This window comes from Pseudomonas sp. G5(2012) (assembly GCF_000408945.1).
In the GTDB taxonomy this organism is placed as follows: Bacteria; Pseudomonadota; Gammaproteobacteria; order Pseudomonadales; family Pseudomonadaceae; genus Aquipseudomonas; species Aquipseudomonas umsongensis.
The window spans coordinates 285,512-367,439 of record NZ_APIO01000001.1 but is presented as its reverse complement, the minus strand read 5'-3'; the positions used below and the strand labels follow the sequence as shown (position 1 = coordinate 367,439).

89 protein-coding genes and 4 pseudogenes (1 of these 93 only partly in view) are annotated in these 81,928 nt (G+C 55.3%); 49 read left to right on the top strand and 44 right to left on the bottom strand.

Annotation, left to right across the window (positions count from 1 at the left end):
* Window positions 1-111 precede the first annotated feature (111 nt).
* Complete coding sequence (locus PG5_RS34090; RefSeq protein WP_155943698.1) at window positions 112-885, top strand: hypothetical protein; 774 nt, start codon at window positions 112-114, stop codon at window positions 883-885.
* Between the two features lie 58 nt (window positions 886-943).
* Here PG5_RS34090 and PG5_RS01690 read toward each other — a convergent pair whose 3' ends face one another.
* Window positions 944-1,696 (bottom strand): hypothetical protein, encoded by a 753-nt coding sequence (locus tag PG5_RS01690; RefSeq protein WP_020795351.1) that lies wholly within the window; start codon window positions 1,694-1,696, stop codon window positions 944-946.
* A 59-nt stretch (window positions 1,697-1,755) separates the two neighbouring features.
* Window positions 1,756-2,730 (bottom strand): DNA replication terminus site-binding protein, encoded by a 975-nt coding sequence (locus PG5_RS01685; protein WP_042955207.1) that lies wholly within the window; start codon window positions 2,728-2,730, stop codon window positions 1,756-1,758.
* A gap of 862 nt (window positions 2,731-3,592) precedes the next feature.
* Here PG5_RS01685 and PG5_RS01680 point away from each other — a divergent pair.
* On the top strand, window positions 3,593-4,519 hold the full coding sequence (locus PG5_RS01680) for a hypothetical protein (protein WP_020795349.1): 927 nt from the start codon (window positions 3,593-3,595) through the stop codon (window positions 4,517-4,519).
* Window positions 4,512-4,997: a hypothetical protein gene (locus PG5_RS01675; RefSeq protein ID WP_081648125.1), complete on the top strand. Its 486-nt coding sequence runs from the start codon at window positions 4,512-4,514 to the stop codon at window positions 4,995-4,997. Before PG5_RS01680 ends, PG5_RS01675 begins: the two co-directional genes overlap by 8 nt.
* A 347-nt stretch (window positions 4,998-5,344) precedes the next feature.
* Here the strand turns inward: PG5_RS01675 and PG5_RS01670 are convergent, their stop codons facing one another.
* The 9 genes from PG5_RS01670 to PG5_RS01625 form a co-directional block, all read right to left on the bottom strand.
* Complete coding sequence (locus PG5_RS01670) at window positions 5,345-5,530, bottom strand: hypothetical protein (protein WP_042955164.1); 186 nt, start codon at window positions 5,528-5,530, stop codon at window positions 5,345-5,347.
* 394 nt (window positions 5,531-5,924) lie between these two features.
* On the bottom strand, window positions 5,925-7,043 hold the full coding sequence (gene trfA / locus PG5_RS01665; RefSeq protein WP_020795348.1) for a plasmid replication initiator TrfA: 1,119 nt from the start codon (window positions 7,041-7,043) through the stop codon (window positions 5,925-5,927).
* 10 nt (window positions 7,044-7,053) lie between these two features.
* On the bottom strand, window positions 7,054-8,025 hold the full coding sequence (locus PG5_RS01660; protein WP_020795347.1) for a ParB/RepB/Spo0J family partition protein: 972 nt from the start codon (window positions 8,023-8,025) through the stop codon (window positions 7,054-7,056).
* Window positions 8,025-8,831: a ParA family protein gene (locus tag PG5_RS01655; protein ID WP_042955163.1), complete on the bottom strand. Its 807-nt coding sequence runs from the start codon at window positions 8,829-8,831 to the stop codon at window positions 8,025-8,027. Before PG5_RS01655 ends, PG5_RS01660 begins: the two co-directional genes overlap by 1 nt.
* Before the next feature lie 2,510 nt (window positions 8,832-11,341).
* Entirely contained in the window at window positions 11,342-12,778 is a 1,437-nt protein-coding gene (locus PG5_RS01645) for a 3'-5' exonuclease (RefSeq protein WP_020795346.1), read from the bottom strand.
* A 1-nt stretch (window position 12,779) separates the two neighbouring features.
* Window positions 12,780-13,553 carry a FlhC family transcriptional regulator gene (locus PG5_RS01640; protein WP_042955161.1) on the bottom strand — a complete coding sequence of 258 codons (774 nt, stop codon included), beginning with the start codon at window positions 13,551-13,553 and terminating at the stop codon, window positions 12,780-12,782.
* A 1-nt stretch (window position 13,554) separates the two neighbouring features.
* Window positions 13,555-13,989: a hypothetical protein gene (locus PG5_RS01635; RefSeq protein ID WP_042955160.1), complete on the bottom strand. Its 435-nt coding sequence runs from the start codon at window positions 13,987-13,989 to the stop codon at window positions 13,555-13,557.
* A complete protein-coding gene (locus tag PG5_RS01630) occupies window positions 13,982-14,491 on the bottom strand; it encodes a hypothetical protein (protein ID WP_042955159.1) in 510 nt (169 codons plus the stop codon). The genes PG5_RS01635 and PG5_RS01630 overlap by 8 nt, the downstream gene beginning before the upstream one ends.
* 2 nt (window positions 14,492-14,493) lie before the next feature.
* Window positions 14,494-15,051 carry a transglycosylase SLT domain-containing protein gene (locus PG5_RS01625; protein ID WP_020795343.1) on the bottom strand — a complete coding sequence of 186 codons (558 nt, stop codon included), beginning with the start codon at window positions 15,049-15,051 and terminating at the stop codon, window positions 14,494-14,496.
* A gap of 447 nt (window positions 15,052-15,498) precedes the next feature.
* Here PG5_RS01625 and PG5_RS01620 point away from each other — a divergent pair, with 447 nt between their 5' ends.
* Window positions 15,499-16,194, top strand: coding sequence for a helix-turn-helix domain-containing protein (locus tag PG5_RS01620; RefSeq protein WP_042955158.1), 696 nt, complete (start codon window positions 15,499-15,501; stop codon window positions 16,192-16,194).
* Between the two features lie 32 nt (window positions 16,195-16,226).
* Here the strand turns inward: PG5_RS01620 and PG5_RS01615 are convergent, their stop codons facing one another.
* Window positions 16,227-16,730 (bottom strand): hypothetical protein, encoded by a 504-nt coding sequence (locus tag PG5_RS01615; RefSeq protein WP_042955157.1) that lies wholly within the window; start codon window positions 16,728-16,730, stop codon window positions 16,227-16,229.
* A gap of 10 nt (window positions 16,731-16,740) precedes the next feature.
* Window positions 16,741-17,751, bottom strand: coding sequence for a ParM/StbA family protein (locus tag PG5_RS01610; RefSeq protein ID WP_020795342.1), 1,011 nt, complete (start codon window positions 17,749-17,751; stop codon window positions 16,741-16,743).
* Here PG5_RS01610 and PG5_RS01605 point away from each other — a divergent pair.
* The 3 genes from PG5_RS01605 (at window position 17,729) to PG5_RS01595 (ending at window position 19,186) form a co-directional block, all read left to right on the top strand.
* Window positions 17,729-18,046 carry a hypothetical protein gene (locus tag PG5_RS01605; protein ID WP_155943697.1) on the top strand — a complete coding sequence of 106 codons (318 nt, stop codon included), beginning with the start codon at window positions 17,729-17,731 and terminating at the stop codon, window positions 18,044-18,046. The two genes, PG5_RS01610 and PG5_RS01605, sit on opposite strands and share 23 nt — an antisense overlap.
* Window positions 18,047-18,336: 290 nt before the next feature.
* Window positions 18,337-18,804 (top strand): conjugative transfer protein MobI(A/C), encoded by a 468-nt coding sequence (gene mobI / locus PG5_RS01600; RefSeq protein ID WP_020795341.1) that lies wholly within the window; start codon window positions 18,337-18,339, stop codon window positions 18,802-18,804.
* A 58-nt stretch (window positions 18,805-18,862) separates the two neighbouring features.
* Window positions 18,863-19,186 carry a hypothetical protein gene (locus PG5_RS01595; protein WP_020795340.1) on the top strand — a complete coding sequence of 108 codons (324 nt, stop codon included), beginning with the start codon at window positions 18,863-18,865 and terminating at the stop codon, window positions 19,184-19,186.
* 80 nt (window positions 19,187-19,266) lie between these two features.
* Here PG5_RS01595 and PG5_RS01590 read toward each other — a convergent pair whose 3' ends face one another.
* Both PG5_RS01590 and PG5_RS01585 read right to left on the bottom strand, forming a co-directional pair.
* A complete protein-coding gene (locus PG5_RS01590; protein ID WP_020795339.1) occupies window positions 19,267-20,538 on the bottom strand; it encodes a Y-family DNA polymerase in 1,272 nt (423 codons plus the stop codon).
* The gene (locus PG5_RS01585) at window positions 20,535-21,011 is read right to left on the bottom strand and encodes a LexA family transcriptional regulator (protein ID WP_020795338.1); all 477 of its coding nucleotides are present in this window, start codon (window positions 21,009-21,011) and stop codon (window positions 20,535-20,537) included. The genes PG5_RS01590 and PG5_RS01585 overlap by 4 nt, the downstream gene beginning before the upstream one ends.
* 274 nt (window positions 21,012-21,285) lie before the next feature.
* Here PG5_RS01585 and PG5_RS01580 point away from each other — a divergent pair, with 274 nt between their 5' ends.
* Window positions 21,286-24,570: an ATP-binding protein gene (locus tag PG5_RS01580; RefSeq protein ID WP_020795337.1), complete on the top strand. Its 3,285-nt coding sequence runs from the start codon at window positions 21,286-21,288 to the stop codon at window positions 24,568-24,570.
* Window positions 24,571-24,653: 83 nt separating this feature from the next.
* Here PG5_RS01580 and PG5_RS01575 read toward each other — a convergent pair whose 3' ends face one another.
* The 3 genes from PG5_RS01575 to PG5_RS01565 form a co-directional block, all read right to left on the bottom strand.
* Window positions 24,654-25,775 (bottom strand): trypsin-like peptidase domain-containing protein, encoded by a 1,122-nt coding sequence (locus PG5_RS01575; protein ID WP_020795336.1) that lies wholly within the window; start codon window positions 25,773-25,775, stop codon window positions 24,654-24,656.
* 197 nt (window positions 25,776-25,972) lie between these two features.
* Complete coding sequence (locus PG5_RS01570) at window positions 25,973-26,347, bottom strand: hypothetical protein (protein ID WP_020795335.1); 375 nt, start codon at window positions 26,345-26,347, stop codon at window positions 25,973-25,975.
* A 407-nt stretch (window positions 26,348-26,754) separates the two neighbouring features.
* Window positions 26,755-26,976: a hypothetical protein gene (locus PG5_RS01565; protein WP_020795334.1), complete on the bottom strand. Its 222-nt coding sequence runs from the start codon at window positions 26,974-26,976 to the stop codon at window positions 26,755-26,757.
* Between the two features lie 211 nt (window positions 26,977-27,187).
* Between PG5_RS01565 and PG5_RS01560 the strand changes: the two genes are divergently transcribed.
* Window positions 27,188-27,784, top strand: a complete 597-nt coding sequence (locus tag PG5_RS01560) for an SOS response-associated peptidase (protein WP_371106591.1) — start codon at window positions 27,188-27,190, stop codon at window positions 27,782-27,784.
* Window positions 27,785-27,958: 174 nt separating this feature from the next.
* Window positions 27,959-28,387: a PLP-dependent transferase gene (locus PG5_RS01555; RefSeq protein ID WP_042955155.1), complete on the top strand. Its 429-nt coding sequence runs from the start codon at window positions 27,959-27,961 to the stop codon at window positions 28,385-28,387.
* Between the two features lie 62 nt (window positions 28,388-28,449).
* Here the strand turns inward: PG5_RS01555 and PG5_RS01550 are convergent, their stop codons facing one another.
* A complete protein-coding gene (locus tag PG5_RS01550) occupies window positions 28,450-28,908 on the bottom strand; it encodes an Lrp/AsnC family transcriptional regulator (RefSeq protein WP_020795332.1) in 459 nt (152 codons plus the stop codon).
* Window positions 28,909-29,037: 129 nt separating this feature from the next.
* Here PG5_RS01550 and PG5_RS01545 point away from each other — a divergent pair, with 129 nt between their 5' ends.
* From PG5_RS01545 to PG5_RS35200, 14 genes and pseudogenes are all read left to right on the top strand, one after another.
* Window positions 29,038-29,421 (top strand): Rid family detoxifying hydrolase, encoded by a 384-nt coding sequence (locus PG5_RS01545; protein ID WP_020795331.1) that lies wholly within the window; start codon window positions 29,038-29,040, stop codon window positions 29,419-29,421.
* 14 nt (window positions 29,422-29,435) lie between these two features.
* Window positions 29,436-30,479: a PLP-dependent cysteine synthase family protein gene (locus PG5_RS01540; protein WP_020795330.1), complete on the top strand. Its 1,044-nt coding sequence runs from the start codon at window positions 29,436-29,438 to the stop codon at window positions 30,477-30,479.
* 22 nt (window positions 30,480-30,501) lie between these two features.
* On the top strand, window positions 30,502-31,680 hold the full coding sequence (locus PG5_RS01535) for a PLP-dependent aspartate aminotransferase family protein (protein WP_020795329.1): 1,179 nt from the start codon (window positions 30,502-30,504) through the stop codon (window positions 31,678-31,680).
* A 99-nt stretch (window positions 31,681-31,779) separates the two neighbouring features.
* Complete coding sequence (locus PG5_RS01530) at window positions 31,780-32,625, top strand: ABC transporter substrate-binding protein (protein ID WP_020795328.1); 846 nt, start codon at window positions 31,780-31,782, stop codon at window positions 32,623-32,625.
* Between the two features lie 42 nt (window positions 32,626-32,667).
* Window positions 32,668-33,363, top strand: coding sequence for an amino acid ABC transporter permease (locus PG5_RS01525; protein WP_020795327.1), 696 nt, complete (start codon window positions 32,668-32,670; stop codon window positions 33,361-33,363).
* Complete coding sequence (locus PG5_RS01520; RefSeq protein ID WP_371106595.1) at window positions 33,360-34,055, top strand: amino acid ABC transporter permease; 696 nt, start codon at window positions 33,360-33,362, stop codon at window positions 34,053-34,055. The genes PG5_RS01525 and PG5_RS01520 overlap by 4 nt, the downstream gene beginning before the upstream one ends.
* 4 nt (window positions 34,056-34,059) lie before the next feature.
* Window positions 34,060-34,818, top strand: a complete 759-nt coding sequence (locus tag PG5_RS01515) for an amino acid ABC transporter ATP-binding protein (RefSeq protein WP_020795325.1) — start codon at window positions 34,060-34,062, stop codon at window positions 34,816-34,818.
* Window positions 34,819-36,408, top strand: coding sequence for a Na+/H+ antiporter NhaC family protein (locus tag PG5_RS01510; protein ID WP_256227808.1), 1,590 nt, complete (start codon window positions 34,819-34,821; stop codon window positions 36,406-36,408).
* Between the two features lie 14 nt (window positions 36,409-36,422).
* Window positions 36,423-37,286 (top strand): MBL fold metallo-hydrolase, encoded by an 864-nt coding sequence (locus PG5_RS01505; RefSeq protein WP_020795323.1) that lies wholly within the window; start codon window positions 36,423-36,425, stop codon window positions 37,284-37,286.
* A 58-nt stretch (window positions 37,287-37,344) separates the two neighbouring features.
* Window positions 37,345-37,668, top strand: a pseudogene (locus PG5_RS35210) (TIGR01244 family sulfur transferase); the annotation flags it as partial.
* A gap of 45 nt (window positions 37,669-37,713) precedes the next feature.
* The gene (locus PG5_RS01500) at window positions 37,714-38,931 is read left to right on the top strand and encodes an FAD/NAD(P)-binding oxidoreductase (protein ID WP_042955202.1); all 1,218 of its coding nucleotides are present in this window, start codon (window positions 37,714-37,716) and stop codon (window positions 38,929-38,931) included.
* A gap of 9 nt (window positions 38,932-38,940) precedes the next feature.
* Window positions 38,941-39,747 carry a sulfite exporter TauE/SafE family protein gene (locus PG5_RS01495; RefSeq protein WP_020795321.1) on the top strand — a complete coding sequence of 269 codons (807 nt, stop codon included), beginning with the start codon at window positions 38,941-38,943 and terminating at the stop codon, window positions 39,745-39,747.
* A gap of 114 nt (window positions 39,748-39,861) precedes the next feature.
* A pseudogene (locus PG5_RS35205) lies at window positions 39,862-40,896 on the top strand (cache domain-containing protein); the annotation flags it as partial.
* 54 nt (window positions 40,897-40,950) lie between these two features.
* A complete protein-coding gene (locus PG5_RS35200) occupies window positions 40,951-41,751 on the top strand; it encodes a methyl-accepting chemotaxis protein (RefSeq protein ID WP_371106594.1) in 801 nt (266 codons plus the stop codon).
* 974 nt (window positions 41,752-42,725) lie between these two features.
* On the opposite strand, the gene PG5_RS01485 is transcribed toward PG5_RS35200, so the two are convergent.
* The 9 genes from PG5_RS01485 to PG5_RS01445 all read right to left on the bottom strand — a co-directional run bounded on the left by PG5_RS01485 (window position 42,726) and on the right by PG5_RS01445 (window position 48,869).
* A complete protein-coding gene (locus PG5_RS01485; RefSeq protein ID WP_042955154.1) occupies window positions 42,726-43,154 on the bottom strand; it encodes a hypothetical protein in 429 nt (142 codons plus the stop codon).
* Complete coding sequence (locus PG5_RS01480; protein ID WP_042955153.1) at window positions 43,151-43,555, bottom strand: hypothetical protein; 405 nt, start codon at window positions 43,553-43,555, stop codon at window positions 43,151-43,153. The genes PG5_RS01485 and PG5_RS01480 overlap by 4 nt, the downstream gene beginning before the upstream one ends.
* 280 nt (window positions 43,556-43,835) lie before the next feature.
* Window positions 43,836-44,417, bottom strand: coding sequence for a hypothetical protein (locus PG5_RS01475; RefSeq protein WP_020795319.1), 582 nt, complete (start codon window positions 44,415-44,417; stop codon window positions 43,836-43,838).
* A 271-nt stretch (window positions 44,418-44,688) separates the two neighbouring features.
* Window positions 44,689-46,107, bottom strand: a complete 1,419-nt coding sequence (locus PG5_RS32880) for a hypothetical protein (protein WP_020795317.1) — start codon at window positions 46,105-46,107, stop codon at window positions 44,689-44,691.
* 133 nt (window positions 46,108-46,240) lie between these two features.
* Complete coding sequence (locus tag PG5_RS01465; protein WP_042955152.1) at window positions 46,241-46,855, bottom strand: hypothetical protein; 615 nt, start codon at window positions 46,853-46,855, stop codon at window positions 46,241-46,243.
* A 47-nt stretch (window positions 46,856-46,902) separates the two neighbouring features.
* A complete protein-coding gene (locus tag PG5_RS01460) occupies window positions 46,903-47,133 on the bottom strand; it encodes a hypothetical protein (protein WP_042955151.1) in 231 nt (76 codons plus the stop codon).
* Between the two features lie 46 nt (window positions 47,134-47,179).
* On the bottom strand, window positions 47,180-47,413 hold the full coding sequence (locus PG5_RS01455) for a hypothetical protein (protein ID WP_042955150.1): 234 nt from the start codon (window positions 47,411-47,413) through the stop codon (window positions 47,180-47,182).
* A gap of 112 nt (window positions 47,414-47,525) precedes the next feature.
* Window positions 47,526-47,774: a hypothetical protein gene (locus tag PG5_RS01450; RefSeq protein WP_177326129.1), complete on the bottom strand. Its 249-nt coding sequence runs from the start codon at window positions 47,772-47,774 to the stop codon at window positions 47,526-47,528.
* 96 nt (window positions 47,775-47,870) lie between these two features.
* Window positions 47,871-48,869: a hypothetical protein gene (locus PG5_RS01445; RefSeq protein ID WP_020795313.1), complete on the bottom strand. Its 999-nt coding sequence runs from the start codon at window positions 48,867-48,869 to the stop codon at window positions 47,871-47,873.
* A gap of 552 nt (window positions 48,870-49,421) precedes the next feature.
* Here PG5_RS01445 and PG5_RS01440 point away from each other — a divergent pair.
* The 4 genes from PG5_RS01440 (at window position 49,422) to dsr1 (ending at window position 55,700) form a co-directional block, all read left to right on the top strand.
* On the top strand, window positions 49,422-51,128 hold the full coding sequence (locus PG5_RS01440; RefSeq protein WP_020795312.1) for a class I SAM-dependent methyltransferase: 1,707 nt from the start codon (window positions 49,422-49,424) through the stop codon (window positions 51,126-51,128).
* A 137-nt stretch (window positions 51,129-51,265) separates the two neighbouring features.
* The gene (locus PG5_RS01435; RefSeq protein WP_020795311.1) at window positions 51,266-51,568 is read left to right on the top strand and encodes a hypothetical protein; all 303 of its coding nucleotides are present in this window, start codon (window positions 51,266-51,268) and stop codon (window positions 51,566-51,568) included.
* Window positions 51,569-51,734: 166 nt separating this feature from the next.
* Window positions 51,735-51,923 carry a hypothetical protein gene (locus PG5_RS01430; protein WP_042955149.1) on the top strand — a complete coding sequence of 63 codons (189 nt, stop codon included), beginning with the start codon at window positions 51,735-51,737 and terminating at the stop codon, window positions 51,921-51,923.
* On the top strand, window positions 51,924-55,700 hold the full coding sequence (gene dsr1 / locus PG5_RS01425) for an anti-phage defense-associated sirtuin Dsr1 (RefSeq protein WP_020795309.1): 3,777 nt from the start codon (window positions 51,924-51,926) through the stop codon (window positions 55,698-55,700).
* A gap of 24 nt (window positions 55,701-55,724) precedes the next feature.
* Here the strand turns inward: dsr1 and PG5_RS01420 are convergent, their stop codons facing one another.
* Window positions 55,725-55,997 carry a hypothetical protein gene (locus tag PG5_RS01420; protein WP_020795308.1) on the bottom strand — a complete coding sequence of 91 codons (273 nt, stop codon included), beginning with the start codon at window positions 55,995-55,997 and terminating at the stop codon, window positions 55,725-55,727.
* 230 nt (window positions 55,998-56,227) lie between these two features.
* Here PG5_RS01420 and PG5_RS01415 point away from each other — a divergent pair, with 230 nt between their 5' ends.
* Window positions 56,228-56,590 carry a hypothetical protein gene (locus PG5_RS01415; RefSeq protein WP_020795307.1) on the top strand — a complete coding sequence of 121 codons (363 nt, stop codon included), beginning with the start codon at window positions 56,228-56,230 and terminating at the stop codon, window positions 56,588-56,590.
* A 618-nt stretch (window positions 56,591-57,208) separates the two neighbouring features.
* On the opposite strand, the gene PG5_RS01410 is transcribed toward PG5_RS01415, so the two are convergent.
* From PG5_RS01410 to PG5_RS01390, 6 genes are all read right to left on the bottom strand, one after another.
* The gene (locus tag PG5_RS01410) at window positions 57,209-57,904 is read right to left on the bottom strand and encodes a hypothetical protein (protein ID WP_020795306.1); all 696 of its coding nucleotides are present in this window, start codon (window positions 57,902-57,904) and stop codon (window positions 57,209-57,211) included.
* A gap of 76 nt (window positions 57,905-57,980) precedes the next feature.
* A complete protein-coding gene (locus PG5_RS01405; protein ID WP_042955148.1) occupies window positions 57,981-58,514 on the bottom strand; it encodes a hypothetical protein in 534 nt (177 codons plus the stop codon).
* A 79-nt stretch (window positions 58,515-58,593) separates the two neighbouring features.
* Window positions 58,594-58,929 (bottom strand): hypothetical protein, encoded by a 336-nt coding sequence (locus PG5_RS01400; RefSeq protein ID WP_042955147.1) that lies wholly within the window; start codon window positions 58,927-58,929, stop codon window positions 58,594-58,596.
* 161 nt (window positions 58,930-59,090) lie between these two features.
* Window positions 59,091-60,455, bottom strand: coding sequence for a hypothetical protein (locus PG5_RS34085; RefSeq protein ID WP_155943696.1), 1,365 nt, complete (start codon window positions 60,453-60,455; stop codon window positions 59,091-59,093).
* 698 nt (window positions 60,456-61,153) lie between these two features.
* A complete protein-coding gene (locus tag PG5_RS01395) occupies window positions 61,154-61,483 on the bottom strand; it encodes a hypothetical protein (RefSeq protein ID WP_020795301.1) in 330 nt (109 codons plus the stop codon).
* A gap of 172 nt (window positions 61,484-61,655) precedes the next feature.
* The gene (locus tag PG5_RS01390) at window positions 61,656-62,093 is read right to left on the bottom strand and encodes a hypothetical protein (RefSeq protein WP_042955145.1); all 438 of its coding nucleotides are present in this window, start codon (window positions 62,091-62,093) and stop codon (window positions 61,656-61,658) included.
* Between the two features lie 256 nt (window positions 62,094-62,349).
* On the opposite strand from PG5_RS01390, the gene PG5_RS01385 reads away from it, so the two are divergent.
* The 4 genes from PG5_RS01385 (at window position 62,350) to PG5_RS01370 (ending at window position 65,919) form a co-directional block, all read left to right on the top strand.
* Entirely contained in the window at window positions 62,350-62,802 is a 453-nt protein-coding gene (locus tag PG5_RS01385; protein WP_020795300.1) for a hypothetical protein, read from the top strand.
* Window positions 62,803-62,881: 79 nt separating this feature from the next.
* Entirely contained in the window at window positions 62,882-63,322 is a 441-nt protein-coding gene (locus PG5_RS01380) for a hypothetical protein (protein ID WP_042955143.1), read from the top strand.
* Between the two features lie 2 nt (window positions 63,323-63,324).
* Window positions 63,325-65,037, top strand: coding sequence for a tandem-95 repeat protein (locus tag PG5_RS33095; RefSeq protein ID WP_020795299.1), 1,713 nt, complete (start codon window positions 63,325-63,327; stop codon window positions 65,035-65,037).
* A gap of 339 nt (window positions 65,038-65,376) precedes the next feature.
* On the top strand, window positions 65,377-65,919 hold the full coding sequence (locus PG5_RS01370; protein WP_020795297.1) for a hypothetical protein: 543 nt from the start codon (window positions 65,377-65,379) through the stop codon (window positions 65,917-65,919).
* A 583-nt stretch (window positions 65,920-66,502) separates the two neighbouring features.
* On the opposite strand, the gene PG5_RS01365 is transcribed toward PG5_RS01370, so the two are convergent.
* Entirely contained in the window at window positions 66,503-68,329 is a 1,827-nt protein-coding gene (locus PG5_RS01365) for a phosphoadenosine phosphosulfate reductase family protein (RefSeq protein WP_155943695.1), read from the bottom strand.
* A 59-nt stretch (window positions 68,330-68,388) separates the two neighbouring features.
* On the bottom strand, window positions 68,389-69,486 hold the full coding sequence (locus PG5_RS01360; protein ID WP_042955141.1) for a hypothetical protein: 1,098 nt from the start codon (window positions 69,484-69,486) through the stop codon (window positions 68,389-68,391).
* Window positions 69,487-69,798: 312 nt separating this feature from the next.
* Between PG5_RS01360 and PG5_RS01355 the strand changes: the two genes are divergently transcribed.
* The 3 genes from PG5_RS01355 (at window position 69,799) to PG5_RS01345 (ending at window position 71,606) form a co-directional block, all read left to right on the top strand.
* Entirely contained in the window at window positions 69,799-70,083 is a 285-nt protein-coding gene (locus tag PG5_RS01355; protein WP_042955140.1) for a hypothetical protein, read from the top strand.
* An 88-nt stretch (window positions 70,084-70,171) separates the two neighbouring features.
* Window positions 70,172-70,396 (top strand): hypothetical protein, encoded by a 225-nt coding sequence (locus PG5_RS01350; protein WP_020795294.1) that lies wholly within the window; start codon window positions 70,172-70,174, stop codon window positions 70,394-70,396.
* Window positions 70,397-70,646: 250 nt separating this feature from the next.
* Window positions 70,647-71,606, top strand: coding sequence for a restriction endonuclease (locus tag PG5_RS01345; protein WP_020795293.1), 960 nt, complete (start codon window positions 70,647-70,649; stop codon window positions 71,604-71,606).
* 274 nt (window positions 71,607-71,880) lie between these two features.
* Here PG5_RS01345 and PG5_RS34720 read toward each other — a convergent pair.
* Window positions 71,881-72,088 (bottom strand): annotated as a pseudogene (locus PG5_RS34720) (hypothetical protein).
* 467 nt (window positions 72,089-72,555) lie between these two features.
* On the opposite strand from PG5_RS34720, the gene PG5_RS35135 reads away from it, so the two are divergent.
* Complete coding sequence (locus PG5_RS35135) at window positions 72,556-72,762, top strand: co-regulatory protein PtrA N-terminal domain-containing protein (RefSeq protein WP_042955139.1); 207 nt, start codon at window positions 72,556-72,558, stop codon at window positions 72,760-72,762.
* A 202-nt stretch (window positions 72,763-72,964) separates the two neighbouring features.
* Here the strand turns inward: PG5_RS35135 and merR are convergent, their stop codons facing one another.
* Entirely contained in the window at window positions 72,965-73,384 is a 420-nt protein-coding gene (gene merR, locus PG5_RS01335) for an Hg(II)-responsive transcriptional regulator (RefSeq protein WP_020795291.1), read from the bottom strand.
* Window positions 73,385-73,455: 71 nt separating this feature from the next.
* Between merR and merT the strand changes: the two genes are divergently transcribed.
* The 10 genes and pseudogenes from merT to PG5_RS01285 form a co-directional block, all read left to right on the top strand.
* A complete protein-coding gene (gene merT, locus PG5_RS01330) occupies window positions 73,456-73,806 on the top strand; it encodes a mercuric ion transporter MerT (protein WP_020795290.1) in 351 nt (116 codons plus the stop codon).
* Window positions 73,807-73,819: 13 nt separating this feature from the next.
* The gene (gene merP / locus PG5_RS01325) at window positions 73,820-74,098 is read left to right on the top strand and encodes a mercury resistance system periplasmic binding protein MerP (protein WP_020795289.1); all 279 of its coding nucleotides are present in this window, start codon (window positions 73,820-73,822) and stop codon (window positions 74,096-74,098) included.
* Between the two features lie 12 nt (window positions 74,099-74,110).
* Window positions 74,111-74,542, top strand: a complete 432-nt coding sequence (gene merC, locus PG5_RS01320) for an organomercurial transporter MerC (RefSeq protein WP_020795288.1) — start codon at window positions 74,111-74,113, stop codon at window positions 74,540-74,542.
* A gap of 36 nt (window positions 74,543-74,578) precedes the next feature.
* The gene (merA, locus tag PG5_RS01315) at window positions 74,579-76,261 is read left to right on the top strand and encodes a mercury(II) reductase (RefSeq protein WP_020795287.1); all 1,683 of its coding nucleotides are present in this window, start codon (window positions 74,579-74,581) and stop codon (window positions 76,259-76,261) included.
* A 20-nt stretch (window positions 76,262-76,281) separates the two neighbouring features.
* Window positions 76,282-76,488 carry a hypothetical protein gene (locus tag PG5_RS35195; protein WP_042955138.1) on the top strand — a complete coding sequence of 69 codons (207 nt, stop codon included), beginning with the start codon at window positions 76,282-76,284 and terminating at the stop codon, window positions 76,486-76,488.
* Window positions 76,488-76,850 carry a mercuric resistance transcriptional repressor MerD gene (gene merD, locus PG5_RS01305; RefSeq protein WP_020795286.1) on the top strand — a complete coding sequence of 121 codons (363 nt, stop codon included), beginning with the start codon at window positions 76,488-76,490 and terminating at the stop codon, window positions 76,848-76,850. The genes PG5_RS35195 and merD overlap by 1 nt, the downstream gene beginning before the upstream one ends.
* A complete protein-coding gene (gene merE / locus PG5_RS01300; protein ID WP_052024660.1) occupies window positions 76,843-77,079 on the top strand; it encodes a broad-spectrum mercury transporter MerE in 237 nt (78 codons plus the stop codon). Before merD ends, merE begins: the two co-directional genes overlap by 8 nt.
* A 148-nt stretch (window positions 77,080-77,227) precedes the next feature.
* Window positions 77,228-77,440, top strand: a complete 213-nt coding sequence (locus tag PG5_RS01295; protein WP_042955198.1) for a DUF3330 domain-containing protein — start codon at window positions 77,228-77,230, stop codon at window positions 77,438-77,440.
* 285 nt (window positions 77,441-77,725) lie between these two features.
* Window positions 77,726-78,367, top strand: coding sequence for an organomercurial lyase MerB (merB, locus tag PG5_RS01290; RefSeq protein ID WP_020795284.1), 642 nt, complete (start codon window positions 77,726-77,728; stop codon window positions 78,365-78,367).
* An 82-nt stretch (window positions 78,368-78,449) separates the two neighbouring features.
* Window positions 78,450-78,945, top strand: a pseudogene (locus tag PG5_RS01285) (helix-turn-helix domain-containing protein); the annotation flags it as partial.
* A 253-nt stretch (window positions 78,946-79,198) separates the two neighbouring features.
* Here PG5_RS01285 and PG5_RS34080 read toward each other — a convergent pair.
* The 3 genes from PG5_RS34080 to PG5_RS01275 form a co-directional block, all read right to left on the bottom strand.
* On the bottom strand, window positions 79,199-79,372 hold the full coding sequence (locus PG5_RS34080) for a hypothetical protein (protein ID WP_155943694.1): 174 nt from the start codon (window positions 79,370-79,372) through the stop codon (window positions 79,199-79,201).
* Between the two features lie 82 nt (window positions 79,373-79,454).
* A complete protein-coding gene (locus PG5_RS01280; protein ID WP_042955197.1) occupies window positions 79,455-79,688 on the bottom strand; it encodes a hypothetical protein in 234 nt (77 codons plus the stop codon).
* A gap of 50 nt (window positions 79,689-79,738) precedes the next feature.
* Complete coding sequence (locus PG5_RS01275) at window positions 79,739-80,281, bottom strand: hypothetical protein (protein WP_020795280.1); 543 nt, start codon at window positions 80,279-80,281, stop codon at window positions 79,739-79,741.
* Window positions 80,282-80,522: 241 nt separating this feature from the next.
* On the opposite strand from PG5_RS01275, the gene PG5_RS01270 reads away from it, so the two are divergent.
* Entirely contained in the window at window positions 80,523-80,942 is a 420-nt protein-coding gene (locus tag PG5_RS01270; protein WP_042955137.1) for a hypothetical protein, read from the top strand.
* A 15-nt stretch (window positions 80,943-80,957) separates the two neighbouring features.
* Here PG5_RS01270 and PG5_RS01265 read toward each other — a convergent pair whose 3' ends face one another.
* Together PG5_RS01265 and PG5_RS01260 are read right to left on the bottom strand one after the other, a co-directional pair.
* Complete coding sequence (locus PG5_RS01265; RefSeq protein ID WP_020795278.1) at window positions 80,958-81,206, bottom strand: hypothetical protein; 249 nt, start codon at window positions 81,204-81,206, stop codon at window positions 80,958-80,960.
* A gap of 138 nt (window positions 81,207-81,344) precedes the next feature.
* Window positions 81,345-81,578, bottom strand: coding sequence for a hypothetical protein (locus PG5_RS01260; RefSeq protein WP_042955136.1), 234 nt, complete (start codon window positions 81,576-81,578; stop codon window positions 81,345-81,347).
* Between the two features lie 255 nt (window positions 81,579-81,833).
* Between PG5_RS01260 and PG5_RS01255 the strand changes: the two genes are divergently transcribed.
* On the top strand, window positions 81,834-81,928 hold the start of the coding sequence (locus tag PG5_RS01255; protein ID WP_020795276.1) for a hypothetical protein. 1,051 nt of this gene lie beyond the right edge of the window; 95 of the gene's 1,146 nt are visible here — the first part of the coding sequence; it begins with the start codon at window positions 81,834-81,836; the stop codon falls past the right edge of the window.

Sequence of the window (81,928 nt, the reverse complement as noted above, 5' to 3'; positions counted from 1 at the left end):
CTGCCAAGGCAGCCAGCCAAAGACGCTGGGATTCACCAGGCGGATGCAGCGCACTCACCAAAACCTGGCCTCGCGCCCCAAGGGCATGTAATCGCGTCTAAAGAGGACACCGTGAGCGATCTGCATAAATATGCAGCCAATGAAACAGGGGTTAACCGAGCTCAGGACGCACCCTCTCATAACCCCGGCCTCACGCAGATTCCAGCGCATGCGAAAAACCCTAGGGATGACGGAGGGAAAAACCTGGTAAAGCAGTCCGCCAATGTAGCTGGAAATCAGCAGGCTCAAGTGGCGTTTTCTCAACTCCCCGGGCATATGCAGGATCAAGGATACGTAACAAATCACCAGGATGAAGGCGTGAGCAACTTGGCATGGCATCCAGTCAATGAAGCGGGGATTCACCAAGCTGAGATGGCGCCTTCTTCAAACCCAGCAGACTTGCTTGGCCAAGGAGAGTCATCTGGCTTTAGAGATCATGGAGTAAGTCACGCGGCTGAGTATCCTGCACGTGATGCCGGTGCCTATCAGGCTGAGGGGCCAACCTATTATCCAGTCCAAGGACAGGACTTTGGCCATGGGCACGCTTCAACCCCAAACAGTGATGGATTGAGCAATGCGGCCGAGCTTCCTGCCAATGAGGCAGGAGAGCAGCAGGTGGAGGCCCCAACGCACTTCCCACTCCCTCGGCAGGAGCCTCGCCCGATGAGTTTCTCAAATTCGGTTGGAGATGGAGTGACCAACATGGCGGAGTATCCTGGCAACGGATTTGGTACGAATCAAACCGATGTACTCAGCCTCAACCATCGCGATTCTTCGGGGCTCGAGGGTAGTACCAACCCATCTCAAGCCAAGGCGCAAGGGCCTGATAAGGGGCATCTCCGATAAGACTAACGAAAGCGAAGTATCCCTAAAAAAAACCGGCCTTGATGGCCGGTTTTTTGTGTCAGGACAACCTGTCAATTGGTTCGCTCATATCGTTGCCTGTTGTCACCTTGTAGTAGTTGAATTCCTCGGTGCGCAAGCCTTCAGCGGGGTGGTATTCGTCGGGATACAACTCCGTTCCGTTGCGGCTGTCTTTGCCGTCAAAAAGACTAAAAAACGACCCAGCCATGAAGCCTATGGCACAAACAAGAAGGCCCAGGAACCCGATATTCGGTGCGAACAGGGTGTTGAGCACACAAAAGCCTACAAGCGTACCAAGCGTGTAGACAGGCACCTTTGTGCCAGCGTTGTTGCTGTGAGTCAGGTGCAAAGCGCCCGAAGCAACAATCACTGCCAAGGCCAGATAAGCAAACATTTCGTAACCGAGGGTCAATGTTTTGGTGCTACCTACAAGCACGCCGGCGAAGGCCAGCGCGATTGTCACCAAGTGCTTAAGTGTCCAAAATCCGCCGGCGTTACGAATGCCCTCCTCTACAGTCCACAGTTTTTGGATGGGAGCTGGCAGTTGGGGACGCTGCGCCAGTTCAGCAATAAGGTCAACAACGTTCACGGCGTAGGCTGCATCGGCCTGTGAAGGATTGTTCTTGCCTGCTACCTGGCGCAATGCAGTGATAGCGCGTCCAAAGTCTGATGGAGCCTTGCGCAATGCATCGGCGTTGAAGCTGAACAGATCGATCGTTTCTGGCGGCAGGCCCATATAGCGCTCTACCAGTGCTTCTGCACGTTTAACCTCTGATTCAATGATCATCTTCATTGCGAATTCTCCTTTCGACTGACCACATCCTACCGCACCCGCTCAATATGCAACCTCTCTCATGGGCTTGTGTAGGTCTGGCCAGCAAGACGGTACGTGGAAGCTATCTCCTCCTCATTTTGCCGATCATCCTGCTTATCCTGGACAGGCTTGTTCTTCGCGGTAGGCAAATACATGTCACGCCCCTGCAGCACCTGCTGACGCGATTTCTCGTCCAGTCGTCTGGCACGTCTTGCGTTCCGATCGAAGGACTTCAAGGGCTTTATCGTCGGCGCCCGCTCGCTGGCCAGCACAAATACCGGAAGGTTGGCTTTGATCATCGCATCCCAACGACTGCTATCGGAAAACCACAACATGCAGCGTGGGTGGGGGGCGACCATCTTATGTTTGACCAGGATGTCTGTGTCCGAGAGATGCACAATTGAATTGAGATCGAAATACTCCGGCGTTTGCTCCACGGGAATGTCTTCGGCGCCGGCGCGAATTTCTGCCTTGGCCTCAAGCTGTGCGCGAATCTTGCTGACGGCCACTCGTTCGTTGCCCGGTGAGTGCCCAGCCCACGTGAACGTGATTTGGCGTGGAGCTCCGTCGAACGCGTGGATTGACCGCTTCAGCTGCTTGGTATTGAAGCTCGCTCCAAGGGCCCGTCGCATAATCCTCGGCCTCATCTCCGGCGTGAGGCACTGTTCGACTCGTGCAAGCTCGATGGCGTCGACCAGATTCTGTTTGCAAGCGTTGATCGCGAGTACCTGCTCGAGGACGGAGGTGGCCACCGTGAAATAACCCGGCAGACGCATGACTGTACCCGGGGCTTGTCCTATGTCACGTTCGAAAGTCCCGATCGCGTCGATGGCCAACTTGATGGCCTCTGCGCCAGTCACCTTCTCCACGAGCAAGATGTCAGGTGTTTTTTGCTCATTGAGCAACGGCAGGATGTACACCACACCGTCAACCACCTGATCTGGCCACGTCCTGTTAAATGCGGCGATTGCCGCGGTCAGCGTTTGGTAGGCGGACTGGATTCGTTCGTACATAGGACCCCCTATATTGGAAGAGTAATTATACCACCCCTGCGCGCCTTCCTCTATTTGCAAGCCCTCCCCCTTCATCCCCGCACATCCATCTATCAACCGCCCATAAACTGGATTCGCTCCTCTGGCTCCACCTATATGTGTACCCTCGTTATACCACCCCTGCACGGCTAGGTTCATGTAGTAGCCCTCCCCTTCAACCGCGCACACCATCCACACTTAACTGCCCATTTAACCCTCACCTTCATCTCCCTTCCCTTTTCCTTCCTCTTACCTTCCATCGCGCTACGCGCGGGTTGATCAGGATGTGGGGCTCGCCTTGGCCCTACTTTTAGGGTTTCAAGGCTCAGCGGGGCTCCTGGGAGGTGCACAGCGGGCTTTACCGTTAGGTGGAGGGTCAGGAGGAACGCCAACTGGCCGACCTGTTATGTGCAGGGGTGGTATAAAGTCGTTTGATTGTCGCCTGATTGTTGACCCATTGTTTTGTGACCTGTCGTTTGGCTACCCCCTCGCCGGCCGAGCCGCGGACTTTCCTCCTAGTGCTCCTGCTTAATTGCCGCCGGCCACTGCCAACCCCGCAACGAGGCGGATCATCTGGTAGTTTTCCCAGTCCCCTTCCCTCTCACTCCCGCAAAATCGCGCCCCGCGGCTGACGCGACGACGAGATTCGTCCGAAATCTCCGCGCCCCGTTCGGTGTTAGCGCTGACTGGTCCGAGTGAACGGTGGCCAGCGTTGATGCTCAGGCGAGAGCACAACTGTGACGGGAGTGGCGTGCGTGCGACATAAGCGGTTCTTAATGTTTGTTTGTTTGTTTGTTTGTTACTAGTTACAATCATCTGAACATTCTTAGCAAGGAGTCTGGCTGTGCGTGAATCCCCGATCACAACTCAAGACATCGTTGACGCTGGCAATGCCATTCTCGCGGCTGGTCGTGCGGTTAACGGGTATTCACTGCGAAACGCAATTGGTAGTGGCCGGGCCGACAGGCTGATCAGGATCTGGGCAGAACACGTACAGCTGAACGGGACTACAGCTACCGGCGTTATGAATATTCCTGCCCGTGCACAAGCCTTAATTTCCACTTATGTGAAACGCCAAGAAGCCTCGGTCAATCTTCTGCTGCAGGAATTGGCCGTCGTCCTGAGCGAAACGGCTCGGTCTGAGGCTCTTGAGGAAATCGAGTCGCTAAAAGCCTCGGTTGAACAACAGCGCAACGCGTTGCTTGATGCGGATTTGTTGATTGATCGTCTCGAGCAGGCGAATCAGGATCTGGAAAATCAGCTCGTTCTAGAACAGGAAAATGCTGCCCAGGTGCGGGCGTCACTGGAGCTATTGGAGGACCAAGCTCGGAAAGATTCTTCTGCGCTTGCTGACTTGAACAGTCGGGTGCATGAGGTCCAAGAGGACGCCTCCTCACTTCGCGAGTTGCTTGAAGATGAGAAAACGAAGTTGAGTCGCGCTGAGAATGAAGTTCTGAGGTTGGAGGAGCGTATAGCTGGGCTAGTGGAAAAATCTAAGCAACAAGACAGCGCGTTGCTCGATGCGCGTCGGGATGCCCAGGCGTCGAGGGAGCGCGAAGCCACGGTAAACGGTCAGATGCTGCAGCTTCAACGTGATCGCGATGTAGATGTCGAATTGATCACCAAATTAAGGCTTGAGGTCGGTACGGCAGCGGCCCGGGTCAGTCAAAGTGAGGCCGAAGCTAATGCTTACAAGGGGCAGTTGGCTCAACTCAACGACCGAGTCGGTGGTCTGCTATCAGCAATAGGTCCTGGTGCTGCCCATGAATGAGTCTCCCTATCAAGGCTTTAACGTCTACGCGACTTCCTGCGCACTCAAATTTGAGATGGGCACAAATGCTGGAGGTGACACCGTTCTGAGTATCGACGGGGCTAACAAAGCCGGTGCCGAATTCGATTGGGGCAACAAGCTGATTTTTCAGGTCACTCCCAGAGAGACTACGTTGTTCCTCTGTGCGGTTATGGGCCTGGTACCTACGTTCGAGGCTTCGAACCATGGTAAAAGCAGATCCAAGTCCTTGACCTTGCAGAACCAGGTCGACAAAGGCGTTCTGCTTTTGAAAATGCAGGCACCGCGCCGATCGGTACTCGTCCCTATCACGCCAGATAAAGTATTCGAACTTGGCTGTTTGACAATGCGAGTGCTCTCTTCGCAGGTTGGTCTTGACCCTGGTACCTGTCTCTCCATGCTTCGCGCTACTGCTGCTCGCTTCTATCACCACAAAGCAAAGATTCTTGATCCTGGTTAAGAGCGGTTAGAAACCTGTTAGAAGCGGTTAAGGGACTGAGAAATGTCTCTGAAGGCCTTGTTTTATATGGCTTTTCACTGAAATCCAAATACCTCACCATGAGGTTTTTTTACCTGACTATGAGGTAAACATACCTCACCATGAGGTAAACGTACCTCACCATGAGGTAACCCTCCTTTTTACCCTTTATTCCGCTTTAAATACGCGTCTTAAGCCATTGAAATATAAAGAATTTCACATTTTACAAGACTATCTGACTTTGGGGTAATACCTCCTGACTAAGGGGTATCTTTTTTCTCCTGTTATCTTTTAATACGTAAGCCTTTGAAATATAACGATATTTCTATTTATAGTGGCTCTATGCCGGCCCCTATACTCGGGGCCGTTACTGGACCTGATTTAGGGGTAAAAAAGTTCACCATGCTAAGCCTTTCTTTCTGTCCAAAGTGGTCAATCTGCGCCGATTGAAGGGTTTCCAAAGCGCCAACACCGCCTATTTCAACGGCTTGCAGAGTTTTTTTAGTTTTTTTCATTTACACGTTCTAGGCGAGTTTTTGGGCCGTTATTGCTTTTTTTACTCCTTGGTGAGTTTCCGTTTTGCGCCCATTTTCTTCTTCTACCTCTTAATCAGGTGTTCCTGGTTCCTTCCTTACCCCTTAGTCAGCTCCATCTGACACTTCTGGATTTTAGTTTTCGGCGGGTTGTTTAGTTTAGATCTGGCCTGCGCATGTGGAGTGATCCTGGTCCCAGCGATTCAAGGGGGCTCGTTGCCTACGATGGGCCATGCCTGGCATGCCAGTGGTCAGCCTCTTGGGGTTGGTTAGCATCGAGCTTGTGATGGGTTCAAACGCTCCCCTTCCCTTCCCTCCCCTCACCATCAGTCCCTAGCGGACGTGTGATGCTCGATCTGCAGGCACAAAAAACCCCCTAAGCGGGGGTTGTTTTTGCATTTGTCTTATTTCTCACGACAGTCACCTTGCCTGCCCTGTCACAACTTGCCTCTTTGAAGAAGCCTACGGTAACAAGCTCGTTCAAGGCTTCTTTGATCATCTGTCTTGCTTTGCCTGGTGTTGATACTCGTGAGCCGGCGTGCTTTATCAGGGTCTCGACGTTCAGTGCATAGGGTTCACTGTGCGAGGCGTAGAAACCATGCAGCCATTTGGCGAGGTTTCCTGGTAAGGCCATTCGCTGCTCCCATTCAATTCTGGTGCTGTAAAAGCCGCCCCCAAACAAGGTCGCAATTTCAGGCTCTAGCTCTACGATCCATTCGTCATCGCCGCGTTTGCCGGCGACGTCAAAGTCATCGCTGTATTCAAATTTTCTAACTAGCGAGAGAACGACACCGCGGCCGAGCCGTTCCGAGTGAAACTGAACCCCAGTGGTTTTCAAGCGGGTCAGGATCGTCATTAGCCGGACTGTGTGCTTTACACCGTACGGCCACTTGAGGTCCTTTTTCATCTGCGCAGGGCTGAAGCGAATCGGTGACCCGAGCTCCTGGAGTCGTGCAAGATGTAGCACTTGAAGCCAAACATCTAAGTCGTCTTGGCGTAGCTCCTCCCCCGTATAGATCACCCGGGAGTTGCCGTAGCTGGATATTTCGACTGCCTTCAATTGATCACGTTGAACATTGCGGTTCCGAGCGGTGAACAATGCGCATCGAAGCGCTTCATTCGGAGCTTCACGAAGTTCGTCTGCCCATTTACCGAGTCGTTTTTCGGCGTTCTCCTGAACTTCCTTGGCCCGTTGTTGCGCGGCCTTTAGGCCATCGCCTCTACGCTTGGCAGGTGCGGCCTCTGGCTCTTTGGCTTCGGCCGGAGTTGGATCGGTGTTCTCCGATTCGCTGGTCAAATCACCGGTTGCCTGTTCCGGTGCACTAGACTGCTCCTCCTTGTGGAGGGCTGCGCTCTGTGCTGCTTCCGCCCGCTGTCTTGCCGCTTTGATGCCATGACCTGGCTTAGATGGAGGTTTACTCCCCTCCCCCTCTGCACCGCCCTGGGTGGCGAAGAGATCACCATTTCTGGGCCGTTCCGATTTGGTGTCGTTCACACTCGGACCCCTATGCCGACTTTAGGCTTTTCAGAAACTCTTCAAGTTTTTCAAGCTGCTCGTCTGAAAATTGCGAGCGAACCAGTTTCAACTCATAGAAATTTTTGCTTTTCTTCGCATGGCCGAGCTTAACGTCACCGCTCTTAATTTCGAAACCTGCCGTGGTTTGCGCAGCCTGTGGAAATTTTTTCTCCAAGGAGCGTGCCAGATTTTTGATTGGCGTATTGCTGCTAAGCGCTGTCTGGATGATGGAGATAAGGGCCTTTTCCAATGCCTCCTGTGGAATTCCTGACTCCACTTTTTCCTTAATCAACTTTACAGTTTTCTCGGCACTTGCTGCTGTGACCAGGGTCGGCTTCTTATCCAGAAGTGTATTTACAGCTACCGGAAGACTTTCGAAAGCCATCATCCGATAGTACGTCGATTGCGTCAGGCCAAATTCTTGGTGAGTGGTACTGACGCTTCCAAATTCATTCTTATGCCGAATAATCGCACGTGATTTTTCGTAATCACTTAAATCCTTGCGGCCTAAGTTTTCTACGAGACCTCTAGCCGAACTTTCTTGGTCCGTGATGTTGACCACGTGCGCTAAGATCCTGGTCTTACCTAAAGTCTTGTGAGCTCTTACCCTACGTTCACCTGACACGAGTTCATAACGGTTACCCTTGGCTCTAACTTCAATTGGAACCAATAGGCCTTGTTCATCGATCAGCTTGACCAGCTCTTCAAGACCCTCAAAGTCTTTACGTGGCTGGTAAGGGTTTGGGTCAATAATTGAGATATCGATCGAACGCGCAGACCAGTGTTCCGATTCAGAAACACCGGTATCTTCAATAATCTGTTTGTGGGTTGCGAAGCTTTCAGTTAAGGAGCCTGCCAGTAGCGCTGAAATCCCCTGGCGTCGCGGTTTGGTTGTTTTGTCATCTGCCGCCTTCCCAGTTTTCTGGTTGGACTTTTTAGTGGTTTCGGTTGCTGCGCTCATTATTTAGAGCCCCCTGTTGTTTCTGCAACGTAGGTAGCAAGTTCCCCATATTGCTTCGTAACTTTGTTATTTCGATCTAGCATGCGCAAGCTTCTGTTTATCGCAATCGACTGATTCACTTTGCTTGTTTGAGAGATCTTCACTGGAACCACGGTTCCGAACATCTCAATCGCATCTCGTTCATTTTCCTGACATAAAGTTAGTCGCGAATCATGTTTAACAAGCAATGCACCGAGAAAACTTAGATCAGGATTGATTTTCTTAATTCTATTGATTCTTTCCTGGAGGTCGGCAAGTCCATACAGACCATAAGCAGCGCCTGATTCAACAGGAATTATGTAATGCGTTGCGGCAGCGAGTGCATTCATTGTTAGAAGCCCGAGATTAGGTGGGCAATCCAAAATAATGTAGTCGACTACACCCATTAACGGGGCAATTCGAGCTTTCAAAACCTCGTTTGGTCTAGGGTCTTCCTGTTTAATAAAGTCAGGAACCGTTTCGAGGCTCAGAGAACCATATATGAGGCTCACCCCTTCAATTTGTGTGTTTTCAAAAATAAACGCGTTAAGACTGGCAGACGGGTTTAACAGTAGTTCAGCGAGGTTATGTGTAACCTTTGCCGGATGCTCTGGACCAATATGCTTTGACGCGTTGGCTTGCGGATCCATATCGATGAGAACGACGTTATATGAATCATTGAGCTGGGCGAGGTGGTCAGCTAGGTTAATCGAAGTGGTTGTCTTGGTTACGCCGCCCTTGTGGTTAGCAATGGCAATGATCTTTGTATTAACGACACGCTCTGCCATTTTTTACTCCTAATGAAAGATCTCAGGTTTACTACCTGTTCATACATCGTGATCCGCATTATGCAACATTACGGCACCTACGTTCTTGGGAAAATGCTTTTTTTATGAGGCATCGTTTTTACATCTATTCTGCGGTTATCTGATCTTAGACCACATTTTCCAATTGCATGCCTTTCTACCGCCCCGCTCTGCCCGTCTCCCGCCTCCTTCTAACCACATTCGCTGGTCGCAACTTGTGTCCAGGCCATCTCCATTCCCACCGTGGGAATGGAATTGTGCAGCTCAGGGTCTTGATCTACCCGACTTTCACCTTCCTCCTGGGCGGCAGGCGTACTTTCTCATGTCATTCCCACCGTGGGAATGAAGCCGTCCGGAGCCTATACGAGCTAATAATCTGGACCAACTCTGAGTCATCGGCATGTTGACCGGTCCAACAGGGGATGGATCCCTGGAGGCTTGGTATCTTCGACCTGGATAGATCGTTGAGTGGAGTACACCGCAGTGCGCTCCTAGTCATTTGACGAGTGCAAAAGCTGAAGCTCCTTTTAGGATTCAGAGATCGGGATCGAGCTCGACTGAATCTGAAAGTCGCACACTACCAGGATGGGAATAATTACGGTCGATATCCTGCGTGTTGTTTCAATGACTTGCCTCCTCGCCACGCCATATTCCCGACAGGCGGCCGCCTGGTTATCGTTCATTCCCACGTTGGGAATGGATATGCCTGCTGCCATGCGTTCGCTTTCATTGCGCCGCCAAACCTTAGCCTGTTTAGGGACAGGCGGCGGTTCCCACGGTGTGAACGGTTGGTGCCGTCATTACGGCATGTTGACCTGGTGTGAACATGGTGAGGAGGCAGAACAGTGCCGTTCCCACGGGGAGTTGATGGTTGACTGCCCTTCCAGCACAACCTGCGCAGATTTTCGACTGGCCGGTCGCATGGTTTTGTTTAATCCCACGATTGAAATTGATCGCCCGTGTGCACCTCTCCCGGTCTGGCGCGCGGTTCATGGATGTAGTCGGTAGAAAACGCTGTTCGTTCCCATGGCGGGAATGTCTCATCCTGGGGAAGCCGTTAGTTGGTCCTGTTCGCGGGGATTGGATTGCGCGTGATCTGCACCCTTCCCAACGCCGCGGTGGGAATCGGTGGGCTAGCCGCTCTTTTAGGATCCTCAGGATTGTGGACAGGTCGGCTATGGGATGGCTGCCATTCCCACGGTGGGAATGGATCATCCCCGGAAGGCCGCTCGTTGGTCCTGTTCGCGGGGATTGGATTGAGCGTGTTCTACACGCAGCGTACCGCCACGGTGGGAATCAGGGGGTTAGGCGCCCTTTCAGGATTACCACGATTGTGCACTCGTCGGATGGCTGCCATTCCCATAGTGGAAATGGATCGCTCGATTGCGGTGCCCGTAGGTAGGTAAGTAGGCAAATGGAATTGGCGTGACCTACTCGCCGTTTTTCTCACGGTGGGAATGGATCATCCCCGGAAGCCTCTTGTCCTGTGCGCGGTGTTTGGATTAAGTGTGATCGCCGCATACTCCCGCGGTGGGAATCGGGGGTTAGGTGGCCTTTCAGGCTTTCAAGATTGCGGACTGGTCGGATGGCTGCCATTCCATGGTGGAAATGGATCGCTCGATTGCGGTGACCGTTGGTTGGCAACTGGGCTCATGGATTTGGCGTCACCTGCCTGCCGCTTATTCCCACGGTGGGAATAGATCTCCCAGTGCCTGCCTCCTACCTGGTGCACCGGATCAAGGATTTAGCTGTGACTGTACGCTGCTCATTCCCACGGTGGGAATGAGATCGTTATGTCAGTTCCCCTTCATTCACTCTCGAGCCAAGCGACGTTATGGGCCGGACTCGACCCCTTATGCTTACGGCTCAATAAAGTTTCTCGACGACCCCCATAAGGACCTCGATTACAACTCCCTGTGCGCGGGCCATTTTCGGGGTTAGTAGCCACGTTACCGGTTCAATGCGTTTGAACCCGAACGTGCGGAATAGGGAACTGGTTCCCTTCGGGCAGGTGCATATTCCCACGGTGGGAATGGAATCCACCGGCGGATCAGTGTGCACTCTGAGCAGGGTAGGAGAAAAGTGCAATCCGCGGCGAGACCATCTCAGACTGGCTCAATCCCAGGATCAGGAAAAAATGAGCCACCTGGTGCGTGGAGGAAGGGTAATAATGCTGCGTGCTAGGATTTTGGTGCACTGTATAAAGGTACAGTTTGTCCAAGGCGAGAGAACAGGAGGATTGCAGGAGTTTGATGACGTACGTTTGAACCTCACTATAAGGCAATTTTCAAGGTCAACAACAGAGCCACAATAGGGCGACAAACGTTCGACAATCGGAGCTAAGACTTGCCGCTTAATTTAAGGCAGTCTAAAGGTCGACAATAGTGTGACAATCGACGGACTAACGTCTTGGGCATCTCATCCGTAGATCGATGATACAAAAAAAGCCCGCAATACGCGGGCTCTTGATGGAAGGGGAGGGGAGCGATACCTCAGAGTCTGATTTCCGAGACTTGGAGTTCTACTGCTTGTTTCGCTCTGGTAGCTGCTACATACAGCAGGTTCAGTTCTTCATCCCATCGCGCGTCGCCCCCGCGCTTAGCGGTGGCCAGGCTGTAGTCGAAGTCTTCTCGGACTATCACATTCTGAAATTCCCTTCCTTTGGCTTTATGACATGTGGTGAGCGTAATTCGACCGTTCGATGATTGGCCTCTGCCTGCCAGTACTCGCACGAGATCATCCTCCCGTAACTCGTAATCTCTGGCCAGAGTGTAGATCTGAGCAGTTTCTGTACCTGGATGGTCCGAAGCCCATTCCGCGAGTTCATCATGGCACCTGAAGGAGGATAGGGCAGGGTGTTTTGCCTCTCTGGGTGCGTTTCTCATTAATGCAAAAACGGATTCTGTTTTTTCGCGAATATCAAGAGTGTCCCCCACTATAGAAAACGATTCCCCAAGATCCCTAAGTGTTATGGCGTCACGTATCAGCGCTGTGTTCGTTCGGAAGATGCGTGTGTGCTCCTCAGTTGTCGCAATCGGGCCAACCCTTGAAGATTTTCCAGCGAGCCCTCGGAGCTTGATGGGGGGAGGGGAGGACTTGTACTCCAGTATGCGGTTCGCCAATTCGGCAATTTGAGGGCCGAATCGAAAGGACAAGGTAAGGGGGTATTCGCGGCCTGGAACCTTCAGCATGGCGTCCTGGGAGCCGCGGTAAGCAAAGATCTGTTGCCCGGCATCCCCGACGTAACAGGCGCGCTTGGCGAATGCCAGGCAAGAGAGCATGACGTCTGAAGCGTCTTGCGCCTCGTCAAGGAACAATTGGTCGAAGTGGGATAGACCTGGGCATCCCTGTAGGTGCCAATCTTTGACATACAGATCGTGGGGAAGTGGAAGTTTGGTTCTCGATGCGACGCGCATCGCGTCGAAGAGAACTCTCGCATAACGCAGGGCAAGGTCGGAAACCACCGGTTCTCTAACCCAAGATGGGACGTGTACAGTTGACATTATCGAATCGGCGCTGGAGCAAAATTTGCTGACTGTACCGATGATGATCTTGGTAAAAGCCTGAGCATCTATCGGTAGTTTTTTCTTTTGCAGATCAAAGGCTTGTAGGACGTGTGAGGCGTAGAGAGGCCCAATAGTACGTCCTTCTGATCGGGCTCTGACAGCCTCGAAAGCCAGGCTGTTGAAGGTCCTCACCACAGCAAGATTCCCAAAGGAACTCTGCACCTCCGCAATCAGTGGTTTGCTGTAGGCTAAAACTAAGAGCCGGCTCGCGCCGGCTCGATTGCAGTCTAGGACTGCCCCTTTTAATGCTGTTGTCTTACCACAGCCCGCACCAGCTGTTGATTTTATAATTCCTCGAGGTACCTCTAGTAAGCTTACAGATGCTTTCCGAAATGCCGCCTGTTCGTCCGTAGGCGCATGCATGTTAAGCAGCCTGCAATCCGTGACCACGCACTGCAGGCGACTTGATCAGGAATTTGACCAGTCGATCGCCGGTCTGAAATTTCAAGCATAGTCGTTTGATTTCATCATCAGTAAGGGAGAGTAATTTTCTGCAGGCCACCAGCTCGCCTTCAGAAAGTGCGAACTCGCTTTTGATCTCATCAGTCTTGTAGCCCCAGTTTTCCCACTGGCTGACCTTCACAGAAATCTCAATGAGTTCACCTACGTTGCGGGCCGATACAGCGCGATCGGCAACGTCACAGTGGAATGGGTCTCGTACCTGGACACCCTCGCACAACGGGCATGCATGACGGCGGTGATTGATGCTCGCGACAAACTCGATGTGACAATTGCTGCAGGATCGCATGGTGACCTCCTGGCTCCGGTAATCACGCGCAATTAGCCACGCGTCATCGAGTTCCAGGATGTTCTCAAGGTCCAAGTTCCCACCGCGCAATGCTGAGTGGCTATCAAGATACTGAGTGTGGGCAGCCATTACTACGTGAATATCAACCGCTTCACGTGGTTTTTCGGCAGTAATTAAGTACGCCAGCATGAATAGGCTGGCTTCCAGAGAAACCGCGCGTTTGACCAATAGGCTTTCTGCGTTGGGCAAGGGGCCGGATTCGGAGGGGCCACAGACCCCCAATTTTTTCCGCAGGCTGGTCACCTGTTTCCGGGTCAGGCCGGTGTGTAACCGGATGATCGCCGATCGGAAACCTGCTTTAACCAATACGTTGGCAAGTGATTCGTCCATTTCAATGCCCCTTTACGACGCTAGATATTATTTTGTTTAAGAGTGTTATCTGGTCCGAGCTACGTAGCTCTCTTGCGAGAACCCAGGCCTCGTCCAATGAAAGAGGGGAGGGGATTCCAGTCCGTTGAACAAGCCTGTATTCGCGGAGGTAGTCCTCATACGCGGCAATGAGCTTATCGATGTCGACCTGGAGCTCGGCACTGTCTGCCTGAGCTGTGTAGAGAAGTAGAAGCGCCGCTGCACCTGAGGCTTTGTTGGGGGCACTTAAAATGTCATCCATCGAGGGAACGAACGAAGCTTCTAGGCTGCGTACCACTTGAGTTTTAACGTCAACTGGTAGCAGGATTTGATCAGCAGAAAGCCCGGTTTGAATGTTAACCAGGATTGGACTCAGTCCAGCTTTGAGCAACTGTACGGCCTGTCGTTGTTTACTCACTCCGACGTCCTCCGGAAAGAATTCGCATGAGGTTGGCGATGCGTACTGTGCTATCGGGTGCACCAACAATAATTTTGCTAAAGGAGGTACGAGCGGCGAACGTCACTCGCCCTTGTGCAGCCAGGCGAATTCGATCTTTCATCTTGCTTGTTGCAAGCCAGTTAGCCTTGTCCGCGCAGGTAATTCCCCAGTCAATCATTGCTACGCGACCCCTCAGGCGAAGATCGTCTGCGATTGCGCCCAAGAGCTGGCTAATGGTTGAGACGGGAGGGGACGGGGTGTGGAATCCAGTTGAATTTTCTTCAGCCAATGTGCCGATGCTGACAAGTAGAATTGACGATGGGAGAGATGCCAGCTCGGCCAAATCGCCTTCAGCTGCTTGGACAAGCCATTGCCGATCTACAGGAGCCAGGTCGAAATAACGACCATAGGCGGGATCGTTGTTTTTCGCCCAATCCTGAGCAACCCGTAGTGCAAGGTTCAACGCGAACGAATCCATCATGATCACCCCTCCTGCTCGAGAACAATGAGTCGGCGCCATACGCGCAGAACATTTACCCCATAATCACGTGCCACTTGCTCAAGATCGGGGTTTGGTGTGTGGTACCGGCCTAGGGCAAGTGCCAGGTCGCCCTTACCCGCACTGATAAATTCGCAAAAAATTTCTGTGCCAACGCGCACGTTCGTATTGAGATCAAGCAAATCTGCGGGATTTGATACGCGATGGCCGTTCCATCGCATGCTCACCTGCATGGCACCTATTGCGATTGTCTTCGTTTTGGTCAGGGCCTTGGTGAGTTGATCTGCGGCTTTTTCCTTGGTGGAAGGGTGGTAGGCCTTGTTGTCGATGTTCAACGCATAGGGGTTTGGCTTTACCAATGGCCCATCGTATTTTTTCGACTCGACGAGGGCGATTGCATAAAGGAGCTTGGGGTCGACCTTGCAGGCCCGATTCGATTCCTGCTCCCAAACTGTCCCTTTCAGGCTGAATGCCGCCGACGAAAGTGGTTGCAGCGCTATGGCTACGGCCGCCGTCAGAATGAGTTTGAGAGTGCAATCCATCGAAATATGACCCTGTCCTAGTGCATAAATGGCGCTTCGTCGTGGGCGCATTCTACCCATGGTTCAGGATGTTTCAAGATGGTTCACCACAATCTGACCCTTATTCAGTGTAGATTTATGTCGTGAATCAGACGAACGGTACGTGCATTGTCACCTTTTTGACTAGATTTTCATGAAATACGGCAAAAGATGGCACGGAGCCATGTTGTTGACACTACTTTGACGTCAAAATGATATTACTAAAATCTACACTGTAAGCTCATTTTTTTACCCTAAAAGGGTCACATTTCAAGGCTTTGATTTACACCAATGAATGGGTGTAAATTGACACGGTATAAACGATGTCTAAATTCACGCCTAATAGCTGCCTAGTGAGCTCTCGCCAAAGGTGGCGCGACGGTCGCAATTCAACACAAACCAAGGTGGAAGAGCCGAGGATCGCACTACATGCAGTACGCCGCTGAAGCGACCAGTCATCACGCATTTGTTACACGCGTGACCGAACTGATGAAGGTTCACGAAGTCTCCGCAACGAAGTTGGCCCAGCTGTTAGAGGAATCTGAGTCTACGGTTAAGAATATGCTGTACAAAGGAACCGCTTGCACCCGAGAGCGCCTTGTTCAGTTGGCCCGGGTTCTTGGTACCACAGTTGAGTACCTCGCAACTGGCTCTGATACGACGAAAGATGACGACTCAGTTTCTTTGATGGTTCAAAGTCCCGAGCAATTGGCCTTCACCTTAGGGATACTGGCCAAGGAGCCCCCTGCAATAGTCGTGGAATCAGTGCTCCGAACCCTGCCGATGCCTCTTCGGCTCTTATCGGAGTACGGCTTAACGCCTGAAAGTACCAGGGCAGTATTGGTAAACACAGATGCTTTAAAATCTGTGGTTTCGCGAAATGACATCATCCTTGTCGATATCTCTCAGAAAACACTTCACGAGGGTGTTTATCTGATTTCTATCCGAGACTCGGTTGTTCTTAGACAAGTTTCACCAGTTATCACTGGCTTTGCCTTAACTTCGACAAACCCGAATATCTTGGGAACCACTGTACCCATTGACCCAGAGACCGGCTTACCGAAAAACGCCGATACGCGCGTAATAGCTAAGGTCGTTTGCAGAATGTCATTAAGTGCACTCTAAAATAAAAGCCCGCTAATGCGGGCTTTGTATTTTCAAGTAAGCGAAGCTTTGAAAGCTGGTCTTTTACGGTTCAGCAGTTGGGGCGACAAGCTTGTTTTAGGAACTGCATTCGCATCTGCCGATAGATCCTCCTCGACCGTGGCTCGTCCAGCCGCGGTTGCCTGGGATGGTTGCTCCCGGTTGCCGTTCCATTGACTCTTCGCGGGGGCATCGATTGGCGGGGGAGGAGGCAAGACGGATGTAACCTCATCTACGCCTACCACCCCGCCGTGGAATGCTTCCCCGGGAACCACATCCCGCGCATTAGCTGCCTTGACGCTATCGCCAGGCACGGTGATCGGCATTGGCATCCTGACGCCAGTGGGTTGTTCCCCCTCAAGCGTTCTCTCTGTCATCAGGCCGAGCTGAGCAAGGTAGAGAAGACGCCTGGCCCGACGCATTTTAGAGATGCCTTCTAAATCCTTGTAGAGAAGCTTTGACTCCGATGTCAGCTTCACCAACATTTTCAGAGTGTCGTCGTCGTCTAACTTGCTCATGGTCAATCCCTTAACCGTGGTTCAGCCAATACCCGAAGGCATTAGAGATTACTGGTCGGTCCGAGGTTAACGTCTTGGAGCGTGGGAACACCTGCTGAGCTGCAGATTTGTAGCAGTTTCCCCCACCACCTCCAAGCAGCACAAAGTCGACTGCTTCCCCGTCCAAGAAACGCATCTGCTGCTTCATGTTGAGGAGAGCTTTGGGCGCCACGATACTTGAGGCCTGCTCGATGAATGGGCCCAGGTCGACTTCGTCACCAAACAGGAAGACGCGGTTGCGACCGTTCTGCATCGCGATTTCAATCTTGTCGCGGCCAGGTCCATTGCCACCAAAGTCCTTGGCGATTTCTACGTTGATTGCATCCAGAAGGGCGCTCATGGCCTCCATGGAGGAGTCCGACGAGTCGCGGACAATGTCACCCCGACGGAAGACAACCCAGTCGACGGAGAAGAACCCAGGGTCGAGCACGAGAAGGACTGACTCTTCCAGGATTTCTGGGTTTGGATGGGTTGCGTAGATGTAATTCAGAGTGCCGACAGGTTGAGGGAGTACTGTGACCTTCTTCACAGTGATCTCTCGTTTTGGGGATACCTGGTGGGTACCTGTCAGTTGTGCGGTTAACCGCTCAACCAGCTCCGCATTACGTGCTTGCTTCACTGGCAGGCCGGTGATCAGGTGGTCAATCTGCGAGCGGCCGTCTGCGCACACCTCGCTGATCGAAGCATTGAAGAGCGCACGGTAGGTATCGGTCGATGGGTAGTCGGCATGGAGCTCACGTTTCACTCCAGAGCGGCCCGGGTTAACGAAACCGACCCACTGCTCATTGTTCAAGTAGACGTAGTGTTCGCCGTCCTTCAAGTCGATGTTGCCATTGAGGCTGGTTACTGGTGCCGCTTGGGCAGGACGAACCATCAGGCTCGGTTGATCCTGATCTGCATGACCGTATGCCATCTTCACGTTCGAATAGCCGATGTCCAGACCTACAACGAAGTCGCCGGTGGGCTTGTTTTTACTGGCCATGTTGCTCCTTAAGCTCTCGCTTGGGTTTGCTATTGGTCCGAAGCAGTTTTCATTCGGTCGACAATCGATCGACAATCGAAAACAGCTCGCGGAATTGGATTCTGTCGTCAGTGGCGCCATCCCCGTGCTCGACCCCTTCGTCGCAGCACAATCGGACGACAAACGCACTTCACCCTTAGATCCTGCCATCGATTTCCAATATGCAACCCCCCAATCCGACCCATTTTTCAGTCCTGGTAATGGACGTGAAATGGGGCTTAGCGCACCTGAACGCCGTCATCTCCATATTTTGTAGATTTAACTGTGAATTCTCTTATAGGGGTAATACAGCTGCCATACAGAGCTTCGGTGCTTCTCTGAGAAATGTATGGTGGTAGATTTCCCCTATAAGGGATTTTTGCGTACTGCATTACTTTCAAAAAAATGCATCCGTAAGATGGGTTAGATTCCCCCTATAAGGGAATTCAGCATTCGTGTAGAGTTTTATCGCCATTGCCGTGTTGGCCATGGTTTTTTCGCCCTAGGGAACAGTTTATATTCTAGGGGTAATCTAGTTTTCTGTATTCCTATTATAAGGGTAGGGTAATGATTGATCCGATTGAGCACCCATCGTTGCGTGGCAAGCTCAGTGCCAAGTACCTCGAGATGATTCGCGAGCTCGACACGATTCACTTCATGCTCAGAGACCAGGCGATCCAGCTAAGGGACGAATTCTTTGCTGACGCAAAACGAGAGGGGAAAATCCTGTACCGAACAGTGCAGGTGAAGGTGAATAAGCAGGAATCTGTTTCGATCATATGGAAGCGTGTCAGCTTCATCGACCTGCCTGGAGGCAAGAAGAAACAGAGAACGACGGCGATCCCTAAAGGGAAGGGGCACAGCTACAGGGAGGACGCGGTCGTGAAGAAAGCGGACTACTGGTTGCAGCAACTGTTTCACACCTATGAACCCAAGTTCGCAATCATCCGAGAAAGTCTCGTGTCGAACATGAAGGCGCGGAAGACACTGTTGGAGTTACAGCGCCGGGTGAATGCAAACCCTCCGATAGAGTGAGGGTTGCACATTGGTGAGAGCGTATAGAGTCGGGTCATCCAACTTAGCAGGATTGACTATGAGCAACACGCCGCACGAAACCATGATCACCATCGATAAGGTAGAACTGGACCTTTGGGCTGACATTTACTGCAAGGCAAGACTGGCCAGCTTGATCGATGTGACTCTCTCCGAGTTTTTGCTACGTCCCTATGATTTCTTGAAGGCCTCAGGCCAAGCATCGGCGCTCGACTGTTTGGAAAATGGCTTCTTCCCGATGATGCCTGCGCAGGTTAAGGTCTCTCAGGATCTTCAGCGTGCGTGGGAAGGCAGTGACAAGAAGTTGCGGCTGGACCGCCAGCACTTGCAACTGGTCCACAGCTCTTGCGGGAACGAACGCTGAAGTTGGGGCCAAGGAAATGGACAGGGACTAGCAGCAGCGCTGCTAGCAGTGAGGCCGGACCGGGCGGCCCAGTAGTACGATCAGAAAACGACTTTCAGGTCTGCTAGTCGACAGGAGTATGCGGGGCTAAGGCTCTCCGGCCTGCCTCGCGGTCCGGCCAATTCAATTGTTCTTGCAAGCTTTACGGTGCCACGACCAAATCGGGAGTTGATTTCGTCAAGAGTGGACATCAAGCGATCCTGCGACGTGTCGTCGTAACCGAACAGGTCCTGCTGGTGCATTGCTGACGCCGGCTGTATGCCCATCAGCAGAACACCTGCCTTGGAAAACCTAATACCCGGTTTGAATATGCTGCGTGCAGCTTGAGAGGCGGCTCTGGCGAACACTCGTGCGTCAAACGCAGGCTGTGCAAATGGGACAGTTACCGTCTTGGCGTACGGGGCGGACTTAGTTTCAAAAGGGCTGGTGCGCGCATACACCCTGATAGCTGAGGCAGCAGACCCTTGTTTTCGGAGCCTGCCGGCTGCCATCGATGCGAACTCCACCAGAGCAGCGGAAAGTGCATCCAGCGACTCTATCCGCGATCCGAAGGATCTACTCACGTTGATCATCTCGCGGGGGCCATCGTTTCCCTGCAGATCAACTGCACATACTCCATTCAACTCCATTTGAGTACGAAGGACTGTCACCGGGAACTCACGCTCAATAACGTGTCGTGGGAGCCCGGCAAACTGAGCGGCGGTGGTTACCCCCATGGTGGCCAACCGGGCAGTCAAGGAAGGCCCAATCCCCCAAACCTCGCCGACGGGCGTCAACGCAAGTAACTGGTCTCGGTCGATCGGAGACATGAGATTGCACAGGCCGGTCTTCAACACCCGCTTGGCCCCGTAGGAGCCTAGTTTCGCCAGGGTGGGTGTAGGGCCAATTCCGGCGCCGGTACCCAACCCGGTCCACGCGAGTACCCGTTCCCTCGCCTGTATTGCCAACTGGTGAAGTTGCAGGTCCGACATACCATCAGCATGTAAAAAACACTCATCAATACTGTAAGGAGTTATTTTGGCCGCAACTGTGGCAACAGTTCGCATTAGACGTGAACTGGCGTCGCCGTACAGGGGAAAGTTCGCTGAACAAATAATTAAACCAGAGCGCCAATATTGTTGGCTAACTAAGTGAACAGGTTCTCCCATTTTAATACCAAGTGCCTTGGCTTCGTCGGAACGTGCGATTACACAGCCATCACCAGAACCGGCCACTACAACAGGTTTATTTGCAAGTTCAGGACGCCACACACGCTCTGCGGACACGTAGAAATTATTTGCATCTAACAAGATGAACGCAGGTCGTCCCTTCATACCGGGCAAAGTCGGTGCAAATTAAAAGTGCATACACCCCAGATAATTAAGCTTTCTTTGTCAGTAATTACAATTGGGGAATAACCTTTATTCTCGGGGCAGAGCAGAACAACGTCGCCGGAAATCACCAGGCGCTTACACACGAACTCCCCCTCATGAATGGCAACCACGATTGAACGGTTGACTGCCTTCTTGGACCTGTCGACCACAATCACGTCATCAGGCCAGATGCCGGCATCGATCATGGAGTCGCCCCCACTGCGCACCAGGTAGGTTGCAGGCGGGTTGGCGACAGCGATGTCATCCAGTGAAGACATCTCCTCAATGAGGTCTTCGGCAGGGCTAGGAAACCCGCAACTGAGCTTCGATGTGAAAACGGGGAGCAGCCCGGAAGCAGGCTCCACCCGGATGCGGCCGATGACTGAAATGGTGTTCATTGGGTAACCTGTATAAACGTACAGTAAATGATTCATGATACACGCAGTCCAGCGAGCGACAAGGATCTCGCGCCAGAAAGCGGTAGCAAAAAAATGGACAGGGAGTGTGCCCGCACCGCGGGCCCGGCGAAGCCGGAGAAAATGGACAGGGGAGGGTGTGGACACCGCAAACGGAACAGACTGTAGAAAAATGGGCAGGTAGGGGGATGTGTGAGAAAAAAGACTCCCGGACGCTCCGTCCGCCTCGTACGATGTGCGCCTATTCAGCCCGCTTGATTCCCAGCAGCTCAAAATTCAATAAGGACACTGGATGACCCCTGCCGATATCGTCCGTTACTGGCGCTCAGTCGAACTGCTTCAGCCGCAGGCTGCCCCCAAGCGTAAGGAGCGGGAAGCGCTGCATCAGCCGTACATTCACGACGTATCCGTGGTTAACCCTGTGATGCCCTGGGACACTGCAAGCATCGTCGCAAAAGAAACGCTGCCAAAAGGCAAAGTGTGGAGCCACCTCCTTTTCGCGCATTGCTACGACGTCAAGTATGCGGTGAAGGCGCTGGAGGAAGCGTTTGGTGCCGATCAGGGATACGCGGAAACCCCAAGTCAAGTTGTCGCCCTGTACTCACTCAAGTTAACCCACTCCGGCGTCATGGTGGCCGACAGCCTGGTGCTGTCCTCAGCCGCTTGGCTGCTGGCGAGAGTACGCGCAGGGAAGGATTGGGCGCGCAGTTTCGACGAGGCCCAGGACAAGGTCCGAGCCAAGGCGACAGAGGAACTTGCAGGGGTGGTGACTTCGGACAAAATCGTTCGACTTACCAGGTGGATCATCAACTATTACGGGCTGCACGGTTTTTTCGCGGAGCTCGAGAGTTTTCACCGCTTTCGCTCCAAACCGATCAAACCTACAGAAGTCGAAAACGACGACGACCCGTTGAACAGCCTTATTCTGGACGACTTGGCCAAAATTGCGGACAACCTGGAGTGCAGCAACAGCAGTGCGCCGCTGAATGCCTACCTCACACCCCACACAGGGAGTGGTCGGATAGACGTCAGCGATGCGCGCTTTTCACGGGACTTATTGGACGAACTGGCGCCGGCTCGCTACCCGATGGGTTGCTGGCCGACAGAAGCAGACCAAGGGCTGGTTCATTCCCAGCAACTTGCGGTTAACCATATCGTTGGTTCGCTCAGCGGCAGTAAAGGACAAGGACAACGTGCGGTCAATGGTCCGCCAGGTACGGGTAAAACCACGTTGCTGAGGGACATCATTGCCTCGGTCGTTACCGGCCGGGCTGATGTATTGGCATCGCTGGACCGAGCTGCGGATGCATTTGAGGGCAAAGGAGTACCCGCCGAGGAGGCGAGGAAGGGCGGCAAACGTCAATACTGCTTCTGCCTGAATGAGCACTTGCTCGGCCATGAAATTGTCGTGGCCTCATCAAACAACGGCGCGGTTGAGAACGTCACGCTGGAGCTCCCCCAACGAGACAGGATCGACGAACGTTGGCTGTCCGACCTCGATCACTTCGCCGACCTGGGCAAATGGCTGACCGGCAAACCCGCCTGGGGGCTGTTCTCTGCTGCCCTGGGCAGTAAGACCAACCGAAATACATTTGTCACCCGGTTCTACAATGGCGGTGGAAAGCCACTAGCGCACAACGGCCCCGAATCGGTCGACCTCGATGAGGAAGCGGATGAACTGGATGATGCTCCGGAAAAGGCAGAGAAAGTAGATGTAGGGCAGGCGGACGGTGCCCAGAAGGCGACTGGCCCCGATGAAGAACCAAAGCCCAAGGGATTCCGCAAATGGCTCGACGAGCAAGAGGTCGCCGTTGAGAAGCTGACCGTTAGCCGGCAGCCCATTTGGCAAGCGGCCGTAAAGCGTTACACGGACGCCAAGGCTCAGGCCGAAGCGGTGGGGGCTGAGGCGGCACTGGCGACTCAGTTGTTGGATGCCATGCTGCAGGCCCGAGAGCAGGTCCGACTCCAGCAGGAAGAACTCGCTCTGTCCATTGCAGGTCGCAAACGCCTCAAGTCCGAGGTCGACGATGTCATCAAAGAAGGCTCCACCGCGCAGGGTGCGGTTCGAACACAAGCGGCTCATATACAGCGTCATAACAAGACCAAGCCCGGTTTCTTGGCCATCCTGTTTACTTTGGGGCTGCGGTACCTGCAATGGAAGCAGGAGCTGGATCTGCTGCAGAAGGTTCTTGATGCGGAGGTGAGGGCATCGACGATTGTCGATTTGAAGGCGAAGCTGCTCCAGGACCAGTTGTCTGAATTCGACAAGTTGCTGGCCACGAGCGAGGTCAAGTTGCTGCAGTTGCAGCAGTCGGCGCGAACGCGTGAAGCGCAGGTGACCACGCTGGCCGAAAAGTACAAGGCTGCACATTTTCTGACGTGGCTGCGTACTGGCAGCATCGGCCGGGGGGCTGAGATTGAGCTGGCGGAACCCTGGATTGTCCCGGGATGGCGTCGGGCACGTGCGCGGGTGTTCATTGAAGCACTGCGTCTGCACAAGACCTTTTTCGAGCTCGAACCAAAACGGGTCCGCTCCAACCTGAACTTTGTCACAAGCATGCTGCAGGGGACCCGGTACGGCGGCGTGTCTCAAGACGCCATTCGGTCCGCCTGGGCAACACTGTTTATGGTCGTACCGGTACTGAGCAGCACATTCGCGTCCTTTGCCCGTACGTTTAGCACGCTGGGCGCCGGTGAGATCGGCTGGCTTCTGGTGGATGAAGCAGGGCAAGCAACACCTCAGGCGGCAGTGGGTGCCCTATGGCGTTCGCGCCGGTCGGTGATGGTCGGTGACCCCCTGCAGCTCAAGCCAATTCTGTCCGTTTCTGACGCTGCGCTTGAGCACATGCGCCAGCCATTCAAGGTTGACGCGCGTTGGATCCCTAGTGGGCTGTCGGCGCAGTCGGTGGCAGACCAGGGCATTGCGGTCGGTAGGATGCTCGGCCCGGCCGACATGAAAAGCTGGGTCGGATTACCGTTGGTGGTTCACCGGCGCTGCGACCGGCCCATGTTCGAGCTGGCCAACCGGATCGCGTATGACGGCGCCATGGTGTACGGCACGAGTACGCCATCCCCTGAAAAAGAGACCACCGCTACGCTGCCGACAGGATGGATCGACGTGTGTGGGCCCTCAAGCGGCAACTGGGTCAAGGCGGAAGGGCTGGCATTGAAGTCGCTGCTGGCCAAGCTGGCGCAGGAGGGCGTGCAAGCCAAGGACATCTCTGTGATTACCCCCTTCCAGGACGTGCGTAATCAATTGCGGGTGATGCTGCGCCAACCCATGGTCTTTGGCACCATCCACACAATGCAGGGAAAAGAATCTTCTGTGGTGGTGCTCGTCTTGGGCGGCAATTCGGCGTCGCCCGGGGCGCGGGAGTGGGCCGTGTCTGAGCCGAACCTGGTGAACGTGGCCGCCACTCGAGCCAAGCGCCGGCTGTACGTCATTGGTGACCGGGCGGACTGGTCGAAGCGGCCGATTTTCTGCGAGGTGATGGATCTGTTGCCTAAGTTGACGCTGCTGGATGCGCCAATCGAGCACCAAGTCGTAGCGGCGGACCAGCCATCCGCTGTGGTTTAGGGCATTAGACAGTAGCATTGAGGGGCGCCGGCTGTTCTAGGATTGCAGCCGGCAGGTCGATGGTGTTTGGCCTGCACCGTACCTCAAGAAGGCGTTATTTGAGCCGTGTGGGCGTGGTTATGTTTGTCGAGGAGATTGATCACATATTTCGAATCTAGGAAGTTTATTTTCCTTGCCTCTGATCGCCCCCTGAGAATCATCCCCACGTAATAGAACCGGTCGTCAAATTTGGCGAACACAGGTCCACCACTCATTAAATTCAGGTCGTGTTCGACTTCTTCGATATCCATGACGTGGACACCATCAACCAATACCCCGGCCGCAACCCCTGTGACGATAAGCGCAATATCATTGACCTTGAAATTTTCCCAGTCATACCGGCCGTCAAGGTCCGGGTATCCTGCAGCATAGAGCTGCTGCCCTGGCGAAAGATCCGAAGCGGGCTTACTCCATAACTCAAGATTCCATGCCCAAAAACCGTCGTCTGAGTCTGGGTAGCCCCTGATGTGCCAGGCATAGATGTCATCGAGCTCATCTCTGTGCGGTGGCAGATCACGGCTGGGAGATATGCCACCGTACATGTCCAACGGGACAGGGCTCTCTGGCAGCAACAGACGAAACTCCTTCCTGTTAGCGCCAAGATTTTCGATGACGTGCAGAGCGGTTACAGCAAAGTCGACACCGCCCCAACGCATGACAAAAAGCGAGCCTCCACCCCACTGTGCATTGTCATAGGACGATGGCCCAGGTTTGGTCTGAAAGATCACTGGTCGTGTTCCGGGGAGGATTGTGGTGCGCAACAGGTGGTCTTGCTTCTTTTTTACTGCCGATGCAAAGAGATCAGAACTCTCAACGTAACTCGCGCGGCTCAGCCCCAAAGCCACATGGTCATATTTTTCGTAAAGCTCGTGCAGTTCCTCCACGCAGTCTTGCATCAGATAAAACGCACGGGTGAAATACTCATGAGCCAAGGCGGGGTTGGTGTGTTTGACGGCCAGACCTAGAAGGAGCTCGTGGCTTTGACGTTCTGTTGCATGCGCATTGCTCAGCCAATAGCGGACACGATCTTCTTGGCCCTTGGCCTCATAGAACGCAGCCAGGTCAAAGGCCGCCTGGCGGTCGCCATTTTTCCATTCAATGATCTTGGTCCCGATGAAGTCACCATCCGGGTCCGGTGCTTGTACTTCTTGGTAAATTGGGGGCATGGAATATTCTTAGCTGAGTTTGCGGCCCTTTGACCGCGCTGTTAGTCGTCTTCGGTCCGGGAACACTGGCAGACTGGCGCCCATACTCGTGACACGCGGTGGCGTCACACACAGCACGGTAGCCAGTTCCCGACACACGTCGCAGTCGATGCCGGCGTGCGCGGGGCCGCGGTAAATGTCTCGGATGGCCGTAATGGTCAGTTCGTCATCTGCTGGTCAGTATTTTGGACCTTGTGCAGAGCGGCAGTGAAGCCGGCCAACGACTCAACATGCCCAAGGGCAGCGTAAAGGTCTTCTATGCTGGCTCCTTGAGGAAGCGCAGTGATCGTCTCGGAGAGCGCGAGTTTTTGCTCTGGGGTGAGGGCCTGCTCTGCGAGCTGTTCCAGGTAGCGTGTCACAAATTCCCGATTGTCACTCAACCCACCTGAGCGAAGTGGCGCAGCGGCGAGCGGAAACTCATCAGCTCGGATGCGCCCACTATCAATACCGTCAATCACCCTATCAAAAGCCTCGTTCAGACGTTTTTCGTCGCTCACGAACGCCGCGATCTTGCTGAGTGTCTGCTTGTCCATCTGGTTGTACTCCCATGGGAAAGGGTGCAAATGAAATTTGGTAAGTTGTTGATAAATCCTGTGATCTTGCTCGTTCCAACGCGCTTGGCAAGCCCCCTCGGTCGCTTCCTAAGCAACGGCGCTTTTAACGACAGTGCAGGGATCCTGTGACACCGCACCTGTAGCATCCTCCACGAAAATCAACGGCTCGCAGCACATGCCAAACGCTATGCCACGGGTTTTGGTATGGAAGGTTTCACCAGAACCAATCGGCAGGTGTAAGTGTCACTCATGATCAATCCCCGCGGGTAGGTGACCATAGTACCTGTCCATCATAGCCACAGGACCCATCCACTGCCCGCGCTCAGCCAAGCGGTAATGTGCTTCAAAAGCACCTCCGCTAAAGCTAAAGTCGAAAGCCACGGAAGTCAGGCAGGGCGCGTGTCCAGCATCACCTGCAACGCGTCGGCCAGCTCGAAAGCGGCCCACTGGTAGTCGACAAACAACTCAGCATTGGCGATAGAGGCGTCATGCTCATGCCGTAAATACGCGGCACGGGCAGCCCGATAGCGATTGAAGGCATTCACGCTGGGCTGATCCAGTTCCAGGGTGAGTGGGGTTTCCAGTTCGGTGTAGGTGACGTTGGGCATGGTGCTCTCCAGTGCTTTGAGGGCCATACCATTTACTACCAAGCCTTTGGTGTCTATCAGGCGATTCGCCAAAACTTGTAGGAATTTTGGCTGGTCGCGGAATTGTCCGTTACTGAAGTAGGCGCTGGCGGCCGGGCTCGCACAGACGGCGTCCAGCGAACTCCCGCAGTCCGTTGCAGACTGCAGTGGGAATACTCCGGCGGCCAGTCAGATGTATCAGCTATGGCAATGGCCTATGCTGTGTTTTTTTGACCCGGAGGCAGGAGGCACGGCTATGTGCAGTCGATACGAAGCACCTACGTCAGAGAGGCTCATGGCCGGATTCGGCACGGCACCGGATCAGCCTTTCAAAACAGCCTTGTGGCCTGGGTACATGGGACCCTTTCTGCGTGCTCGGGGAGAGGAAGGGGCGGAGGAGGGGGAGAGTCCGGTGGAGGCGCTCGTCGGTATGTTCGGTCTGCTACCTTTCTGGGCGAAGGACACCAAGCTCGCGCGGAGCACTTACAATTCAAGAAGTGAAACGGCCGCGTCCAAACCGTCGTTCCGATCGGCCTGGGCCAAAGCCCAACACTGCATCATTCCATGCACCGCGTTCTACGAGCCTGACTGGCGTTCTGGCAAGTCAATCCCCACCCGCATTACCCGGGCAGACGGTGGTCTGATAGGCATTGCAGGGCTGTGGGAACGGTGGGTTAATCCGGCGGGAGAGGTGGTGCACAGCTATAGCATGCTCACGATCAACGCTGCGGAGCTCGAGAGGTTATCCCTGGACAGTCCTAAAACCACACGATCAACATTAATATCATAATTCACAATGGATTTTTTCAGGACTGGTTCTAGGCTACCAAAGGTAGGGCACTCCTAGATTTCGGGTCGGTGACAGGGCAATCGGCGTATCACCGCGCTATCGGAACGCGGCCACGGTTGGCCAATCAAGCTCAGACCAGTAGCTGTGGTTCAGAAACCGACTTGACTCAGAGGGATGGAGACGAGGCGAAACAAGCGTTGTGAGCTAAAAATCTTAGAGAAAAAGGGATTCAGGGGTTGGCTGGCCAGCAACCCTCATCAGAAAATCGTCGTCCTGCACCCCGAACTGATTCAGGATGAAACCTACCAGGCGGTTTACCGCAGACAATGCACGGGCCCTGGTTCGACCTTTTCGTTCGTGCTGGACGATGGTCGCGAACGGGCCTTCCGCTTAATCAACGCCCTGCATTTGTTCAAATCGGCGGTCAGCCTGGGCGGCACCGAGTCCCTGGTCTGCCACCCTGCCTCGACCACGCAATCGGGTGTGCCGGAGGAACTGCGCAGCCAGGTCGGCGTGTCCGAAGGGCTGATCCGAATCTCGATCGGCCTTGAACACGAGGACGACCTGATCGCTGATCTGGATAACGCACTGCGCCTTTGCTGAGTACGCGAGATCACCAGGAAATAGCACTCGGCACGCTGCCGAGTGCTCTCCTCCAGCAAGCCTCATCGAGGTAATGGCAACGCCGTGGTGTATTTGATCTGCTCCATCGCAAAGCTCGAGGTGATGTTGGACAGCCCCTCTGTACTAGTGATCAATTTCTTGTAGAAACTGTCATAGGCCGCTATGTCGTTGATTACCACCCGCAGCATGTAGTCCCACTCGCCGGACATCCGGTAGAACTCCACCACCTCCTCGAACTGCATCACCGTCGCGGCGAAAGTCTCCAGCCAGAGACTGTCGTGACGCTGAGTCTTGAGCTGCACGAACACCGACAACCCCAGGCCCAATCGGACCGGGTCCAGCAACGCCACCTTGGCCCTGATATAGCCGCTCTCTTCGAGCTTCTTCACGCGCTTCCAGCAGGGAGTCGTCGAGAGGTTGACGGTCTCGGCGAGGTCCTTGAGGGAAATGGAGGCATCGCGTTGCAAGAGCGAGAGGATGTGGCGATCGAAACTATCCATTCTACTTATGACCCTAATATGTAGAAAATTTTTCTATAAATTAGCGTGAATCATGGAAAAATGAAAATTATTTTTTCCGTGGCCGGCAGTAAGATCTATCCCCATAAAACCTGCCCGGAGACACCTGAGATGAACAAGAAGATCATCGTCACCCCCGCCGCTCCCAAGGCGATTGGCCCTTATTCGCAAGCAGTGAAGTGCGCAGATACCCTTTATGTTTCCGGTCAGATCGCCCTCGACCCACAGAGCATGCAGATGGTCGAAGGCATCGAAGCGCAGACCCGGCAAGCCTTCGCCAACCTTGAGGCGATTCTCGAAGAGGCCGCGATGAGCTTCGCCGATGTGGTCAAACTGAACATCTACCTGACTGATCTGAGCCACTTCGCCCTGATCAATGGGGTGATGGAAGAGCTGTTCGCCAAGCCCTATCCGGCGCGCGCGGCGATCGGCGTCGGCAGCTTGCCGCGAGCAGCGCTGGTGGAAGTGGACGCGATCGCGGTGGCCGCATGCTGAGCCGGAGTCCGACCATGATGAATGACTGGATCCGCGCGGCCATCAGCAGTATTTCCTGCGACCTGCTACGTTCCGCCGACACCCATATTCACAAGCTGGACATTCCGGGCTTGAAGGGCGTCGACATCTACCTCAAGGACGAGAGCACCCATCCTACCGGTAGCCTCAAGCACCGGCTGGCACGCTCGCTGTTCCTGCACGCCATCTGCAGCGGCAAGATCCGCGAGGGCACCCATGTGGTCGAGGCGTCCTCGGGCAGCACGGCCGTGTCCGAAGCCTATTTCGCCAAACTGCTGGGTCTGCGCTTCACCGCGGTCATGCCGCGCAACACCGCAAGCAAGAAAATCGAACAGGTCGAGCAGCTCGGTGGACACTGCTATTTCGTCGATCACTCGTCCCATGTCTATGCCGAGGCAGAGCGCCTAGCGCGCGAGAGCGACGGCCACTACATGGACCAGTTCACTTACGCCGAGCGGGCGACGGACTGGCGCGGCAACAACAATATCGCCGACAGCATCTTCCAGCAGATGACCGGCGAGCCGCACCCCGTTCCCCACGTGATTGTCATGAGCGCCGGCACTGGCGGCACCTCCTCGACCCTCGGCCGCTACATTCGCTACAAGGGCCACGACACCCGGCTGATCGTGGTCGATCCCGAAAACTCGGTGTTCTATGAAAGCTACCGTACAGGCGACCCGAGCCTCACCAGCCCCCATGGCAGCCGCATCGAAGGCATCGGACGCCCTCAGGTGGAGCCGTCCTTCCTGCCGGACGTGATCGACGACATGCTCAAGGTGCCCGACGCGGCCAGCGTCGCCACCCTCTACTGGCTGGAAAAGCTGCTCGGTAAGAAACCCGGCGGCTCCACCGGGACCAATATGTGGGGGGCGCTGAGTGTTGCGTTGCGGATGCAGGAGCAGGGTCTACAGGGCTCTATCGTGACCCTCATGTGCGATAGCGGCGAACGCTATCTGGACACCTATTACGACCGTGACTGGGTCGTGCGTAATATCGGCGACATCACCCCGTATGCGAAACAACTCGATCGCTTTCTTTAGCCCACGCGAGGCGTCCCCGACCATGAACCAGACCAAAAACAACTTCTCGACCCAAGTGATCCACGCCGGCGAACAGTCGACCTACGCCGACAATACGCTCTTCCCTGCAATCGTCACCTCCAGCTCATTCAGCAAGCGCAGTCTGGACGACAACCCGGACTACGCCTACGGGCGGGTCGGCAACCCCACTCGCCATGCCTACGAGACCTGCATCGCCCAGCTGGAGAGCGGCCGTGGTGCGGTGGCCTGCGCCTCCGGCATGGCCGCCACTGCCACTGTACTCGAGCTCCTGCCTAAGGACTCCCACGTGATCGTGATGGCCGGCGTCTACGGCGGCACCTTCCGCCTGATGCAGGACTACCGCAGCAAGACCTCCGGGATGAGCGCCAAATACATCGACCTCAACGACCTTGAGGCACTGGCGGCCAGCCATCGCGACAACACCCGATTGATCTGGATCGAGACGCCGACCAACCCACTGTTGCAACTGGTGGATATCCAGCGCGTGACCGACTTTGCCCGCGCCCACGGCATCCTGACCTGCGTCGACAACACCTTCTGCTCGCCCTGGAACCAGCGCCCTATCGAATACGGCGTCGACCTGGTGATGCACTCGGCGAGTAAATATATCGGCGGCCACTCCGACCTGATCGGTGGCGTGGTAGTGGCGGCTGATGAGCAGCTGTTCGCTCGCCTGCGCGCCATCAGCATGGCCATCGGTGCGGTCCAGGGGCCGTTCGACTGCTACCTGGCCCTGCGCGGGCTGAAGACCCTCGACGTGCGCATGGAGCGCCAGTGCAGCAATGCGGCGCAGATCGCGCGCTTCCTCAGCACTCACCCACAGGTCGAGGAAGTGTTCTACCCGGGGCTGGAAAGCCATCCGCAGCACGCACTGTGCAAAAGCCAGATGCGCACCGGCGGCGCGGTGGTCTCGCTGAAATTGAAGGCCGACCGCAAGGCGATGGCCCCGTTCATTGAGCAACTGTCGATCTTTGTCCTGGCCGACTCCCTGGGCGGGGTGGAAAGCATGATCAACCACTCCTACAGCATGTCGCACAACTCCTTGAGCCATGAACAGAAAATCAGCCTCGGCATCAGCGAGAACCTGGTCCGGCTCTCTATCGGCCTGGAGCACGTCGACGACCTGATCGCCGACTTGAATGCAGGCTTCGAGCGACTGCGCGAGACCTGCATCGACTAACCGAGATTCCCGATCGACCCACAAGAGGCACTCGAAGTCCGCTCCACTGATGATTCAAAAAAACTGGCGTTCCGTTTCTCAAACAAGAAAGGTCATAAAATGCAAACGAACCGCGTACTCAAAAAACACTGGAAAACCGCAGTACTGGCCCTGGCGCTGGTAACAAGCTTCTCGGCTTCCGCCGACCAACTCAGCGATATCAAGCAAAAGGGTGAGTTAGTCTGTGGCGTGCTCGGCACCGACGAGCCGTTCAGCTTCATGAAGAACCCGGCGACTCGCGAAATCGTCGGTTATGACGTGGACATGTGCAATGCCATCGCCGCGAGCATCGGGGTCAAGCCGGTGCTCAAGCAGTTGGCGGTCTCCGCCCGCATCCCCGAGCTGCAGCAGGGTCGTGTCGACCTCCTGGCTGCCTCCTTGACCCATAACAAGGAGCGCGAGGCATTGATCAGCTTCTCGCTCTCAACCTTCATCACCGGTCAGAAGGTCATGGTCAAGGCGGACAGCGGCATCAGCCAACTCGACCAGCTGGCCGGCAAGAAGGTGCTGACGATCAAAGGCTCGACCATGGAGCAGAGCGTCAGATCGGCTATCCCAGGCGCCCAGATCGTCTCGTTCGACAGTAATCCTCAGGCCTTGCTCGCCCTGCAACAGGGCAAAGGTCTGGCTTACGCCAACGACGAGACTTCCTTGGCCGGCAATTTCGCCAAACTTGGTGATGCGGCCAAGGATTATCAGCTCCTTGCGCAGCCCCTTTCAACCGAGCACATGGCGCTGGGCCTGAGGAAAGGCGAACCGGCCTTCCAGGAACAGGTGAACAAGGTGTTGCACGAGCTGGAGACTTCCGGCAAGGCCGATGCGCTGTTCACCCAATGGTTTGGCCCGGACACCAAAATGAAGTTCGCCAGCCGCTCGTTCAAGATCGAAACCGACAACATCAACTAACTTCGTTGGGGCCCGACCTGCGGTCGGGCCACGGGGCTACTTATGAATATGTTTGATTTGTCGATCGTGCTCTCCGGGGAGTATCACGACTGGCTGGTCAGCGGCTTCCTGCTGTCCATCCAGCTCGCGCTGATCTCCCTGGTCATCGCCCTGCCGCTGGCGATCGTCATCGCCGTCTTGCGGCTCGCCCCCTACGCCCTGCTACGAGGCATCGCGATCACCTACGTGGAAGCGATCCGCAACGTACCGCTGCTGGCGCACATGCTGTTCTGGTATTTCGGCGCGCCGGAGCTGCTGCCAGCCCCCATCAAGGCATGGGTTTACCAACACAACATCGAGGCGATCAGTGCGGTCATCGCCCTGGTGCTGTACACCGCCGCGTATATGGCCGAGGACATCCGCAGCGGCTTGCGCTCCATTCCCAAGGAGCAAATGGAGGCGGGCCGAACCCTGGGCTTCGGCTTTATCAGCACCATGCGCCTGGTGATCCTCCCGCAGTCGCTGCGGGTGACGGTGCCACCGCTGATCAGCCAGACGCTGAACCTGTGGAAGAACACCAGCATTGCCATGGTGATCGGGGTCGCTGAAATGATGTATCAGGCCCAGCAGGTGGAAAGCGCCACCTTCCGCGGTTTCGAGTCGTTCGCCGTGACCACCGCAGGTTATGTCAGCGTTTCGATCGCCGTCACCCTGTTGTCCAGCTGGTACCAGCAACGCTATCCCGTACGGAGTGCCTGACGATGCTCGATCTCATCCAAACCTATGGGCTGTACTACCTGATCGGCCAGTACCCGAACGGCCCTTTGGGTGGCCTGTTGATGACCCTGATTCTGGCGGCATCGGCGCTGGTACTGGCCTTCCCGGTCGGGGTACTGCTGGCGCTCTGCCGCATCAGCCCGTACGCGATTTTGCGGGTGCCGGTCACCGGCCTGGTACATGTACTGCGTGGCACGCCGTTATTGATGGTGATTTTCTGGGCCTACTTTTTGCTGCCGACCCTGACCGGTCAACGCACCGATCAGTTCGGCACCATGCTCGCCGCCCTAGTGATCTTCGATGGGGTCTACCTCGCCGAAATCATCCGCGCCGGGATTCTTGGCTTGCCCCGCGGGCAAATGGAAAGCGCCCGTTCACTGGGCTTCTCGTACCTGGCCGCGATGCTGCTGGTAATCCTGCCCCAGGCCTTTCGCAACATGCTGCCCTCGCTGGTGAACCAGTTCGTCTCCACCATCAAGGAAACCTCGCTGGGCTACATCATCAGCCTGTCCGAAGTGTCGTTCGTCGCATCGCAGATCAGCGCTCAGCTGCTGACCAGACCGGTCGAGATCTATGCCGTGCTCGGCCTCACTTACTTCGTCATGTGCTTCAGCCTGTCGCGCTTCGCCTTCTGGCTGGAAAAGCATCTCGCCGTCCGTTCTGCAAAGGTTTAATCCCATGATCGAACTGAAAAATGTCAACAAGTGGTACGGCAACTACCATGCTCTGGCCGACATCAACGAAACCGTCGCCAAGGGTGAGGTGGTCGTGGTCTGCGGCCCGTCGGGCTCCGGTAAGTCGACGATGATTCGCACCCTCAACCGGCTGGAAGCAATCCAGAGTGGCAACATTTTCATCGACGGCGTGGACATCCATGCGCGCTCCGTCAGTGTCAACGCACTGCGCAGCCGGATCGGCTTCGTGTTCCAGCAGTTCAATCTCTTCCCGCACCTCACCGTGCTGGAGAATTGCACCTTGGCACCGCGCCGCCTGCGCAAGCTGCCCGCCAAGGAGGCGAAAGACCTGGCCATGAGCCTGCTGGAACGGGTAGGGCTGGCCCACAAGTCTTGCGCTTACCCCGCCGAGCTATCGGGCGGTCAGCAGCAGCGCGTGGCCATCGCCCGGGCACTGGCCATGAACCCACCGGTCATGCTGTTCGATGAACCCACCTCCGCGCTGGACCCGGAAATGGTCGGCGAGGTGCTGCAAGCGATGAAAGGCCTGGCCAAAGAGGGCATGACCATGGTCTGCGTCACTCACGAAATGGGTTTCGCCCGCGAAGTGGCCGATCGGGTGATTTTCATGGATCAGGGCCGGGTGCTCGAACGCGCGACGCCCGAGTCGTTCTTCCAGACCCCGGAACACCCTCGCGCACAGCGTTTCCTGTCCGATATTCGCTCACCCTATGCCGGGAGCGCGCTGCCACAAGTGTCTTGAATGAAAGGCCGGCGGCAGGCTCGCCTGCCACCCTCAAAGGCCAAGGAATGTAACTACGACTTCAAACAATCGCAGCCTCCAAGGCTCAGCAAGCCTTGGAGTCAAACGCTAACAAAAACCAACAATAAGCAATCCAGAAAGAGTGTACACAAGATGTTTGATTTCGGTATTTGGACAATCATGCCCCCGATCGTGACCATTTGCCTGGCGGTGTTCACCCGCCAGGTGATCTTGTCACTGCTCGCGGGGGTGGTCGCGGGCTTCCTGGTGCTCTCCAACTTCCAGTTCGCAAACGGCTTGGGAAGCTCGGTGCAAGGCATGGTGGATGTGTTCAAGTCTGAGGGGGCGGTGAAAACCATTCTCTTTGGCCTGATGGTCGGCGGGGTCATCCACCTCGCCCGCATAACGGGCGGCATGGAGGGGCTGGTCAGGCTACTGACCGATAAGGCGCGCATTGTTAAAGGCCCGATCAGCTCACAGCTGCTTGGGTGCGCTATCGCAGGGCTGATCTTTATCGAGAGTAATCTCGCGCTGCTCACCGCCGGCACCGTGACCGGTGGCCTGTCGAGCAAGTACCGGGTCTCTCGCGAACAGATGGGCTACGTGATCCAGAACACCGGCCTGAGCGTGTGGTCATCCGTCCTGTTCAACGGCTGGGGTGCAGCGATGATGGGGGTTATTGCGATGCAAGCCGGCAAGGGCTTCATCAGCGGAGAGCCGTTCAACATCCTGGCTCATTCCATCGTTTACAACTTCTTCGCCTGGGTCACCCTGATCTTCGTCCTGCTCAGTGTCTTCACCCGTTTCTCTTTTCCCGCCATGCGCCGCGCCAACGCGCGTGCACTCCAGGGAATCGAGTTGCGCGAAGGCGCCATACCGTTGGTGACAGACCTCGACGAAAGCCCTGCGCAGCAAAACCGCGCCCCTTGCACCTCAAACCTGCTGTTGCCGCTGCTGGCGATGATCGTCACCGTGCCTCTAGGTCTGTACATCACCGGTGACGGCAGCATCAGCAAAGGCTCGGGCTCCACAGCCGTGCTCTGGGGCGTGCTGGTGGGCCAAGTGGTCGGGGCGCTCCATTACATCCTGGTCAAGCGCGTGTTGACCGTCGATCAGTATTTCCGCGAGCTACTGATTGGCTACCAGTCGATGGTCCCGCTCGGCGTGGTCATGACCCTGGCGTTTCTGATCGGCAATGTGTGCGGAGAACTGAACGTCGGCGGCTACCTCTCGGAGCACATCAATGGCTATGTGCCGGTGAGCCTGTGCGCCGCCTTCGTATTCATCATCGCCGCGGTGATCTCCCTGTCCACCGGGACCTCCTGGGGCACCTTCTCGATCATGATTCCAATCGGCATCCAGATCGCCGCGGCATCAGGGGCGGATCCTTACCTGATCATCGGCGCAGCGATCTCCGGCTCGATTCTCGGCGACACCGTTTCACCGATCAGCGACACCGGGATTGTGACCTCAATGGCCACTCGCGGCGACCACATGGACCACATAAGAACCCAGCTACCGTACTGCCTGACGGCGGGACTGGTTGCGCTGCTGCTGTTCATCGCAGTAGGCGTGGCTCAAACGATTTGAGATTGGAAATGACGATGCCATTTAACCTTGAACCTGTCTTCGACCCTGAGAGCTGCACCTACAGCTATCTGCTCAGCGACCCGCTGACCCAGCGCTGCGCAATCATCGACCCGGTGCTTGACTACGATACCGCCGCCGCGCGCATCTCGTACGTCAGTGCCGATCGCCTGATCGAGCAGGTGCGCGCCAACGGGCTTACGCTCGAGTGGATACTGGAAACCCACGTGCATGCCGACCACCTCTCGGCCGCCCGCTATCTGCAAGTGCACCTGGGCGGACAAATCGGCATTGGCGATCGTATTCCCCAGGTGCAGGACACCTTTGCCAAGCTGTTCGACGCCGATGATGGGTTCAAGGTCGACGGCAGTCAGTTCGACCGTCTGTTCGCCGATGGTGAAACCTTTCACATTGGCGCGCTGTCCGTCGTTGTACTGCACACCCCCGGCCATACGCCGGCTTGCGTGAGTTACTTGATCGAAGATGCGGCGTTCGTAGGCGATACCCTGTTCATGCCCGACTGCGGCACCGCCCGCTGCGACTTTCCCGGTGGCGACGCTCATCAGTTGTACCGTTCGATTAATCGGCTGTTCGAGCTGCCAGGTGATACCCGCCTGTTCATGTGTCACGACTACAAGTCCCCCGTTCGCGACCACTACTGTTACCAGACCACGGTGGCCGAAGAGCGCGCGCACAACATCCATGTCGGCCAAGGCATCGGTGAGGCTGATTTTGTTGCCCTGCGCGCAGCGCGCGACAAAACCCTGGGCCAGCCCAGGCTGCTGCTGCCGTCAGTACAGATCAACATGCGGGCCGGCGAGACACCTGCGGCAAAGGCCAACGGCATCAGTTACCTGAAGATTCCGCTCAATTTGTTCTGAACAGCTTTATTGAGTTCAGGCAGAGCGACATGGATAACCTCTCAAGAGTCTAATCGGCATGCAAGTCACCCCTCATAGCAACGTTTTTTCAACAACCGGGCAAATCACTCCGGATGATCTGACCGAAGCTGCCACGCTCGGGTTTCGCTCAATTATCTGTAACCGACCCGATCATGAAGGTGGCGCAGATCAACCTGCCAGCGCGACCCTTCAAGCCGAAGCCAAACGTCTGGGGCTTGAGTTTGCCTATCTCCCGGTTCAGCCCAGTGCCATCAACGACACTGATGTAGAAAATTTTGGCCGGCTGCTGGACCGCTTGCCAGCACCGGTTTTGGCCTTTTGCCGCACCGGTAATCGCTCAACCACGCTCTACCAAAAGGCGTCCGCGAATGCCACTCGGAGCAAAGCCGCCGGCGGTCTCCCTGACATCACCGCCGACATCCTGATCATTGGGGGTGGGTCGGCAGGCATCGGGGTTGCGGCCAGCCTGCTCAAGCGGGCTCCCGACCTGCGGATCACCCTGATTGAACCCAATGACCAACACTACTACCAACCGGCCTGGACGCTGGTCGGCGGTGGCGCCTATGACGTGTGCAAGACCGTCAGGCCCATGTCAAAAGTCATTCCGCGCGGCGCCACCTGGATCAAGGCTGCGGTGGTCGAGGTTCTGCCCGACACCAAGCGTCTGACGCTGAGCAATGGTCAACGCATCGCCTATCAGCACCTCATAGTCTGCCCGGGGCTGAGGCTGGCCTGGGAGCACATCCAAGGACTGGAGGAAACCCTGGGCAAGCATGGGGTGACGTCCAACTATCGCTATGACCTTTGCACCTACACCTGGCAGCTGGTGCAGGGGCTACGCCGCGGCAAAGCGCTGTTTTCCCAGCCCGCGATTCCGATCAAATGCGCCGGCGCCCCGCAAAAAGCCTTGTACCTGTCTTGCGACCACTGGCAGAAGTCAGGTGTCCTGCAGGACATGGATGTCGAGTTCAATCTCGCTGGCGCCGCACTGTTCGGTGTGGCCGCCTTCGTCCCGCCCCTGATGAAGTACATCGAGAAGTATCAGGCGCAGCTGGTCTTCGGGTCCAACCTGGTCAAAGTCGACGGCCCGGGCAAAACCGCCTGGTTCGAAAGCCGGGACGCGCACGGCACCCTCGTTCGGCAGGCCAAGCGCTTCGACATGCTGCATGTGGTGCCGCCACAGGTCGCCCCCGAGTTCATTCGCTCAGGCCCCCTGGCGGACTCCGCTGGCTGGTGCGAGGTGGATCCGGGAACGCTACAACACTGCCGTTATCCGGACGTATTCGCCCTCGGTGATATCTGCTCCACCAGCAACGCCAAAACCGCCGCTGCCGCCCGCAAACAAATCGTCGTCGTGGCCGAGAACCTCCTGGCCTTGCGCAGTCATCAGCCCATGCCGCTGCGCTACGACGGCTACGGGTCGTGCCCGCTGACCGTCGAAAAAGGCAAAGTCGTGCTGGCCGAGTTCGGCTACGGCGGCAAACTGCTCCCCTCCTTCCCCTTGGACCCGACGGTTGCCCGGCGGTCCGCGTGGTTTCTGAAAGCCAGATTTTTACCCTGGTTTTACTGGAACGGCATGCTCAAAGGCCGTGAGTGGCTGACGAGCGTCTCCAAGCCTGAGTGAGGGACGAGCATGCTATTAGGTGCAATGTTCGGAATAGCTATCGGCATCATTCTTGGCCTTACCGGTGCAGGGGGCGGCATTCTGGCCATACCGGCGCTGGTGATCGGGCTGGGCTGGACCATGACGCAGTCGACTCCCGTTGCGCTGTTCGCCGTCAGCGCCGCGGCCGCTGTCGGTGCCGTGGATGGCCTCAGAAAAGGCTTGGTCCGTTATCGTGCAGCCGTGCTGATGGCGTTATTGGGGGCCGTCTTCTCGCCGCTGGGCGTGTACGTTGCCCATTCGCTACCCAACGCTGTACTGATCTCACTGTTCAGCGGGGTGATGGTCATTGTGGCGATTCGTATGGCTCGGCAGGCCTCGGACAACTCGCCTAAACACGCAGGTGATGAACAGCCCTGGCAACACAAAAACTGCATGCTCAACCCGCAGACCGGCCGACTGCGCTGGACCCTGAAATGCTCAACCACCCTGGCCGTCGTCGGCTCAGTCTCAGGGCTGCTCACGGGGATGCTCGGCGTTGGGGGAGGCTTCTTGATCGTACCGGCGTTTCAACAGCTTTCAGACATCAAGATGCATGGCATCGTAGCCACCTCGCTGATGGCCATTGCCCTGATCTCAGCCTCTGCGGTGACAGGAGCATTGTTCGCCGGTGCCCACATCACCGCGACCGGCGGCATGTTTATCGCCGCCAGTGTCGTCGGGATGCTACTGGGCAGAATCCTCTCCCCCAGGGTGCCCGCCAAAGTCATTCAACTGGGCTTTTGCGCCGTGTGCGTTGTGGTTGCCAGCTACCTGATGCTCAAAACCTGGATGTAGAAAGCATGCCGGGGTTGGCCCTGCTCAACCCCTTAAGGCGTTCGAGTGCTGAACCGCAAATCAAGTCACTGCCTTTTCCAACAGGTTGCCGCCTCCCTCTAATAGGATGACACCATGTTCAAAGTGTTGAAGTTCAGTCACAAAATTCTCTTGACTGCATCGCTGGTGGTCATAGTCGCCTTCTCTTTGTTCATCCTGTACATCGACAATCTACAACGCATGAATACTCAAGAGAATATTCAACGCCATCTGGATGATGTTGGCTATGTCATATCCAGCAATATTCAGAGCTGGGTGGCAGGGCGCATCAAGGTCATCGAGAACATGGCACAGAGCCTCGAAGGGGACCCCAGCACCGATAATATTCAAAATACTCTGACGCAGGCAGCCCAGCAGGAAAGTTTCTATCAAGCATCGTTGGGATGGACGGATGGCTCGTTCCATACAAGCCCCAAGACTGAAATGCCCAAGGGTTACGATCCTCGAGTCGAGTCTTGGTACAAAGACACTGTGGCAAGCGGCAACATCCATCTTACAGAGCCCTACACCGACCCAGCCATCGGCGCTCTCGCGCTATCGATAACTTCGCCGGTCAAATATAGCGGGGAGATCGTCGGTGCAGCGGGTGGTACCCTCGACCTCAAAACTTTGACCGATCTCCTGGGTGCGGTGAACTTGGGCGGTCAGGGCTATGTCTTCCTGGTCAATGCCGATGGCAAAGTACTGCTCAGCCCAATACCGGATCAGGTGATGAAGTCGCTTTTCGAGATCTACCCCGAGAACACCCCGAAAATCGATGGAGCCTTCAGTGAGGTCAAGCTCGCTGGAGCCCATCGAATACTGACATTCAAGCCGCTTGAAGGGTTGCCTTCAGTCAATTGGTACATAGGTATCTCCATCGATAAGGACAAAGCCTACGCAACGCTTAATAAGCTGCGTGTCTCTGCGGTCATTGCGATGATTGCCGCAGTCGTAGCCATTGTCATCCTGCTCGGTTTACTGACTCACTGGCTCATGCAGCCGCTGCGAGAAATGGGTCGCGCCATGCAGGACATCGCCCAGGGAGAGGGTGACTTGAGTAGACGCTTGACCATCCACAGCCAGGACGAGTTTGGTGAACTGGCCACCTCGTTCAACCGCTTCGTCGAGCGGATTCACGACTCGATCCACGAGGTGTCCTCGGTCTCCATCCAGGTCAATGAGATGACCCAGCAGGTGCTCACTGCCTCCAGCTCGTCTATGAGCAACTCCCAGGAGCAGTCCAATCGCACGAACAGTGTGGTCGCGGCGATCAACCAACTGGGTGCGGCATCCCAAGAGATCGCCAGCAATGCCGCCGAAGCCTCGCGCCAAGCCTCCGATGCCCGTCATCAGGTCGAGGGTGGTCGCCAAGTGGTGGAAATGACCATCCAGGCGATGAATGAACTGTCCGGGAAAATCTGTACTTCCCGCGCCACCATCGAGACGCTGAACAGTAAAGCAGTGAACATTGGCCAGATTCTCGAAGTGATCAAAGGGATCTCCGAGCAAACCAATTTATTGGCTCTAAATGCGGCTATCGAGGCTGCTCGCGCAGGAGAAGTGGGTCGAGGTTTTGCCGTGGTCGCAGATGAGGTCCGCAACCTGGCACACCGCACCCAGGAGTCAGCGCAAGAAGTCCACACGATGATCGCGCAGCTGCAGGAAGGCGCCCGAGAGGCAGTGGCCACTATGACCGAGAGCCAGCGTCACAGCGAGGAAACCATGAAAATCGCTGACCAGGCAGGTGAACACCTTGGCAACGTGACTCTGCGCATCAGCGAAATCGATGGCATGAACCAATCAGTGGCTAGCGCAACCGAGGAACAAACTGCGGTGATTGAAACCCTTAACATCGATATCGCGCAGATCAATCTATTAAACCTGACCGGCGTGCAGAACCTGCAGACAACACTGCACGCCAATGACGAGTTGAATCAACAGACAGCGCGACTCAAACAACTGGTTGCCAGTTTCCGTGTCTGAGCGCGCGATCTATTGCCGACATGTTGGACAACTAAACCTGACCCTCAAAACGCTGGCGAGTGTTTTGGTGGAGCATGAGTTGTCCGTTCGGCTGACGATGTTATACCGCTGCGGTTGTCTATGACTTTAGAAGGATCTCGACAGCGACGCACTGACGGACCTGCTGAGAAAACCAAGCTAAGTCAAAATCAGCTCACGCGGCGAGTAGCGCCGAGCCCGTCGCTTGGGCTTGGCGCTGGTGAACGGTAAGTGACCGCAGAGCGAGCCGATTGATATTGGGCGGGATCTATCTCTCGGAAGAAATTCCGAAGTCACCGTCACACACCGTGCCGGCGACTTGTTCAAGCTAGGATCACAATCGACCTTCATCCGCCGCCCAGAGGGCGGTGAATCATGGGTTCGTAGCGTCTCGCCAGGGATTTAGCTGTAATTTACTTTCTTCATTGACAATAGCTAACCAGACGGTAAACCGAGTTATATGGCTTATAATTGTATTCGCGTCATTGCGATGCCTCTGCTCCCACCATAATCCCGATGGATCGCGATAGTCCCCAATCGTTCCTGTAAATAGCGCATCTGAAAAAGCCTTAAATAATGTTTTGGGTTCATCATAGTGCTCGTGATTGACTGCCACATACTCAACCAGTAGCCGCAACGAGAACGTTGCAGAGTCCTGCCATGATCGACTCCTTCGCCTGTTCAAATGCATGTACAAGACAAACTGATCGAGGATCCCTTGATCTGTCACGATGACGGGTAGAACCGACTGCAGGCCCGCTGCGTCAACGATCACGGTTCGGTATTCGCAGTGGGAAAACTCCAGAACAGTTCTCACGTTGCAAGCCCCCGGTTTTTGGTTTTTTGGGATCGTTTAGGGGTAACCCTAGTTCTCGACTTCCAAATATCAAGGTCATTTTTAGAAAATAGAGTCCGGTGGAGCGGTCAGATGCTTTCAGATGATAAATCCTCGTTAATTATTTCTTGGGAGCCGCATCAAATTTGTAGAACTCAACTTTATCTTGTGGAATAAGCACCGTGCGGTTAGGGGATGGCACAGTCTGTATTATTTTTTCTAGCCGCTCTTTTGGTAGTGAGTACAACTTCATCTCTACTTGATTCAAGCTACGTTTTCGCCTAAGCGCATTATCAACATCAACGTTGTCTGCTACCGGACGGTTGCGAAATAAAGTGAACGAGTACTCCTGAAACTCGGTTAGGCCTACGGTTTCGACAAAAGTATCACTATCAGAGTTTCTCATAATTGATACAACGCAGGCCTTGACGCATGGTGGGTCAGGTTTAAAAGGAACTTCATTGCACTTACATTTAACGTCTTCACCAAAGGCTTGAACAGAAATGGAGACGGAAACTGATAATAAAACTAAACTCAAGATTTTCGTCATTGTTTTATTCCTCCCGTTTCACTCCCCCGAAAGAATACCCACCAGATCATGTATGAAACTAGCCAGGCAGAGAAAAAAAGAACTGCGAGTCGCATCGTGTCTAACTGAGTCTGATATGAGCCGTTTGCCAAAGAATAGATTTCTACTAATTTCTCAGGTGTCTTTGCTACTGTGGCTGCGAGGTAATTTCGAAGGACTAAATCACCGGAAAACATAGACCACAAAAGCATTCCCCAACTGGCGATCAATATCAAATAAATCCTTCTGGCTTTTAGGGTGTTCGGGCTTACGTGTGTGGTCCCAATTACCAGAACAACACTTCCTCCTAGAAACGCGCTTGCTAAATTTACTAACTGCTGCGAGCTGCCTGACATTGCAGCTAAGGATGCCAACGTATCCATTCCTGCCTCCATAATCGTTCCTGAAGTGAATAATCTTTACATATAAACTAGCAGAAAACGGGAGGGTGGAAAGTTGGCCTCCCGGCGACAATGGCCGAAAGAGGTTTTCACTGATGTAGTTCAGCGTTTTTGGCGTGGCCTGGAATCACCTGGTGCGCTTTGAGAAATTTGCGGGCCTTAATTTCTTCGCTCATGACATTTCCTCTTAACCTGGATCGATCAGTTGGCTGGTGCGGCCCATTTTTCTCAACCAGTATGGTTATTGTCCTTGTGGTCGGGGTTAAGCATCGTCCGGATTCCGATCAGGGTCGATGTGGAACAGATACAGGCCTAGTGATTTCAGATCGCCTTTGCCGCTTGCTATCTCGTCAAGAATCTCGTCGGCGGCATAATCACTCATCCGTGCCATCCCTTCGACCTCTTGGCGCTGGTATGCCCGGTCAATCCCCGAGAAACTCCGACGATAATGCGAAAGGTGCGCGAGGGTGCCGGCGAGGATGATCGCCTGGGCGCTGTCATCTGCTGAAAGCCCAAGCTTCTCAGCGGCATGAAGAATGGCCATTGCATTACGCTCAGTGGTTGTAGCAAGACGGTGAGGTGGCAATGACCCGCTTAGTACCAACCTGCGAGCGGCACCGAGAACATAAGGCAGGGATGGAGCAGTCTTGTGATGCAAGGCATACCACTCGCCGACCTGCCGCATCTGGTCTTCGCTGGCACCAGTTTCAGCCAACGGCGCCGACCACGTGTCGAATGAACTCTTTGGGAGCTGAACATCCTCAGGGAAGTTGCCCAAGGAGGCTGCGAACGCTTTCACCAGTTGGAAACCAGCCAAGCTTACTGGCTCATCGAAGATATTCATTTGTGGTCTTCACTTTTCAAGTTCGGAATTTGGCAACACCCGCTCATTGGAGCCCGTTAAAAACTGATTAGCATCAATATCCATGATCTGATTCCGTAGTGGGTGGATCTGGTGGTGGTCAACTCGAGGACGGCATTCGACTCGGCCATTATTTTATTACCGCAGGCGTTGCAGGCCGGCGTGGCCTGGGACGACCATCCGACATCATGGTCACCCGGTCGCGGGCAATAATAGGTCAAGGCCAGAGTTACGCAGTGGGCGGGGAGATGCGTCAGGTTAGACGCCTCACGAGACGTGTTTCAGCGCTCAACACTAGATGCTTGAGCTGAAAGTACATCCCCACGTCATCATTTACTCGCATGATCGGCTTTGAGGTGCAAAGCAAATCCCATGGCTCTGGACCTAGCTCAACCAGAAAATCTGCGGCAGCCTCTGATAGCGCCGTATCGGTAATGGACTGATTGAAGAAAGCTGGTGTGAATTTCATGGTCGCGCCAAGTTCGTCCGCAATTTTATATCCCAGCTTGACGCGTTCGCATCGGCGACTCCTTGAATCGAACTGTTCAGGTTTAACCTTGCAGACGATGCTGATGGGCGTTGGGTGGTACTTGCCATCATCGTTTCCTTCACCCACCGACAAGCCAACATAACCAATAGGTTCCCAGCCCTGGGTGAGTTTTTCGAGCACGGCTGCGTATGACTCAAACGACTTTCGGTCATTGTCAAACACACCGTTGCGAGGGCTCACATCCTTGTAGACGGTAAGCTCACTCTCGACCTCGAATGTGCCAAGGGCAGGCTTCACATTCAATTTCCATTCAAGCGGGCTGAAGGGCCTGAATGTGTGCTGTAGCAGGACATGCTTGGCCATCGGATTGGAGGGGTCATCGCCGTCAGAGAGCATAACAAAGGCACCAGTCTTTACGCCGTCTTTCAGAATTTCGCCAGTCTTGGGATTGCGGGCGCTGATCTTTGCATAGCCAGTACCAGATAGCGCGACGCGCTCATGCGGGGGGCGCTGAAATTTCCCGAAGTACACGGACCAGTCAGCAATCACGTCTCTCCAGACCTGGTCCTCGATCTGCAATCTGTGTTTTGCGCAAACCATGACCTCCCGAATAACACGACTGAGCGTATGGACGCTTGAGAGCGCGAATGCTGCAGTCGGAAAGGGGAGCTCAGCCGTTGAATGAACGATTTCTGTCCGCATGTAGGCCGCTTTGACGGCCTCAATGATCTTCTCCTTATCCAGACCAGGCAGATGTTTGCGAACAATGCTGTCAAGTCGCTTCATGCCTATGGAGTGGGCCATAAGGGCGACCGTCGGATTATGCAATGCAAGGCTTTGCGCGAAGACACGAACCTGCTTCATCTCCAGTAGGAGCTGGGCAGGATATTCAAACTGAAAGGCATCGACTTTCGTCGCGTCATCGGGACAAAGCCAAATGCCGTTCGATTCTGCCCTGATTTCCTCGTCAGTAAGGCCAACTGGTGGTCTTGGGCCCTCGGGAGAGGCTGCGTAGATATGCGCAGCGATTGCTATCCCTTTCACACCAACGGAACCGTCGCCTTTGATTTCGGGACCAATGGTGGGCTTGCCGCAATCATAGAAAGAACACATATGGCCCGCGGTCCCTGCAAGGATTTTGCGCGTGCTCTCTTTAAAATTGACACGTCGTGACTTGGACATCCGCCAGTTACTCCGGTGGGGTAGTAATGCGTTGAAAAAGCTGTGACACGGCCTTGCCGGCGGGATGCCCGCTGCGCCATGCCTCCAACGGCCCAACGTTTGACGGCCGGGCCTGGGGTGAACCTGGGCGGGGTCAGACCTTCACTGGGGATGTCAGAATGTTCGGATCGAGCACGATCAAGATCGGATAAGTCACCCCATCCTGCAGTTCGTTGCCGGCAACTGCTTGATAGCCAGCTGCAATTGAAGCATCGACGATGTCTTCGATGCATTCCCGTGTGATCTGCTGAAGAAGATTCCAGGCACGCTGGCCGGCAGCGGTTTCACGCTGCTTAAGAGCGAGGTGCGTCATCTGTTTCATCTGCAGATCCTCCTCCCGAGTTGCATACTTCATGATCGCGCCTGTCCTCCAGCCATTTTCCCAGAAGGGCTGGTACTCAGCTTGGATATTGCCCTTGCCCGGACGGCGGCTTACAACGAGCTGACGCAGATGCTCCGACTCCTGAAGTGTGCACGTCACTCCTGGGGCAGAGAGATCAAGCACTCGTGCCCCCGGTTTGAGAGTTGCCTGATACACGTTATGACTAGCATCAGCCCCTCCAGCACTGCCCACAGCGAACTCACGATTCGTCGTGAAAAATAAGCCCTTGTGGAGTGGTGCGCTCCCTTTCAGGGCGCCACGTCCAGTCAACGTCCACTGACCGATGGTAGAAGGTGTCCCATGTAGCCAGTCTGTGAAGATGTTCAATGTTCTTTCCTTAATTGTCGCCGCTGCCGCCAATGCGGGCTAAGTGGTCAGCCTTTTCTAAAAACACTTGGGAGTTCCCGACTTCCCCAGAGTGTCAACGCCATCCCGATTGCAAACACAGGCGACAGAAACGTACTGAATTCGTTGCGCAGATCTGGACCGGTGGAGGGATACGTCCAGATGAAGAACATCGCTGCAGACCCCGTAATCACGCTGGCCAACCCGCTAAGCAGCAACGCCAAGTTTACACGACGTGTAGCGCGTTCAAGCGTGTTCATCAGAACTTCCTAGAGGCTCCGGCGAACCGGAGCGAATCCGTCTAAATTACTCGACCGGCTTGTACACATGCCGAGTGATCGCGAAACCATCAGCGTTCGACATAACTTCAAAATCGTACCCGAGCTGCCGAGCCATAGCTCGGAACGCAGTAATCTCCAGGTCGTCTTGGTTGCTCTTGGGTCCCTGGTAGGTCTTGCCGATCTCGCGAATGCGCTGCTCGATCATACCCAACACGGATTCGGCATATTCAGATGGGACGGTGATCTGCTTAGTGCTCATGAGGTGCCCTTATGTCATGAAGGTTGAACAGCGGAGCTCCAAAAGTAGAAATCCGCTACTGCCGAAGCCCCACGTTTTACGGCAGGGCTTGCGTGTACCGGGTGCGAATTTTCTACAGAAATACGGCGTCAGTGAGGGGCTTATTACCATCGGCACCGATGGTTGTCATCCGCATCCGCATCCGCGCCCCGTCGCCACCTCGCGTCACAAAATCCTCGGGTGGATCGATCAAGAACCCAGCAGTACGGGTGCTTGAATCGCCGATGCCGTACACTGGTTTTTCTCCTTCTGCGCTCGGCTTTACGTCGCCGAAACACAGCAATACTGCGTCGACCTCTTCGGGGGTCAATGGCAGGAACATGTTATTGGAGTGCTGCACCAATTCACCGTTGCGAGCGAAGACCTCTTGATAATCTGGCTTTTCGCGGTGAACCTGGAACAGGATCGCGAAATGCCCCTACTTGCTGGTGAGAGGAGGCGAGTCCGCATTAGACGCAACGTCGTCCATGTCGGGTTGTTTGAATCTGGCCTCCTTGTAGCGACCCTCACAAGACTTGAACTCGCTTTTGTTGAGGATTTTGAGAGGCTCCGACGGTCTTGGTGGTTCTGTCGCTGGAACGTCCTTGTACTCCATGTAGTCGGCGGCAAACAGCATTTGTCGGGCGATCCCCCACCGATAATGGGCATAGATACCGTTCGACTCAATCAGGTTAAAGTTGTCAACCGTACGTTTTTCCTTCGCCCCGATGTTGCCCCATCCCGCGATCAGAAAACTCCACCGTTCTTTACGCAAGCCCGACAGAAATTCGCCATCTGAAGCTACCAACCAAATCTTGTCGTTAGGATCGCTGTTCGCGTAAATCTTAGGACTAGGATTGAACGCCCATGCTTCGTCAATGAAAGGCCCTGTCAGCCGACTTTTCACCACGTGCACGGCGAGTCCGCCACCAAGCGAAATACCGGTCACTACCACCTTGGCCCCCTTCATGCGCAGATCATAAACACGCGGATCGTCCAGCATTTTCAGGGTGTAGTTCATGGCTTGGGAATACTGCGTAATGCTGGACAGTAAATTGGTTCCCACCCAGTCCGCTGCGTCGTTGGACCCTGCGAAGGCGATAATGATTTCTTCCCGCCCACCCGGGGTGAGTGGATGGCGCAGAAAGGTCGCTGCCTCGAAACCTGAATGCTTCCGGTCAGGCTTATCAATTACCTCTAGGTATTTTGGGGGGTAGAACTTGTGCGCGTTTCCTTCTCGATTATCGGCCTGAAGGGTCAGTGCGGAGGCTAAGGCATACATATAGCCTTGCTGCGCTACCGTCCCGGTTTTGGTGCTAAACGGACGAGCATCAGGCTTGATGAATCGGTTGTTGCACCAGATATAGCCTTTCTCCCCAAAGGTGCCATCGCAGCCACCGAGAACGGACAGCAACAGGATCAGCGCGATTTTTTTCATTGATTGTCCTGGGTGGATTGCTGAGTGGATACATCAGCTATAGCTGTGCGCTCAGTAATATCAAGTCACCAGCGTCAAGGCTGCCGCGACATTGCGCATTGTCAATTTCAGACACTGAACGATGACCCGTCGCTTCGTCCTTTCCTGACGCCAGCATTTCCAATGCCGGCAGTGGTTCGAGCCGCGTAGCGGAGCCGCAGCGCAAGTTCGAATGAAGGCCCTTGCATTCTGGGAAGTGGTGGCACACTACAAATGAATGCAATGAGCCCCCGGCGCTCTGCCAATCCCCATGCAGCACACATCAGATTTGGGGACCTGGTAAAGAGCGCGATGATTTCAATATCGGTAAGTGGGAGGCAGGCAGAGGCCTGGCTCTCGCGAACAGGGCATTGCATTCGAACCAGCCACACAACGGTTGAACAACATGCCGGAAGTAAATTAAGGACTGAAAACCTTTTGATGAGTCCACCACCTAAGCGGCTGCCGTATCGCGTAAACGCACCTCCTTGACTGGGGGTTTCGGCAGTATCGAAAACTGTACGAGATCACCCCATGACAGACCTTTCCCACGCCAAAATCGGCGATATCGTTGAGGACGCTTCCGAGTTCTTCGCGCCGGCTTCCGCTGACCTGGTGGATGGTCTTATTGGCAGCTATCTCTCTGAGCGTGGGCGTATCGAGCAACTGCATGAAATGATGACTGGCGGGGGATACAGTGGCGCCCTCTGGTACTTCATGGAAGGGAATACGAGCGATCAGGGCCGCTACTACACCACCGACATCACGCGCCTGATGCAGCTCGAACCCGCGATTGCCACGCTCAATGCGTCCTACTGGGGTAAAGCGCTGTCGCTCACTGACGTCTATGAGTGCATGCCTCAACAACGCCGTTGCGAGTGGCAAGAGCAGATCCGCAACCCCATGGGCAAGAAGGCTTCATCGCGCCGCTGGAACAATGAAGCGCAGGACGAATGGGAGGTGCATCCGCTGCCGGACTTCGAAGAGACGACGGTTCGCTCCACCCTGAATGATCTTCTGTTGGCCCGCTCCAAGTTCTTCGCCGAGCGTGTGGACGGTATATTCCGCGCGCTCTCGGGTGAACACGTGACCAACAGCCCGGCCGCCTTCGGTAAGCGCATGATCGTTGCAAACATGATCAACAGCTATGACAGCATTGATTACGAGCGTGCTGGCTACCTAAACGATCTGCGCTGCATTATCGCCAAGTTCATGGGACGCGAAGAACCGCGCCACGGCGACACTGGGCCGTTGCTGGAGGTGTTCCGGCGCCGCACAGGTGAGTGGTACGAGGTGGATGGCGGCACCCTGCGCATGAAAATGTACATGAAGGGCACCTGCCATATTGAGGTGCATCCGGAGATGGCTTGGCGCCTGAACGCGGTGCTGGCCAGCTTGTACCCGGCTGCCATTCCGGCCAGTTTCCGAACGAAACCGAAGGCCAAGGGCAAGCAGCACAAAGTGTTCGGTCGTCCGCTTCCCTTTGCGGTGATCACCATGCTGTCCAAGATGCGCTCTGAGCCAAACACGCCGGTTCGCTACGATCGCTGGGAGGAACCGCGGCAACCGCTGACGGCCAACGCACACGCACTTCAGTTCGATTACGGCGATCGTAGCGAGGCGGTACAGTCCGAGGCCGAGAAAATTCTGGCCATGATCGGAGGGGTGCGTCACAACAAGAACGCGCACGTCTGGTTTGAATTCGAATTCAGCCCACGGGAGGCCCTGGATGAAATCATCGTCAGTGGCTGCGTGCCAGATCAGAGAGCTCATCAGTTCTATCCGACCCCTGATGAGCTGGCTATCCAAGTCGTCGAGCTGGCCGACATTGGCGACGAGCACAGCTGTCTGGAGCCTTCTGCCGGCATTGGTGGCATTGCCGATCACATGCCCAAGGGCAAAACCCGGTGCGTCGAGATCAGCGACCTGCATTGCAAGGTACTGGAGGCCAAGGGCTTCGACGTCACCCAAGCGGACTTCTTGACCTGGGCAGGAACTACGGCCGACCGATTCGACCGTGTGGTCATGAACCCACCCTTTAGCGAAGGGCGCTGGCTTACGCATCTGACCGCGGCCGCGGGTCTGCTGAAGGGCGGCGGACAGGTTACCGCCGTGCTGCCCACCAGTGCGAAGAACAAGGACATGCTCCCCGGGTTCGATCTGGAGTGGTCGCGCGTCATCGAGAACGCTTTCGCCGGCACCACTGTGTCGGTGGTTATTCTGGTGGCGCGTAAAAGGTAGGGGAACAAGCGCATTGGCTGCACTGAGGTGATTCCAATAGCGCTTGTGCGGTTGCCTGCGCCGGCTGCGCACCTCTACTATCCTGATCCGCGCCTCGATGCGCACACGCCAGACAACGTAATCAGGACGTCAGCAAGATGAGCACTCAGCGTTTCGCCAATTCGCAGATGGACACCTTCTATCCCCAAGCTCCCGCAGAGCTGCAAACGGAGTGCATCGTCGAGATGTCGCCCCAGCAACTGATCGTCAAATACATGAACGACGGCGAGCTCGTTGAGTACATCGGGGAAATGGAGGGGGAGGGGCATTACCTCATCAGGGGTAAAGGCTTCGAGGCGAGCGGCACACTGCACCTGGCGGATGGTCGCCGGCTGGAAGGCAGTTGGAAGGAAGGTCAGCAGTACGGAATGTGGCGCATCTTCCTGGAGACGGAGGATTAATCGACTGATCAGCGCTGCTCAAGCGAGAGCGCCCTCGAAAGGACGATGAATCCGCAGCGGTCGAGTGCGGGCCGATACCGCCGGCGCCGACTGCCAAGCAGCTGACTGTTGTGCCAGACTACTGGATCGCTGTTTATGCCGTCCGAATAGTACTCAGGGAGAGCCAATGCGAGATGGACTGATCACACAGCCAGCTGCAGGCGCAGCTCCCTTGGTATTGGCGGCCCACCGAAACACCATCGACCGCCTGCCCGGCGATGTCGACTCCCTTAAGGTCACGCACTCCGCCATCACTGAAGCCGGCTACCCGCTGCTGCCAGATGCCCGGGTGCGGATGAGTTCCGAGGTCCGCTGAATGCCGCAATTCGTCCAAAATGGCCCCTACATTCCCGAGCGCTTACTGCAGGCGCATGAAGAGGGGCGCGTGGTGTTCTTCTGTGGGGCAGGCATCTCCTACCCCGCGCGCTTACCGGGATTCCGTGGCCTTGTGGAGGAGTTGTATCGGCGCCTTGAACCCAATGCGAGTGGGGTTCAGAAGCTAGCAATCAAGTCCAAGCAATACGACACCGCCGTAGGATTGCTGGAAGCTGTAGTCGGGCGTGAGAGAGTTCGGCGGACTATGGCGAGCATTCTCACGCCCGACATGAGCTCGCCCAAGGCAACCGCAACCCACAAGGCCCTGTTGAACCTGGGCAGGACTCGCGATGGGCGCACGCGGTTGATCACTACCAACTTCGACCGTTTGTTCGAAGAGGTGACTTCCACGGTGAGTTTTCCGGTCCACGTCTTCCAAGCCCCCCTGTTACCCGTGCCGAAAAATCGTTGGGACGGGTTGGTGTATCTTCACGGCCTACTGAGCGAGGCCCCCACAGCAAGTGAACTGGATCGCCTGGTGATTTCCAGCGGTGATTTTGGCTTGGCTTACCTCACTGAGCGATGGGCCGCGGGGTTCGTCAGCGAGCTGTTCCGCAATTACACCGTCTGTTTCGTGGGTTATAGCATCACCGACCCCGTTCTTCGTTACATGATGGATGCTCTCGCTGCCGACCGCCTGCTCGGTGAATCGTCCCCGGAGATGTTCGCGTTTGGTAGTTACTCTCAAGGCGGGGAGGAAGATCGCGCAAACGAGTGGGAGGCCAAGAACGTCACGCCGATACTCTACAAGGAACACCGCCGTCATGCGTACCTGCACAAGACCCTGCAGGCATGGGCGGAAACCTACCGCGACGGCGTGCGCGGCAAGGAGCGCATCGTCGTTGAAAGCGCGATTGCTCGCCCTCTGGCAAGTACCAAGGAGGACGATTTCGTAGGCCGCCTGCTTTGGGCGTTGAGTGACCGACACGGCCTGCCTGCCAAGCGTTTTGCCGATCTGGAGCCGGTGCCTTCGCTGGATTGGCTAACGCCGTTGAGTGAGGCTCGCTTCGGCCATATCGACCTGGCCCGGTATGGCGTTCCTCCGAATACCCGCTTGGATAAAAAGCTTGCCTTCAGCTTGATGCGTAGACCCCTGCCTTACCCGCTGGCCCCCTTCATGAGCGTGGTAGAAAGCGACGGCGTCAGCGGTCAGTGGGATGCGGTGATGGGGCATTTGGCACGGTGGCTGACTCGCCACCTGGATGATCCTGCATTGTTGCTTTGGCTCATCAATTGGGGCGGCCGTTTGCACGTCAATTTTGCCTCAGGGATCGAGCACAGCTTAGAACAGCTGGCCACACTCGAGCGCGAAGGTAAAACCGACGAACTGGCCCGAATGCGAGCCGGTGCTCCCAATGCGGTACCCCGGCCTCTGATGCGCACACTATGGCGGCTGCTGCTCGGTGGCCGCGTCAAAGTCGGTCCCCGGGCACTCGATTTATACCGTTGGCGAAATCGATTCAATCGTGACGGGCTTACATCGTCCCTGCGTCTGGAGTTCAGGGAACTACTGTCGCCACGTGTTGCGTTGCGTGCGCCGTACGGCTCCTCCGACGAGTTTGAAGGAGAAGAGCAACAACGACTCAGGGATTTGGTTGGATGGGAGATCGTCCTGTTGGCGGATGACGTTCATTCCAACCTGAAGGATCTTTCCAGTATCGAACGCTGGCAAGTAGCACTGCCCGGCCTTCTCTCCGATTTCACGGGCCTGTTGCGGGACGCGCTTGACCTGATGAGGGAACTGGGGGGCGCTGATGACAGGCGTGACAACTCGTACACGCAGCAGCCATCGATCGATGTGCACCCACAGAACAACGACTACAACGACTGGACAGCGCTCATCGAGCTGGCGCGGGATGCCTGGCTGGCCACGGCTTCGGTTTCGCCAGAGCGCGCAGCCCTCGAGGCGGAGCTCTGGTGGACCATCCAATATCCTCTTTTCAAGCGCTTGGCTTTTTTTGCTGCAACGAAAGGTGATGTCATAAACAGTCGCCGTGCCCTTGACTGGCTATTAGCGGATGACCACTGGTGGCTTTGGTCGTTGGAGACGGGGCGTGAATCCACACGCTTGCTCGTTGCCCTGGCGGAGAAGGGCGATCCTGAGATTGTCCTGGAGCTTGAACGCGCCATTCTTGCCGGCCCGTCTCTCTCGATGTTTGATGACGATGCCGATCCCGACCGGCTGGCTCGTGTTCTGGATAGGGAGGTATGGCAGCGGCTGGCTAAGGTCGCCGGCGCCGGCGCCACGTTGAGCCCGGTTGGGCAGGAGCGCCTGGATGCGCTTAGCCGGCAGTACCCGGAGTGGGCTTTGGCGCAAGATCAAAGCGATGAGTTTCCTTTCTGGAGCGGAAGCGACGATGACTGGCGAAAGTTCACTGCCACACCTCGCCGGCGCCGTGAACTGATTCAATGGTTAAAGCAACATCCTGACGCCGATTACTTCCAGCAAGATGACTGGAGGGAGCGTTGCCGCGACAACTTTGCAACTACGGCCTGTGCCCTGTGGGCCCTGGCGCAAGAGGGTTTTTGGCCGGCCAGTCGCTGGCGCGAGGCGCTGCAGGCATGGTCAGAAGGCAAGCACGTCTCACGCGCCTGGCGTTATATGGCGCCCGTATTGGCTGGGGCACCGGATGAGGCCATGGCGTCCCTAACTCACGGTGTAAGTTTCTGGCTGAGGACCATCGCTAAAACCTTTGTTGGGCATGAAAAGGAGTTTTTCACGCTAGGGCATCGCGTCCTGGAACTGCACGACCGCGACGGGAGTGACACGGACGACCCCGTTGGACGAGCCATCAATCACCCCGTGGGACATGTCACCGAGGCGCTGCTCCAATGGTGGTATCGGCGGTCACTGGAGGATGGGCGAGGGTTGCCTGTAGAGCTTAAGCCCACGTTGACGGAACTCTGCGATGGGGGCATCGAAAAGTATCGGCATGGGAGGGTCTTACTCGCGGCCCATGTTATTGCATTGTTCCGGGTTGACCCTGGCTGGACCTCGGAACACTTGTTACGTCACTTTGAATGGCAGATCTCTGAGCATGAAGCGCGCGCGGCTTGGGAGGGTTTTTTGTGGTCACCTCGCCTATACCGCCCTCTGATAGAGGTGCTGAAGGGCTCGTTTCTGGATTGCGCTTGTCACTATGAAGCATTGGGCAAACATCGCGTGCAATACGCCTCACTTTTGACCTATGCCGCACTGGATCCGGGCGATACATTCTCCTCCTCCGAGCTTGCTGGCGCCGTCCGCGCTCTCCCTCCAGAAGGATTGCGGTACGCGGCAAATGCGTTGGTTAATGCTCTGGAAGGAGCGGGAGATCAACGTGCGAACTACTGGTCGAACCGGGTTGCCCCCTTTATCAACAACCTCTGGCCAAAAGGCCAGGATGTGATGACGCCGGTGATTGCCGAAACCTTGTCCCGCTTGTGTGTAGCGGCGGGCGGAGCGTTCCCTGAGGCTATGGGGATGCTTAGTGCGTGGCTACAACCATTGGGGCATGCAGATACCGCGGTGCGTATGCTTCATAAAGCGGACCTCTGCAGGATTTTCCCTGAAAACGCCTTGGATTTTTTGAGCCTGGTGATTGGTGAGCAAACCCAGTGGCCACCCACCGATCTTTCCACGTGTCTGGAAGCCATCCGAACCGCTGCGCCTACTTTGGAGGAGGATCCACGCCACGAGCAGCTGCTGAATTACCTACACATGCATGGGTGGGGATGACAAAAGCTAAGTACGATAGGGGTTTTAATCCGGTGTGTTTTTCTTGATCAGCCCTACAAGGCTGGCGGCGGCGATCGCCTGTCCAGAGTCACGATCTATGGCATGTAACTCTTCAGCGGCATTTTCACTCAGCCCACTATTTGTGAGAGTGGCCACCATTGTCAAACCATTGAGCATCCAAAAAGACGACGAAATAGCACTGTTGCGATCCTGGCCTTCAGGCAGCAACAGCGCGCAGCGGAGATTTTCGAGCTCGTGGCGGGCCTGCTCAATGATGGTCATCTCTAAACGGGTCATTCGTGACTCTCCATAAACATGTGGACACGAAAATTGGTCGATGAACGGCATGTGCGACTCGCCACCGACAAAGCTGCAAAACCAGGGACAACTGGCTCTATCTTGCCAACCACCGCTGATGGGCCGGCTCCTGGCGCGATTATACGGCTCAAGCCCGGCTGTTTAGGGCCGAAGTAGTGAAAGGGCGTGACCGCTCGCGTTCGTAATTTACAGTAAGCCGAAGGAAGATCATGAAGAAAATAATTGCAGCGACCTTGATGATGACTGCTGGTTACGCCATTGCAGGTATCCCACCTGGAATGCCAGCAACCGCGTCTGCGATGACCCCGCGTGACAACTGCTTCCAACGTCTGCGCGGCCATATCGACGCGTCCGCCCAGGAGCGTGGCTATCAGGTAACGGCGATGACTGAAGCGTACGGCGCCGAAATTGAGAATGGCGATTTCAAGTGCACGGCGAAATTTGAGCTGAAGGCAGCCGACGGCGTTAGCAAGAGTTCGCCATGGTTTGCATACGTGGTTTTTGCGAATGGACGGGCAGCTGAGCGCAAATCATCGGCGGATGAACTGCGTGAAGCGTTGGAAGGGCTTTGAATATAAAAAAAGCGGCGCACCCAACCGCCTCGCTGCGAGGCAATTGGGAGTCGGGCTGATAAACCATGTACGTGGAGTGACCACCCGGCATTGTGGCTACGGCCCGTGCCCCCCCGGTGAGTTTGGTTTACCGCTTCCTGTTGATGTGGTGTCGTCCGGTTTGTCTTTAGTCTGCTTTGCGTAGTCCACCTGGTCGGTTTGCGGTTGAACGGGTAGCTCAGGTAGCTCAGGTAGCTCAGGTAGTTCAGGTTGTTTAGGTGCAGGAGGGTCAGGTTGAGGGTCGGGAGGTGGTTCATCCTGGGCTGTGGGGCGGGAAGGTTGACCATTTGATTCACCGGACCTTCGATCTCCATCTGCGCCGTCAGACGGTTCTATTCCGATTGTGAGGACTGGTTTCGAATTTCACCTAAGGGGATCTCCACGCCACCGACTGCGCGGCAAGGCTTTGCCCTCACAAGGACCATGTACGCAGAACTCGCTTTGATGGGGAGCCCGGGAGCCGAAGGGACGGCGCCAGTCTTCATGTTGAACGATGACGACATCAAGCAGCTTTTAGTCATCTGACCTTAATGGAAGAAGCGAGAAATGTCGTCATGGGCATCGAGGGCAGGTGTGGTCCTAGCGCTCCAGCTGCTGAAGAGATGCCTCGTGTTCTACGGCAGCTTTGATATCGCGCACGGCGACCGCCAGGTCTTCACTGTTCCCCTCGACATAGTCAGGCCATGGCGTGAAGGGCTGCTGAGAATCTTGATTGAAGAGGACGCTGGTGGGGCAGCGGTAGGCGAGGGGGCCAGTGTCTCGGAACCGCACCAGGGCGAGCCCACTTGAGCATGCTTTCATGTCACCCAGATCGGCCTCTTCGCGCAATAGCTCCACGTTGGCGATGCCGTCATTATCAGTGCTGAAAAACGTCAGGTGCTTATAGGCTGATAGCACTCCGACCGTGCCGGCAAGGAGAAGAATCACTAACCGGCCGGAGGCCGAGAAGGCGAGTTTTTTGTCAGACCAGGCCTTTCGTGCTCCGATGAGGGCTGTCACCAAAATTACCAGTGAGCTGGCAAGGAGCAGGTATATCTGCCCTCGGCCACTGGTGGCGTCAGTCCGCACACTCCCGCCGGTGTAAAGGACTCCGAAGTACAGGGTCATTACCGGTGCGGTATACGCTGCGGCTACCAGCATAGGGATCATGGCTGCAACCGGGTTGGGGCGGGCGGCCTCGGGGGTGCTCATAAACTGGATCATCTGCAGAACTACTTTGGAGACTTTGACCATGGCGACAATCATCACCAGGGAACATAAGAGCAGGTACAGCATTGGAAATCCTTCAGCGGTGAATCTTGAGTGGAAAGCCTAAGCCTTAGAACGCTCCGTAACGAGCTTCCATCTTTTTCTACAAGAATACGGTGTCAGTGAGGGTTTTGCTGCCATCGGTGCCGATGGTGGTCATCCGCATCCGTGCCCCTTCGCCGCCGCGTGTCTCGAAACCCTCCGGCGGGTCGATTAGGAAACCGATAGCCCGTGTTTCCTCGCTGCCGAGTGTGAAGCCACGGCTGAAATCTTCATTCTCCGGCAAGCAATCAGCAAAATACGGACGCACAAGCTCAACCTCATCGGCAGTGAGCGGATAGAACACGTTGTTCGAATGTTGCATCGCCCATCCGCCATTACCTGCATGACACAGGATGTAGTTGTCCGAACCGAACTGTCCTTGTTTTAGACGCACCTGGGCGACCCACCCGATTGATCCGCGCAACGACCCACCGTGCGGCCCAGTCTTCACGAACATCCCTTGCTCGGGAATACGGCGCGACCCAAACCCGCCAACGGTTTGCATCCAACGAGCCTCATGGTCGGCCCTGATCGCATCGTCGATCTGCGTATGCAGGTGGTCAAACTCGGCTTGATTTGCATCATCTAGCGGCATTGATTGTTGATCCTTGCGATTGATTAGTGACGCCACGAAAGGCCCAATCAAGGGCCAGTTGTGTGCAAGCTCAGTGCCGTCAACTGTGGCTGTTGCCGAGCGCACTGAACTGGTCCCGCAAGAAAGCACGTCGCGCGGCGACCCGGTCGCGTATGTGTTGATCCAGGACATTCCAGTCGGAATGGGATAAGTCGCCGTAAATCAGCGCGCTGATCGCGAAAGCGTTCGCTCGGCTTTCGGGGTTATCTAGGTGTTCTTCCCGTGCCACCTGCTCGATGCTGCCCATGGCAGCTAGTAGACTTTCCCCCACTTTGAGCATGTCCACGGTAGCGACGAGTGCCGGAGGCAAAGCAACGCGGGCCAAGTCCTTGGCAGTGCTTACCTCTGAGGCGATCTGTTCTAGGATGCGAGTCATACCGAGTTCCTCTCCAGTGATACCGATGAGGCGAAACCTCGCCTCTACTACTGGCTTTATGCTGACCAAAACTGCAAACAAGATCTGCTTGTGCTAACCAATTTCGATCGCGCCGTATCAATTTTGTGAATCGCTACAGAAGCTAGCTCGCACTAGTCCACTTAATCCTCCTCTCTATGCCCAGGCACCATAATGCATCGGTGATTTTGCTGCTCATGACTAAGACTAAATTGAACAGCTATTGTTGCACCACGCGGGCATGCAGCCACCTGATCTTCTTTTGAGAAGCTTTCCCCGGGGCGTATCCGATGTGAGTTTACGATGATACCCCAGCCTTTGGGCACTCCAATATCTGAACGCCATTCTTCCCAAGCGCGACGACCTTGCGCACTGCATGAGTTATAGTCTTCGCTTTCATTGCAGGAATAGACCTCAATAGAATCGGCGCAAATATTTTTGTATAGCGACGAATCCGATTTATCCTCTTGCAAGCAGCTCGTAGCAGATTTAGCGACGGGATAATCACTCCAATCCTTCTTGTCTGATTTGGTGATTGTTACTTTACTAGCATTCATTCCAGCCCAGCATCGAGCGTTGTCTAAAATTGGTTTAATAGACATCAATGATTTACCTGGTTCTGCTGCATGTTTCTCAGTGAAGACCTCTGGTGTTCGATAAGGCGATGAAGCTGAGAGATCTCTGTACATTGAGTTCTCCGAGGCGACATCTTCAATAACATTGAGATGATGCAGGTCCCATCGATCATTATCGGAGTAAAATTTCTGAAAGGCGTCAACCCTTCTCTTCAGTTCGGCAGGGTTATTTACAACGGCCATGTTCACTTCAAAACGAGCGGGATTGATGACCGGCCTCCATGATCCTCTTAAACCCGTATTGACCGTTTCGGCAGGAAATATTATGTAGGACTCGCAAGCTCCTGGGCTTGAAGAGTTATGAGGGGAATTGGACGCATACGCAGTTTCTTGTGAAGGCTGCGTTTTCGATTGATACACTTGCCTTGGGTCTCCACTAGAGACGGATTCACGGGAAGGAGATTTCATTTCTAACTTTTCGGTTTGTGTTTTTGTAAATAATGTTTTGGGTCGTTCATTGGGTGAATATTCATAGCTAGGCATGCCGCAAGTGGCTTTTCTATTCGCCATGCTGCAAATACTTGACCATAATGCACTCTCAAAATAGTTCTTTGATGTGTGGGCTCTTTTTACATTAATCATGGCTTTAACGGATTGCCCTTTTTCAATTATTCCTGTGGTTCGGGCCCCTTCTTTTTCACAGGTGATTTTTATGTCTCCAAGTTCAAGTTCTGGTTGCTCAGGGTAGCAGTACTGAACTTCAATCGGGACGCCGCAGTCGTTTGTTATTAAAACGTGGTTAGGCATGTAAGAAACTACGGCGCACGAGTCGTCTCCATCTCCAGAGTACAGGCGAGAAGCTTCGAAACCTTGCGAAATACTATAAGTCGCAATCGAGAATATAGCCAGAGCCGTTCGCAAAACTGTTTTCATGGGTTGCTCGCCAAATAAACTCCTGTGATGAGATAGATATTTGTCGAGTAAGATTTGCTTGTCCACCAACGTCATAGATCTTTTCGAAATTTCGCCTTGAAGCCAATTCGTTAATGGTAATGAAAACCGGTGTTACCGAACTACCCCAGCGTAATGAGGAGGCCGGATCCTTAGTGGATGGGGTAGTCAGTGAGGCGAAGCTAACGATAGCCTCTATATCTCCTACCGTTAGAAACTGGCCATCGCGCAAACGGGCACATAAGTCAATCTTTAGCTCATCAAGAACAATAAATAGCACCATCAGCGGGCGAGGGGCCTGAGTGAGAGTGCTCGTTGATACGTGAGCCGCTCTTAACTCCGTAAGAACCCAAAGTGTGACACTGTGCACGGGCATACCATCTTGCCGAGTACAAAGGATAGGGAACCGTTCACCACTATCGAACCGCACCACCCTTTGTTTTAATTACCTATTTGCTACCTAAATTTACATCCAAAAAAAGGTCATGTTGACGGGCTAAGCCCACTCATGGCGGGGTTGGTGGGCCAGCGACTTTTCCTATGTTTAAGTGGGTCCGATTAGCACCGGCATTACCTGCCGCCTCTACCGGGAATAGGTAATAGTTCCGGCTCGACTCGGTGAGCCTTTCAAGAGCCGCATCGTATTCATCGCCATTCCAAACTCTTTCATGGCTTTACCCTTAACTCGCGGTTTTGCAGGATTCGCTGTTGCTTTCCACCGCTACCGTTTTTTCCGTAACAGGCTTCACAATCCTACCTTCTTTCAACGCGACGATTTGCTCAGCGCTCATCACGTCATACCGCCAGAGTGTCAACGAATCCTTGCGGCAGTAGGTAAAACTGAACGGGTATTTGGTTTCCACAACCTGGGCACCGGTAATCCCGTGTTTTTGCAAAGTATTGCTGGCCCACTGGGAAAAGTCGGGCGTATTGCTCGTAGGCAAATCCACTGCTCCAGCGGCAATGGAAAAAAACATAGTGACCATCAAGGCTGATTTCAGAAAGTTCAAGTTTTGGCTCCTATGCCTGGACGCGACAATGGGCGTCCTTCTACTGATCCAACCCCGCGGTTAAAGGCGAGGTTTGGGGTGGAACTGTTGGAGGTTTTACTCGGCCGACAAAATCCAGTAGCCATAAACGCAGCGGTGAGCGCGCCGAACACTCCCATTTGCGTCAGCCACCTCAGCTTCCCGTGATGGATCGAAGGAGACTGTTTGCAAGGCGGTGCGCAGTATATGCGTCGACGTCCATGCAGAGGACCTCCGTGTAGTCGGGCCGGCTGATTTCCAGGCGTACCCCCTCGCGGTATGGATCACCATCAGTGTTGTGGGTGACCCGAATGATTAGCCCGCTTTCTTGGTCAACGCGATTTGTGGATGCGCCGTCGCGTTCTTGATAGGAGACAACCCCATTGCTGGTGGGTACTAGCTTGAGAAGGTCAGCGCCGAGGGCCTGAGCTTCTTCAGCGCTCAATGCAAGAACGGCGCTCTCGCGAAAAGAATCTTCGTAAGCCAGGGTCGCACCTATCGCCTGAATGATGAGAGTCAGTTGCGAACGATCATCAGCGTCGAGATTCCAGCTGAAGTACGTCGAGACTTTTGCGTCAGTGAGAACTTGCATGTCACGGTCCTGGTAGGGGAACTCATTGAGTCGAAGGTCTCACGATCCCGGGCAAATGCAAGTTTGCCTGGGGCGCGATAGTAAGGGGAGCCAGCCCGAGTGCGGCGCTCTGTCTGAACCCAAAACTGGGATGAACTCGACCCTCTCCGCCCCATGGCTCATGAGACGCTTGTTCTATCAGGCCGGCGACATGGTCAGGAGAAAGTGTCCGACCCGAGTGCGGCGAACTCCAACGTTCCTCTCCCAGAGACGCAAGATGACAGGATTGAAATCACTAGAACGACGGGTGATCAGCTGGTTGCTGTCAGATGACACCGGCGCATCGAGCACCTCGATCTGCGCTCACATGCTCGGCGAATCGTGCGAGGGCTACGCCCCGTCCGATTGCTCAGACCTTGGTCGCTGTCTGCGCCTGCTGGACTTGGTACCGGAGTGGGCGCCGCGGGTACACGAGATGGCCGCGTATGGGCCTGACTGGAAAGGCCTGATCGCGCATTGGGATCAGATCGTCTCCCTGTACCAACATGAGGGAGGGGTACCCAGCAAAAAGCGTCCGCGCTCCCCTGAGACCTATAGGGTCATGAAGTTGGCCATCGCCGAAGGCTACCGTAACGACCCCAACTATGAGTGTGGATTCGGCAGCGATGGCACGCTCACGTGGTCCAGGTGTATCACGGGCGATTCGCAGGAGGAGGAACAGGAGGGCTAAGAGCGGCCCGACTTGTTCACACCTCTAGACCTTTCCAGCAAGTGGATGTGCTCAGTATCCGGTTTTACGAGATGACTTTATGATTCGCAATATCTTGGCCTTGCCATTAACTATATTCTCTTTAGTAGTTGGGGGTGTGATTGCGTACTCCCTGTTTCAAATAAAAACCGTTGAGAACGTTGATCTTGAACGTCTAGGGGTAGGGCAGCATATCGCTCTCAAAAAGAAAGTTGGCGCGGTAGATTACGAAGCAACTATTTACGTCAAGGTTGCCGATCCAGCAGTTGGGCAATTGGGTGTTGTTCAGTTAAATGGCGTGGTCGAAGGGCTTGGCTCCGATATGGATGGGCAGGCTATTGATTTTGTTTCTACCGACAATGACTGCGTTGGCACAAACTTTCAACTCATTTACCGAAAATCCTTTGCAGATTTAATAATTCAACCCGGTGGGATTCCTAGGACTTGCCACCTGCATGGTTATTTAAAAGATAATCGCTCTCTAACCCGGGTGGAACAATAAGAATGGCTTCACTTATTCGCTATACCCTCTGTCTACTGGCTACGTTAGCCTTTTCGTTTACTAGTTTGTGCGCCAGGGCGTATATCTGGGATGGTATTGTCTATCCGCAGACTCCGGGTACAACGATAAGCGGAGCGGCCCAAGTTCCTGTTAATTATACCGATATGTATTTCAATATTACGTTCCCTAGTCGAATCGGCAATGCTTGTAGCGCGTCGGGCATGGGGCCAGTTCCCAATGTTAACGCTTACGTTTTGTGGCGTCCTAAAGGCTCTGGTGGTCTATTCAATGTTGTCACAGTTATGGTTGATGGATCCATTGGTGGATTTGTCTCATGCGGTGGAGCATCCCGTACGGCAACCGTTAACATGTTCAGAGAGGCAGGTGGACCAACGGCGCCTGGCGAATACGAGTTCGCCATATTGGTATCGTGGCAGTTATGTACGAACTGTTCAACGGTCGATGACTATACAAATATTATGACTGTTTCTGTGGGTATTACCAATACACCTCCAGCCGCGGGCAATGCTTCACTGGTGACAAATGAGGATACAGTTGGTGCCGTTGGGCTGCCTATTTACGATCCTGATGTCGGCGATTACCACTCTTTCCAGATTCTCGGCGGGCCATCAGTTGGTTCGGCGTGGTTATCAGGGGGCGTTCTTTATTACTCGCCACCAGCGAACTGGAACGGCTCGACTTCTGTCACTTACAACGCAGTCGATTCAAAGGGAGCGGCCTCTAATGCAGCTACGGTTTTCATTACAGTTAATCCCGTCAACGACCCACCCGTGGCTGATGTGAAGTCCCTGGGCTTGAATGAAGATAGCGCCGGCAGCGTGCAACTGAGTGGTTCCGATATTGATTCACCGGCGCCGACGGTCTTTCAAATCGTAAACGCGCCGCCTGCCACCCAAGGAAGCGTGAGTATTGCGGGAAACGTGCTCACATTCACTGGATATAAAGACTGGAACGGGAGCACCAGTCTCACCTATATAGCTCAAGACAATCAGGGGGCATGGTCAGCACCTGCGACGGTTTACATCACCGTTTATCCGGTCAATGACCCACCTGTGGCGGATCCTAAATCCCTAGTCTTGAATGAGGATACGTCCGGCAGTGTGCTGCTGAGTGGTTACGATATCGACTCACCGGCGCCGACGGCCTTCCAAATTGTAAGCGCGCCTCCGGCCGCTCATGGAAGTGTGAGCTTGGTAGGGAGCACTCTCACCTTCACGGGGTTTAAAGATTGGAACGGAGTTACCAGTCTCACTTATAGGGCCCAGGACAATCAGGGCGCATGGTCGTTACCTGTTACGGTTCAAATCACCGTTTACGCGGTTAATGATATTCCTGTGGCAGATGCGAAAGCCATGACCCTGGATGAAGATACCGTCGGTACCATTCAACTGAGCGGTACTGACGTAGATTCTCCGGCACCTACGGTCTTTCAAATTGTTAGCGCGCCGGCCGCCACCCAAGGAAGCGTAAGTATTGCGGGGAGCTCGCTCACGTTTACTGGTTACAAAGATTGGAACGGCCTTACCAGCCTCACCTACAGGGCCCAGGACAACCAAGGCGCATGGTCGTTACCCGTTCCGGTGCAAGTCACCGTTAGACCGGTCAACGATGCCCCTGTGCTTCGATCTCCTCTGAAGGTTGAAGCCAGGGAAAATCGACCGGTATCTGTTAAAAGTATCGTCAGCCAGCAATGACGCCAACCAACCCGCTGTCATGGTGTGACAGCGGTTTTTTTTTAGGCCGGGAATTGAGCCCTATCAAGCGGCGTGCAAAGACGGGTTATCAGGTCCAACAGGGTAGGGGTGTGAACTCGAAAATTTGTTGGGTTGCCCGGCTTGCCGACAATCAGCACCAGGTTATACTGCCCACCAGCCAATAGGCACCATCCAAAAAGTTTCTTTCAGATCGAGTGTTCGATCTGAATGAATGGCAGTTCAACTGCCGCCATCAGCTGCAATGCAGCACATCAAAAACCCTCGTGGGATGCCATCCCGCTTGGGGTAGCTCCGCGAGTATTGCTCAGGAGCTATACCATGCTTTCCAAAGACCAGAAATTCAGTGCTATCCAGGGTGACGTTGAACTGACTGCCGAAATTAGCCTGTGTGTCTTCATGTACAAGGGTTACGGCCTGCAGCTGACAGTCAAATTGCCCAATGGTGGTGACACGATAGTCGGGCGAAAGGATATTCCGATCGAGACCGCTACCGAGCAGGACTGCCAGGCTCTTTTGGAGACCGTTAAGGTTGTGGCCTGCAAGACCTGCCAAAAGCCTGCGTTTGATCCGACAACCTGTCATACCAATCGCGACGGAGAGTGTGAGACCTGTTTCATGGCCAAGCTCAATGCTGAGTTCGAGAAGGACATGAAGAAGGCTGACGCCAAACTCAAACGTGATGACGCCAAGTTCAAAGCTCGTGGCTACACGCATCGGGTTCAAGCTTGGATTCATCCGCCGCGTGGTTCGGACTATGAGCTCATGATGTGGATGATTAATCCGACACCGGAACAGATCACCGCTGAATTGAAGAAGAAGAAAAGCGCCGATCCGACTGACTACAAGTTGATCGAGCTGTAGCGATACTCAAAGGCCACTCCCATCTCGGGGGTGGCCTTTTTCATTGGGGTTGCATCTCCAGGATATCGTGGAGAATACAAATCAAAGAGGCACTGCAGGAGCATGAGCTCACCTGGTGCCGATCAGTTTCTAGACGACCAAATAGTGGCCACTACTTAGTGTGGCGACGTAGCAATACGTCCGCGGCGATTAGCTACACCGCCGTGGGGGTCCGCAGAAGGTGCCCCGGGTTCCAAGGATGAGAGAATCCGTAAAACAGCTGCAGGTAAGATGGATTTGAGGTTCGTTCCACTCAGTAGCTGCGCAGTAATGGGCAGCGAACGGCACGGGCAAACCACCTCCACCCTCTTTGAGGGTCCGCTGCGGGAACGTAGCGTCTCGGAAACGGGAGAGTCCAGGCAAGCCCGATCGCCCCTCCAGTCAATGGGGCAATGATTCGATGAAAAAGCCCGGCCACAGTGCTGGGCTTTTTCGTTGTCGCCGGCTCTGCCGGAGGGAGAGATTCAGCCCTGTACTTCGCCGGCATCCAAAACCGCTTCATGGGTACTGGGTCACCGTCAAAAGCAAAGGCGCTTGACAGCGCTCAAAAATCCATCAGGTACTGCCCGCTATCGCAACGCGGTACTGATCGAACTTGGCCGCCTGAGATTTGCTGGGGGCTTTCTGCTGAAGCGAATACGCCGGTCAGCTTAGCGACTAGCGCATCAGGGTCGTTGAGGATTTCCCGGAGCCCGTGCCTGTGCAGCTGGTTCCCGATACGCAGCATGCGATCCCACGCCGAGTGGCCACCTTTTTTGAAGGATACAACGCCGTAGCGCAGTAAGTAGTGCAGGGCCTGCGACGGGTAGACGTCCTGGTGCGGGCCGTAATACTCGAGTGCCCGGTCCAGCTCGAAGGAGAAGAAGAGCTCGGTACCCTCGTCGTCCAAGTCGAACTCGTTCGTCTCATTGACGTTCGTGTAGTAGATGCCCTTTTTCTGCAGGGTACCCTGGCAGGAAAGTTCATCATTTACCGAGCGCAGACCTTCAAACATGCCGTTGAATTCTTTATCGGCGAACGGCACCTCGATGGATCTGGAGATATCCAGATCCGACCGTTGAAACTCAGTGTACTCAGCTGGTAGCGGGTAGCGTTTACCATATTCGAAAATGGCCTTGTACTCGGAAAGGGCTGTGAAAGGCCGCTGGTACGAGTACCTCGACCAGTGCAGATCAATGGCCAACACCTCCTTCATGCCCAGAAGCTGAAACCGTGCCGGCAGCCGATTGCGCTGGGACCACTCCGCCTCATCCGCGTCGATGGTTAACGCGTAGCGCAGGAGCTCCAGACACAGGTCCGGGGAATAAGCGTTGGCGGCGATCTTGATATACCCGTTCTCAGGGTTGATCGTTCGAGCCAGCCAGTTCCGGCCTTTTGGATCGTAGTGGCGGGCCTTAAGGTAATTGCGGTAATCGTTAAGTGGCTTCATCCACTCGTGCCGGCCGTCCTCCTGACTCAGCATGTTTTCCATGCTTTTGTCGGTACTCACGCGCAAGCACATCCAGCAACCATGACGGGCGCCGCAGGAAGTTTTGCGCTCAACACCCCCATCCCGGATCATCACGTTCACCATGCAGTCCCCAGCCGAGTCCCGGTACACCTCGGTTAGCTGAGAAAAGTCCGAGTAGGTGTCCAGTCGCCCATTGGTGACCTCGGCAAGGAACGTGAAAATATCCATGGTCGTGAAGTCCGCTATGGGACTGAGGATCCAGTTACTTTTCTCCCCCGGCTTTGCCATGTTCACAGGTAAGAAGGCGCTTTCGCCGCGGGAGGCCATATTGCGCCCACGTACTGCCGACTCATCCCGACGGGTGCCGATCAGCGTAACGATGGAATCGCTTGTAAAGTCGCTTCCCATTTCTTGCGAGATTACGGCCTTGATCTGGCGCTTCGTACGATCCATCGGTGATGCCTTGATTTGCTGTTGGCATTTGGCCGAGTTCCCGGGCATCGAAGCGACGGTGCGACCACCGATGATGGAGACCAGCCAATTTTCTGAGAGGTTGGGGCTGCAAACCCAGATGCGTACAGGTAGACCGTTCTTTTCGGAGTACGCCTTCAGAGAACGGATCTCGTCTTTGCTGTACGAATGGACTCTTGGGTTTTCGATGAGGGTGTCCGAGTTCAACACGTGCAGTTCCGGAACCTCGAAACCTTCGGCCTTCAGTTGCTCCATCGCCTTCAGTGCAATAGCGAGGGTCACCGAACTGTCCTTGCCGAATGAACTCGCTACCACCAGCCGCTTCCCGGCCAGGATCAGCGACTTGATCACTGCAATCGCTTCGGCCACCTTCTCCGGAAACGAGCGCTCGATGATGGGTGACGCCACCGGGGCGGCATCCTGGAAGAGGGTGGAGGCGATCAATTGCATTGTCAGGGCCCTGAAGGTGAAGAACCCCACCAAGGTATGCACGAACGGAAATATGCAAGTTAGATCAACCCGGCTTCCTGCAGTTCGATGGTTTCGATGCGCCTAACGACAGCCATCGATGGGGAGGAGGCGGCATTAAGTCGCGACGAAGCTTGATCCACTGCAGCAAAGTAGCAATGAACATCGGGAGGGGTTCCTTTCACCAGATCAGCCAGAGCGCAAACAAAATTGACAAGGGCCACACCGTCCTCGAGTTGTTGGCCACTCCCAACGCTTGGACCGCCATCGAGCTCGAGGATCAAACCTCCTGAAGAGTGCTCACGTAGGAGCCGGGCTGAGCGGCCAAATCGCTCACGCAAACGTCTTGTGAGGGTTCCATGGTGATAGCTGCCGGTGTGTTCTAAATAGCTCGCAAGCTGGCGAATCCGTTCGTACACGCTCATCCAATGCGATCGATTTTCCTGCTCCCGATAACCATCGCGGGCCGCCACTCGTGCGTCAAACTCGCTGATGCTGATCGCACCCGCCTTCACCTCCCGCAGCCATCGTTCATCCTCTCGCCAAAGAAACCTCCTCCGCAGTGCATACAGGTACTTATCCAGATAGTGCACCTGCCCGTGCGCCGCCAAGTGGGCCACCTGTTGCTCTATGTCGACCTGGGTATCAAACATGAACTGGGGCTCAAGAGCGTCCATGAGCGCGTTTAGCTGGTCTGTGATTGCTACCGCGTCCTGTAACCACTGGAGTAAGTCGATCGCTTGATATTTGCCCGCTGTGAATTCGAGGGGGCGTCTCGGGCCCCCATAGGGCAGACCTCTTGCCCTTTGCTCAATGTCAGGCAGGGTGTTGGGGAGACCGAAAACGAAAGTGAACCTGTCGCCCAACTGCTGGCGCTTCGTTGCAGACCAGGCGCGCGATCGCTCCTGTACGCCAGTCACGGCAGGTAAGCATTGGACAAGATTGGCTAACCGAAAATACTGGCTTTGGGTGTAACACAGGTTCCGGCCCGCTGGCAGTTCGAACCAGCCGCCCTCGATGGCGTCGAGCACAGCTTCAACGCCAATGTGACCTGGCCGGGGCAGGTCTTTTGAGGATCTGCGGGACGCAATAGCAGCAGAGATGACAGCGTCAGTGGTGTGTTCTTCACATAGGTGCATCACAGGGTCCTGAGGACGAAATATGTGATGCATTGTCCGTGACTTCCCGTTAATGCAAGCCAACGCCGTAGTGCTCTCAAGGGGGCAAGTTGCCCCACCTAGCCTTGGTCGGTGCTGCGTCCTTCGCCGCGTTGAGAGCGTCCAAGAGGGGCTATTGGGCTCCTAATACCGGGACGGATGGTCTGCTTGCATGTGGGCGAATCAATGGAAGATTGCTTCATCGATAAACTCGGCATCCGCCGATAGAAATCGACCTTGTGGCGCTCGCTGTTTAAGCGTTGAATTGGTGAGCCTGGGAATGGACGCGAGACAATGAATTTAGCCGTAAAACTGATTGGTAAGGGACTTGGGTCAATAATCTTGGCTATTTCCGCCGCATCCTTTGCAGCGTATGCCATGAATCATTTTCCGGGGTGGGCCATCGCCCTTTCTTTCCTACTGGGGGTGTGCGCTTCAATTCCTATGGTGCTTTTCTTTAACCTGTTTCCGAGTTCTGATTCGCCTCCAAGCAAATCCTATGTGATTAAGGACGACCCAAATGATGACTGGGACGACCACTTCAGGCATTCGAGGGACGACGACCGGTTTGATGACTGATAATTGGTGCCAACCGGCCGGGCACCGGGCCTATTATTAGAGCCAGCTCGGAACCACGGATCCGACACCAGATCGAAGGAGAATCTTCATGAGTCGAATCGAAACGCCAGACGCTCTAAAGGCGCGCAAGCTCGCCGAACTGCGCAACGATCTTGCCCGAGCATTAGCGGAGAAACAGCCGGGCCTTCGTATTTGGAGGCAGGGCCTGATCCACGGACGGCTGCTGGAGTTGGAGGCCTCTGGGGTGTTTTCCAGTGAGGAAAGCGATGTTTTTAGCAGGGAGGTTCAGGCGTCCATGGAAGCTGCAGAGTGACTCGTTGCTATTTGCGCTTTATTTCCAATGTATCAAACGATTCTACCCCCCTCTCGAAATAGCAAGTTTTGTCAGCTGCATGTCCCACGGCGGCCTTGAACCTGGTCGTTGACCTTCGATTCCTGACTTCAATGTGGCCTCCTGAATCGGTAGCGGACGTCTCTCGTCGCAACCCCCACCAGGGAACGGATTGCCGGCCATGTTCTGTTGCAAGTGACCATGATTGCTTCATCCCTCAATGGAGCAACGTATGGCCAGTCGGCGCAAAACCTTAACCCTTGATGATCTGCTCAATATTGCGATGAAGATGCCGTTCTGGGCGAATCTGGTGATTGCCAGTGGCTCGTTTGCCTTTCTACGGTATTACGGTGGTTCGGAATTACCGACGATGTCAATGACACCCGGGAGTGAGCTTGGCCCAGCGATCGCGCAACAAATCCTACGGCTGTTCGCCTTTATCGGGCAATACGTCATCCCACCTGTGTTTCTGTTGGGGGGAATCCTTGGGTGGACTCAGCGAATAGTAAGGGCTCGAAAATTCAGCCGCATTGGGTCGGCGAAGGAGCCAGGCATTGCTATCCGAAACCTCACCTGGGAGCAATTCGAGAACATGGTCGGCGAAGCTTTTCGCAAACAAGGCTTCACGGTTCAGGAGACGGATAAGGGGCCCGATGGTGGTGTCGACCTGGTGCTGCGAAAGAGCAGGGAAGTGTTCCTTGTCCAATGCAAACAGTGGCGGGCTTCGAAGGTAGGAGTACAGGTCGTGCGCGAACTCTATGGTGTGATGTCAGCGCGTGGAGCGACGGGTGGGTTCGTGGTTACCTCTGGAGCCTTCACCAGTGATGCCTGGAAGTTTGCGAAGGAAACCAATCTGCAGCTGATCGACGGGAAACGGCTCATTCAGTGGTTCCAGCAGCCTGACCTGGGCAGGGTAACTTTGCCTGCTGAAGATTCTTTGGGGGTGACCGATCGTACAATCGTCAGTCAAGTCGCACCTGCACCTGCACCTGCAGCTGGTGATGTACCGAAGGAGTGCCCACCTTCTTCGCATTCCAACAATTCACCCCTTTGCCCGCGGTGCGGTGGTGGAATGACGGCCCGGTACCCTCGCTCCACCAATGGTGGAATAGCGAGCAGTGTGTTTCTTGGCTGTCTTAACTTTCCCTCGTGCCGAGGTACCCGATCGCTCGAACCTGAGTCCGTGTACTAGGACTCACGATGTCGTGCAGGGCTGGCAAGTAGGTCCCATTGCTACATGGGTAAAGCGTTCATTGGACTGTCCCCTACCAGCTTTATTGGGCAATGAACGCTTTCCGATGTAGCACCGTGTGGGTGATCGATGATCTGCGTCCTCTGTCAGGCTTGTCCGTGGGCTTTGGTCGTGAGTTTATGGCTGCAAGTGGAGGACGCGAAGGCGCACCCTTTTACGGACTCGGCCCTACGTCTCCCTGCAGGGCTTGGGTGTACCTGGTGCAGCTTTTCCCCTAACTGGCTGGGTCGACAACAACCCAGCATTTCGCGCCGTTTTGATCATCGCCCCCTCGGCAATGAAGACGTGGCCGGCATCATCAACGGCATAGGCCCAGGGCGTTCGTGAACCGCATCTCGCAAGCAGTTTTTCCACCCGTAGACTTCGCCGTTGGGTAATTGCACGGACTTGCCCACCCATTTGCATTCGACCTGACCAGTCATTTGCATTCGTACTGACCAACGATTTGCATCGGATTTGACCAGCAGGCTTTGTCACCATGAGCGGCAGAGAACGGCCAGAAGCGGACTGTCAACGCAGGTCTGCTTCCCGCCAGAAGCGCTCGGTTCCGATCCTGCTTCGGATCAGACACTTAGGCGTTGATGTTGGTCTGTCACCGAAGATCACGAGAATGTTGGATTTTCGGCTGCCCCGACAATTGCCGAGATCACCATGACCGAGGTCGTCACCAGGGCGAGTTACGATAGCCACTTGCGTATAAGAGTCACCTGACTTGCTCCTTTGCTCGCTGGGGTTTGTGGAGCAACGGAACAGAAAGTGCACTTAAGCCCTACCATCTTCTCTCAGCGCCATAATCTAGGTTCTCTTCAACTCCATTTCCTCCTTGATTCCGTACTTAACTACGGAGATAGAGTCGACTCGTGGGTATAAAACCCGAGAGGAGGCTGTTATGAAATACCTAAGACTACTGCTGATAGTTGGTTCGACTCTGCTGTCATCCACGATATGGGCCGAGGGCGGGAGCGATCGTTCGATTGAGCGGGCCGCCTCTATGCACGACAAGGCTGAGGCGGCCTTGGTGGTGAAGATTGAGCAACGAGGGGGCACGGCGGCTAGCCGTGTCGAAGAGCAGTCCGCTTGTTCACCTACAAGGTAGGACATGAGCGACCGCTGCACGCTCCGCTCGACCAGACTCAGTGTGAGTCTGTCCTGATAAGGCGCGAGCGTAGATGTCAGTTACCCATCTGTGGCCTCTGCAAGTGCTCCTTCGGCCATTCAGCGGCGCTCATTGAGTGCCGCTTTTTTTTTTTAGCCCCAGCCGGCCAACAGGGGCGCCTTACGAAACGGCTGATCGTAGGTCAGCGCGGCTCTTTGTTCCTTTGCAGTGAAACGATCAGCGGACAGGAAACAGTCCCGTGGCTCGCACAACAGTCGTGAACCAGTTGCTCCAAAACTGACTCGATCCGCTTCAAATCCGCAAGTTTCCCACGCACATCCCCGAGCTTCTGCTCGGCGAGCACACGCGCTTCATCGCAGTGAGCGCCGTCATCCAGCCTCAATAACCCGGCCACTTCTTCGAGGCTAAAGCCTAGCCGTTGCGCGGATTTTACGAATTTCACCCGTGAGACATCTGCCTCGCCGTAACGGCGAATGCTGCCGTAGGGCTTGTCCGGTTCGGGCAACAGCTCCTTGCGTTGATAGAACCGGATGGTTTCCACGTTGACCCCGGCCGCCTTGGCGAAAGCGCCGATGGTCAGTCTTTCAAAATTGTTTTTCATACCGCTTGATTCCGTACATAGCTACGGAGGTAACCTTAAACCATCGATCGAATGCTCGAAAGGAGAAATGCATGTCTGAACCATCAAACGGGCGCGCCCCTCTTGTCGCCGGGGTGCTTGCAGCGATTCTCGCCTCGACTTGCTGTCTTGGGCCGTTGGTACTGATCGCACTGGGATTCAGCGGGGCCTGGATCGGCAACCTGACCGTGCTGGAACCTTACCGCCCGATCTTTATCGGCGGGGCTTTGATCGCACTGTTTTTTGCCTACCGGCGAATTTTTCGACCGCAACAAGCTTGTAAGCCGGGCGAAGCCTGCGCGATCCCTCAGGTACGCATCACCTACAAGCTGCTCTTTTGGGTGGTTGTGGCATTGACGCTGATCGCGCTCGGCTTCCCTTACATCCTTCCCTTGTTCTACTGATCAGGAGTTCACCATGAGAAAACTGCTTGCATCCTTAGCACTCGCCACTCTCGTCGCCACACCTGTCTGGGCGGCCATCCAGACCGTTACCCTGTCGGTGCCCGGCATGACCTGTGCTGCCTGCCCTATTACGGTGAAGAAGGCGTTGACCAAGGTCGATGGCGTGACCAAGGCTGAGGTGAGTTTCGAGAACCGCGAGGCCATCGTCACCTTCGACGATACCAAGACCAATGCCCCGGCGCTGACTAAGGCGACCGAGGACGCTGGCTATCCGTCCAACATCAATCAATAGGAGGCAGTTCTGATGGCAAATCCTCTCAATCTGTTCACTCGGATCGGTGACAAAGCCGGGTCCGTTGGCGTGCTGATTTCTGCAATAGGCTGCGCTATGTGCTTTCCCGCCCTTGCTAGTCTGGGGGCCGCGATCGGTCTGGGTTTTTTGAGCCAGTGGGAAGGCCTGTTCATCACCACGCTGCTGCCCCTGTTTGCTGGACTCGCTCTGCTCGTTAATGCCCTTGGCTGGCTCAATCATCGGCAGTGGCGACGGACTGCGCTCGGCCTGATCGGTCCTACCCTGGTGCTGGCAGCGGTATTTTTTATGCGGGCTTACGGCTGGCGGAGCGGTTGGCTGCTCTACATTGGCCTGGCCCTCATGTTTGGGGTGTCGATATGGGATGTGGTGTCGCCCGCCAACCGCCGTTGCGGGCCGGATTCCTGTCCGACTCCGCAGAAATAGTAATACCGACAAGAGATCCATCTGAGGAATAACGCTATGACCAAACTGCAAATCGTCGGCATGACCTGTGCCTCCTGTGTCGAGCATGTCAAAGATGCCTTGGAGAAGATTCCGGGCGTGCATCAGGCGGATGTTTCCTACGCCAGCGGGCAGGCCGAATTGAAGGCCGACGAGGGCGTCAGCCGAGAGCAAATGCAGGCCGCCGTCGAGGCTCTGGGGTATCGAGCGGCGTTCGAAGACGCCACGGCACCAGTCCGTCACGGTCTGCTCGACAAGGCACGGGGCTGGCTGAGCGGTAGCACTGACGCCGGGAAAGAGGGTGACAGGCTCCACGTCGCGGTCATCGGTAGCGGTGGCGCCGCCATGGCGGCCGCGCTCAAGGCGGTGGAAGGCGGTGCGCGCGTCACCCTGATCGAGCGCGGCATCATCGGCGGCACCTGCGTTAACGTTGGCTGCGTGCCCTCCAAGATCATGATTCGCGCCGCGCATGTGGCTCATCTGCGCCGCGAAAGTCCGTTCGATACTGGATTGTCCGCCACAACGCCGACGGTCCTGCGCGAGCGGTTGCTCGCCCAGCAACAGGGTCGTGTCGACGAACTGCGCCACGCCAAGTACGAAAGCATCCTGGAGAGCACGCCGGCCATCAGCGTGCTGCGCGGCACCGCCCGTTTCCAGGACGGCCACACGCTCAGCGTGGAACTGGTCGAGGGTGGCGAGCGCATCGTAGCCTTCGACCGCTGCCTGGTTGCCACCGGCGCAAGCGCGGCCATTCCGCCGATTCCAGGGCTGAAAGACACGCCGTACTGGACCTCGGACGAGGCGCTGGCAAGCGACACAATCCCTAAGCGGCTCGCCGTGATCGGCGCCTCCGTGGTGGCGGTGGAACTGGCGCAGGCCTTCGCCCGGCTGGGTAGCGAGGTCACGATCCTGGCACGCAGTGCGATGTTCTTCCGCGAAGACCCGGCCATCGGCGCGGCGGTGACGGAGGCCTTCCGCATGGAGGGCATCGAAGTGCTGGAGCAAACGCAAGCCAGCCAAGTGTTCCACGCCAACGGGGAGTTCGTACTGACCACCAACCATGGTGAGTTACGTGCCGACCGACTGCTCATTGCCACCGGGCGCTTGCCGAACACCCAGGGCCTGAATCTGGACGGCGCCGGCGTGAAGCTGGATGAGCGCGGTGGCATCCAGATCGACCAGGGCATGCGCACCAGCGCCCCGGATATCTATGCGGCCGGCGACTGCACCGACCAGCCGCAGTTCGTCTATGTGGCGGCGGCGGCTGGCACCCGCGCGGCAATCAACATGACCGGCGGCGAGGCAACGCTCAATCTCGACGTCATGCCGGCCGTGGTGTTCACCGATCCGCAAGTCGCCACCGTCGGCTACAGCGAAGCCGAGGCGCAGCACGCCGGCCTCGAAACCGACAGCCGCACCTTGACCCTGGACAACGTGCCGCGCGCGTTGGCCAACTTCGACACGCGGGGTTTCATCAAATTGGTCGCCGAAGCGGGTTCCGGCCGATTGCTCGGCGTGCAGGCGGTGACTGCCGAAGCGGGTGAACTGATCCAAACGGCGGTGCTCGCCATCCGCAACCGTATGACCGTGCAGGAACTGGCTGACCAGTTGTTCCCCTACCTGACGATGGTCGAGGGGCTGAAGCTCGCCGCACAGACCTTTAACAAGGACGTCAAACAGTTGTCCTGCTGCGCTGGGTAATGAGAGAGCGAGGTTGAAACATGAGCAACATGGCAGACGATCTCGGTAGGTGCGACAGCCTACGCAAGACATGGCAGGTGATCAGCATCTGGGGGCTGCCTGCCGTCGTGTCCAGACTGCTACTGGCTCTGGGGGCTACACCGTTGCTCCTCCGGCTACCTGAGCGCCTGGCTGGAAGGAAATATCTGAGCGCCCCAGTTTACGGTGAAGATCGGGAGTGTCGGTGATGAATGCCTACTCCATATCCAGATTGGCCGAGGACGCGGGCGTCAGTGTCCATATAGTCCGCGATTATGTGCTGCGCGGCTTGCTGCATCCCGCGCGGCGCACGGAAAGCGGTTACGGCATTTTCGATGAGCGGTCCCTGGCGCGACTGTGCTTCGTGCGTGCCGCCTTCGAGTCCGGTATCGGGCTCGACGAATTGGCGCGGCTCTGTCGAGCGCTCGATGCAGACGATAGTACCGATGTGATCGGATGTATCGACCGCTTGCTTGGGCAAATCGCGACACGGCTGGCAGCTTTAGCCGCAGTGAAAACGGAGTTGGCCGGGCTGACCCAAAGCGCCGTCGAAGGTCACGCCCATGCGTAATACCAACCAATCCGAATCAATCAAGATGCCCCGCTGGCGCGCCTACACGTGGGGTGTGCTCGCCGCGCTTACTTGCCCCTGCCATTTGCCGGTGCTGGCATTGCTGCTTTCGGGGACTGCGGCCGGGGCCTTCGTCAGCGAACATTGGAGCCTCGCTGCGCTCGCACTGGCGGTTGTCTTCATCCTTTTCCTGAGAGCGGCACTGCGGGCCTTTCGAGTGCGGCAGTGACCATCTCAAACACTGCGCAGTCTCCGCTGCCAAGTTGCGGCAGGCTTGGGAGCGTTGGGAGTTTCTGCTGCACTACCAGCCGCAGGTCGGTCTGTGCACCGGTGCGGAAGGGTTACTAGGTTTTCTTGGACGATGGAGGAGCCCCATGATGAACGCAAACGACACCCCCACCATCAGTTGCTGCGAATGTTGCAAGGAAATTTCCCTTGACGCCGCGCTTACGCCGGAAGGTACCGAGTACGTCGTGCACTTCTGTGGCCTGGAGTGCTATCAGCGTTTCATGTCTCGCGCGGATGATAGGGTGGCATCCGAGCCTGATCACCCCTGTACACCAAAGGTCAGTACCCGTCACGACGACTAATTTTTGCCTCTGGAAAGTGGCTCTGGTTAATTGCAGAAAGCGTGAGCCCATTGAAATTAAATGCAAGTTCGCTCGTAGCTAATGTGAGCCCGAGGGCTTCGTCAGTCGCAGTTAATTTGAGCTAGAAATGGTATCGATTGCGAGCCCGGCCGATTTCAAACGCGAGCCGTTACACCAATCTGACGATGGTCGAGGGCCTGAAGCTCGCCGCGCAAACCTTCACCAAGGATGTGACACAGCGATCCTGCTGCGCCGGATAAACAGCAATGAAATAGGACAGGAACCATGGAAACCACGCTGTACATCACCAAAATTGTTGAAAGCCTCTCTTCTGCCAATAGCACAAATGATTTCGCGGACCTCTTCGTTGCTCTTCTTCGCCAGATTGCCTTGGGAAGTCCAGTTTCACGAGAGACGCTTGGAGCCGCGCTCGGTTGGTCTACCGAAAGAATCGCGGCGGCACTTGACCAGATACCCGGCACCGAGAACGACGAGGAGGGGAACATCGTCGGCTATGGCTTGACGCTGCGCAAGACACCTCATGCCTTTGAAATCGATGGCCGACGCCTCTACACCTGGTGTGCACTGGACTCCTTGATGTTCCCCATGATAATTGGCAAGGAGGCGCACGTACTTTCGCGCTGCCCCGCGACAGGAGCGTCAGTGTCGCTCATCGTGACACCGGATCAAGTCAGTCATATTGAGCCTGCGGAAGCAGTGGTATCGCTGCTGCTGCCGGATGAATCGTCCGACATCCGCCGCTCCTTTTGCTGCCATGTGCATTTTTTCGCCTCTGCCGCTGTGGCCGACAAGTGGATGTCGCAACACGGCGAGACGGCGATTGCTGTTAGTGTTGAGGAAGCGTTTCGTCTGGGGCACGCGATCGGTTGCAAATTGTTAGATCCTGCCGGACCAGCCCCATCGTGAATGCCTACTCGTGGTCAGGTCGGATGCAAACGCCTGGTCAGATGGAATGCAAATGGGTGGTCACGTCGATGCAATTACACACCTGATCCAACAGGTATTAGGTGGAGAACCATTGCCCTTTATTGTCGGCGGACTCTCGAACGACCCACGTTTGTATCAAGCCAGCGAACCTTTTGTACAGGCAATGGATCATCCGCTCGACGCTCTGGAAGAACAGGACGCATTGTTTGATCTGGCAACGGCACTGCGTGCGGTTGCTGGGAAGCCTCACGGGCGCAAGCGTCTGGATTACCAAGCGGCCGAGCGCGCAAGGGAATTCATCCTGGCTCATCTTCACCTGGGCATTACGCTGGAGATGCTTGAGCATGCGAACGGCCGCGAAAGGTGGAGTCTTTCCCGAGACTTTCAGGGTTCTGTATGGCACCAGTCCCTATCGATTCGTGACCTTGCGCCGCCTGGATCTGTTCCGCGCACTGCTGCTTGACCGATTCACGCTGGTGGATGCCGCTCTGGCGGCAGGGTTCCATGACCAGAGTCACATGACCCCACACTTCACCCGCTGTTCTTCTGGGCGTTGATAAGCCACTTAGATTGGCAGAGGGTTTGGGTGAACGGCCGGCCTGTTCAAGCTGAACTCAGACTAAGATGACCGTCCGCTTTGGGTCGTTCTCTGCCGGTCATGTCCACGAATTGTGCTGGTCATATCCCCCGGCTGCATACGGTTCTCCGAGGGTTGCTGAGAAAATTCCAGAATCGTTCGTGGACGCGAAAGTGCCCATTTAATGCCTCGGCCAAACACTTGCTTGGGCTTGGGCGGTACCGCGCCTTTTCCTAAACCTTGACGATCTCCAGATTGTACTCGCACATCCAGTCAGAACCTGCACCGCCATCGTCGGTAACGACGCCATTATCGAGCTGGTTACGAAACTCTTGCTCGAACTCTTCCAACGATTCGCACAGCATGGCCGCTAGATCCGCGTCTGAGACCTCTACTTTGATTTTCATGGTATGTCCTTATGCTGGCAGGAAGCTCCGCCACCTCTACTGCCAAAGCCCGCGGGCGCGGGCGGTGGGTGGTGGTCTAATGCTAATCGACCAATCCAGTGACGCCATCTCCTTTCCAGAGGCGTTCAGCGACACGGCGAACGCGGTCCAAGTCGTCTCGCTTGGTCGGCGAGCAGCACAAGTTGTCCACGAACGCGTCTTGGGCAATTTCCCGGCAGAAGTCCGGGCGCGAATAGCCGGACTTGAGCAGGTTGGAGTACTTCTCTTCCCCTAGCAGTCGCTGAGCTGCTTCGTCGAACTGGGCTTTGGTGCTCAAGTGAATGACCTTTTCAATGCTGGTTGTGGATTTCAACAGTTTTCACTTCGTCACGCCATTCCAACTGCTTTATCAAGCGCCGCTTTAAACAGTTCGGAAACGTCAGTTCCGTCTGCGAGAGACTCGACGAACTGGCCTTTTTCGACCTTCAAGTACACCGTAATGCCGGTCACACTGCAGGTTACAGACTCAGGCATTTTCTCGTCGTAGGCAGCGCACTGTGCGGTGGAAATGGCTTTGATGAAATCACCGTTCGCGAGCGCGTGATGGATAGTGAAACCGCCCTCTGGTTCAACGGGGCTGACCTTGTTTTTGGTCAAGTCATAGAGCTCTTCAGAGGTGAACGAAACGCGATAGACCAGTCCTTTGTCGATCAGGGTATTGAGGCAGCTACGAACTTTCAGTCCGTCATTCGATTTGGTGACGTTTAGAGCCGTCACGGCTGGGACGATGCCGGTGATCCAATGGCCTTTGCCAGTGGTGATTGCTTCCAAGATCGCGTTGGTGATCAGTCGATTGCGCTGGGCGGTGTTCATCTTGGTCGCAGGCTTTGCTGCACGTGTTGCTTGGGCTTTCGGAACTCGAGTGGTCATTGGTCAGTACCTCATTTCGTAAGTACCTTGAAGTTACGATGAGGGAGTCAAACTGCAACTTCGTCGCGCACGGCTTCCATCCGGCGTGACGCGGCGCATCTGTATTCTGCACGCTGGCGCATATGACGGCCCATGGAAAACCCAATGGATCGCCGTACCTGACCCGTGGTCAATATGTTTAAAAAGGATGTATTTCGAACCGGTAACCGAGCGCCTACCCATCGCCGCTCTGGAGGCGATCATGAATACAACACATTTTATTCCGTGGAGACACGGGCGCCGTCATCCCCCTCTTATCAGCGATAGTCCGCAAGATGCCGCTCGGGCGGATTGGCTCTACGACGCTGCTGAAGAACTGTTGCGCGGCAACAATGTGTCGTTCCAGCGTCGCATGCGTCCACAGCAAGGCGTGACTGCTGAGGATTTCGCCCTGGCAGTGGATGAGTACGTGAACAACCGTCTTGCCGATAGTGAGGTGAATACCTCGGCTCTGGGCTGGCTGATCATCACCGCCGAGCGAGGACACGCCGACAAGACCGCGATAGCCGAACTGTTGGGTAATAGTGACCACCCGCTGGGTAAGCTTGGCGAGATTGCCGAGACCCTGCTTGATCCTCTGGCAGACGACGCTCTAATAGCCAAGGCTGAGGATGAGCTATGAGCTCGCTCATTTAAATCAGCTAGTGAATTCGGCCAATCGGGTTTGTGCTGCGTCATCGAACGCCAGATACAGCCCCTCGATGCTCGCCGCGTTCAGCGCCTTGATCGTCTCCAGACCGAGGCCAAAGCCTTCCGCTCGGTCCGCCGCGCGGTGGCAGTCGGTTACCGTGTTCGCCTGGCCGATGGCAACGAGCAGTTTGATCGCCTGGGCGTGTACCGCTTGCGGCAGGTTCAGCGAGACCAACTTGTCGTGCACAGTGTTCATGCCGCCACATCGCCTTTATCCAGCGCGTCGACGTGCGCGACGGAGCCAGGCTGTTCGTGAAGGTAGTTGGCAATCCAAGCGCGTCGCGTCGTGGAGTTCAAGATGGACATGATTGGTTTTCCTTCGGCGGGGCGGGGGTTATTCGTTCAGCTCCTGAGTGATCGCTTCTTCCAGGTAATGACTGTAAGCGGCGTCGGCCAGTTCCCGCAATTCATGTGCTTCCTCGGTATCGAGCAGTCCAGCGGCTTTTATCAGATCAACCTCATTGCGCAACTCGCGGTTCCACGCGTCTAGGCTGGCGCCCATTTTGGGGCGGCTTAGTAGTTCATGCCAATCGGCTAAACGGCGGCTTTTTTCGTCAGTGTCGGTCATGGCGGGGGCATTCAGTTGCTAACGGATTTCGTCGCAGTAAGGATAGCTTGGGGCGTGGACTTAGGCCGTTCGATAAAGCTGCGATACGAAGAGCTCCTTTCTAAAGCTAGGTGATATGGCTTATTTATGTGCGCCAAAGCGCCCTGGCGAACGGATGAATGGGCGAAGTGAACGTCATCATCGCTTCCATTTTTAGCAATTATGCGCAATTATGCGTAAATTCCTAATTTATGAATTTCGGCATAAAGGTCCATAATGACTCCAGAAACTAAGGACTCGCTGCTCTTCCCTCGCACCCACCTTGCCGAAGGAATCCTGGCCACGTTCGAATCACGTCTGCAGAATGCTGC

Bases quoted from the DNA above. Each gene is read 5' to 3' on its own strand.
- PG5_RS01585 (WP_020795338.1), bottom strand. From the start codon at position 21,011: ATGAATCATTTACTGTACGTTTATACAGGTTACCCAATGAACACCATT.
- PG5_RS01405 (WP_042955148.1), bottom strand. From the start codon at position 58,514: ATGCCGCTAGATGATGCAAATCAAGCCGAGTTTGACCACCTGCATACG.
- PG5_RS35135 (WP_042955139.1), top strand. From the start codon at position 72,556: ATGAAATACCTAAGACTACTGCTGATAGTTGGTTCGACTCTGCTGTCA.
- PG5_RS01570 (WP_020795335.1), bottom strand. From the start codon at position 26,347: ATGGACAAGCAGACACTCAGCAAGATCGCGGCGTTCGTGAGCGACGAA.
- PG5_RS01360 (WP_042955141.1), bottom strand. From the start codon at position 69,486: ATGCACCTATGTGAAGAACACACCACTGACGCTGTCATCTCTGCTGCT.
- PG5_RS01645 (WP_020795346.1), bottom strand. From the start codon at position 12,778: ATGCATGCGCCTACGGACGAACAGGCGGCATTTCGGAAAGCATCTGTA.
- PG5_RS01390 (WP_042955145.1), bottom strand. From the start codon at position 62,093: ATGCAAGTTCTCACTGACGCAAAAGTCTCGACGTACTTCAGCTGGAAT.
- PG5_RS01455 (WP_042955150.1), bottom strand. From the start codon at position 47,413: ATGAGCACTAAGCAGATCACCGTCCCATCTGAATATGCCGAATCCGTG.
- PG5_RS01460 (WP_042955151.1), bottom strand. From the start codon at position 47,133: ATGAACACGCTTGAACGCGCTACACGTCGTGTAAACTTGGCGTTGCTG.
- PG5_RS01550 (WP_020795332.1), bottom strand. From the start codon at position 28,908: ATGGATAGTTTCGATCGCCACATCCTCTCGCTCTTGCAACGCGATGCC.
- PG5_RS01495 (WP_020795321.1), top strand. From the start codon at position 38,941: ATGCTATTAGGTGCAATGTTCGGAATAGCTATCGGCATCATTCTTGGC.
- PG5_RS01260 (WP_042955136.1), bottom strand. From the start codon at position 81,578: ATGACCGACACTGACGAAAAAAGCCGCCGTTTAGCCGATTGGCATGAA.
- PG5_RS01655 (WP_042955163.1), bottom strand. From the start codon at position 8,831: ATGGCAGAGCGTGTCGTTAATACAAAGATCATTGCCATTGCTAACCAC.
- merA (WP_020795287.1), top strand. From the start codon at position 74,579: ATGACCAAACTGCAAATCGTCGGCATGACCTGTGCCTCCTGTGTCGAG.
- PG5_RS01555 (WP_042955155.1), top strand. From the start codon at position 27,959: ATGGAGACGAGGCGAAACAAGCGTTGTGAGCTAAAAATCTTAGAGAAA.
- PG5_RS01350 (WP_020795294.1), top strand. From the start codon at position 70,172: ATGAGTCGAATCGAAACGCCAGACGCTCTAAAGGCGCGCAAGCTCGCC.
- merR (WP_020795291.1), bottom strand. From the start codon at position 73,384: ATGAAAAACAATTTTGAAAGACTGACCATCGGCGCTTTCGCCAAGGCG.
- PG5_RS01380 (WP_042955143.1), top strand. From the start codon at position 62,882: ATGATTCGCAATATCTTGGCCTTGCCATTAACTATATTCTCTTTAGTA.
- PG5_RS32880 (WP_020795317.1), bottom strand. From the start codon at position 46,107: ATGTCCAAGTCACGACGTGTCAATTTTAAAGAGAGCACGCGCAAAATC.
- PG5_RS35195 (WP_042955138.1), top strand. From the start codon at position 76,282: ATGAGCAACATGGCAGACGATCTCGGTAGGTGCGACAGCCTACGCAAG.
- PG5_RS01440 (WP_020795312.1), top strand. From the start codon at position 49,422: ATGACAGACCTTTCCCACGCCAAAATCGGCGATATCGTTGAGGACGCT.
- PG5_RS01610 (WP_020795342.1), bottom strand. From the start codon at position 17,751: ATGGCCAGTAAAAACAAGCCCACCGGCGACTTCGTTGTAGGTCTGGAC.
- PG5_RS01670 (WP_042955164.1), bottom strand. From the start codon at position 5,530: ATGAAAAAAACTAAAAAAACTCTGCAAGCCGTTGAAATAGGCGGTGTT.
- PG5_RS01515 (WP_020795325.1), top strand. From the start codon at position 34,060: ATGATCGAACTGAAAAATGTCAACAAGTGGTACGGCAACTACCATGCT.
- PG5_RS01275 (WP_020795280.1), bottom strand. From the start codon at position 80,281: ATGACCACTCGAGTTCCGAAAGCCCAAGCAACACGTGCAGCAAAGCCT.
- PG5_RS01640 (WP_042955161.1), bottom strand. From the start codon at position 13,553: ATGGACGAATCACTTGCCAACGTATTGGTTAAAGCAGGTTTCCGATCG.
- PG5_RS01485 (WP_042955154.1), bottom strand. From the start codon at position 43,154: ATGACGAAAATCTTGAGTTTAGTTTTATTATCAGTTTCCGTCTCCATT.
- PG5_RS34080 (WP_155943694.1), bottom strand. From the start codon at position 79,372: ATGAAAATCAAAGTAGAGGTCTCAGACGCGGATCTAGCGGCCATGCTG.
- PG5_RS01630 (WP_042955159.1), bottom strand. From the start codon at position 14,491: ATGATGGATTCGTTCGCGTTGAACCTTGCACTACGGGTTGCTCAGGAT.
- PG5_RS01580 (WP_020795337.1), top strand. From the start codon at position 21,286: ATGACCCCTGCCGATATCGTCCGTTACTGGCGCTCAGTCGAACTGCTT.
- PG5_RS01545 (WP_020795331.1), top strand. From the start codon at position 29,038: ATGAACAAGAAGATCATCGTCACCCCCGCCGCTCCCAAGGCGATTGGC.
- PG5_RS01385 (WP_020795300.1), top strand. From the start codon at position 62,350: ATGACAGGATTGAAATCACTAGAACGACGGGTGATCAGCTGGTTGCTG.
- PG5_RS01505 (WP_020795323.1), top strand. From the start codon at position 36,423: ATGCCATTTAACCTTGAACCTGTCTTCGACCCTGAGAGCTGCACCTAC.
- PG5_RS01355 (WP_042955140.1), top strand. From the start codon at position 69,799: ATGAATTTAGCCGTAAAACTGATTGGTAAGGGACTTGGGTCAATAATC.
- PG5_RS01345 (WP_020795293.1), top strand. From the start codon at position 70,647: ATGGCCAGTCGGCGCAAAACCTTAACCCTTGATGATCTGCTCAATATT.
- PG5_RS01560 (WP_371106591.1), top strand. From the start codon at position 27,188: ATGTATCAGCTATGGCAATGGCCTATGCTGTGTTTTTTTGACCCGGAG.
- PG5_RS01685 (WP_042955207.1), bottom strand. From the start codon at position 2,730: ATGTACGAACGAATCCAGTCCGCCTACCAAACGCTGACCGCGGCAATC.
- PG5_RS01410 (WP_020795306.1), bottom strand. From the start codon at position 57,904: ATGCTGTACCTGCTCTTATGTTCCCTGGTGATGATTGTCGCCATGGTC.
- PG5_RS01565 (WP_020795334.1), bottom strand. From the start codon at position 26,976: ATGCCCAACGTCACCTACACCGAACTGGAAACCCCACTCACCCTGGAA.
- PG5_RS01445 (WP_020795313.1), bottom strand. From the start codon at position 48,869: ATGAAAAAAATCGCGCTGATCCTGTTGCTGTCCGTTCTCGGTGGCTGC.
- merC (WP_020795288.1), top strand. From the start codon at position 74,111: ATGGCAAATCCTCTCAATCTGTTCACTCGGATCGGTGACAAAGCCGGG.
- PG5_RS01595 (WP_020795340.1), top strand. From the start codon at position 18,863: ATGAGCAACACGCCGCACGAAACCATGATCACCATCGATAAGGTAGAA.
- PG5_RS01575 (WP_020795336.1), bottom strand. From the start codon at position 25,775: ATGCCCCCAATTTACCAAGAAGTACAAGCACCGGACCCGGATGGTGAC.
- PG5_RS01530 (WP_020795328.1), top strand. From the start codon at position 31,780: ATGCAAACGAACCGCGTACTCAAAAAACACTGGAAAACCGCAGTACTG.
- PG5_RS35200 (WP_371106594.1), top strand. From the start codon at position 40,951: ATGACCCAGCAGGTGCTCACTGCCTCCAGCTCGTCTATGAGCAACTCC.
- PG5_RS01435 (WP_020795311.1), top strand. From the start codon at position 51,266: ATGAGCACTCAGCGTTTCGCCAATTCGCAGATGGACACCTTCTATCCC.
- PG5_RS01675 (WP_081648125.1), top strand. From the start codon at position 4,512: ATGAATGAGTCTCCCTATCAAGGCTTTAACGTCTACGCGACTTCCTGC.
- PG5_RS01400 (WP_042955147.1), bottom strand. From the start codon at position 58,929: ATGACTCGCATCCTAGAACAGATCGCCTCAGAGGTAAGCACTGCCAAG.
- merE (WP_052024660.1), top strand. From the start codon at position 76,843: ATGCGTAATACCAACCAATCCGAATCAATCAAGATGCCCCGCTGGCGC.
- PG5_RS01475 (WP_020795319.1), bottom strand. From the start codon at position 44,417: ATGAATATCTTCGATGAGCCAGTAAGCTTGGCTGGTTTCCAACTGGTG.
- PG5_RS01365 (WP_155943695.1), bottom strand. From the start codon at position 68,329: ATGCAATTGATCGCCTCCACCCTCTTCCAGGATGCCGCCCCGGTGGCG.
- merB (WP_020795284.1), top strand. From the start codon at position 77,726: ATGGAAACCACGCTGTACATCACCAAAATTGTTGAAAGCCTCTCTTCT.
- PG5_RS01420 (WP_020795308.1), bottom strand. From the start codon at position 55,997: ATGACCCGTTTAGAGATGACCATCATTGAGCAGGCCCGCCACGAGCTC.
- PG5_RS01510 (WP_256227808.1), top strand. From the start codon at position 34,819: ATGAAAGGCCGGCGGCAGGCTCGCCTGCCACCCTCAAAGGCCAAGGAA.
- PG5_RS01615 (WP_042955157.1), bottom strand. From the start codon at position 16,730: ATGAGCAAGTTAGACGACGACGACACTCTGAAAATGTTGGTGAAGCTG.
- PG5_RS01660 (WP_020795347.1), bottom strand. From the start codon at position 8,025: ATGAGCGCAGCAACCGAAACCACTAAAAAGTCCAACCAGAAAACTGGG.
- merD (WP_020795286.1), top strand. From the start codon at position 76,488: ATGAATGCCTACTCCATATCCAGATTGGCCGAGGACGCGGGCGTCAGT.
- PG5_RS01450 (WP_177326129.1), bottom strand. From the start codon at position 47,774: ATGTTCCTGCCATTGACCCCCGAAGAGGTCGACGCAGTATTGCTGTGT.
- PG5_RS01540 (WP_020795330.1), top strand. From the start codon at position 29,436: ATGATGAATGACTGGATCCGCGCGGCCATCAGCAGTATTTCCTGCGAC.
- PG5_RS01480 (WP_042955153.1), bottom strand. From the start codon at position 43,555: ATGGATACGTTGGCATCCTTAGCTGCAATGTCAGGCAGCTCGCAGCAG.
- PG5_RS01430 (WP_042955149.1), top strand. From the start codon at position 51,735: ATGCGAGATGGACTGATCACACAGCCAGCTGCAGGCGCAGCTCCCTTG.
- merT (WP_020795290.1), top strand. From the start codon at position 73,456: ATGTCTGAACCATCAAACGGGCGCGCCCCTCTTGTCGCCGGGGTGCTT.
- mobI (WP_020795341.1), top strand. From the start codon at position 18,337: ATGATTGATCCGATTGAGCACCCATCGTTGCGTGGCAAGCTCAGTGCC.
- PG5_RS01265 (WP_020795278.1), bottom strand. From the start codon at position 81,206: ATGAACACTGTGCACGACAAGTTGGTCTCGCTGAACCTGCCGCAAGCG.
- PG5_RS01525 (WP_020795327.1), top strand. From the start codon at position 32,668: ATGAATATGTTTGATTTGTCGATCGTGCTCTCCGGGGAGTATCACGAC.
- PG5_RS01625 (WP_020795343.1), bottom strand. From the start codon at position 15,051: ATGGATTGCACTCTCAAACTCATTCTGACGGCGGCCGTAGCCATAGCG.
- merP (WP_020795289.1), top strand. From the start codon at position 73,820: ATGAGAAAACTGCTTGCATCCTTAGCACTCGCCACTCTCGTCGCCACA.
- PG5_RS01535 (WP_020795329.1), top strand. From the start codon at position 30,502: ATGAACCAGACCAAAAACAACTTCTCGACCCAAGTGATCCACGCCGGC.
- PG5_RS34085 (WP_155943696.1), bottom strand. From the start codon at position 60,455: ATGAAAACAGTTTTGCGAACGGCTCTGGCTATATTCTCGATTGCGACT.
- PG5_RS01590 (WP_020795339.1), bottom strand. From the start codon at position 20,538: ATGAAGGGACGACCTGCGTTCATCTTGTTAGATGCAAATAATTTCTAC.
- PG5_RS01415 (WP_020795307.1), top strand. From the start codon at position 56,228: ATGAAGAAAATAATTGCAGCGACCTTGATGATGACTGCTGGTTACGCC.
- PG5_RS01295 (WP_042955198.1), top strand. From the start codon at position 77,228: ATGAACGCAAACGACACCCCCACCATCAGTTGCTGCGAATGTTGCAAG.
- PG5_RS01370 (WP_020795297.1), top strand. From the start codon at position 65,377: ATGCTTTCCAAAGACCAGAAATTCAGTGCTATCCAGGGTGACGTTGAA.
- PG5_RS01620 (WP_042955158.1), top strand. From the start codon at position 15,499: ATGCAGTACGCCGCTGAAGCGACCAGTCATCACGCATTTGTTACACGC.
- dsr1 (WP_020795309.1), top strand. From the start codon at position 51,924: ATGCCGCAATTCGTCCAAAATGGCCCCTACATTCCCGAGCGCTTACTG.
- PG5_RS01690 (WP_020795351.1), bottom strand. From the start codon at position 1,696: ATGAAGATGATCATTGAATCAGAGGTTAAACGTGCAGAAGCACTGGTA.
- PG5_RS33095 (WP_020795299.1), top strand. From the start codon at position 63,325: ATGGCTTCACTTATTCGCTATACCCTCTGTCTACTGGCTACGTTAGCC.
- PG5_RS01270 (WP_042955137.1), top strand. From the start codon at position 80,523: ATGAATACAACACATTTTATTCCGTGGAGACACGGGCGCCGTCATCCC.